At 55.8% G+C, this 114,674-nt stretch carries 109 protein-coding genes, 1 tRNA gene, 1 pseudogene and 1 other annotated feature (1 of these 112 running past the window's edge); of the genes and pseudogenes, 49 read left to right on the top strand and 62 right to left on the bottom strand.

Annotated features, from left to right (window positions below; translation table 11 throughout):
* Positions 1-378, bottom strand: partial view of an orotate phosphoribosyltransferase gene (gene pyrE, locus ACQUTD_RS10280; RefSeq protein WP_072571010.1) — the 5' portion only. Its footprint begins 264 nt before the window's first position; only the first 378 of its 642 coding nucleotides appear in the window; its start codon is at positions 376-378; the stop codon falls past the left edge of the window.
* Between the two features lie 60 nt (positions 379-438).
* A complete protein-coding gene (gene rph / locus ACQUTD_RS10275) occupies positions 439-1,155 on the bottom strand; it encodes a ribonuclease PH (protein WP_072571008.1) in 717 nt (238 codons plus the stop codon).
* A 123-nt stretch (positions 1,156-1,278) separates the two neighbouring features.
* Here rph and ACQUTD_RS10270 point away from each other — a divergent pair, with 123 nt between their 5' ends.
* The 3 genes from ACQUTD_RS10270 to ACQUTD_RS10260 all read left to right on the top strand — a co-directional run bounded on the left by ACQUTD_RS10270 (position 1,279) and on the right by ACQUTD_RS10260 (position 5,092).
* Positions 1,279-2,142 carry a YicC/YloC family endoribonuclease gene (locus tag ACQUTD_RS10270; RefSeq protein WP_473275348.1) on the top strand — a complete coding sequence of 288 codons (864 nt, stop codon included), beginning with the start codon at positions 1,279-1,281 and terminating at the stop codon, positions 2,140-2,142.
* Between the two features lie 167 nt (positions 2,143-2,309).
* Positions 2,310-4,298, top strand: a complete 1,989-nt coding sequence (locus tag ACQUTD_RS10265) for an SGNH hydrolase domain-containing protein (RefSeq protein WP_473275349.1) — start codon at positions 2,310-2,312, stop codon at positions 4,296-4,298.
* Between the two features lie 176 nt (positions 4,299-4,474).
* Positions 4,475-5,092 carry a TRIC cation channel family protein gene (locus ACQUTD_RS10260; RefSeq protein ID WP_473275352.1) on the top strand — a complete coding sequence of 206 codons (618 nt, stop codon included), beginning with the start codon at positions 4,475-4,477 and terminating at the stop codon, positions 5,090-5,092.
* 9 nt (positions 5,093-5,101) lie between these two features.
* Here the strand turns inward: ACQUTD_RS10260 and ligB are convergent, their stop codons facing one another.
* Positions 5,102-6,781: an NAD-dependent DNA ligase LigB gene (ligB, locus tag ACQUTD_RS10255; protein ID WP_473275354.1), complete on the bottom strand. Its 1,680-nt coding sequence runs from the start codon at positions 6,779-6,781 to the stop codon at positions 5,102-5,104.
* Positions 6,782-7,038: 257 nt separating this feature from the next.
* Between ligB and gmk the strand changes: the two genes are divergently transcribed.
* The 7 genes from gmk to ACQUTD_RS10220 all read left to right on the top strand — a co-directional run bounded on the left by gmk (position 7,039) and on the right by ACQUTD_RS10220 (position 16,273).
* Positions 7,039-7,662, top strand: coding sequence for a guanylate kinase (gmk, locus tag ACQUTD_RS10250; RefSeq protein WP_473275356.1), 624 nt, complete (start codon positions 7,039-7,041; stop codon positions 7,660-7,662).
* A gap of 54 nt (positions 7,663-7,716) precedes the next feature.
* Entirely contained in the window at positions 7,717-7,992 is a 276-nt protein-coding gene (rpoZ, locus tag ACQUTD_RS10245) for a DNA-directed RNA polymerase subunit omega (RefSeq protein WP_031523238.1), read from the top strand.
* 18 nt (positions 7,993-8,010) lie between these two features.
* A complete protein-coding gene (spoT, locus tag ACQUTD_RS10240; RefSeq protein ID WP_072570998.1) occupies positions 8,011-10,122 on the top strand; it encodes a bifunctional GTP diphosphokinase/guanosine-3',5'-bis pyrophosphate 3'-pyrophosphohydrolase in 2,112 nt (703 codons plus the stop codon).
* 4 nt (positions 10,123-10,126) lie between these two features.
* A complete protein-coding gene (gene trmH / locus ACQUTD_RS10235; protein WP_318375102.1) occupies positions 10,127-10,816 on the top strand; it encodes a tRNA (guanosine(18)-2'-O)-methyltransferase TrmH in 690 nt (229 codons plus the stop codon).
* 2 nt (positions 10,817-10,818) lie between these two features.
* Complete coding sequence (recG, locus tag ACQUTD_RS10230) at positions 10,819-12,900, top strand: ATP-dependent DNA helicase RecG (RefSeq protein WP_473275360.1); 2,082 nt, start codon at positions 10,819-10,821, stop codon at positions 12,898-12,900.
* 154 nt (positions 12,901-13,054) lie between these two features.
* Positions 13,055-14,446 carry a solute carrier family 23 protein gene (locus ACQUTD_RS10225; protein WP_473275362.1) on the top strand — a complete coding sequence of 464 codons (1,392 nt, stop codon included), beginning with the start codon at positions 13,055-13,057 and terminating at the stop codon, positions 14,444-14,446.
* Positions 14,447-14,566: 120 nt separating this feature from the next.
* Complete coding sequence (locus ACQUTD_RS10220) at positions 14,567-16,273, top strand: AsmA family protein (RefSeq protein WP_072570991.1); 1,707 nt, start codon at positions 14,567-14,569, stop codon at positions 16,271-16,273.
* 17 nt (positions 16,274-16,290) lie between these two features.
* Here ACQUTD_RS10220 and yicI read toward each other — a convergent pair whose 3' ends face one another.
* Together yicI and ACQUTD_RS10210 are read right to left on the bottom strand one after the other, a co-directional pair.
* Positions 16,291-18,606: an alpha-xylosidase gene (gene yicI, locus ACQUTD_RS10215; RefSeq protein ID WP_473275365.1), complete on the bottom strand. Its 2,316-nt coding sequence runs from the start codon at positions 18,604-18,606 to the stop codon at positions 16,291-16,293.
* A 12-nt stretch (positions 18,607-18,618) separates the two neighbouring features.
* Positions 18,619-20,013, bottom strand: a complete 1,395-nt coding sequence (locus tag ACQUTD_RS10210; protein WP_473275367.1) for a glycoside-pentoside-hexuronide family transporter — start codon at positions 20,011-20,013, stop codon at positions 18,619-18,621.
* A gap of 285 nt (positions 20,014-20,298) precedes the next feature.
* Between ACQUTD_RS10210 and ACQUTD_RS10205 the strand changes: the two genes are divergently transcribed.
* Positions 20,299-20,393 (top strand) — tRNA-Sec (locus tag ACQUTD_RS10205).
* Between the two features lie 204 nt (positions 20,394-20,597).
* Positions 20,598-20,883: pseudogene (locus tag ACQUTD_RS10200) on the top strand (virulence RhuM family protein); the annotation flags it as partial.
* Between the two features lie 14 nt (positions 20,884-20,897).
* Here the strand turns inward: ACQUTD_RS10200 and ACQUTD_RS10195 are convergent.
* Positions 20,898-21,059 carry a YlcI/YnfO family protein gene (locus ACQUTD_RS10195; protein ID WP_072570986.1) on the bottom strand — a complete coding sequence of 54 codons (162 nt, stop codon included), beginning with the start codon at positions 21,057-21,059 and terminating at the stop codon, positions 20,898-20,900.
* A gap of 129 nt (positions 21,060-21,188) precedes the next feature.
* Here ACQUTD_RS10195 and ACQUTD_RS10190 point away from each other — a divergent pair, with 129 nt between their 5' ends.
* The 3 genes from ACQUTD_RS10190 (at position 21,189) to ACQUTD_RS10180 (ending at position 22,256) form a co-directional block, all read left to right on the top strand.
* On the top strand, positions 21,189-21,479 hold the full coding sequence (locus tag ACQUTD_RS10190; RefSeq protein ID WP_473275369.1) for a SymE family type I addiction module toxin: 291 nt from the start codon (positions 21,189-21,191) through the stop codon (positions 21,477-21,479).
* A 249-nt stretch (positions 21,480-21,728) separates the two neighbouring features.
* Entirely contained in the window at positions 21,729-21,974 is a 246-nt protein-coding gene (locus ACQUTD_RS10185; protein WP_473275550.1) for a ribbon-helix-helix protein, CopG family, read from the top strand.
* A 6-nt stretch (positions 21,975-21,980) separates the two neighbouring features.
* Entirely contained in the window at positions 21,981-22,256 is a 276-nt protein-coding gene (locus ACQUTD_RS10180; protein WP_473275371.1) for a type II toxin-antitoxin system RelE/ParE family toxin, read from the top strand.
* A gap of 116 nt (positions 22,257-22,372) precedes the next feature.
* On the opposite strand, the gene ACQUTD_RS10175 is transcribed toward ACQUTD_RS10180, so the two are convergent.
* Positions 22,373-23,335, bottom strand: coding sequence for a helix-turn-helix domain-containing protein (locus ACQUTD_RS10175; RefSeq protein ID WP_473275373.1), 963 nt, complete (start codon positions 23,333-23,335; stop codon positions 22,373-22,375).
* A gap of 112 nt (positions 23,336-23,447) precedes the next feature.
* Here ACQUTD_RS10175 and ACQUTD_RS10170 point away from each other — a divergent pair, with 112 nt between their 5' ends.
* Positions 23,448-24,089, top strand: a complete 642-nt coding sequence (locus tag ACQUTD_RS10170) for an HD domain-containing protein (RefSeq protein ID WP_473275375.1) — start codon at positions 23,448-23,450, stop codon at positions 24,087-24,089.
* Between the two features lie 46 nt (positions 24,090-24,135).
* Here the strand turns inward: ACQUTD_RS10170 and eitC are convergent, their stop codons facing one another.
* Genes eitC through eitA form a run of 3 tightly spaced genes read right to left on the bottom strand, consistent with a single transcriptional unit; the run spans position 24,136 to position 26,938 of the window.
* Positions 24,136-24,894 (bottom strand): siderophore ABC transporter ATP-binding protein EitC, encoded by a 759-nt coding sequence (eitC, locus tag ACQUTD_RS10165; RefSeq protein WP_473275377.1) that lies wholly within the window; start codon positions 24,892-24,894, stop codon positions 24,136-24,138.
* On the bottom strand, positions 24,891-25,931 hold the full coding sequence (locus tag ACQUTD_RS10160) for an iron chelate uptake ABC transporter family permease subunit (RefSeq protein WP_473275380.1): 1,041 nt from the start codon (positions 25,929-25,931) through the stop codon (positions 24,891-24,893). Before ACQUTD_RS10160 ends, eitC begins: the two co-directional genes overlap by 4 nt.
* Positions 25,931-26,938, bottom strand: a complete 1,008-nt coding sequence (gene eitA / locus ACQUTD_RS10155; RefSeq protein ID WP_473275382.1) for a siderophore ABC transporter substrate-binding protein EitA — start codon at positions 26,936-26,938, stop codon at positions 25,931-25,933. The genes ACQUTD_RS10160 and eitA overlap by 1 nt, the downstream gene beginning before the upstream one ends.
* Positions 26,939-27,058: 120 nt before the next feature.
* On the opposite strand from eitA, the gene ACQUTD_RS10150 reads away from it, so the two are divergent.
* Positions 27,059-28,291 carry an MFS transporter gene (locus tag ACQUTD_RS10150; protein ID WP_473275385.1) on the top strand — a complete coding sequence of 411 codons (1,233 nt, stop codon included), beginning with the start codon at positions 27,059-27,061 and terminating at the stop codon, positions 28,289-28,291.
* On the opposite strand, the gene ACQUTD_RS10145 is transcribed toward ACQUTD_RS10150, so the two are convergent.
* Positions 28,288-29,205 (bottom strand): LysR substrate-binding domain-containing protein, encoded by a 918-nt coding sequence (locus tag ACQUTD_RS10145; protein WP_473275388.1) that lies wholly within the window; start codon positions 29,203-29,205, stop codon positions 28,288-28,290. The two genes, ACQUTD_RS10150 and ACQUTD_RS10145, sit on opposite strands and share 4 nt — an antisense overlap.
* On the opposite strand from ACQUTD_RS10145, the gene ACQUTD_RS10140 reads away from it, so the two are divergent.
* Positions 29,204-29,395, top strand: coding sequence for a hypothetical protein (locus tag ACQUTD_RS10140; protein ID WP_473275391.1), 192 nt, complete (start codon positions 29,204-29,206; stop codon positions 29,393-29,395). The two genes, ACQUTD_RS10145 and ACQUTD_RS10140, sit on opposite strands and share 2 nt — an antisense overlap.
* On the top strand, positions 29,385-30,038 hold the full coding sequence (gene nfsB / locus ACQUTD_RS10135) for an oxygen-insensitive NAD(P)H nitroreductase (protein ID WP_473275393.1): 654 nt from the start codon (positions 29,385-29,387) through the stop codon (positions 30,036-30,038). Before ACQUTD_RS10140 ends, nfsB begins: the two co-directional genes overlap by 11 nt.
* 32 nt (positions 30,039-30,070) lie before the next feature.
* On the opposite strand, the gene ACQUTD_RS10130 is transcribed toward nfsB, so the two are convergent.
* Entirely contained in the window at positions 30,071-31,024 is a 954-nt protein-coding gene (locus ACQUTD_RS10130; protein ID WP_318362520.1) for a LacI family DNA-binding transcriptional regulator, read from the bottom strand.
* A gap of 295 nt (positions 31,025-31,319) precedes the next feature.
* Between ACQUTD_RS10130 and ACQUTD_RS10125 the strand changes: the two genes are divergently transcribed.
* From ACQUTD_RS10125 to ACQUTD_RS10105, 5 genes are all read left to right on the top strand, one after another.
* Entirely contained in the window at positions 31,320-31,634 is a 315-nt protein-coding gene (locus ACQUTD_RS10125; RefSeq protein WP_072570968.1) for a PTS sugar transporter subunit IIB, read from the top strand.
* 12 nt (positions 31,635-31,646) lie between these two features.
* Positions 31,647-32,972: a PTS sugar transporter subunit IIC gene (locus tag ACQUTD_RS10120; RefSeq protein ID WP_318362519.1), complete on the top strand. Its 1,326-nt coding sequence runs from the start codon at positions 31,647-31,649 to the stop codon at positions 32,970-32,972.
* Positions 32,973-32,992: 20 nt separating this feature from the next.
* Positions 32,993-34,390 carry a family 1 glycosylhydrolase gene (locus ACQUTD_RS10115; RefSeq protein ID WP_473275397.1) on the top strand — a complete coding sequence of 466 codons (1,398 nt, stop codon included), beginning with the start codon at positions 32,993-32,995 and terminating at the stop codon, positions 34,388-34,390.
* A complete protein-coding gene (locus ACQUTD_RS10110; protein ID WP_072570963.1) occupies positions 34,387-34,689 on the top strand; it encodes a PTS lactose/cellobiose transporter subunit IIA in 303 nt (100 codons plus the stop codon). The genes ACQUTD_RS10115 and ACQUTD_RS10110 overlap by 4 nt, the downstream gene beginning before the upstream one ends.
* Positions 34,690-34,839: 150 nt before the next feature.
* Positions 34,840-36,219 carry a carbohydrate porin gene (locus ACQUTD_RS10105; RefSeq protein ID WP_318362517.1) on the top strand — a complete coding sequence of 460 codons (1,380 nt, stop codon included), beginning with the start codon at positions 34,840-34,842 and terminating at the stop codon, positions 36,217-36,219.
* A gap of 102 nt (positions 36,220-36,321) precedes the next feature.
* On the opposite strand, the gene nepI is transcribed toward ACQUTD_RS10105, so the two are convergent.
* The 5 genes from nepI to rbsK (ACQUTD_RS10080) form a co-directional block, all read right to left on the bottom strand.
* A complete protein-coding gene (gene nepI / locus ACQUTD_RS10100) occupies positions 36,322-37,497 on the bottom strand; it encodes a purine ribonucleoside efflux pump NepI (protein WP_072570960.1) in 1,176 nt (391 codons plus the stop codon).
* Positions 37,498-37,625: 128 nt separating this feature from the next.
* Complete coding sequence (locus ACQUTD_RS10095) at positions 37,626-38,078, bottom strand: DUF1198 family protein (RefSeq protein WP_318362516.1); 453 nt, start codon at positions 38,076-38,078, stop codon at positions 37,626-37,628.
* A gap of 65 nt (positions 38,079-38,143) precedes the next feature.
* Positions 38,144-39,160: a DUF4432 family protein gene (locus ACQUTD_RS10090; RefSeq protein WP_473275403.1), complete on the bottom strand. Its 1,017-nt coding sequence runs from the start codon at positions 39,158-39,160 to the stop codon at positions 38,144-38,146.
* Positions 39,132-40,463, bottom strand: coding sequence for an L-fucose:H+ symporter permease (fucP, locus tag ACQUTD_RS10085; RefSeq protein ID WP_072570954.1), 1,332 nt, complete (start codon positions 40,461-40,463; stop codon positions 39,132-39,134). Before fucP ends, ACQUTD_RS10090 begins: the two co-directional genes overlap by 29 nt.
* A gap of 31 nt (positions 40,464-40,494) precedes the next feature.
* Complete coding sequence (gene rbsK / locus ACQUTD_RS10080) at positions 40,495-41,415, bottom strand: ribokinase (protein ID WP_318374113.1); 921 nt, start codon at positions 41,413-41,415, stop codon at positions 40,495-40,497.
* Positions 41,416-41,600: 185 nt separating this feature from the next.
* Between rbsK (ACQUTD_RS10080) and ACQUTD_RS10075 the strand changes: the two genes are divergently transcribed.
* Entirely contained in the window at positions 41,601-42,389 is a 789-nt protein-coding gene (locus ACQUTD_RS10075; protein ID WP_318362513.1) for a DeoR family transcriptional regulator, read from the top strand.
* Positions 42,390-42,397: 8 nt separating this feature from the next.
* Here ACQUTD_RS10075 and ilvN read toward each other — a convergent pair whose 3' ends face one another.
* The 4 genes from ilvN to fic form a co-directional block, all read right to left on the bottom strand.
* On the bottom strand, positions 42,398-42,688 hold the full coding sequence (gene ilvN, locus ACQUTD_RS10070; RefSeq protein ID WP_072570949.1) for an acetolactate synthase small subunit: 291 nt from the start codon (positions 42,686-42,688) through the stop codon (positions 42,398-42,400).
* Positions 42,689-42,691: 3 nt separating this feature from the next.
* Positions 42,692-44,380: an acetolactate synthase large subunit gene (gene ilvB, locus ACQUTD_RS10065; protein WP_473275406.1), complete on the bottom strand. Its 1,689-nt coding sequence runs from the start codon at positions 44,378-44,380 to the stop codon at positions 42,692-42,694.
* A 100-nt stretch (positions 44,381-44,480) separates the two neighbouring features.
* Positions 44,481-44,579 (bottom strand): ilvB operon leader peptide IvbL, encoded by a 99-nt coding sequence (gene ivbL / locus ACQUTD_RS10060; protein WP_072570946.1) that lies wholly within the window; start codon positions 44,577-44,579, stop codon positions 44,481-44,483.
* Between the two features lie 129 nt (positions 44,580-44,708).
* Complete coding sequence (fic, locus tag ACQUTD_RS10055) at positions 44,709-45,788, bottom strand: protein adenylyltransferase Fic (protein WP_318362511.1); 1,080 nt, start codon at positions 45,786-45,788, stop codon at positions 44,709-44,711.
* 218 nt (positions 45,789-46,006) lie between these two features.
* Here fic and ACQUTD_RS10050 point away from each other — a divergent pair, with 218 nt between their 5' ends.
* The 5 genes from ACQUTD_RS10050 (at position 46,007) to emrD (ending at position 49,900) form a co-directional block, all read left to right on the top strand.
* On the top strand, positions 46,007-46,204 hold the full coding sequence (locus tag ACQUTD_RS10050; protein ID WP_318362510.1) for a hypothetical protein: 198 nt from the start codon (positions 46,007-46,009) through the stop codon (positions 46,202-46,204).
* A gap of 1 nt (position 46,205) precedes the next feature.
* Positions 46,206-46,982, top strand: coding sequence for a hypothetical protein (locus ACQUTD_RS10045; protein ID WP_473275411.1), 777 nt, complete (start codon positions 46,206-46,208; stop codon positions 46,980-46,982).
* Between the two features lie 500 nt (positions 46,983-47,482).
* Complete coding sequence (tisB, locus tag ACQUTD_RS10040) at positions 47,483-47,572, top strand: type I toxin-antitoxin system toxin TisB (protein ID WP_072570935.1); 90 nt, start codon at positions 47,483-47,485, stop codon at positions 47,570-47,572.
* A 132-nt stretch (positions 47,573-47,704) separates the two neighbouring features.
* On the top strand, positions 47,705-48,538 hold the full coding sequence (locus tag ACQUTD_RS10035; RefSeq protein ID WP_473275413.1) for an EamA family transporter: 834 nt from the start codon (positions 47,705-47,707) through the stop codon (positions 48,536-48,538).
* Positions 48,539-48,715: 177 nt separating this feature from the next.
* Positions 48,716-49,900 (top strand): multidrug efflux MFS transporter EmrD, encoded by a 1,185-nt coding sequence (gene emrD, locus ACQUTD_RS10030; RefSeq protein WP_473275416.1) that lies wholly within the window; start codon positions 48,716-48,718, stop codon positions 49,898-49,900.
* Here the strand turns inward: emrD and ACQUTD_RS10025 are convergent.
* From ACQUTD_RS10025 to ACQUTD_RS10005, 5 genes are all read right to left on the bottom strand, one after another.
* A complete protein-coding gene (locus tag ACQUTD_RS10025; protein WP_473275418.1) occupies positions 49,803-50,846 on the bottom strand; it encodes a cellulase family glycosylhydrolase in 1,044 nt (347 codons plus the stop codon). The genes emrD and ACQUTD_RS10025 overlap by 98 nt on opposite strands.
* A 54-nt stretch (positions 50,847-50,900) precedes the next feature.
* Positions 50,901-51,257 (bottom strand): DUF202 domain-containing protein, encoded by a 357-nt coding sequence (locus ACQUTD_RS10020; RefSeq protein ID WP_072570930.1) that lies wholly within the window; start codon positions 51,255-51,257, stop codon positions 50,901-50,903.
* The gene (locus tag ACQUTD_RS10015; protein WP_072570928.1) at positions 51,247-51,594 is read right to left on the bottom strand and encodes a YidH family protein; all 348 of its coding nucleotides are present in this window, start codon (positions 51,592-51,594) and stop codon (positions 51,247-51,249) included. The genes ACQUTD_RS10020 and ACQUTD_RS10015 overlap by 11 nt, the downstream gene beginning before the upstream one ends.
* 161 nt (positions 51,595-51,755) lie before the next feature.
* Positions 51,756-53,249 carry a sulfatase-like hydrolase/transferase gene (locus ACQUTD_RS10010; RefSeq protein WP_473275422.1) on the bottom strand — a complete coding sequence of 498 codons (1,494 nt, stop codon included), beginning with the start codon at positions 53,247-53,249 and terminating at the stop codon, positions 51,756-51,758.
* Entirely contained in the window at positions 53,246-54,946 is a 1,701-nt protein-coding gene (locus ACQUTD_RS10005; protein WP_473275425.1) for a solute:sodium symporter family transporter, read from the bottom strand. The genes ACQUTD_RS10010 and ACQUTD_RS10005 overlap by 4 nt, the downstream gene beginning before the upstream one ends.
* Before the next feature lie 139 nt (positions 54,947-55,085).
* Here ACQUTD_RS10005 and ACQUTD_RS10000 point away from each other — a divergent pair, with 139 nt between their 5' ends.
* A complete protein-coding gene (locus ACQUTD_RS10000) occupies positions 55,086-55,985 on the top strand; it encodes a helix-turn-helix transcriptional regulator (protein ID WP_072571289.1) in 900 nt (299 codons plus the stop codon).
* Here the strand turns inward: ACQUTD_RS10000 and ACQUTD_RS09995 are convergent.
* Both ACQUTD_RS09995 and ACQUTD_RS09990 read right to left on the bottom strand, forming a co-directional pair.
* Positions 55,977-57,299, bottom strand: a complete 1,323-nt coding sequence (locus tag ACQUTD_RS09995; RefSeq protein WP_473275428.1) for a family 4 glycosyl hydrolase — start codon at positions 57,297-57,299, stop codon at positions 55,977-55,979. The genes ACQUTD_RS10000 and ACQUTD_RS09995 overlap by 9 nt on opposite strands.
* The gene (locus ACQUTD_RS09990; protein ID WP_473275431.1) at positions 57,296-58,903 is read right to left on the bottom strand and encodes an alpha-glucoside-specific PTS transporter subunit IIBC; all 1,608 of its coding nucleotides are present in this window, start codon (positions 58,901-58,903) and stop codon (positions 57,296-57,298) included. Before ACQUTD_RS09990 ends, ACQUTD_RS09995 begins: the two co-directional genes overlap by 4 nt.
* A 262-nt stretch (positions 58,904-59,165) precedes the next feature.
* Between ACQUTD_RS09990 and ACQUTD_RS09985 the strand changes: the two genes are divergently transcribed.
* Positions 59,166-59,870, top strand: a complete 705-nt coding sequence (locus ACQUTD_RS09985) for a GntR family transcriptional regulator (protein ID WP_072570919.1) — start codon at positions 59,166-59,168, stop codon at positions 59,868-59,870.
* A 3-nt stretch (positions 59,871-59,873) separates the two neighbouring features.
* Here ACQUTD_RS09985 and ACQUTD_RS09980 read toward each other — a convergent pair whose 3' ends face one another.
* From ACQUTD_RS09980 to ibpA, 3 genes are all read right to left on the bottom strand, one after another.
* Positions 59,874-61,535: a putative transporter gene (locus tag ACQUTD_RS09980; RefSeq protein WP_072570917.1), complete on the bottom strand. Its 1,662-nt coding sequence runs from the start codon at positions 61,533-61,535 to the stop codon at positions 59,874-59,876.
* 156 nt (positions 61,536-61,691) lie between these two features.
* Positions 61,692-62,120, bottom strand: coding sequence for a small heat shock chaperone IbpB (gene ibpB / locus ACQUTD_RS09975; protein WP_473275435.1), 429 nt, complete (start codon positions 62,118-62,120; stop codon positions 61,692-61,694).
* A gap of 108 nt (positions 62,121-62,228) precedes the next feature.
* Entirely contained in the window at positions 62,229-62,642 is a 414-nt protein-coding gene (gene ibpA, locus ACQUTD_RS09970) for a small heat shock chaperone IbpA (RefSeq protein ID WP_072570914.1), read from the bottom strand.
* Positions 62,636-62,706: a sequence feature (ROSE (Repression Of Heat Shock gene Expression) occurs in the 5'-region of heat shock genes and acts as an RNA thermometer to modulate expression.), on the bottom strand. It overlaps the preceding gene by 7 nt.
* A gap of 233 nt (positions 62,707-62,939) precedes the next feature.
* Between ibpA and ACQUTD_RS09965 the strand changes: the two genes are divergently transcribed.
* Complete coding sequence (locus ACQUTD_RS09965; protein WP_072570912.1) at positions 62,940-63,263, top strand: YceK/YidQ family lipoprotein; 324 nt, start codon at positions 62,940-62,942, stop codon at positions 63,261-63,263.
* Between the two features lies 1 nt (position 63,264).
* Here ACQUTD_RS09965 and ACQUTD_RS09960 read toward each other — a convergent pair whose 3' ends face one another.
* The 6 genes from ACQUTD_RS09960 to dnaA form a co-directional block, all read right to left on the bottom strand.
* On the bottom strand, positions 63,265-64,491 hold the full coding sequence (locus tag ACQUTD_RS09960; protein ID WP_473275440.1) for a DUF3748 domain-containing protein: 1,227 nt from the start codon (positions 64,489-64,491) through the stop codon (positions 63,265-63,267).
* A 23-nt stretch (positions 64,492-64,514) separates the two neighbouring features.
* Positions 64,515-65,327, bottom strand: coding sequence for a sugar-phosphatase (gene yidA / locus ACQUTD_RS09955; RefSeq protein WP_072570908.1), 813 nt, complete (start codon positions 65,325-65,327; stop codon positions 64,515-64,517).
* A gap of 190 nt (positions 65,328-65,517) precedes the next feature.
* On the bottom strand, positions 65,518-67,932 hold the full coding sequence (gyrB, locus tag ACQUTD_RS09950; protein ID WP_473275444.1) for a DNA topoisomerase (ATP-hydrolyzing) subunit B: 2,415 nt from the start codon (positions 67,930-67,932) through the stop codon (positions 65,518-65,520).
* Positions 67,933-67,960: 28 nt separating this feature from the next.
* A complete protein-coding gene (gene recF, locus ACQUTD_RS09945; protein ID WP_473275447.1) occupies positions 67,961-69,034 on the bottom strand; it encodes a DNA replication/repair protein RecF in 1,074 nt (357 codons plus the stop codon).
* Positions 69,034-70,134: a DNA polymerase III subunit beta gene (gene dnaN / locus ACQUTD_RS09940; protein WP_072570903.1), complete on the bottom strand. Its 1,101-nt coding sequence runs from the start codon at positions 70,132-70,134 to the stop codon at positions 69,034-69,036. Before dnaN ends, recF begins: the two co-directional genes overlap by 1 nt.
* Before the next feature lie 18 nt (positions 70,135-70,152).
* Positions 70,153-71,547, bottom strand: coding sequence for a chromosomal replication initiator protein DnaA (gene dnaA, locus ACQUTD_RS09935; protein WP_072570902.1), 1,395 nt, complete (start codon positions 71,545-71,547; stop codon positions 70,153-70,155).
* A gap of 613 nt (positions 71,548-72,160) precedes the next feature.
* Here dnaA and rpmH point away from each other — a divergent pair.
* The 7 genes from rpmH to ACQUTD_RS09900 all read left to right on the top strand — a co-directional run bounded on the left by rpmH (position 72,161) and on the right by ACQUTD_RS09900 (position 77,364).
* Positions 72,161-72,301, top strand: coding sequence for a 50S ribosomal protein L34 (gene rpmH / locus ACQUTD_RS09930; protein WP_000831330.1), 141 nt, complete (start codon positions 72,161-72,163; stop codon positions 72,299-72,301).
* 15 nt (positions 72,302-72,316) lie between these two features.
* Complete coding sequence (gene rnpA, locus ACQUTD_RS09925) at positions 72,317-72,676, top strand: ribonuclease P protein component (protein WP_072570900.1); 360 nt, start codon at positions 72,317-72,319, stop codon at positions 72,674-72,676.
* The gene (gene yidD, locus ACQUTD_RS09920; RefSeq protein WP_072570898.1) at positions 72,640-72,897 is read left to right on the top strand and encodes a membrane protein insertion efficiency factor YidD; all 258 of its coding nucleotides are present in this window, start codon (positions 72,640-72,642) and stop codon (positions 72,895-72,897) included. Before rnpA ends, yidD begins: the two co-directional genes overlap by 37 nt.
* 2 nt (positions 72,898-72,899) lie before the next feature.
* Positions 72,900-74,546 carry a membrane protein insertase YidC gene (gene yidC, locus ACQUTD_RS09915; RefSeq protein ID WP_318362499.1) on the top strand — a complete coding sequence of 549 codons (1,647 nt, stop codon included), beginning with the start codon at positions 72,900-72,902 and terminating at the stop codon, positions 74,544-74,546.
* Between the two features lie 102 nt (positions 74,547-74,648).
* The gene (gene mnmE / locus ACQUTD_RS09910) at positions 74,649-76,013 is read left to right on the top strand and encodes a tRNA uridine-5-carboxymethylaminomethyl(34) synthesis GTPase MnmE (RefSeq protein ID WP_318377088.1); all 1,365 of its coding nucleotides are present in this window, start codon (positions 74,649-74,651) and stop codon (positions 76,011-76,013) included.
* A gap of 213 nt (positions 76,014-76,226) precedes the next feature.
* Complete coding sequence (gene cspE / locus ACQUTD_RS09905; RefSeq protein WP_003860775.1) at positions 76,227-76,439, top strand: transcription antiterminator/RNA stability regulator CspE; 213 nt, start codon at positions 76,227-76,229, stop codon at positions 76,437-76,439.
* Positions 76,440-76,638: 199 nt separating this feature from the next.
* Positions 76,639-77,364 (top strand): 4'-phosphopantetheinyl transferase family protein, encoded by a 726-nt coding sequence (locus tag ACQUTD_RS09900; RefSeq protein WP_072570893.1) that lies wholly within the window; start codon positions 76,639-76,641, stop codon positions 77,362-77,364.
* Between the two features lie 50 nt (positions 77,365-77,414).
* Here the strand turns inward: ACQUTD_RS09900 and ACQUTD_RS09895 are convergent, their stop codons facing one another.
* On the bottom strand, positions 77,415-78,752 hold the full coding sequence (locus ACQUTD_RS09895) for an NCS2 family permease (protein ID WP_318362497.1): 1,338 nt from the start codon (positions 78,750-78,752) through the stop codon (positions 77,415-77,417).
* Between the two features lie 171 nt (positions 78,753-78,923).
* Here ACQUTD_RS09895 and yieH point away from each other — a divergent pair, with 171 nt between their 5' ends.
* Complete coding sequence (gene yieH / locus ACQUTD_RS09890; RefSeq protein ID WP_072570892.1) at positions 78,924-79,589, top strand: 6-phosphogluconate phosphatase; 666 nt, start codon at positions 78,924-78,926, stop codon at positions 79,587-79,589.
* A 74-nt stretch (positions 79,590-79,663) separates the two neighbouring features.
* Here yieH and phoU read toward each other — a convergent pair whose 3' ends face one another.
* The 20 genes from phoU to asnC form a co-directional block, all read right to left on the bottom strand.
* On the bottom strand, positions 79,664-80,389 hold the full coding sequence (gene phoU, locus ACQUTD_RS09885) for a phosphate signaling complex protein PhoU (RefSeq protein ID WP_072570890.1): 726 nt from the start codon (positions 80,387-80,389) through the stop codon (positions 79,664-79,666).
* A 14-nt stretch (positions 80,390-80,403) separates the two neighbouring features.
* Entirely contained in the window at positions 80,404-81,177 is a 774-nt protein-coding gene (gene pstB / locus ACQUTD_RS09880; protein ID WP_088221266.1) for a phosphate ABC transporter ATP-binding protein PstB, read from the bottom strand.
* Between the two features lie 47 nt (positions 81,178-81,224).
* Entirely contained in the window at positions 81,225-82,115 is an 891-nt protein-coding gene (gene pstA / locus ACQUTD_RS09875) for a phosphate ABC transporter permease PstA (protein ID WP_072570886.1), read from the bottom strand.
* Positions 82,115-83,074: a phosphate ABC transporter permease PstC gene (gene pstC, locus ACQUTD_RS09870; protein WP_072570884.1), complete on the bottom strand. Its 960-nt coding sequence runs from the start codon at positions 83,072-83,074 to the stop codon at positions 82,115-82,117. The genes pstA and pstC overlap by 1 nt, the downstream gene beginning before the upstream one ends.
* A gap of 140 nt (positions 83,075-83,214) precedes the next feature.
* Positions 83,215-84,255, bottom strand: a complete 1,041-nt coding sequence (pstS, locus tag ACQUTD_RS09865) for a phosphate ABC transporter substrate-binding protein PstS (RefSeq protein WP_072570882.1) — start codon at positions 84,253-84,255, stop codon at positions 83,215-83,217.
* Positions 84,256-84,579: 324 nt separating this feature from the next.
* Positions 84,580-86,409, bottom strand: a complete 1,830-nt coding sequence (gene glmS, locus ACQUTD_RS09860; protein WP_072570881.1) for a glutamine--fructose-6-phosphate transaminase (isomerizing) — start codon at positions 86,407-86,409, stop codon at positions 84,580-84,582.
* A gap of 211 nt (positions 86,410-86,620) precedes the next feature.
* Positions 86,621-87,991, bottom strand: coding sequence for a bifunctional UDP-N-acetylglucosamine diphosphorylase/glucosamine-1-phosphate N-acetyltransferase GlmU (gene glmU / locus ACQUTD_RS09855; RefSeq protein ID WP_473275475.1), 1,371 nt, complete (start codon positions 87,989-87,991; stop codon positions 86,621-86,623).
* Between the two features lie 690 nt (positions 87,992-88,681).
* Entirely contained in the window at positions 88,682-89,101 is a 420-nt protein-coding gene (locus ACQUTD_RS09850; RefSeq protein ID WP_032615508.1) for a F0F1 ATP synthase subunit epsilon, read from the bottom strand.
* A gap of 20 nt (positions 89,102-89,121) precedes the next feature.
* Complete coding sequence (gene atpD / locus ACQUTD_RS09845; RefSeq protein WP_006177559.1) at positions 89,122-90,504, bottom strand: F0F1 ATP synthase subunit beta; 1,383 nt, start codon at positions 90,502-90,504, stop codon at positions 89,122-89,124.
* Between the two features lie 26 nt (positions 90,505-90,530).
* On the bottom strand, positions 90,531-91,394 hold the full coding sequence (atpG, locus tag ACQUTD_RS09840) for a F0F1 ATP synthase subunit gamma (RefSeq protein WP_072570878.1): 864 nt from the start codon (positions 91,392-91,394) through the stop codon (positions 90,531-90,533).
* Between the two features lie 50 nt (positions 91,395-91,444).
* Positions 91,445-92,986: a F0F1 ATP synthase subunit alpha gene (gene atpA / locus ACQUTD_RS09835; protein WP_072570876.1), complete on the bottom strand. Its 1,542-nt coding sequence runs from the start codon at positions 92,984-92,986 to the stop codon at positions 91,445-91,447.
* A gap of 12 nt (positions 92,987-92,998) precedes the next feature.
* Positions 92,999-93,532 (bottom strand): F0F1 ATP synthase subunit delta, encoded by a 534-nt coding sequence (gene atpH / locus ACQUTD_RS09830; protein ID WP_072570874.1) that lies wholly within the window; start codon positions 93,530-93,532, stop codon positions 92,999-93,001.
* Positions 93,533-93,546: 14 nt separating this feature from the next.
* Positions 93,547-94,017, bottom strand: coding sequence for a F0F1 ATP synthase subunit B (atpF, locus tag ACQUTD_RS09825; RefSeq protein WP_072570872.1), 471 nt, complete (start codon positions 94,015-94,017; stop codon positions 93,547-93,549).
* A 58-nt stretch (positions 94,018-94,075) separates the two neighbouring features.
* The gene (gene atpE, locus ACQUTD_RS09820) at positions 94,076-94,315 is read right to left on the bottom strand and encodes a F0F1 ATP synthase subunit C (protein ID WP_000429386.1); all 240 of its coding nucleotides are present in this window, start codon (positions 94,313-94,315) and stop codon (positions 94,076-94,078) included.
* Positions 94,316-94,362: 47 nt separating this feature from the next.
* Positions 94,363-95,181 (bottom strand): F0F1 ATP synthase subunit A, encoded by an 819-nt coding sequence (gene atpB / locus ACQUTD_RS09815; protein WP_072570870.1) that lies wholly within the window; start codon positions 95,179-95,181, stop codon positions 94,363-94,365.
* An 8-nt stretch (positions 95,182-95,189) separates the two neighbouring features.
* Positions 95,190-95,570 (bottom strand): F0F1 ATP synthase subunit I, encoded by a 381-nt coding sequence (gene atpI, locus ACQUTD_RS09810; protein WP_088221278.1) that lies wholly within the window; start codon positions 95,568-95,570, stop codon positions 95,190-95,192.
* A 616-nt stretch (positions 95,571-96,186) separates the two neighbouring features.
* Positions 96,187-96,810, bottom strand: coding sequence for a 16S rRNA (guanine(527)-N(7))-methyltransferase RsmG (gene rsmG / locus ACQUTD_RS09805; RefSeq protein WP_318362495.1), 624 nt, complete (start codon positions 96,808-96,810; stop codon positions 96,187-96,189).
* 105 nt (positions 96,811-96,915) lie between these two features.
* The gene (gene mnmG / locus ACQUTD_RS09800) at positions 96,916-98,805 is read right to left on the bottom strand and encodes a tRNA uridine-5-carboxymethylaminomethyl(34) synthesis enzyme MnmG (protein ID WP_072570865.1); all 1,890 of its coding nucleotides are present in this window, start codon (positions 98,803-98,805) and stop codon (positions 96,916-96,918) included.
* A gap of 371 nt (positions 98,806-99,176) precedes the next feature.
* The gene (gene mioC / locus ACQUTD_RS09795; RefSeq protein WP_473275511.1) at positions 99,177-99,626 is read right to left on the bottom strand and encodes an FMN-binding protein MioC; all 450 of its coding nucleotides are present in this window, start codon (positions 99,624-99,626) and stop codon (positions 99,177-99,179) included.
* Positions 99,627-99,716: 90 nt separating this feature from the next.
* Entirely contained in the window at positions 99,717-100,175 is a 459-nt protein-coding gene (gene asnC / locus ACQUTD_RS09790; protein ID WP_088221282.1) for a transcriptional regulator AsnC, read from the bottom strand.
* A 150-nt stretch (positions 100,176-100,325) separates the two neighbouring features.
* On the opposite strand from asnC, the gene asnA reads away from it, so the two are divergent.
* Entirely contained in the window at positions 100,326-101,318 is a 993-nt protein-coding gene (gene asnA, locus ACQUTD_RS09785; protein ID WP_473275514.1) for an aspartate--ammonia ligase, read from the top strand.
* A gap of 1 nt (position 101,319) precedes the next feature.
* Here asnA and viaA read toward each other — a convergent pair whose 3' ends face one another.
* Both viaA and ravA read right to left on the bottom strand, forming a co-directional pair.
* Positions 101,320-102,771 carry an ATPase RavA stimulator ViaA gene (gene viaA, locus ACQUTD_RS09780; protein ID WP_473275517.1) on the bottom strand — a complete coding sequence of 484 codons (1,452 nt, stop codon included), beginning with the start codon at positions 102,769-102,771 and terminating at the stop codon, positions 101,320-101,322.
* Positions 102,765-104,261: an ATPase RavA gene (ravA, locus tag ACQUTD_RS09775; protein ID WP_473275520.1), complete on the bottom strand. Its 1,497-nt coding sequence runs from the start codon at positions 104,259-104,261 to the stop codon at positions 102,765-102,767. Before ravA ends, viaA begins: the two co-directional genes overlap by 7 nt.
* A gap of 220 nt (positions 104,262-104,481) precedes the next feature.
* On the opposite strand from ravA, the gene kup reads away from it, so the two are divergent.
* The 7 genes from kup to rbsR all read left to right on the top strand — a co-directional run bounded on the left by kup (position 104,482) and on the right by rbsR (position 112,419).
* On the top strand, positions 104,482-106,350 hold the full coding sequence (gene kup / locus ACQUTD_RS09770; protein ID WP_321988307.1) for a low affinity potassium transporter Kup: 1,869 nt from the start codon (positions 104,482-104,484) through the stop codon (positions 106,348-106,350).
* A 223-nt stretch (positions 106,351-106,573) separates the two neighbouring features.
* Positions 106,574-106,993: a D-ribose pyranase gene (rbsD, locus tag ACQUTD_RS09765; protein WP_072570852.1), complete on the top strand. Its 420-nt coding sequence runs from the start codon at positions 106,574-106,576 to the stop codon at positions 106,991-106,993.
* A gap of 7 nt (positions 106,994-107,000) precedes the next feature.
* Positions 107,001-108,515, top strand: a complete 1,515-nt coding sequence (gene rbsA, locus ACQUTD_RS09760) for a ribose ABC transporter ATP-binding protein RbsA (RefSeq protein ID WP_318376997.1) — start codon at positions 107,001-107,003, stop codon at positions 108,513-108,515.
* Positions 108,512-109,477: a ribose ABC transporter permease gene (rbsC, locus tag ACQUTD_RS09755; RefSeq protein WP_072570849.1), complete on the top strand. Its 966-nt coding sequence runs from the start codon at positions 108,512-108,514 to the stop codon at positions 109,475-109,477. Before rbsA ends, rbsC begins: the two co-directional genes overlap by 4 nt.
* A 26-nt stretch (positions 109,478-109,503) precedes the next feature.
* The gene (rbsB, locus tag ACQUTD_RS09750) at positions 109,504-110,394 is read left to right on the top strand and encodes a ribose ABC transporter substrate-binding protein RbsB (protein WP_218338264.1); all 891 of its coding nucleotides are present in this window, start codon (positions 109,504-109,506) and stop codon (positions 110,392-110,394) included.
* Positions 110,395-110,490: 96 nt separating this feature from the next.
* Positions 110,491-111,420 carry a ribokinase gene (gene rbsK, locus ACQUTD_RS09745; protein ID WP_473275525.1) on the top strand — a complete coding sequence of 310 codons (930 nt, stop codon included), beginning with the start codon at positions 110,491-110,493 and terminating at the stop codon, positions 111,418-111,420.
* A gap of 6 nt (positions 111,421-111,426) precedes the next feature.
* On the top strand, positions 111,427-112,419 hold the full coding sequence (gene rbsR / locus ACQUTD_RS09740; protein WP_473275528.1) for a ribose operon transcriptional repressor RbsR: 993 nt from the start codon (positions 111,427-111,429) through the stop codon (positions 112,417-112,419).
* On the opposite strand, the gene mdtD is transcribed toward rbsR, so the two are convergent.
* Together mdtD and ACQUTD_RS09730 are read right to left on the bottom strand one after the other, a co-directional pair.
* Complete coding sequence (mdtD, locus tag ACQUTD_RS09735) at positions 112,416-113,813, bottom strand: multidrug transporter subunit MdtD (RefSeq protein ID WP_473275531.1); 1,398 nt, start codon at positions 113,811-113,813, stop codon at positions 112,416-112,418. The two genes, rbsR and mdtD, sit on opposite strands and share 4 nt — an antisense overlap.
* 11 nt (positions 113,814-113,824) lie before the next feature.
* Positions 113,825-114,523, bottom strand: coding sequence for a FadR/GntR family transcriptional regulator (locus tag ACQUTD_RS09730; protein ID WP_072570840.1), 699 nt, complete (start codon positions 114,521-114,523; stop codon positions 113,825-113,827).
* Between the last annotated feature and the right edge of the window lie 151 nt (positions 114,524-114,674).

The following is a 114,674-nucleotide window of genomic DNA, read 5'->3' as shown; positions in this document are numbered from 1 at the left end:
CACATCATCCACCAGCATAATGCGGCCCTGTAACGCGCTCCCCACAAGGCTTCCGCCTTCGCCGTGATCTTTGGCTTCTTTACGGTTAAAGCAGTAGGGCACATCACGCTCATGGTGTTCCGCAAGCGCAACGGCGGTGGTGGTGGCAATGGGAATGCCTTTGTATGCCGGGCCAAACAACAGGTCAAAATCAATGCCGGAGTCCACCAGCGCTTCGGCATAAAAACGGCCTAACAGCGCCAGATCGCGGCCGGTGTTAAACAGCCCGGCATTAAAGAAATACGGACTTTTGCGTCCTGATTTCAGGGTAAATTCACCAAACTTCAGTACCTGCTTGTTAAGCGCAAATTCAATAAACTGGCGCTGATACGGTTTCATGGATTTGCTCCTTAAGCTTTTTTCAGACATAAAAAAGGCGACTATCAAGTCGCCTTAAAATCAATTCTCTAACGCCGCCTTCTGCATGGCGACGATGGATTCGATGCCTCCCCGGGCCAGTGCCAGCAACGAGAGCAACTCTTCGTGGGTGAATGGCTCGCCTTCGGCGGTACCCTGCACTTCAATGATGCGGCCATCTTCCGTCATCACCACGTTCATGTCGGTTTCAGCGGCGGAGTCTTCAACATACTCCAGATCGCACAGCGCTTCACCCTTGACGATGCCCACGGATACCGCGGCAACCATGCCCTTCATCGGGTTGGTTTTAAGCTTACCTGCCGCCACCAGCTTGTTCAGCGCATCGGCCAGCGCCACGCAGGCACCGGTGATAGACGCGGTACGGGTGCCGCCATCCGCCTGGATCACATCGCAGTCCAGCGTGATGGTGAACTCACCCAGCGCTTTCAGATCCACGGCGGCGCGCAGTGAACGGGCAATCAGGCGCTGAATTTCCAGGGTACGGCCGCCCTGTTTACCTTTGGCCGCCTCGCGCGCGTTACGGGTATGCGTCGCGCGGGGTAACATGCCGTATTCGGCGGTGATCCAGCCCTGTCCCTGACCTTTCAGGAAACGCGGCACGCCTTCGTCAATGGACGCGGTGCACAGAACTTTGGTATCACCGAATTCGACGAGCACGGAACCTTCAGCGTGTTTTGTATAATTTCGGGTCAGGGTGACGGGACGCACCTGATTGGCACTACGGCCTGCTGGACGCATGATGATTTCTCCGGCTTCTACGAATGTGGCTGCGCATTATACGGATTAAAGTCGCTTATTCCTATCCTGTGTAAGCCCTGAAAGCTATAATCCCCCCATCTCTCCTTCAAAACAGGAACGTTTATGATCCGCAGTATGACAGCCTACGCCCGCCGTGAAATCAAGGGGGAATGGGGCAGCGCAGTCTGGGAACTGCGCTCGGTAAACCAGCGTTATCTGGAAACCTGGTTCCGCCTGCCGGAACAGTTTCGCAGCCTCGAACCCGTAGTGCGCGAGCGGATCCGCACGCGTCTGACGCGCGGCAAAATCGAATGTAACCTGCGTTTTGAGCCTGACGTCAGCGCGCAAAGCGAACTGATTCTGAATGAAAAACTGGCTAAGCAGCTGGTAACCGCCGCGAACTGGGTCAAAATGCAGAGCGACGAAGGCGAAATCAATCCGGTGGATATTCTCCGCTGGCCTGGCGTGATGGCCGCGCAGGAACAGGATCTGGACGTGATTGCCGCAGAAATCCTCTCGGCTCTCGACGGCGCGCTGGACGACTTTATCATCGCCCGCGAAACCGAAGGCCAGGCGCTGAAAATCCTTATTGAGCAGCGTCTTGAAGGTGTGAGCCAGGAAGTTGCTAAGGTACGTGCGCAGATGCCGGAAGTGCTGAAATGGCAGCGTGAGCGTCTGGTCGCCAAACTGGAAGACGCCCAGGTACAGCTGGAAAATAATCGTCTTGAGCAGGAACTGGTGCTGATGGCGCAGCGCATTGATGTCGCTGAAGAACTCGATCGCCTCGAAGCCCACGTAAAAGAAACCTACAACATTCTGAAGAAGAAAGAAGCGGTAGGCCGCCGTCTGGACTTTATGATGCAGGAGTTTAACCGCGAGTCGAACACCCTGGCGTCCAAATCCATCAACGCTGACGTGACCAATTCTGCGATTGAGCTGAAAGTGCTGATCGAACAGATGCGTGAGCAGATCCAGAATATCGAATAGTAATATTCATCAGTAACTTAATCCCTTTAAAAAGCCCGCCTGATGACGGGCTTTTATTATTCAGGGTACGGCATTTAACCTCTCCGCATTACTCCCTTTTTAGAAAAAATCTGTTAATAAGATCATATTTTATTACCATTACGGCGGGTAACGCTAAGAAACTTCTTATGAAGCTTGGTATACTCGCCGCCTTTCTGGTTCCGCACAGACATTTCACAGGTTATGGCATGGCAAATCTTTCTTTATCAATTGAGAGCACTGAACGCTACTCAGTCGATAGTCAGTTCCGTCAGGACATTAATCTGCTACGCGGGATCGCCATTGTATCCGTTGTTTTTTACCACTTTGCCGCACAGTTATTACCCGGTGGCTTTGCCGCAGTAGATGTGTTTTTTGTTATCTCTGGTTTTCTGATGACAAAAATCATCGCCGGAGGGCTGGAAGCGCAGACATTCAGTTTGCTGCGATTTTATACCGCGCGTTGTAAAAGGATTATTCCGGCGCTTCTGGCGTTGTGTCTTCTGTTGCCATTATTGATGTGGTTCTGGCTACCAGCGCTCGAATTCCGGCGACTCGGTAACTACATTAGCTACGCTATCCTCTTTATTTCTAACATAAAATTAAATAAAGATGCAGGAGGATATTTTGCTACCAGTTCACATGAAAACTGGCTCCTCCATACATGGTCTCTCTCGGTAGAATGGCAGTTTTATCTGGCACTGCCGCTGTTATTAATGGCGTTACATCTGGTCAGAAAACGCATCAGCATGATGTTCTCATTGATGCTGCTCGCCATATGCTCTTTTATCGGCTGTGTGATTTATGCCAGCGCAGGGAATCTTTCTTCTCTGTTTTATCTGATGCCGTTTCGCGCATGGGAGATGCTCTGCGGCGGTCTGGTGTGGTTTATTTCACAGCGTTATACCTTCTCCCGCGCCCGGGCACGCCTCTGCGCGCTGGCCGGTTATCTGATAATAGCCGCCTCAGTGGTGCTGATTACGCCGGATGGCGCCTGGCCCGGATACCTGACGCTTTTTCCCGTCCTGGGCACTATGCTGGTCATCGCAAGCAATTACCAACCGCTGGCAGAAAGTATCGATCGCCATTGTCGGTGGATTGGTCTTAGCTCATATTCGGTGTATTTGTGGCACTGGCCGATCGCCGTTTTTATTGTCTACGCCGATCGCCAGCACGATGCGTTATGGATCACCAGCGGCATAGCACTCTCATTTCTGCTGGGCTGGTTGTCATGGGTATTAATTGAGCAACCGGCGAACAAGTCCCTGTCCCGCTTATCTGCTCCGGCATTCTGGCTGGTGGTGCTGGCAACGGTGTCAGGCTGTTATATTTTTGGCAATCTCGTTAAGTATCAAACGCTGGTGAATTCTCCCAATCCGTTGGTTAATCAGATTGCCAACGAAGCCGAAAATAAAAACCGCGCAGCCGATCCTAAAACGTCGCTCAGTTATTACGGTACTGGGCCGCTGGCTGCCGTTATCGTGGGTGACAGTCATGCCGAGGCCACAGCCACAGCGCTTGCCGCCGCCGCACAGGGGCATGGTTCGGTGATGGGTATGACATGGTCCGGATGCCCTAACCTTTCTGATGCCCACGTCGATAAAAACGAAGGCTGTTACAAATTCAACAAATCCCTTGCCGCACGGCTTGCGGATATCCCGTCCACAACACCGGTGGTTATCGTCAACAGGCTGGGTCATTATGCCGAAAGCCATCTGGTACATTTTGATGATAAGAACATTGTTGGGATCCAGTATTTGCATACTTATGCCGAGTCGATGATCTTGATGGCCTGCGCGCTGAATCAACATCATAAAGTTTACCTGGTTCGTCCTGTCCCTGAAATGAATGTCAATGTACCCCGCTACCTTTCCCATGCTCTGATGATGGGTAAACAGCCGCAGGATGTCTCCATCCAGGAGGCGGAGTATCGTAAGAAAACAGAATTTATCTGGCAGGCGCAGGACAGAGCAGTCAATCAGTGTGGCGTTAAGGTTATCGATCCTTCCCGCTGGTTATGTACAGATGGCCGCTGTATGGGCAGTAAAAACCTGCAGCCTCTCTATTTTGATGACAATCATCTGAGCGAAACAGGCAACCGCGTACTGGTGCCAATGTTTAAAGAAATTTTCCGTTAAGCCCGAGATATGCCATACAATTTCTAATGCATTTTTGTTGGCTTTTCTGCTTCTGAAGGCAGTGCTGGTCAAAAAATGCATAAGTTATAGTAATCAATTAGCCTGACCCTGAAAAAATCTCAATCGAGATCCCTACCACTAATCGCTACCCTGCGCCTTCACTAACGGGGGCGTGCATGCTGTTACACATTCTTTATATTATCGGGATCACCGCTGAAGCCATGACCGGTGCGCTGGCGGCCGGGCGTCGCCGTATGGATACTTTTGGCGTCATTATTATCGCCACCGCGACTGCCCTTGGCGGCGGTTCCGTGCGCGATATTCTGCTGGGGCACTACCCGCTTGGCTGGGTAAAAAACCCGGAATACGTCATTATCGTCGCCACCGCTGCGGTGCTGACAACTATTGCCGCGCCTGTTATGCCGCATCTTCGCCGCCTGTTTCTGGTGCTGGACGCGCTGGGCCTGGTGGTGTTTTCCATCATCGGCGCGCAGATTGCGCTCGATATGGGCGAAGGGCCGATCATCGCTACTATTGCCGCAGTCGTGACCGGCGTCTTCGGCGGCGTACTGCGGGATATGTTCTGCAAACGTATTCCGCTGGTGTTTCAGAAAGAGCTGTACGCTGGCGTTGCTTTCGCCTCTGCGGTGCTCTATATCGCTCTGCAACATTATGTCTCCAGCCACGATGTGGTGGTCATCGCCACCCTGCTGTTTGGTTTTACCGCCCGCCTGCTGGCGCTGCGCCTGAAGCTGGGTTTACCCATCTTTCACTACACGCATAACGTACATTAATCCGCCGTATTAAAAGCCGCTTACCCCCTGTTCGCCCAGCCATGCCGTCAGCTTTTCCAGCGCGGCATGGTGCGTAAAGGCCACCAGTTGCCCGGCTTTTTCCCGTCCGATACCAGGCAATTGCTGCCATTGCTGTTCAGTTCGTTCCAGCAGTTGTTGCCAGCGATGATCTCCCGCCGCCTTCAGCGCGCCCTGAGACAGCGGCGTATCCAGGGCGATAACCCAGCGAATAAACGGGCGCTTACGGGCCAGCTCAAACTGATGCCACAGTTTTTGCCCTCTGGCCGGTGAGATCCCCGGCGTATGCTGCAACTGCTGAGGCGTTAACCTCAGCCAGGAAAAGATATGCTCGAACCGCCAGGCCTGGTGCAGCGTGCGCCAGGCCGCCTCCCCCAGCCCGGTTAAATCCAGCGCCTGCGGCGAGCTTAGCCACTCCAGACGGGCCAGAAATTGCGCTTCACACTCTGGCGCCGCATAAAAACAGGTCAGCGAATTAAAACGGGATGAGGGCGGCGCGGGCTTGTCCCGCGAAGCGTTGCGCCATGCCACGCCGTCAATCCGTGGGATCCCCTGGCCGGCAAGGCTGATTTGCAGCTGATCGCCGGGGGCGATGTCCAGCTCCTGCCAGCGTCGGACCGAGCCGATATTGACCCGCCCCACGCGTTTATCATCCAGCTGTACCGGCTCAAGCTCTGCCACCACCGCGATTTTCCCGCTGCGCCCGACGTTAAAGCGGATATTTTTCACTTCCGCCACCTGTACAGCTGGCGGATATTTCCATGCCACCACCCAGTCGCCCTGCCCCGGCAACCACTGCTGGCCTGCCGGTTCACGCGCCGCTCTGACGATCACGCCGTCAGTGACAAAGGGCAGCGGCGCGGCAAACCAACGGGCGCGAAGAGTTTCCACGTCACCCACGTCTTTTACCGGCTGGCTGAACTGCAAAACCCACTTAAAGCCCGCCTCGTTAAGCTGCTGCAGACGTTGCGCCATATCCTGTGGGCCGTCCGGCCATGCCCAGACAAACAGCCCCAGTTCGTGGGTTAACGGGGAAGGCCCCTGCCGCATCAGCGCCCCTGCCACTTTTGCCCGCGCATTCATGCCGCCCATTTCCTGCTGAATATGGTTATCACGCAGAAGAAAAATCTCGCCCTGCAGGACACTGTTTGCCAGCGGGCCGCTTATCTTTTTGGGCAGCGAGGGGACCTGTCGCACTTTATCCGTCCAGTCTTCTCCTTTCAGGCCATCGCCGCGGCTGATGGCCTGCGCCAGCTCACCCTGACGATAAACCAGCGTAACGGCCACGCCGTCCACTTTCGGCTGGATCCACAGGTCGCGCTTGTTTGCCATCCATTGCGTAAGGGCGGCTTTATCCGCAAGTTTCTTTACGCCCGTATGGGCGACAGGATGCAGGATGGTGCCTGTGCCCGGCGGTGCTGGTTCATCAAGCGGCAGGGGCGGCGCAAAGCAGCGCTGCCAGTGCGCCAGCCGGGCGCTGAGCCTATCGTAAACTTCGTCGCTGACGTCGCTTTTACCCTGCCGCCAGTAGGCGTCGTTCCACTGTATGATTTGCTGCTGAAGCCGCGCGATCTCCTGCTCTGCCCGTGCAGGCGGCCATACCGGGCATGCCGCCCGGCTGCCGCCGCTTAAGAACAAGATGAACAGTATCCATCCCACACGCTTAACCATGTTCTGCCTCCCTTGCTGTGTTCGCTCCGGTATAGCGCGCTGCCTGGCGCAAGACGAGCAGCAAAAAGCCGCCTTGCGAGGCGGCTTCCGGGAATTTTGCGCTGTTGCTGCAAACGGCAGACAATTCAGGAAAACGCCTCGCAAAACGCAATAATCTCGTGCAAAAGTGTGACAAAGGCTACGTCACGTAGCGGCGACGTGTATAATAGGCACGTATGTAGACATTCCCGTTCGTTCATCACATACAAAAGATACTCATGGCTCAAGGCACGCTCTATATTGTTTCCGCGCCCAGTGGTGCGGGTAAATCAAGCCTCATTCAGGCTTTGTTAAAGACCCAACCGTTGTACGACACCCAGGTTTCTGTTTCACACACCACGCGCGCGCCGCGTCCGGGTGAGGTGAACGGTGAACACTATTTCTTTGTGGATCATGATGAATTTAAGAACATGATTGGCAGAGATGCGTTTCTTGAGCATGCGGAAGTGTTTGGTAATTATTACGGCACCTCGCGCGACGCCATTGAACAAGTTCTGGCGACGGGCGTGGACGTTTTCCTCGACATCGACTGGCAGGGCGCGCAGCAGATCCGCCAGAAAATGCCGCAGGCGCGCAGCATCTTTATTCTGCCGCCGTCGAAAGACGAGCTGGATCGTCGCCTGCGCGGTCGCGGTCAGGACAGCGAAGAGGTGATCACCAAACGCATGGCGCAGGCGGTTGCAGAAATGAGCCATTACGCCGAATATGATTATCTGATTGTGAATGATGATTTTGATACCGCCATCAGCGATATGAAGACCATTATTCGTGCTGAACGTCTGCGTATGGGTCGCCAAAAACAGCGACATGACGCTTTAATCAGCAAACTATTGGCAGACTGAACGTACTTTCAGTATCATGCCCAGTCATTTCTTCACCTGTGGAGCACTTTAAGTATGGCACGCGTAACTGTTCAGGACGCTGTAGAGAAAATTGGTAACCGTTTTGACCTGGTACTGGTCGCCGCGCGTCGCGCTCGTCAGATGCAGGTTGGTGGTAAAGATCCGCTGGTTGCGGAAGAGAACGATAAAACTACCGTTATCGCGTTGCGCGAAATCGAAGAAGGTCTGATCAACAACCAGATCCTCGACGTACGTGAGCGCCAGGAGCAGCAAGAGCAGGAAGCCGCTGAATTACAGGCCGTCACCGCGATTGCTGAAGGTCGTCGTTAATAACACTGCAGGTCACCCTTGTATCTGTTTGAAAGCCTGAATCAGCTGATTCAAACCTATCTGCCGGAAGAGCAGATAAAGCGTCTCCAGCAGGCGTATCTCGTTGCACGTGACGCTCACGAGGGCCAGACACGTTCAAGCGGTGAACCCTACATCACGCACCCGGTTGCGGTAGCCTGTATTCTGGCCGAGATGAAACTCGACTATGAAACACTGATGGCCGCGCTGCTGCATGATGTGATTGAAGATACCCCCGCCACCTACCAGGACATGGAACAGCTGTTTGGCAAAAGCGTTGCCGAGCTGGTGGAAGGGGTGTCCAAGCTTGATAAGCTTAAGTTCCGCGACAAGAAAGAGGCGCAGGCCGAAAACTTCCGCAAGATGATTATGGCGATGGTGCAGGATATCCGCGTCATTCTCATCAAACTGGCTGACCGCACCCACAATATGCGCACGCTGGGCTCACTGCGCCCGGATAAACGTCGCCGCATCGCCCGTGAAACTCTCGAAATCTACAGCCCGCTGGCGCACCGTTTAGGTATCCATCACATCAAAACCGAGCTTGAAGAGCTGGGCTTTGAGGCGTTGCACCCGAACCGTTATCGGGTGATCAAAGAGGTGGTGAAATCTGCGCGCGGTAACCGTAAAGAGATGATCCAGAAAATCCTCTCTGAAATCGAAGGCCGTTTGCAGGAAGCGGGCATTCCCTGTCGCGTAAGCGGACGCGAAAAGCATCTCTACTCCATTTACTGCAAAATGGTCATGAAAGAGCAGCGTTTCCACTCGATCATGGATATTTACGCCTTCCGCGTCATCGTCCACGATCTGGATACCTGCTACCGCGTGCTCGGTCAGATGCACAGCCTGTATAAGCCGCGTCCGGGGCGTATGAAAGATTACATCGCCATTCCAAAAGCGAACGGCTATCAGTCTTTGCACACCTCGATGATTGGCCCGCACGGTGTCCCGGTTGAGGTGCAGATCCGCACCGAAGACATGGACATGATGGCGGAAATGGGGGTTGCCGCGCACTGGGCTTATAAAGAGCACGGAGAGAGCAGCACCACGGCGCAAATCCGCGCGCAGCGCTGGATGCAGAGCCTGCTGGAACTGCAGCAGAGCGCCGGTAGTTCGTTTGAATTTATCGAGAGCGTTAAATCTGATCTCTTCCCGGATGAGATTTATGTTTTCACACCGGAAGGGCGCATTGTCGAATTGCCTGCCGGTGCCACCCCGGTCGATTTCGCCTATGCCGTGCATACCGACATCGGCCACGCCTGCGTGGGCGCGCGCGTGGACAGACAGCCGTATCCGCTGTCGCAGCCTCTCGCCAGCGGCCAGACGGTTGAAATCATCACCGCACCTGGCGCCCGCCCGAATGCCGCATGGCTCAACTTTGTCGTCAGCTCCAAAGCCCGCGCCAAAATTCGCCAGATGCTGAAAAACCTCAAGCGCGATGACTCTGTAAGCCTGGGTCGCCGTCTGCTTAACCATGCCCTTGGCGGCAGCCGCAAGCTGGCGGAAATCCCGCCGGAAAATATTCAGCATGAGCTGGAGCGCATGAAGCTGGCGTCCCTTGACGATCTGCTGGCGGAAATCGGTCTTGGCAATGCCATGAGCGTCGTGGTCGCGAAAAACCTGCAACAGGGTGAAACGGCGGCTCCGGTGCAGGCGGGTCAGGGCCATGGACATCTGCCGATCAAAGGCGCTGACGGGGTGCTCATCACCTTCGCGAAATGCTGTCGTCCTCTGCCGGGCGACCCGATTATCGCCCACGTCAGCCCTGGTAAAGGGCTGGTGATCCACCATGAATCCTGCCGTAACATCCGTGGCTATCAGAAAGAGCCAGAGAAGTTCATGGCGGTGGAGTGGGACAAAGACACGGCGCAGGAATTTATCACCGAAATCAAGGTGGACATGTTTAACCACCAGGGTGCACTCGCAAACCTGACCGCGGCAATCAACACGGCCTCTTCCAATATTCAGAGTCTGAATACCGAAGAAAAAGATGGCCGCGTGTACAGCGCCTTTATCCGCCTGACCGCGCAGGATCGTGTTCATCTGGCAAACATCATGCGTAAAATCCGCGTATTGCCGGACGTGATTAAAGTCACCCGTAACCGAAACTAGCCTAATGAATGCACAGCGTTATGCGCGAATCTGCGAAATGCTCGCCAGGCGTCAGCCTGATCTGACGGTCTGCATGGAGCAGGTCCACAAGCCCCATAACGTCTCTGCTATTATCCGTACTGCAGACGCCGTTGGCGTGCATGAAGTGCACGCCGTCTGGCCGGGTAGCCGTATCCGCACCATGGCCTCTTCCGCAGCGGGCAGTAACAGCTGGGTGCAGGTTAAAACCCATAGCACCATCAGCGACGCCGTTTCACATCTCAAAGGCCAGGGCATGCAGGTTCTGGCGACACATCTGTCTGATAAAGCCGTCGATTTTCGCGAGATCGATTACACCCGTCCGACCTGTATTCTGATGGGTCAGGAGAAAACTGGCATCACGCAGGAAGCGCTGGATCTGGCGGATCAGGACATCATCATTCCCATGATCGGCATGGTGCAGTCGCTTAACGTCTCCGTTGCCTCCGCCCTCATTCTGTATGAAGCCCAGCGCCAGCGGCAGAACGCCGGTCTGTATAAGCGGGAAAACAGCATGCTGCCGGAAGAAGAACAGCAGCGTTTGCTGTTTGAAGGCGGCTATCCGGTACTGGCCCGCGTGGCGAAACGCAAAGGTCTGCCTTATCCCCACGTCAACACGCAGGGCGAAATCGAAGCCGATGACGCGTGGTGGGCCACCATGCAGTCAGCGAAATAACCATGAAAGGCCGCCTGCTTGACGCCATTCCGCTAAGCTCGCTGACCGGCGTGGGCGCGGCGCAGAGCAGCAAGCTCGCCAAAATCGGCCTCGTCAACGTGCAGGATCTGCTCCTGCATCTGCCTTTACGCTACGAAGATCGTACCCAGCTTTACACCATCGCCGATTTGCTGCCGGGCGTTTATGCCACGGTAGAAGGCGAAGTGCTGAACTGTAACGTCACCTTTGGCGGCCGTCGCATGATGACCTGTCAGATCAGCGACGGCAGCGGCATTCTGACCCTGCGCTTCTTTAACTTCAGCGCGGCGATGAAAAACAGTCTGGCGACAGGAAAACGCGTGCTGGCTTACGGCGAAGCAAAGCGCGGCAAATACGGCGCGGAGATGATTCATCCGGAATACCGCGTACAGGGCGACCTCAGTAGCCCGGCGCTGGCGGATACCCTGACACCCGTTTATCCGACGACCGAAGGCATCAAACAGGCGACGCTGCGCAAGCTGACGGACCAGGCGCTCGAACTGCTGGACACCTGCGCCATTGCCGAACTGCTGCCCGCTGAATTAGCCCAGGGCATGATGAGCCTGCCGGAAGCGCTGCGCACGCTGCATCGCCCGCCGCCGACCTTACAACTTGCCGATCTGGAAAGCGGTCAGCATCCCGCCCAGCGCCGTCTGATCCTCGAAGAGCTGCTGGCGCACAATCTCAGCATGCTGGCCTTACGCGCCGGTGCGCAGCGTTTTCACGCCCAGCCCCTTACCGCACAGGATGAGCTGAAAAATCAGCTGCTGGCGTCACTGCCGTTTAAGCCGACCGGCGCACAGGCGCGGGTGGTGGCTGAAATCGAACATGACATGGCGCTTGATATTCCGATGATGCGTCTGGTGCAGGGCGACGTCGGCTCCGGTAAAACGCTGGTGGCGGCCCTTGCCGCCCTGCGCGCCATTGCCAATGGCAAACAGGTGGCGATGATGGCCCCGACCGAACTGCTTGCCGAGCAGCACGCTAACAATTTCCGCGCCTGGTTTGCCCCTCTCGGCATTGAAGTCGGCTGGCTGGCGGGTAAGCAGAAAGGCAAAGCGCGAGTGGCGCAGCAGGATGCCATCGCCAGCGGTCAGGTGCAGATGATTGTCGGCACCCATGCCATCTTCCAGGAGCAGGTGCAGTTTAACGGCCTGGCGCTGGTGATCATCGACGAACAGCATCGCTTTGGCGTGCACCAGCGGCTGGCGCTGTGGGAAAAGGGCCAGCAGCAGGGTTTTCATCCTCATCAGCTAATCATGACCGCCACCCCTATCCCGCGTACGCTGGCGATGACCGCCTATGCGGATCTCGATACCTCTGTCATCGACGAAATGCCGCCGGGACGTACGCCCGTCACCACGGTGGCCATTCCCGACACGCGCCGCAACGATATTATCGATCGCGTACGCCAGGCGTGCATGAGCGAAGGCCGCCAGGCTTACTGGGTGTGCACGCTGATCGAAGAATCCGATTTGCTGGAAGCCCAGGCAGCCGAGGCCACCTGGGAAGAACTGAAGCTGGCGCTGCCGGAGCTTAACGTCGGTCTGGTTCATGGCCGCATGAAGCCCGCCGAAAAACAGGCGGTGATGCAGGCGTTTAAGCTGGGCGAGCTGCATCTGCTGATCGCCACCACCGTCATCGAGGTAGGTGTGGACGTGCCCAACGCCAGCCTGATGATCATCGAAAACCCGGAACGCCTGGGCCTTGCGCAACTCCACCAGCTCCGGGGCCGCGTCGGTCGTGGCGCGGTGGCGTCCCACTGCGTACTGCTTTACAAATCCCCGCTGTCAAAAACCGCGCAAAAACGCCTGCAGGTGCTGCGCGACAGCAATGATGGCTTTGTGATTGCGCAAAAAGATCTCGAAATTCGCGGCCCCGGCGAACTGCTCGGTACCCGACAGACCGGCAATGCTGAATTCAAAGTGGCCGATCTGCTGCGCGACCAGGCGATGATCCCTGATGTACAGCGCCTCGCCCGTCATATTCATGAGCGTTATCCGGAACAGGCGCTTGCGCTGATCGAGCGCTGGATGCCGGAAACCGAACGCTATTCCAACGCCTGACGCAAATTTTCAGCCATTCACTCTGACATACGCATAACGCTATATCCCGGCCGCTTTTTATCCCTTTTAATTATGAGATTTTTTGCTGGCAAACGTTTGCTTTTACCATTCAGTCCGATAAAATCCCCGCTTTTCCATCATGGGATCGCCAGAGATGTCCGTTAACACCGTCGAGTCTGAAAATGCGCAACCGGTTGCGCCGCAGCATAATAGTGAGCTGATCTACCGCCTGGAAGATCGCCCGCCGCTGGCACAAACGCTTTTTGCCGCCTGTCAGCATCTGCTGGCAATGTTTGTCGCGGTCATCACCCCGGCGATGCTGATTTGTCAGGCGCTTGGCTTACCGGCTCAGGACACGCAGCACATCATCAGCATGTCGCTGTTCGCCTCTGGTGTGGCGTCCATTATTCAGATCAAAGCGTGGGGGCCGGTTGGCTCCGGGCTGTTATCCATTCAGGGCACCAGCTTTAACTTTGTGGCCCCGCTGATCATGGGCGGCACGGCGCTGAAAACCGGCGGCGCGGATGTGCCGACCATGATGGCGGCGCTGTTTGGCACCCTGATGCTGGCAAGCTGTACCGAAATGGTCCTTTCCCGCGTGCTGCACCCGGCGCGCCGCATTATTACGCCGCTGGTATCCGGCGTGGTGGTGATGATTATCGGTCTGTCGCTGATCCAGGTCGGCCTGACCTCTATCGGCGGCGGCTATGGCGCCATGGCCGATCACACCTTCGGCGCGCCGAAAAACCTGCTGCTGGCGGGTGCGGTACTGGCGGTGATCATCCTGCTTAACCGTCAGCGCAACCCTTATCTGCGCGTGGCCTCGCTGGTGATCGCTATGGCGGTGGGTTATATCCTCGCCTGGGCGCTGGGTATGCTGCCGGAGAATACTGCGCCGACCAGCAGCGATCTGATCATGATCCCCACCCCGCTCTATTACGGTTTAGGTATCGACTGGAGCCTGCTGCTGCCGCTGATGCTGGTATTTATGATCACCTCGCTGGAAACCATCGGCGATATTACCGCCACCTCTGACGTTTCCGAACAACCGGTTTCCGGGCCGCTGTACATGAAGCGCCTGAAAGGCGGCGTGCTGGCGAACGGCCTGAACTCCTTTGTGTCGGCGGTGTTTAACACCTTCCCGAACTCCTGCTTTGGTCAGAACAATGGCGTGATCCAGCTGACCGGCGTGGCCAGCCGTTATGTCGGTTTCGTAGTGGCGCTGATGCTGATCCTGCTCGGCCTGTTCCCGGCGGTGAGCGGCTTCGTGCAGCACATTCCTGAGCCGGTGCTGGGCGGCGCGACCCTGGTGATGTTCGGTACCATTGCCGCTTCCGGGGTGCGTATCGTGTCCCGCGAGCCGCTGAACCGCCGCGCGATCATGATTATCGCCCTGTCGCTGGCGGTCGGTCTGGGCGTTTCCCAGCAGCCGCTGATCCTGCAATTTGCGCCGGACTGGCTGAAGAATCTGCTCTCCTCGGGGATCGCCGCGGGCGGTATCACCGCTATCGTGCTGAACCTCGTTTTCCCGCCTGAGAAAAACTGATTTTCACGGCGGCAGCGGGGCTTTCCTGCTGTCGCCGTTACACGCTTTCACCATTCCCTCCTTGAGCATTGCGCATAAATCGTGCATAAATTCCCTGTCTGCATAGAGGAAGGGAAGACGATGAAACTCATTGGAAAGCTGCTGATTTATCTGCTGATCGCGCTGCTGGTGCTGATTCTTGCGGCCTATTTTCTGATCCAGACGCGCTGGGGCGCAGCGCAGGTGGGCCACTGGGTTACGGATAACAGTGACTACCAGCTCACCGTTGAGGCGGTGGATCACCGCTTTTCTTCGCCTTCCCATGTGCTGTTAAAGAGCGTTACGTTTGGCCGCAAGGGCCAGCCCGCTACCCTGGATGCGAAAGCGGTGGATATTGGGCTGAGTAGCCGTCAGTTCACCGATCCGCTGCATGCCGATACTATTTTGCTGTCAGACGGGACGCTGAATTTATCTCCGGATACCGCGCCGCTGCCCTTCCAGGCCGACCGCCTGCAACTGAACAATATGGCGTTCAACAGCCCGGCGACCGGCTGGGATCTCAGCGCCCAGCGCGTCACCGGCGGCGTCAGCCCCTGGCAGCCGAAAGCGGGCAACGTGCTCGGCAGCCAGGCGCAAATCCAGGTGAGCGCAGGCTCCATGACGCTGAATGGCGTCCCCATCAGTAATGTCCTCATTCAGGGCAGTATCGACAACAATGAGGTGACGCTGAGCACCATTGGCGCGGATATGGCGCGCGGCTCGCTCACCGGTACCGCCCGCCGCACCGCCAACGGCGGCTGGATTATCGACAGCCTGCGTCTCAATGACATCCGCCTGCAAAGCGACAAATCCCTGAGCGATTTCTTTATGCCGCTCACCACGCTGCCATCGTTGCAGATTGGCAGGCTGGAAGTGACAGATGCGCGCCTGCAGGGGCCGGACTGGGCGGTAACCGATCTGGATCTGAGCGTGCGCAACCTGACGCTGAGCGAGGGCGACTGGCAGAGCGACGACGGCAGGCTGTCGATGAACGCCAGCGAATTTATCTACGGCTCGCTGCACCTGTTTGATCCTATTGTGAATACCGAGTTTTCTCCCCAGGGCGTGGCGCTGCGCCAGTTCACCTCACGCTGGGAAGGCGGCCTGCTGCGCACCTCCGGCAACTGGTTGCGCGACGGCAAAGCGCTGGTGCTGGATGATGCCGCCATCGCCGGTCTGGAATACACCCTGCCCGCCAACTGGAAACAGCTGTGGATGGATCCTCTCCCCGGCTGGCTGAATGCCGTGGTACTGAAAAAATTCAGCGCCAGCCGCAACCTGGTGATCGACATCGATCCGGCCTTCCCGTGGCAGATCACCGCGCTGGATGGCTACGGAAATAACCTGCTGCTGGCGCGGGACGGTAAATGGGGCGTCTGGGGCGGCAGCGCCAAACTGAACGGCGCGGCGGCGACCTTTAACCGCGTCGATGTGCGTCGTCCGTCGCTGGCGCTGGCTGCAAACACCAATGCGGTCAACATCAGCGAGCTGAGCGCCTTTACCGGCCAGGGTTTACTGGAAGCCACCGCTGTGGTGTCGCAGCTGGCTGATCGCCAGGTGAAAGTGAGCCTCAATGGGCGCGGCGTGCCGGTGAACGTATTGCAGCAGTGGGGCTGGCCTGCGCTGCCGATTTCCGGCGATGGTAATATTCAGCTAACCGCCAGCGGCAACGTAAAAGCGGATACGCCGTTAAAGCCCACGGTGAATGCGGAACTGAAGGTGCTGAACACAGAGAAACGGCAGGTGACACAGACGATGCGCAACGGCGAGGTGAGTACCGCGCAGCCGGAAACCACACCCTCTCCCTGACGGGAGAGGGTTAACACTCAGAGCGTAACCACCAGCGTATTCTCCTGCGCGGTGATAACTGTCCCCCACTCGCTGCCCGCCTGTGAGCCGCCCTGTACGGCGCTCACCTGCGGGATATTGCGCAAACACAGCGTCCAGTTGCGGGCATCACCGGTGCCGGTGAGCGTGATGCGATCCCCTTCCCGCCGCGCCTGTAGCGTGAAGGCCACTGAGCCATCCTCCGCCGGGACTTCGCAGCGGGCTTCACGGCCATCTTCCAGGCTGAACAGCTGAAAAGCCGTGCCGTCGTTCCACGCATAGTCCGGCTTCCGATCATTATTTCCCAGCGCCAGCAGGGTGTTATCCCGCACGTAGACCGGCAGGCCCAAGAAATCATGCTGCTGTTTGTGCCAGCGGCTGCCGGTAAGCTCATCGTTGCGCCACAGGTGCGTCCAGCGGCCTTCCGGCAGATAAAACTGCACATCGCCCGCTTCCGAGAAGACCGGCGCGACCATCACCGCATCGCCGAGCATATACTGGCGGTCGAGGTAGTCGCATGCCGGATCGTCCGGGAACTCCAGCATCATGGCGCGCATCATCGGCGTGCCCGCGTCACGGGCCAGCGCGGCCTGGCGGTACAGATACGGCATCAGGCGGCATTTCAGCTGCGTGAAGTGGCGCACCACGTCGCAGGACTCCTCATCATACGCCCAGGGCACGCGATAGGATTTGCTGCCATGCAGACGGCTGTGGCTGGAGAGCAGCCCGAACGCGCACCAGCGCTTATAGACGTGCGCCGGGGCGGTGTTTTCGAAGCCGCCAATATCGTGGCTCCAGAACCCAAAGCCGGACAGGCCAATCGACAGCCCGCCGCGCAGGCTTTCCGCCATGGATTCGTAGTTGGCGTAGCAGTCGCCGCCCCAGTGCACCGGGAATTTCTGCGCCCCCACCGACGCCGAGCGGGCGAACAGCACGGCTTCTTCCTCGCCCACCGTCTCTTTCAGCACATTCCACACCAGTTCGTTGTAGATATAGGCGTAATGGTTATGCATCTTCTGCGGGCAGGAGCCGTCATGCCAGGCCACGTCCGTCGGAATGCGCTCGCCGAAATCGGTTTTGAAGCAGTCGACGCCGATGCCCACCAGCCCTTTCAGCTGCTCCGCATACCACCGGCAGGCTTCCGGATTCGTAAAATCATAGATAGCCAGCCCCGGCTGCCATTTATCCCACTGCCACAGCGAGCCGTCCGGGCGTTTCAGCAGATAGCCTTTCTCTTTCAGCTCGTTAAATACCGGTGATTTCTGGCCGATGTACGGGTTGATCCAGACGCAGATTTTCAGCCCTTTCGCCTTCAGGCGTTTGATCATGCCCTCCGGATCCGGGAAGGTCACCGGATCCCACTGAAAATCGCACCACTGGAAGGCTTTCATCCAGAAGCAGTCAAAATGGAACACGTGCAGCGGCAGATCGCGCTCTGCCATGCCGTCGATAAAGCTGTTCACCGTGGCCTCGTCGTAGTTAGTGGTGAACGAGGTGGTGAGCCACAGGCCGAAGGACCACGCCGGCGGCAGCGCCGGGCGACCGGTCAGCTGCGTATAGCGGTTCAGCACCTCTTTTGGCGTCGGCCCGTCGATCACAAAATATTCCAGATATTCAGACTCCACGCTGAACTGCACTTTGGAGACTTTTTCTGAACCGATTTCAAAGGACACGCACCCGGGATGATTCACCAGCACGCCATACCCGCGACTGGTGAGGTAGAACGGAATATTTTTATACGCCTGTTCGGTGCTGGTGCCGCCGTCGCGGTTCCAGGTCTCCACCGTCTGCCCGTTGCGCACCAGCGCGGTAAAGCGCTCGCCGAGGCCATACACGGTTTCGCCGACGCCCAGGTCCAGCCGCTCAAACAGATAATTGCGGTTGCTGGCGGTGTCCTGCACGTAGCCATTGTTTTTCACCTGGCTGCCGGTGATGCGCACGCCATTGCGCAGAAAATCCAGCGACCAGCCGTCGCCTTTGGTGACGCGCACGCTTAACGCGCCGCTTTTCAGTTCGGCGAACTCTGCCGTATTCTGCATCTCGACAGGCACGTCCTGCACATTCAGCGGATAATGCGGGCCGTTGTTCAGCGCGCCCTGAAAGTGTTCCATACGCACGCCGACCACGCCTTCCTGCGGCGAGAAAAAGCGCAGCGTAAACAGCGGCGTGTCGAGCTGCCAGGTCCGTTCACGCACATCGCGCGGTGCGGCGTACACCACCATCTCATTGCCCTGCTGTTCCACATCAAACACCTGGATTGGGTGAATGAGGTTCAGCCCGGGCTGAATAAGCCAGTTTCCATCACTGATTTTCATTATCGGCTCCTTTTAATGCGGTAATTCTTTGGCAACAGGTTTCTCGTTAAATGCCTGTTCGTTACGACGCGTGCCCTGCGCCAGCTGCTCCAGTATTTTCACAAGGAACGGCGTTTTCAGGGTGTAGTAGCGTTTCGCGATGATCGCGCTGAGGAAATAACAGGCCGCCGGGACGAGAGTGAACAGCGCGATAATAATGGTGATGGTGGTGCTGTTCTGGGTTTTGGCCGCCGCGTCATAGCCACCGCCCGCCAGCGCCCAGCCGATGAGCGCGCCGCCAATCGCCAGACCCAGTTTCAGCACAAAGAGCGTGCCCGCGAAGCTGATACCGGTCAGGCGCTTGCCGTTACACCATTCGCCGTAATCGACGGTATCGGACATCATCACCCACTGGATTGGCGTCACCAGCTGATGCAGCACGCCGATGATAAAGATGAAGGCAAACATGGTGAGGCTGGCGCTGACCGGCACAAAGAACATCGCCACGCTGAAAACCGTCAGCAGGGCGTTGGTCCACCAGAAGATGCTGACCTTGCATTTCCAGTCGGTAAGCGGCTTCGCCAGCGCGCTACCGATCAGGTTTCCGACGCAGTAAGTGGTGAGGAAGGCGACGAACACTTCCGGCGTGCCGAGGATCCAGGTGACGTAGTACATCATCGCGCCGCCGCGCACGCAGACCGCCAGGATGTTGAGGATGGTCAGCAGGCCGACGATGCGCCACTGGTCGTTATTCCAGATGTCGCGCAGATCTTCACGCATCGGCGTGGTGTTCGGCGGCACCTGGATACGCTCTTTGGTGGTAAAGAAGCAGAAGGTCAGCATCAGGAACGCCACCACCGACAGTACGGCAATGCCGCCCTGATAGCCCAGCGCTTTGTCTTCCCCGCCAATCAGGTTCACCAGCGGCATCATCAGCACGGTAGAGAGCATACCGCCCGCCGTCGCCAGCACGAAGCGCCAGGATTGCAGGGAGATACGCTGCGCCGGGTCGTTGGTGATCACGCCGCCCAGCGCGCAGTACGGGATATTCACCACGGTATAGAGCAGGGTCAGCAGCGTGTAGGTGACAGCGGCGTAAATCATTTTGCCGTTCATGCTCAGATCGGGCGTGCTGTAGGTGAGTACACAGACGATGCCGAAGGGCAGCGCGCCAAACATCATCCACGGGCGGAATTTACCCCAGCGGCTGCGCGTACGGTCGGCGATAAGCCCCATGCAGGGGTCGGAAATCGCATCCAGCGCCCGGGCCAGTAAGAACATGGTGCCGACAAACCCGGCGGGGATGCCGAAAATATCCGTATAGAAAAACATCATGTACATCATCACGTTATCAAAGATGATATGGCTGGCGGCGTCACCCATGCCGTAGCCAATCTTCTCCTTCACAGAAATAATCTGACTCTTCATCTTTCATCCTTTTGCTCGGAAGTACGCCGATACCGGTTGCAGACGTTTTAAACCATCGTTCCGGAAGCGGGTATTCCGTTTTCTGGTTATCAGATTACGATTCTTGTTTTATGTGATCGGGGTAGCTGAAAATGAGGCAGGAGGATAAGCAATGGATTTAATAGGGTTTTAACCAAAACCAGACGAAGGTTTGACGCAGATCTGATAAAAAAGTGTGACGGGGTATGTGGTTACAGCAGGAAAGTGGCTATAATGCGCCCCGCCTCCATGTAGCAATGAAGGCTGGGAAGATCGTCGTCTCCGGTGAGGCGGCTGGACTTCAAATCCAGTTGGTGCCGCCAGCGGTGCCGGGCAGGTTCGACTCCTGTGATCTTCCGCCACTTGTGGCGTGAATCCTCTGCAATGTTCTCCAACTTAACGCAAATTTTGCGAACTACCCCCACGTTTCATTTCTGTTTTTTTACTCCTGTTTGTTTTCACATACTATGTTGATAACCGTGTTTATGGCATTCATGGTAACGTCGTGAATGCTTAACATTCTGATAGGTCCCAGATAATTTTCGTCCAGCGTTAAAGGAGGCAGCATGACAGAGGAACTTTCAGGCCAGGCTCCGGCAGGCGAGTTTATTATGTTTGCCAGTGATGACGGCGAAGTGCGCGTGGAATGTCGCTTTGAACAGGAGACGCTATGGCTCCCTCAGGCAACTATCGCAAATCTTTATCAGATTACCCCGCAGGCCGTTACGCATCACATCAAAGGGATCTACGAAGAAGGCGAACTTGAACAAAATGCAACCTGTAAGTCTTACTTACAAGTTCAGCAGGAAGGCAGTCGTCAGGTAGGTCAATAGGCTTCACTGCAGCCTTCCTGCATAGCTGGCGGATTAGTTTTTCTGCAATCGCATCTTGCAGGCATCTTTCACCCACTTACTAAAATTCCCTTTTCCCGCCGCTTTCTCAATCTGTTCCAGAAGCTCATCTTCAAAACGAATGTTCTTCATCGTGCTTTTGGTGCGGTCAAAGGTTGGTTTCTTTTTTTCTTGCATGGTAGGTACCATTTCGGTTAGTTTATACGTATGTGGTACCTACCACATACACGCAGGAATTAAACAACGCTCCGATGTGCGGTAACACAGCCGGAGCGTCTAACCTCACCAACTATCAAGGAGTTGATTATGGCTGATCCGCATTCTACCCCAGAGTCAGAGATTAAAAAAAGCGAGCGTTCCGTGATCGTGGGCTATCGCCCGCGTGGCCGGGATAAAAGCACGCCGAACCTGATCCTGAAAGGGAAATGGTTACGGGAAGCGGGATTCGATACCGGACAACAGATCACGGTAAAAGTGATGAACGGATGCATTGTGCTGATGGCTTACAACGAGCAGGAGCAGCGGCTTCAGGATGAACTGAAAGCGGCGCAGCAGAGGATAAATAGGATCGAATCGACGCTGGCAGCGCTCAATTAATGTCACTTCGTGCCGGATTAACTCTTGGATGATCCGGCATGATAGGTGTCTGGCTCAAATCTGTGGCACCCACAACTTAATTTCATTTTGCGAGAAGCCTTCACGATTTACACGCCAGCGCTTTTCACCCGATACCGTTATCGCATAATGCATCAATACCTGTCCCGCTGGCTTCGCTGATGCTTTTATGAACACCGCCATGCTAAACTTAAAAGGAGTTATCAAATGTTATTAAATGAGGTTGCATCAATGGATTCCTCTGCGAAACAGACCATTCGCGCACAGATCCCGTCAGAGCTAGCTGCTGCGGTTGAAGATCTGGCGGTTGAGCTGAACCGCTCAAAAAGCTGGATTGTCAAAGAAGCGCTGACGTCTATGCTGGCCGAAAGAGAACGCCGACATCAACAGATTGAGGCTGGTCTTGCTGATGTGGATGCTGGCCGGGTTGTTAGCCAGAAAGAAATTATGCATTTTGCTGAGCAGCTAAAGAAATAAAATTAAATGGAAATTTCATGGACGATTAAAGCTCAGGGAGATTTAGAGCGGATCTATCGCTTCGCCCTCCAATATAGCCGTCAGCATGCGAATAGTGTGTTAGATCGTTTAATAATGGCTACTTCCGATTTAACGGTTCATCCGGCTATCGGCATACGGCAAACACGCTACGCACCGCGAGAGGTTCGAAAGGTATTATTTGACGATTATGAAATCCACTATGAAGTAAAAGGGAAAAATATTTTTATTCTGGATTTATGGCATACAAAGGAAGATCGTTAAAATTACTTCTCAATATCAGCATGATGCATAAGTAACTTCAAACGAACAAATGCCGACCGTGAATATGTACCATTGTTTATCCTGCCCGTTCCTTGTATTTACGAATCTTCCCCACCTCACCCCTTCACCATGAACCGGCTATACGCCGCAGGGGTGATGCCTGTGACGCGGCAAAACACCCGGCGCATCACGTCGGCACCGGAAAAGCCGCTCATAGCGGCGAGAGTTTTTGCCGGTAGCTTTTTCTGCTCCAGCAACTGACGGACCTTTGCCACGCGCTCGCGTTCCAGCCACTGTTTCGGGGTAATACCCAGTTCCTGCCGGAACAGACGCGACAGATGCCGCTCACTGATGTGCAGATGCGACGCCATCATCGATACCGTTTTCACCGTCTCAATGTGCGTGATCGTCCAGCGCTGTAATTCCTGAAACGCCGTGCGCCCGTCGAGGGAGACGCCGTTGCCGCGTATAAAATGTGTCTGATTCACCGGGCGGCGGAAGAACATCACCAGCTGCGCCGCCACGTCCTGGGCGATCTCCCGGCCTAAATCCTCCTCCACCAGCCGCAGCGCCAGATCCAAACCCGACGTTACGCCTGCCGCCGTGCGCACCCGATCATCTTTTACAACCAGGGAATCGGCAGTAACGGTGACGCCAGGATATAACGCCGCCAGCCGTGCAGCGCAGGCCCAGTGCGTCGTCACCCGTTTGCCTTCCAGCAATCCAGTGCGGGCCAGCAGCAGCGCACCGCTGCACACTGAGCCAAAACGCTGGCTGCGCTGACACAGCCCGGCGATCTGCGCCGTTGCCGTCTCATCCGGCACAAAACGGTCGATATCAGGGGCACCCGCCACCAGAAACGTGTGCGGCGCATAGTCTGTACTGTTCGCCAGCATAAGGTCAGCGGCGAGCCGCACCCCGGAAGATGCCAGCACTTCCGGCGCCGCTACCGAGATCACCTTGTGGCTGTACACCTGGCGCTTCATCAACCGGTTGGCTTCCGCGAACACATCCAGCGGCCCGCACACATCCAGCAGTTGCACGCCTGGCACCGCCAGAATGGCTATTTCATAACGCATTGCGATCCCCGTGTCGTAAAAGGTCAGTATGTCCTTAAACGTCTTTAAACCACGCTTTAAGATATGAATGATGCGTCTTATTCTGGACAAAGACAACCCACAGGAGAGAAAGATGAGTATGAACATCACCGGGATCCGCGTTCCCGACAGCAAAATGGCGCGCGAGGCGACAACCTTCATTCGTGATACGGAATCGGACCTGCTGTTCCATCATTCCAGCCGGGTTTACTACTGGGCGGCGCTGGCGGGTCAGCAGCGCGGGCTGACGGTCGATCAGGAATTACTTTATGTTGGCTGTATGTTTCATGACATTGGCCTGACGCATGAACATTGCAGTTGCGACAAGCGTTTCGAAGTCGATGGCGCAAACGCGGCGCGGGCGTTTCTGGAAGGCTTTGGCGTAAAACCTGCCGATATCGATAAGGTATGGACGGCCATTGCGCTGCACACTACGCCGGGCATCCCGGAATTTATGGCGCCGGAAATCGCACTGGTGACGGCAGGAGTTGAAATGGACGTGCTGGGAATTGGCTATGACAACTTCAGCGATGCGGAAATCAGCGTGGTGACGGATCTGCACCCGCGTCCGGCGGCGTTTAAAGAAGAGATTATTCAGGCCTTTTATGACGGTATTAAGCATAAAAAGCAGACCACGTTCGGCAATGTGAAAGCGGATGTTATTCAGGATAAAGAACCGGCGTTTTCACCGCTGAATTTTTGCAGCGTGATCCGTCAGTCGCGCTGGAAGGGCTAACCGGCCAGGCGGCGCAGCCCGGCTCCCGGCGCTGCACCGCATCCCCCTACAAAAAGTGAATATGCTTTTTGCCGTTGTAGCGGGAAATTTCAATTCTGGCTTCAACGTGAAACACCTCGCGCAGCATCTCCTCGGTCAGCACGTCGTCCGGCGTACCGCGCGCCACTATGCCGCCGTTCTGCATCACCACCAGCGAATCGCAGAACATGGCCGCATGATTCAGATCGTGGATCGCCACAATACTGGTGACCGGCAGCGCGCTGATCAGTCGCATCAGCTGCATCTGGTGGTGAATATCCAGATGGTTTGTCGGCTCGTCGAGCAGGATCTCCGAGGGTGACTGCGCCAGCGCGCGGGCAATGTGTACCCGCTGACGCTCGCCGCCGGACAAGCTCTGCCAGCCCTGCTGCTGGCGGTCGAGCATCTCCACGCGCGCCAGCGCGGCGGTGACAATCTCGTCATCCGCATGCGTCCACGGCGACAGCGGTGAATGGTGTGGAATGCGCCCCAGCTTCACCACATCGATCACCTTAATGTTGGAGTCTGTCGCCGCATGTTGCTCCACAAAGGCCACGCGCTTCGCCAGCGCTTTTTTGCCGACCTCGCGCACATCGCCGCCGTCCAGCATCACCCGGCCCGCGTCGGGCCGACGCAGTCCCGCCAGAATACGCAACAAAGAGGATTTCCCGGAGCCGTTCGGCCCCAGCAGCCCCATGGTCTGGCCTTTGGGCACGCTGAGCGACACATCATTAACAATGACTTTTTTTCCGATACGCCAGGACAGATTTTCGGCACTGATACTCATGAAAATTTCCCTGAGCGATAAAGAATAACGGCAAAGAACGGCACGCCAACCAGCGCCGTCACCACGCCGACCGGCAGGCTTTGCGGGGCGATCACCGTGCGGGAAGCGATATCTGCCAGCACCATCAAAATCGCGCCCATCAGCGCCGACGCCACCAGCAGTTTGCGGTGCAGCGGACCGAAGAAGTAGCGCATCATATGGGGCACCACCAGGCCGACGAAGCCGATGGAGCCAGCCATGCTGACGATGGCGGCGGTCATCAGCGCCGTGACGGAAAACAGGATCAGGCGGATCACGCCGACGGGAATACCCAGCGATGCCGCCGCGTCATCCCCGAAGGTAAAGGCGTCGAGCGCTTTCGCGTGGTACAGACACACCGCAAGGCCAATCACCACAACCATCAGCACCAGCTGAAACTCCGGCCAGCGCACGCCGCTGAAGCTGCCGAGCAGCCAGAACATCACATCGCGCGCCTGCTGCGCATTGGCAGAGGTGCTGATGGTGTAGGCGGTCAGGGCGTTGAAGAGTTGCGACGCCGCCACACCGGCAAGAATGGTGCGTTCATTGCCGCCCCGCGCGCCGTTGGTCAGCAGCGCGACGAACAGGAAGGCGGCGAAAGCGCCGATAAAGGCCCCGGCGGAGAGCGATACCGCCCCTGCGCCCACGCCCAGCACCACCACGGCCACCGCACCGGTGGAGGCACCGGCTGACACGCCCAGCACGTACGGCTCCGCCAGCGCGTTTTTCAGCAGGCTTTGCAGCACCGCGCCGCAGATAGCCAGCCCCGCGCCGCTACAGGCGGCAACCAGCGCCCGGCTGAGACGAAAATCCCAGATCACCGTCTCATGGATGCGGTTTAAGGTTACGCCGGTCAGACCGAGCTTATTGGTGATGGCGAAAAACGTGGTTTTTAACGGGATCGACAGCTCGCCCACCCCGACGCTGAAGGCGATGGTGATGCCAAGCACCAGCACCGCACCCAGCAGCAACACCACGGAACGCATATTTTCAACTACCGAGCGGGACGCCACAGACATCAGTTCAGACCCAGCTTCTCTAATTGCGCCGCCACCTGCTCCGCGCCATAAATCGTGCGCACGGTCGGGTTCATCGCCTGACCATCCATCACCACGATATGGCCTTTTTTCACCGCATCCAGCTGGCTGACCGCCGGATCGGTTTTCAGGAATTTAATTTTTTCTTCCGCGCGATCCAACACCCAGCGATTACGGTCGAGGCTGGCGACGACAATCACGTCCGGGTTGGCGCTGATCACGCTTTCCCAGCTCACCGTCGGCCATTCGGCATCGGTATCAAGTGCAATGTGACCGCCCAGCATATTCGCGATAAAGCCGGAAGCGCTGTTCTTGCCGCTCATGTGCGCATCGGCTGACGGCGAGGCGCTGGAGAACCAGAAGACGAACGACAGATCTTTATTGCCCTTATGGAATCTCTCTCGCAGATCGGCTTCACGCTTTTTGAAGCTCGCCACCAGCGCATCACCGCGATCCTGCACGTCGAAAATCGCCGCCAGGTCGTTAATTTCTTTGTACAGCTGGGTCATGTCCCACATCTGTTTGCGACTGCCGTAGATGTCGCCGGTGTTTTTGGTGGTGGTGCAGACGCCCGGCGATAAATAGCTGTTTACGCCCACGGCGGCAAAATCTTCGCGTTTAGCGACTTTACTGTCCGGCCCGAGCAGCAACGGCAATTGGGCCGCCACAAAATCCGGCTCCTGTGCAAGAATGGACTCCAGCGTCGGGATCTCCACGGTCAGCACTTTGACTTTTTCATTCTGCTTCGCGAGTTCCGGTAAGACTTTTGTCGGCCAGAAAGCGCTGGCGGCCATTTTGTCCTGCAAACCGAGCATCAGCATGATTTCTGCGGAGTTCTGCCCCAGCGCCACCACGCGCTCCGGCGCTTTGTCGAAGGTGACTTTCGTGCCACAGTTATCAATGGTTAACGGATAATGCGTCGCCAGGGCGGATGCCGTACTCAGGAAAAGTATTCCTAAAGCTAAAAGCGTTTTCTTTAAAACCGGCATTCGTCTTACTCCAGAGGATCGGTGGCTACGCGCAGGTAAATGCAAATCATTCTTAAGTGGTGGACTTATACCCATCGCAAAATATATTGTCAATTTTCATCACTCAACTTCGGTTATGGCATGTTTTCGACTTCGACAGACGCAACAAAACGCACCTCCCCTTATCTGCTTTCCGGCTGCCAGCTGGTCTTCAATATTGGCTTCTATGCCGTCGTGCCTTTTCTGGCGATTTACCTGCGCGACGACCTGCTGCTGTCGGGATGGGTGATCGGGCTGATCATCGGTTTGCGCACTTTCTCGCAACAGGGAATGTTTCTGGTGGGCGGCGCGCTGGCGGACCGCTTCGGCGCGCGGGTGGTGATCCTCAGCGGCTGTCTGGTGCGGGTGAGCGGCTATCTGCTGCTGGCGCTGGGGGAGTCGTTCTGGCCGGTGGTACTGGGCGCCTGTCTGACGGGCGTCGGCGGGGCGCTGTTCTCCCCTGCCATCGAAGCGCTGCTGGCGAAGGCCGGGACGCAGAGCGAAGCCGACGGCAAGCGCAGCCGCCAGGAGTGGTTCGCGCTTTTTGCCATCTGCGGGGAACTGGGCGCGGTGCTGGGGCCGGTGCTCGGCGCGCTGCTGGCGGGATTTGGTTTTCAGCGCGTGGCGCTGGCCGGAGCGGGAGTGTTTATCGTCGCGCTGGTGGTGCTGTTTTTCAGCCTGCCCGCCACGCCGCGCAGGACCAGCGAACTGAAGATCACCCCCTGGTGGGAGACTTTCCGCCAGCCGCGTTTTGTGGCTTTTATCATCGCCTACAGCGCCTATCTGTTCAGCTATAACCAGCTCTATCTGGCGCTGCCGGTGGAACTGCGCCGCTCCGGCAGCCGGGAAACCGATCTCGGCCCGCTGTTTATGCTCGCCTCGCTGCTCATCGTCTGCCTGCAACTGCCGCTGGCGCGTTTTGCCCGTCGCCTCGGCCCGTTGCGCACGCTGCCGCTCGGCTTCGGGCTGTTAAGCGCGTCGTTCGCCAGCGTGGCGTTTTTTGCCGCTGACGTGCCGCCCGATAACTGGCAGCGGCTGATCCCCGCCATTTGCATGGTGACGCTGTTAACGCTCGGGCAGATGATCATTGTGCCGGTGGGCATGGATTTGGTGCCGCGTTTCGCCGGAGAACATAACCTCGGCGCGCATTACGGCGCGCTTGCCTCGATGGGCGGCGTGGCGGTGCTGGCGGGTAATTTTCTGCTCGGCGGGCAGCTCGACCACGCGCTGACGCCCTCCCCGCAGGCGATTATGCCCTGGCTGCTGCTCGCCGCCGTGCCGCTTTGCAGCGCCATCGCCATGCTGGCGATCTGCCGCCCGCTGCAACAGCGTTAACGCGGGGCGGCCAGTCGGTCTGCGATCGCCGTCATCTGCGCGCGCAACATGCCGTGCAGCTGGCGGATCGCCGGGGAAAATTGCTTACGGTGCGGGCAGATGAGATTAAGCGGTGCCGCCTCGCCGGCAATGTGCGGCAACAGCACTTCCAGCCTGCCGGCGGCGACATCGGCGCTGACGTCTATCCAGGATTTATAAACGATGCCCATTCCGGCAATCGCCCAGCGGCGGGCGACGTCAGCGTCATCGCACAGCATCCGGCTTTTCACCGTGATCTGGCGGCGCATGCCGTTTTCCTCAAACGTCCATTTATCGTGGACATGGCTGTTCATGGTGTACAACAGGCAGTGATGATGAGTTACATCGCCGAGCGTCGCCGGACGCCCGTGCGCGGCCAGATAGTCGGGGGATGCCACCAGTACACGGCGGTTTTTCTCCGCCAGCGGCAGCGCAACGTAGCTGCTGTTATCCAGCACGCCATAGCGGATCGCCACATCCACCGGATCGCGAAAAATATCGCTGATCTGATCGGACAGCGACAGCCGCAGGGTGATTTTCGGATGCTGCGCGCAAAAATCGGTGATCAGCGGCAGCAGCACATTGCGGCCAATATCCGACGGCACGGCGACTTTCAGCTCGCCCTGGAGTTCATCATCGCTGCTGTGCACACTCTCCTGCCCCGCCTGCACCACCGCCAGCATCTCCTGGGCGAACGGCAGGTATTTTTCCCCTTCCGCCGTCAGCCGCAGGCTGCGCGTGGAGCGCACGAACAGCCGCTTATCCAGATCGCGCTCCAGCCGGTGCACGGCGGCGCTTACCTGGCCCGGCAATAAATCCGCCTCACGGGCGGCATTCGAAAAACTGCCTAACGCCGCGGCGCGCACAAACAAGGTCACATCTTCGAGGCGGATCATGACGCTCTCCGGAACAGGAAAAAACGGCCTTCATTGTTGCCAGAAACTCGCCAGCGCGCACCTGATTTTCATCTTTAAAGAGAAAGTGCTGCACCGCCGGACAGGTTTTTCTGCATCGGATTTGGCGTTATTCTCAGGCGAACAACCGTTACGTTTCACTTTTTGGAAAGGAAAAAATCATGACGCTTAATGATGCCGTGCTGAGCCGCCACACCGTTAAAGCTTTTGAACCCGGCCAGACTTTGCCGGAAAACGATATTGAAACCCTGCTGAACGTGCTGCAAAACAGCCCGTCGTCGGTGAACTCCCAGCCGTGGCATTTTGTGGTGGCCTCCACCGCCGAAGGCCGCGCCGCGATCGCCAAATCCACTGGCGGTGCATTTTCCTATAACGAAGCAAAAGTGCTGAATGCTTCCCACGTGATCGCCCTGTGCATGAAAAGCGATCTGACGGAAGAGCATCTGCAGAACGTGCTGGAACAGGAGCAGAAAGATGGCCGCTTCGCCAGCGAAGAAGCCAAAGCCGGGCAGGATAAAGGCCGCCGTGGCTACGTGGATATGCATCGCTATGAACTGCGCGATGTGCCGCAGTGGATGGAAAAACAGGTATATCTTGCGCTGGGTGGTCTGCTGCTGGGTGCCGCGATGCTCGGCATCGACGCCACGCCAATGGAAGGTTTTGACTCCCGCGAGCTGGATCTGGCGCTGGGACTGCGTGAGAAAGGCTTAACCAGCGTGGTGCTGGTGTCGCTGGGCGTGAAAAGCGATGAAGATTTTAACGCCAGCCTGCCAAAATCCCGTCTGCCGCGTGACGAGATTTTTACCTTTATTTGAGCAGCATCCCGGCGTTTACGCCGGGATAGGAATTAACGCGTTCTGCGATCCGGGATAATTAAATCGCCGCGCAGTACGCAGGCACCCAGTACGCTTTGCGTTTTTTCGGTAAGCCAGCTGACAATACGGGCAGCCATGGCGTCCATCGAATACTCGATAGCGGGAATGCTCGGAATGCCCGGTAATTGCAGCGAACCGGCAAGGCTGAATACCATAATGTCGCCCGGCACCGATTTATTAAACGCCTGAAGCTGACTGATCACCCGCTGCGCTTCCTGCTCGTCGGCCACCAGCAGCGCGTTAAAGTTCAGCGTGGTCGCGTTGTTAAGCAGGACCTGTAAGGCGACGGACGAACTGGTGGAATCCATAAACACCAGATTACGATTAAACGGCAGGAAATTGTTTTCCAGCGCGTGTTTGTAACCCAGCAAAACCTGATCCGCCGCGCCGCTGGTATCCGGGTGGATGACGGCAATCTGGCGTCGGCCCTGGCTTATCAGGTAATTACAGGCGGTTTCGGCGGCGAAAGCGTGGTCAAACTGAATGCTGTTGGGAGATTCCGCCTCGGCGCAATCCACGAGGATCACGCTCTCATCAATGTTGCCCAGCGGAAAACGTGCGCCAATGATCAGCACGTCATCGCACAGGCCGCAGGTCAGCTCCTCCAGCGCATTCATCACGCCCGCTTTATTATTGGCAAAACGCAGCAGCAGATGTTTCTGATGCTGGCTGAGATGTTTCTCAAGGGCGTACAGGTAACCGGTGGTTTGATTAACGTTATCCTGGGCGCAAATGACGCCGATACAGCCCGTGGACTGGCTCAGCAAAGACTGGGCGATGACGTTTGGCCGGTAATTCAGTTCATCAACCGCTTTTAACACCGCAAGGCGGCTGGCTTCCTTGACCCCTCGCGACCCACTCAACACCCGTGAAACTGTGGCTTTTGACACCCCAGCTAAACGTGATACGTCGTTGATTGTAGACATCTTTATCCCCTGGGAGGCCCGGCGAGGGCCAAAAAATTCCAAATCGTACAATGGCTCATAATATCGCCAGTTGCAGTATAACCGCTTTCCATTTTTCATGGAAACCGATTTTCCAAACGCACTTTCCTGCTATCAGAATAGCCGCAAAATCTGTGATGCAGCGCTAATAAAGAACGCTTATAAATTACAGAGATTGACGGGCTTCACAATTCATCCGCGAAAAAATGGAAACCGGTTTCCGTTTGTTATCCAATCAGCTCCGCAATAACTTTTAACATTTTGAGGATGGTTGTCGATGGTCAAGATCATGCTGTGTTGTTCCGCGGGCATGTCCACAAGTCTGCTGGTCAGAAAAATGGTCGAAGAGGCGCAAACCCGGGGTTTGCCGGTGGAGATTGATGCCTATGGCGTGGCGGAATTTGATACGCAGTTCTCACGCTACCAGGTGGTGTTGCTCGGTCCACAAGTAAAATACATGTTAAATACGCTCTCCGAAAAGGCTGCCACCTGCGGCATACCCGTTCAGCCCATCAACCCGATGGATTACGGTATGCAGCGCGGTGATAAGGTACTGGACTATGCTCTGTCGCTCATCGAGGCGGCGCACTAAAAAGGTGTTCCTATGAGTTCGTTATATCAGTCAATGGTTGCCGTCATTGAACAATCCATCACCCCGCTGGCGGGCAAACTGGGTCAGCAGAAATACGTTATCGCCATTCGTGATGGCTTTACCGCCGCGCTGCCGTTCATGATCATCGGTTCGTTTATGCTGGTGTTTATCTTCCCGCCGTTCTCCGCCGATACCACCAACAGCTTTGCCCGTGGCTGGCTGGATTTTTCCCAGACTTACCGCGAACAGCTGATGCTGCCGTTTAACCTGAGCATGGGCGTGATGACGTTTTTTATCTCCGTCGGCATCGGCGCCAGCCTCGGGCGGCAGTTTAATCTCGATCCGGTGATGTCCGGTCTGCTGGCCTTTATGGCGTTTTTGCTGGTCGCAGCACCCTATGCGGACGGCAAAATCTCTACGCAGTATCTGTCCGGCCAGGGGATTTTTACCGCGCTGATCACCGCGATTTACTCCACCCGCATGTATGCTTGGCTGAAACAGAACAACATTACCATCCGTCTGCCGAAAGAAGTGCCGACCGGCGTGGCGCGCTCGTTTGAGATCCTCATCCCGGTACTGGTGGTGATCGCCACCCTGCATCCGCTGAATCTGTTTATTGAAGCGCAGACCGGCATGATCCTGCCGCAGGCGATTATGCACCTGCTGGAGCCGCTGGTATCCGCGTCGGATTCCCTGCCTGCCATTCTGCTGTCGGTGCTGCTGTGCCAGATCTTCTGGTTCGCCGGTATCCACGGTTCGCTGATTGTCACCGGCATCATGAACCCGTTCTGGATGGCGAACCTTTCTGCCAACCAGGCCGCGCTGGCCGCGGGCGCTGCACTGCCGCACGTGTATCTGCAGGGCTTCTGGGATCACTATCTGCTGATTGGCGGCGTAGGCTCCACCTTACCGCTGGCGTTCCTGCTGCTGCGCAGCCGTGCGACGCACCTGCGGACTATCGGCAAAATGGGCATCGTGCCGAGCTTCTTTAATATCAACGAACCGATCCTGTTCGGCGCGCCGATCATCATGAACCCGATGCTGTTCATCCCGTTCGTCTTCGTGCCGATGGTTAACGCCTGCCTCGCGTATGGCGCGACCCGTCTCGGCTGGCTGGCGCAGGTCGTCTCCCTGACGCCGTGGACCACACCGGCACCGATAGGCGCGTCCTGGGCCGCCAACTGGGCGCTGAGTCCGGTGGTGATGTGCCTCATCTGTATGGTGCTGTCGGCGCTGATGTACCTGCCGTTCCTGCGTGCCTATGAGCGCTCGCTGATGAAAACCGAAGAGCAGAAAGCGCAGACCACCAGCCCGCTGGCGGAAACGGTCAGCCAGTAATGAATAAGGAGAAGGTTGAGATGAAATACGCATTTCCCGCGCATTTCTGGTGGGGTAGCGCGAGTTCGGCGCTGCAAACCGAAGGGGAAAGCCAGCACGGCGGTAAAAGCGCAACGACATGGGATCACTGGTACGCCAGCCAGCCGTGGCGCTTTCATCAGCAGGTAGGCCCTGCGGATACCTCGACGTTTTACCAGCACTGGCGCGAAGATATCGCGCTGATGAAACAGCTGAATCACAACAGTTTCCGCACCTCGATCAGCTGGTCACGGCTGATCCCGGACGGAACCGGCGAGGTGAATCCGCAGGCGGTGGCGTTTTACAACAACGTCATCGACGAGCTGCTGGCGCAGGGCATTGCGCCCTTTATCACCCTGTTCCACTTCGATATGCCGATGGTGATGCAGGAGAAAGGCGGCTGGGAAAACCGCGAGGTGGTGGAGGCTTTCAGCCGTTATGCGCAGGTCTGCTTTGAGCTGTTCGGCGATCGCGTGATGCACTGGTTTACCTTCAACGAGCCGATTGTGCCGGTGGAAGGCGGCTATCTGTATGACTTCCATTACCCGAACGTGGTGGATTTCAAACGCGCAGCCACCGTGGCCTATCACACTGTGCTGGCCCATGCGTCGGCGGTGCGCGCATTCCGCACCGGGCACTACGCCGGGGAAATTGGTATCGTGCTGAACCTGACGCCGTCGTATCCGCGCTCGCAGCATCCGGCGGATGTCACCGCCGCGCACCATGCGGATCTGCTGTTTAACCGCAGCTTCCTCGACCCGGTGCTGAAAGGCGAATATCCGCCCGATCTGGTGTCGCTGCTGAAAGAGTACGATCAGCTGCCCGCCTGCACGCCGGAAGATGGCGCGCTGATCGCCGAAGGAAAAATCGACCTGCTGGGCATTAACTACTATCAGCCGCGCCGGGTGAAATGCCGTGAAAACGCCGTTAATCCTCAGTCGCCGTTTATGCCGGAGTGGTTGTTTGATTATTACGAGATGCCAGGGCGGAAAATGAATCCGTATCGCGGCTGGGAAATTTACGAGCCGGGTATTTATGACATCCTCACCAATTTACGCGTCAATTATGGCAACCCGCGCTGCTTTATTTCTGAAAACGGTATGGGCGTGGAAAATGAACAGCGCTTTGTAGAAGACGGCAAAATTAATGACGATTATCGCATTGAATTTGTATCCGGGCATTTGAAGTGGCTGCATAAAGGGATCAGCGAAGGCTGTAATTGCCTTGGTTATCACATGTGGACCTTTATTGATAACTGGTCCTGGTGTAACGGCTATAAAAATCGCTACGGTTTTGTCCAGCTGGATCTGAAAACCCAGACGCGCACTGTCAAAAAAAGCGGGGAATGGTTTGCCGCCACCTCAGCCAACAATGGTTTTAACGAAGAGTCTTTAACATGATCGAATTAGAAGAAGCGGTAATGGAAATTATCGTCAATGCCGGGCAGTCCCGCAGCCTGTGCTTTGAAGCCCTGCGCGCGGCGCGCGCGGGCAACATCGACGAAGCCAAAAGCCTGCTGCGCGAAGCCGACGGCTATTCGCGCCAGGCGCACCATATGCAGACAAAACTGATTGAGCAGGATGCCGGCGAAGCCCGCCAGCCGATGACATTAATTATGGTTCATGCCCAGGATCATTTAATGACGTCATTACTGGCCCGTGAATTATCCGAAGAAATCGTCCAGCTGTATCAACGTTAATTTATTTATCAGATAACGGAGAAATCGTTACGAGAATATTTTAATACATCTGTACCCACAAATAATATGACATGGTGATAGCACAATTATTCCGTTTAATACGGGCGGGATGATTATTGTCTGAAAATAATTTACTACATTGAGACAAACATGAAATTAAATAAAAAACTTCCGGTGGCGCTGGCGGTCATGGCTGCGCTTTGCTCAGGAAACGTAGTGGCACAGGAATTTACTCAGGAACAGATCGACGCCATCGTGGCAAAAGCGGTGGATAAAGCCCTGGCGGAGCGCCAGGCGAAAATGGACGCGGCCATTGCGAAGAAAGCCGACGTCATCACCGAGCCGCAAAGCACCGCCCAGACGCCGGACATGGCGATCCCGTTCGGTGTGAAGTTCACCGGCTATGCGCGTTACGGCGCGCAGTTCCAGAGCGGCGATCAGAAATTTGTCGGCGTCGATGGCTCTTATAACGGCTCCTCGGCGATTGGTCGTCTGGGTAACGAAGGCAACGGCGGCGAGTTCCAGCTTTCCAAAGCCTTTAAAGGCTCGAACGGCGCCATCTGGGACATCAATGTGATGATCGATCACTGGGGCGACGAGGTGAACCTGAAAAAAGCCTATGCCGGGGTGACCAACATTCTGGAGTCCAACCCGAACGCCTATATCTGGGCGGGTCGTGACTTCCATCAGCGTCCGCAACAGGGCATCAACGACTACTTCTGGATGAATCACGACGGCCAGGGCGCGGGGATCAAAAACTTCGACATCGGCGGCGTGCAGTTTGACCTGGCCACCGTGGCCGCCGTGGAATCCTGTAGCCCGGAAGTGATGAATGACGAAGGCAACCCGTCGCGTATTACCTGTACCGGCGGCTCCGGCACCGGCGATAAAGGCAACTATGCGGTGACCTCGAAAGTTCACGGCATCAAAGCCGGTCCGATCGACGTGGAGCTGTACGCCAACTATGGCTTTGATTCGAAAGCCGTCGACAGCGATGAGCGTCTGAAAGCCTGGCAGGGCGGCGTGGTGCTGAGCCACACCGGCGACAGCGGCGTGAATAAAGTGATCGCCCGCTACTCCGATAACTCGGATAACAGCGTCTACAACAAAACGGACGAGCTGACGGCGATCTACGCCAGCTTTGAAGGTAACTACAAGTTTACCCAACAGGCACAGGTCGAATACCTGCTGGCGTACCACGACTATTCGAACGATGCGAACAACATCGACGATCGCCGCAACTACAACGCCATTGTGCGTCCGATGTACTGGTGGAACCAGGTGCATTCCACCTGGCTGGAACTGGGCTGGCAGAAAGTTGATTTCGACCAGGGCGGGGATAACCACGGCTGGAAAGCCACGCTGTCGCAGAACATCTCCATCGACATGGGACCGGAGTTCCGTCCGATGCTGCGCTTCTACGTGACCGGCGGCAAGGTGGATAACGAACGCACCGCGCGTATCAACAATACCGATGATGAAACCCTGGATTCGTTCAACGTCGGCGCGATGTGGGAAGCGTGGTTCTGAGTAGTGTGATGTGTCACGCCCGGCGGCGCAGGCTTGCCGGGCCTACAGATGTAAAAGCCGGGTAAGGCGCAAGCCATCACCCGGCATAATGACCGTTAACCCTCAATGCACCTCTTTTACGCGAACTTTCGCGGCCACCAGTAGCGCCGTGAGCAGCATCAGGCTACCGGAGATAACCAGCGGCGAGAGCAGGCCGAGGTTATCGAGAGCATAACCGCCAACAGCGGCGCCACAGGTATTGGCAAGCTGGATCACCGCCACCTGAAGTGATCCGGCTTTTTCTGCCTGATCGGAAAGCGAACGGGTGATCCACGTCGACCAGCCCACCGGCACCAGCGCAAAACCTAAGCCCCACACCATCGCAATAGCGGCGGCCACGATCTTATTACTGCCCCACAGCATCAGCACCAGCGCACTGACCGCCAGTAACAGCGGCGCGCAGGTCAGCGCCAGTTTCAGCGATCTTTTCAGGAACAGCGATGACATAGATGTGCCGACAAAACTGGCGATACCGAAGCTCAGCAGCACCAGCGTCAGGCCGTCCACGTCGAAACCGGCCATGCTCATGTAAACCGGGCGGATGTAGGTAAAGAAGGCGAACTGCCCGGCAAAAGCCATGAAAATGGCGCACATCCCTGCGAACACGCCAGGACGTTTCAGAATGCCGAACATATCCTGTTTGTGCTGCATCGGTTCGCCCGGCAGCGACGGCAGCGCTTTCCAGACCCAGATTGTGCAGATGACGCCCATCACGGCGGCGGCATTAAACACGTTACGCCAGCCGATAATGCCGCCGAGGAAGCTGCCAAGCGGGGCTGCGATCACCAGCGCAATGGACACCGCGCCGAAGATCACCGACAGCGCTTTCGGCACGGTGCGCGCCGGCACCAGTCGCATGGTCAGCGAAGCGGACATCGCCCAGAAGCCGCCGAGCGCGACGCCCAGACAGGCGCGACCCAGCAGCATCAGCGTGAAGTTGTTGGCAAAGGAGACCAGCAGGCACGAAAGCGTCAGCAGCACGGAGAATAAAATCACCACGTAGCGCCGATCGATGGTGCGAATGGTCTGGGTAATAAACAGGCTGGCAAACATGGCGACAAATGCCGTCACCGTGACGGACTGCCCGGCCACGCCTTCAGAAATGCCTAAGTCCTGCGCCATCGGCGTTAACAGGCTGACCGGCAGAAATTCCACCGTAATTAAGCAGGCCACGCAAAACGCGACGGCAAACACTGCCGACCAGTTTGGTCGCTGCTGTCCTTCTTTATGCTCACTCATGTCGTCCCCTGCGTCGGTATTGGCGAGAAAGTTGCGCAGTGTAACATTGTGAGTGTGACGTATTTAACGTTTTAGCAACTTTAGTGCGGATTCAGGATTTTCCCTCTCCCCAGGGGAGAGGGGAAAAATCAGTGCAGCCAGTGCACGCCGTCGTCCGGCATAAAGAGCGCGTTATAGCGTACCTGGAAATTATTGATTTCCGCCACGTCCGGCTCCAGCTCGCGCAGGAAGCCGAGCGCCTGACGCACCTGGGCGTCGGTCAGCGGGGCGGCAAGGCGGGCTTTTTTCAGCAGACGGTACCAGTACTGGAGGTTTTGCTCGCTGGCGTCGACAATACATGCCTGCCACACCAGCAACACCTGCGCGGCATTTTGCAGATGTGCTTCATCCGGGCGCGCCAGATACTGAATGTACTCCGCACCGGCGGCTTTTCCCATCTGATCCAGCATCGATTCCACCGGCACCGGTGTGATGCCGAGCCGTTCATTCAGACGGCGCACCGCCCGACGGGAATCTGATGTTAATACCCTAAATCCCACGACAAACACGACGACCAGCGTCGCCAGCGTTAACCAAATCATGAAAGCTCCAGCACCTTTTGCGAGCGCTTATCATAAGGGTAAACGCGGCGACGTACAGCCTCAGTTTATGCCGTAATGCCGGTGGTGACCGTGAAACGCCGGGTTTCCTGGGGCGCCAGCATCAGCAGGCTACCGTTACGCTCTGCCGCCAGAAATCCTTCCGGACGACAGGTCGCCGGCAGGGCAAAGGCCGCCACCTGCTGATCGCCGTTATATAAGATCCAGCGCGTGACATAATTGAACTCGGCGCTGGAAAAGCGGGTGACAAAGGTGGTGCCATCCGGCCCGGTCATCCTGAATTCCGGCGCCGCGGTGTAGCGATCGAGTTTATCGGCAAAGAAGACAATTTCCGGATCGTAAAACTGCGGCTCGCTTAACGTTGTCAGCGTGGCCTCACCCTGTCTGATGCGTTCGTTAAACGCCAGCCACTGTTCGGTGGGCTTCACGTGCGCCGGAACAGACTCCCGCAGCGCCAGCGCCTCATCCGGCAGGTTCTGGCTGAACGCCGCCTGCGGGACATAGGCGTAATTCATATGGCACATGTACTGCAACGGCATCGCCACCGACGCCAGATTGGTCACCGCCATATGGATGTCGAACAGCGCACTGGCGCTATGCAGCGTGACCGACGGCTGCGCTTCGTAGTGATGCCCGAAGCCCATCACATACTCGTAGCGCCCGCCGATACGCAGTGCCTCGCCGTCCAGCTCCAGCCAGGCGTCGTCCATCGCCGCGCAGGCCATTTCACCGTGCAGCGGGTGATTATCTTCCGGCGACGGGCAGCCGTTTGCCAGCAGCCCGGAGTGGAAAGCGAAACAGCCGTAGGTATCGACGATCTCTTTGGCCGGTTTCGGCTGGCGGAACATGTTTTTCATGGTCAGGTCATGACCGTCAAATTCCGCGTCCCAGATCATCTGCCCCAGCCACGGCAGGATCACCAGATGCCCGCGCGTGTTCGCCACTTTCAGCCCTTCCACGCCGCTGGCGTAACGAAAAGCGGTGACCCTGAAGTCGCTGTTTTCCAGCAGGATTTTCGGCTGCGCGGTAAATAACTCACGCCACAGTGTCAGTCGCGTTGCCATGAGGTGCCTCCTTATTAACCACTTTCGATTCACGCCAGAAATAGATGCCGACATAGACAAAGCACAGCATGGAAACCACGAAGGAGAGTTGCAGCGAGTGGAACAGATCTGCCGCATAGCCCTGCACCGCCGGAACCACCGCCGCGCCGACAATCGCCATCACGATCACCGCGCCCGCCATTTCCGTGTGCTCGTTATCCACCGTGTCCAGCGTCCCGGCATAGATGGTCGCCCAGCACGGCCCGAACAGAATGCTCACCGCGACCGCCACGTAGACCGCGGTAAAGTTTGGTGCGAGCGCCACATAGGCCAGGAAAAGCGCGCCAATCACTGAATAGAGGATCAGCACTTTTTCCGGGTTGAAGCGGGTCATCAGGAGGTTGGCGACAAATTTACCGATAAAGAAGCAGATGAAGCTGTAGACCATAAAGTTAGAGGCATCGCGCTCGTTGATGTCACCTAACTCCAGCGCCAGACGGATAGTGAACGACCACACCGCGACCTGCATACCGACATAAAGGAACTGCGCGATAATGCCGCGACGGAAGCGGGCGTTACCCGCCAGATAGCGCAGCGTGTCCATTGCCGACGGGCGCTGGCGTTTCGTGGTCTGCGCCACTTTGCAGGTCGGGAAGCGCGTCAGCATAAACAGCACCATGACCACCACTAGCACCATGATCATGTACTTATAGGGTTCGAGGGTGTTTTCCAGCATCAGCACTTTAAAGTCATGCATCTGCGCGGCGTTCATGCCCGCCATCTGTTTTTCCAGGCTGTCGCCTTCGGAAAACACCAGATATTTTCCGAGCAGAATGCCCGCTATCGCGCCAACCGGATAAAACGTCTGGCTGACGTTAAGGCGCAGGGTGGCGTGGGATTTTGGCCCGAGCATCGAGCTGTAGGTATTAGCAGCAGTTTCAAGGAAACTTAAGCCGATGGCGATAGCGAAGATCGCAGCGAGGAACATGGTGTAGGTGGCCATGTGCGACGCCGGGAAAAATAACGTACAGCCGACAATATAGAGCGTCAGGCCGATTAAAATCGCCATCTTATAACTGCTTTTCTTAATGACCAGCGAAGCCGGAATAGCAATTAAAAAATACCCGCCGTAAAATGCGCTCTGCACTAAGGCAGAGGCGAAATTACTTAATGAAAATACGCTTTTAAACTGCGTAATTAATATATCGTTTAACGCAGCAGCGCATCCCCATAACGGGAACAGGCAGGATAACAAAATAAACTGGAACAGAGGGGTTTTATTCAGATACCCGTCGGGCATCTGAACGATGTTTTTATCGTTCATAGTGCTACCTTTTACGTTGCAGGGTTTATTATTATTCGTTTAACGCCAGAAACTCATTGAATTGCTCAATGCTGGGGTAAGACGACTGGGTGCCTTTGCCCGTTACGCTGAAGGCGGCGAAACGCGAGGCTTTTCTCATGGCGGCTTCGACATCACCGCTCTGGACGTAGTAGTGGGCAAAGCAGCCAATAAAGGCATCGCCTGCGCCGCTGGTATCAATCGCATTCACTTTGATGGCCGGAACATGCACGTCGCTATCCCGCGTCATCCACAACGCGCCTTTCTCGCCCATGGTGACGATAATATTGTTCAGCCCTTTGTCGATCAGGCTGCGGGCCGCCAGACGGATATTATCAAGGTGATCAACCGGCATACCGGTGAGAATTTCCAGTTCGGTTTCGTTCGGCACGAAGAAATCACATTTGCAGGCATAGGACATATCTAATTCACGCAATGCCGGGGCGGGATTCAGTAAGACTTCGATGCCGTGTTTTTTACCAAACTCAATAGCGTGATAAACCGTTTCCAGCTGCACTTCGAGCTGTAAAACGATGAGCTTACATTTTTTCAGGTCCTCCGCCGCGCGGTCGATATCTTCCGGCGAGAGGAATTTGTTCGCGCCCTTAATAATCAGAATGCTGTTGCTGGAATTCGGATTGACAAAAATCGGTGCAACGCCACTGCTGGTGCAGGGCACTTTTTCAACGTAAGTGGTGTTGATGCCCCAGGATTCCAGATTACGGATAGTGTTGTCGGCAAATATGTCATCGCCCACTTTGGTCAGCATCAGCACTTTCGAGTTGAGCTTCGCCGCCGCCACCGCCTGGTTTGCGCCTTTGCCGCCGCAGCCGATTTTAAACGCCGGCGCTTCGAGGGTTTCGCCCTCTTTCGGCATCTGGTGGGTGTAGGTGATCAAATCCACCATGTTGGAGCCGATGACTGCAATATCCATTTTTACTACCTCTCTGAAACAATCACATAACAATGATATTATCGTAACACTAACATGTTATTTTAGTATCATTTGTGACTTGTCTCGCGATTACAGGAACATTTTACGCGCCGTTATTCCCGCTTTCCGGGGAAAATGTTACTTTAGGAACATCAGCGTTCAGGCCTGTATTGCGGAGAAAGTGAATGGAAACCAAGCAGAAAGAGCGAATTCGTCGGCTGACGGAGCTGCTCAAAAAGACCGATCGCATCCATCTGAAGGAGGCGGCGCGTATGCTGGAAGTTTCTGTGATGACCATCCGCCGCGATTTCAGTCAGGATGATGAACCGCTGCCGCTGGCGCTGCTGGGCGGTTACATCGTGATGGTGAATAAGCCCGCCGCCCCGTCTGCCAGCCAGCCTGCCGCGCCGGTGGCCGGGCATCATCGCGACGATGTGCCGATGGCGATCCTCGCCGCCGGGCTGGTAAGCGAGAACGATGTGGTGTTTTTCGATAACGGCCCGGAAATGCCGCTGGTCATCAGCATGATCCCCGACGACATCGCCTTTACCGGTATTTGCTATTCCCATCAGGTATTTATGGCGCTTAACGCGCGGCCCAACACCACCGCCATGCTGTGCGGCGGCACCTATCGGGCGAAAAGCGATGCGTTTTACGATCCGGTGAATGCCTCGGTTCTCGATTCGCTCAACCCGCGCAAAGTCTTTATTTCGGCCAGCGGCGTGCATGCGCAGTTCGGCGTCACCTGGTTTAACCCGGACGATCTGCCGATGAAACGCAAAGCCATGGAGCGCGGGCTGCGCAAGATTTTGCTCGCGCGATATGCGCGTTTTGATGAGGTGGCGCAGGCGAACATTGCCCCGCTCGCCGCTTTTGATGTGCTGATCAGCGACCGACCGTTACCGGCTGATTACCCTGACCGCTGCCGTAACGGCTTTGTGAAAGTGCTCACTCCCGGCAACGGGAGTGAGTGAATCGCGGTTTACTCGAAAAACAGCCCCAGTTTGTTGAACACGCCGGGATCCGTCTGGTGGCGGATCACCTGCACCACATCTTCCAGCTTGTCGATCTGGCTTATCATCTGCTCCAGACGCTGATCGTTGGCGACCAGTAGCCAGATGCGGCTTTGCTCGCCGCCCTGTAGCGGCAGACAGAGAATGCCTTCGACGTTAAAGGCGCGCCGGGCGAACAGGCCGCAGACGTGGGTCATTACGCCGGGATGGTTACGGACGGTGAGTTCAAGGATCACATTGTCATGTTCGGAATGTTGCATGGCTTATTCTCCCACCATCTCAGTATTGGCCGCGCCCGGCGGCACCATCGGATACACTTTTTGTTCGGCGTCGATACGCACGTGGATCAGCGCCGGGCCAGGGCGGGAAATCGCCGCCTGCAGGGCAGCCTGCGGATCCGCTTCGCCATTTAAATCACAGCTGTAGAGCCCGAATCCGGCAGCGATCTGCATAAAGTTCACCATCCCCGGATAGGTAGCGGCAAACACGCCCTGCTGATAGAACAGGCTTTGCTGCTGATGCACCAGTCCCAGCGCTTCGTTATTCATCAGAATGATTTTCACATCGAGATTATTTTCCGCAGCGGTAGCCAGCTCCTGAATGTTCATCATCAGGCTGCCGTCGCCGGAGAAGCACAACACTTTGCGGTCCGGGTTCGCCAGCGCCGCGCCAATGGCGGCGGGCAGACCAAAGCCCATGGTGCCGAGGCCGCCGGAGGTCAACCACTGGCGCGGGCGGTTCAACGGATAGGCCTGCGCGGTCCACATCTGATGCTGGCCCACGTCGGTGGTGATAATAGCGCTGTCGTCCACACAGGCTGCTGCCGCACGGATAATACCGTAATGGGAAAGCGGATCGTCCATCCCCGGCATGTTTGCCGGAAACTCCTGTTGCAGCTGCGCCACCAGATCGCGCCAGGCCGCGCGCGGCTGCGCCTCGATTTGCGGGATCAGCTCCGCCAGAACCTCGCCGACATCTCCCTGAATGGCGATATGCGGCTGACGGATTTTGCCCAGCTCCGCACGATCGATATCGACGTGAATGATTTTCGCGTTCGGACAGAACTGCTCCGCTTTGCCAATCGCCCGGTCATCAAAACGCGCTCCCAGCACGATCAGCAGATCCGCTTCCTGCAAAATAAAGTTGGTGCTGCGCGCGCCGTGCATCCCCAGCATCCCCAGCGATAACGGGTGCGCTTTCGGCAACATGCCGAGGGCCATCAGCGTCATGGTGGTAGGCAGATTGGCTTTTTCCGCCAGCGTGCGCACCGCCTCCGGCGCGTTGATCACCCCGCCGCCGAGATAGAGCACCGGGCGCTGCGCCTGGTTAATCATGGTCGCGGCATCGCGCACGCTTTGCGATTCATAGATCGGTGCCGCCGCCACGCCGCCAGGCTCGGGGAGCTCGCTCAGTTCGATTTCAGTGGTCTGAATATCCTTGGGAATATCTATCCACACCGGGCCGGGACGGCCTGACTGCGCGATGCGGAAAGCGTCGCTTATCACCTGCGGCAGTTCGCGGATGTCACGCACCAGATAGTTGTGCTTGGTGATGGGGATAGAGATGCCGTAGGTGTCCACTTCCTGGAAGGCATCGGTGCCAATCATTGAGGAGGGAACCTGACCGGTAATGCACACCAGTGGAACCGAATCGAGACGCGCGTCAGCAATGGCGGTGACCAGGTTGGTCGCGCCCGGCCCGCTACAGGCCATGCACACCGCCGGTTTGCCCTGGGTACGCGCCATGCCCTGGGCGATAAAACCGGCGCCCTGCTCATGACGGGCGAGCACATGGCGGATCTGCGTGCTCTGGCTTAATGCGTCATACAGCGGCAGCACGGTGCCGCCGGGAATGCCGGTCACGATGGTGATGCCCTGGCGCTCCAGTAAATGAACGATTAATTGCGCGCCGGTAAAGCGCTTTGTCTGTGATGTTGTGTCCGAAATTGCCATGCTCCAGTCCTGTTCTTCTGGGCCGACTTTCCGGGGAGGTCACAATAAAAAACCCCGCCCGGTTTGCGCCGGCGGGGTTTGGAATCGTGTGTTCCGGACCCTACGGCGCGATGCCGACGACCACCACCACACGCACGACGACCACCGCGGCGAATGGCGCGGTATTTAGTAGGGTCGAGGTCAGCATGGATGGGTGCATTAGGGTTCTCAGTTCATTTTTTAACAGGATTCATACAAGCACAGGATGCCGCCGGTGACAATGGTTTTGTGCGGCGGGGGGTGAAAATGCGTGAACGATCACGATTTTCTGCAACCTGAATGAGTGATATTAGTTATTCATTTCCTGTAATAAACGGGTGTTGATATACAGCTTTTCCCGGCCAGCAACGGTATCTTCAAGCACACCCAGCCCTACCAACTGTTTAAGGTAAACGGATGCCGTTTGCCGTCTGGCTATCCCGGCTTCGACCAGGTTTTCGATGCGACAATAAGGCTGTGCAAACAATATTTGCACCAGTTCCCAGCTATAAATTTTGGGTAACTTTTCCCGAATAAGCAGCGCCGTATTTTCAACCAGCGCCCGGATGATAGAAATTTTATTACGGGTCCAGACCGCCGTATTTTCAACTGCGTTAAGCATAAACAGGATCCATTTTTCCCACTCCCCATTTTCTGTCACGCCTCGTAGCTGTGCGTAGTATTCATTCCTATGTGCCAGGATATACCGGGAGAGGTACAGCACGGGGAGACTCAGCAAACCGGCCTCAATTAAAAAAAGGATATTGAGGATACGGCCTGTGCGTCCATTGCCATCAGGGAAAGGGTGAATACACTCAAACTGATAGTGAGAAATAGCCATTTTCACTAATGGATCCAGATCATCCGTGCTGTGAATAAAGGTTTCCCAGTTAGTTAGTAAATCGCGAATAACCGTTTCACCTTCCGGCGGTGTGTAGATCACCTTCATGTCCTGATCGCGCAATACGGTGCCGGGCGTTTTACGCACATCAGTCTGCACGGCGCGCAGCGTTGTGCATATTTTAATGGCTGAACTTGCACAAAGAGGGTATTTATCCAGCTCGTTAATCCCCTGATAGAGCGCGGTGCGATAACGTAACGCCTCTTTCGTCGCGGGATCGGCATGCTCCTCTCTGGAAGCGTACTGAAAAAGTTGATCGCTGGTGGTGACAATGTTCTCGATGCGTGATGAATCCTTTGCTTCGAGCATCGGTAACAGGTTTATCAGTAGCCCCTGGTCAGGCAACAACTCTCCCGCCGCCTTCAGTTCTGCCAGCGCTGCACGCGCGCCAATGCACGCTTTGAGTACCGCACGGGTTTCTACTCTCTCTATATCAGGCGGCAGATAAGGTAATTGGTTGTAAGGCTGTTCTGGCTTCCACATGTTCATTAAATTCCATTTTATCGACATGAACTCATATTATGTCGATACCATCGACATGTCACGCAGTCATGTCGATAAAATCCATTTTTTTAGACATGAACGTACCCTATCTCGCTGCTCATTCACGCACTGAAAGGTTTTCCCACACTTTTGCAACGGTCATCATCAGCCATCACGACTACTATTAAAGGCAGTTAATTCATTACAGTCACAAGAGAAAGCGTATGTTTAATGCTCTACATAAACTCTTTACCAGCCCCGAGAGGCTTCTTAACGTTATCGACCGCAACAAGGTGCAGGAATCGATTGAAGAGGGCGAGCGCATCATCATTGATGAAGACGGCAATGCCAGCGTCAATATTCACTGTCCGGCGGTGGTCGAGGATTTTGCCCGGCACGTTGAAGCACTGAAAAGGGTATAGGATGGGAACGGCTATTTTTATGGTGTTGATGGTGTGCGGTTACTGGTACACCAGCCGCGACCTGTCGACACGCCTGAAATTCCGCCGGACTTTCGGCTGGGATGTCTATTTTCTGGTGGCGCTGTACGGCTGCATTTTTGTCTTACAGGGCATCATAGCGACGGCCATCGTCTGGCTCGGACTGCTGCTGACGTCGGTATTGATGAACGCCCTGCCGGAGCTGTTCGGCAGCGAAGATCACCGCTATCAGATGACCTTTATGAACTGGACCTTTCTTGGCATCCAGGCCCCGGTAGTGATCATGCTGTTCTTCGCCATTCTGTTTTGCCTGTACCGTTCGAACTGGGCGCGCAGCGCTAATCTCGACAGCGCTGGCAGAAAGAATCTCTATAAGCATCTGTCGCGGGCTAATGGCATTGAAGGGTTGCTCTTTCAGTGCATGGAAACCGGGCAGCTGGTGTGGCTGACGCTGAAATCTCAGCGCGTGTACATCGGTATGATCCACACCGCCACGGTGGACGGCGATTCCTTCAATAACATCGTGCTGATCCCGATGCTTACTGGCTACCGCGATGCTAAAAGCGCGGAAATGAAGATCGAAAATAACTACAGCGCGCTCTATGCGCGGCAAAATATTACCCTGACGTCGGAGCCGCATTCGGCCTTTCATTTTCGTAAGGTGATTTTGCTCGATCAGGTGGAAAGTTTGTCGCTTTTTGATCCCAGCCACAGCCTGGCGCTGGGGTACGGTAAGGACACCGACAGGGATGAGGATTAGCGCTTCGCAAAAGAAAACGGCCCTGCATGAGGGCCGTTATTCTTTTAAACCCCTGGCACAAAACAGGTTTGTGCGATGAGGTTTTATCGAGCGTTTGCGGAGTGGTGAGCCGCAGAACACACTGTGCTACGTCAACTCTCACAGTATATGTTGAATCGGCAACAGGCGCAATTTTGCGCAATATGAGTATCGGTCAAAGATCGCATTTCGTCCAAAAAATACTGTTCATGCATACAGTCTTTTTCTATACTGGTTATGTTTTCAGAGTGTGCGATACGGGGCTGCTAATTTGTCGGGCGCGAATGAGTCCTGGCTGAAACGGGTGGTGCCGTCAGTGCCTTAACCCCGGGAGTGCACACTGTGATACGCCAACACACACAACCTCGTTTCGCCATGCCTGCCCCCAGGCCAACGGAGCGACAGCGTGTGAAAACGGCTGGTGACAGGCAGCGGAAAGGTAAGCCAGTCGGACGTACTCCTTACGCCATAAGGAGAAGCGTATGAGCGGAGTGGATATGGTAGTTCTGATCCTGAAACTCATTGTTGCGTTGTTGCAACTGCTTGATGCCATCCTGAAATTACTCCGGTAATTCAGGTTCAAGCCGCACCGAAGAGGGGCGGGCAACCGCCCCTCTTTCACCTTCTGCTTCAACCACAGCCTGCTGGCTTCTCCGGAAATATGTGTTACATTTTTATGACATTTCTTCCGGTCGCTGCCTGTTATGACACTCTCCGTTTTCCTGATTTTGCTGTTTGCCGCGCTGCTACATGCCAGCTGGAACGCCATTGTTAAGGCGGGGAGCGATAAACTCTTTTCGGCGATCAGCGTCAGCGGATCGGCGGCCCTCATCGCCTTAGCGCTGCTGCCGTTTTCGCCGCAACCGGCGTGGGCAAGCGCCCCCTATCTCGCCCTTTCCTGCGTGTTACAGGTGGTGTACACCGTGCTGGTGGCGAAAACCTATCAGGTTTCCGATATGAGCCAGACCTACCCGCTGATGCGCGGCACCGCGCCGCTGCTGGTGGCGCTGATAAGCGTACTGGCGCTGGGTGAGCATCTGTCGACGATGGCGTGGATCGGCATCGCGGTGATCTGCCTTGCCATACTTGGCATGGCGTTTAACGGTCGCGCCAGTTCGCGCAAAGGCATTGCGCTGGCGCTGATCAACGCCTGCTTTATTGCCGGTTACACGCTGGTGGACGGCACCGGCGTGCGCTTATCCGGTACCGCGCTAGGCTATACGCTGTGGACCTTTTTCATGAACGGCGCCTGCCTGCTGGTCTGGGCGATGATCGCCCGCCGCCGGGAGGCGTCGCGCTACCTGCGTACAAACTGGAAAAAAGGGATTTTTGGCGGCCTCGGCACCATGGGCTCTTACGGTCTGGCGCTGTGGGCGATGACCCAGGCTCCGCTGGCGGTGGTCGCCGCGCTGCGGGAAACCTCGATTTTGTTTGGCGCGCTCATCGCCTTTCTGCTGCTTAAAGAGAAAGTTTCCGGGATGCGGATTGCCGCCGCCTGCGGCATCGCGCTGGGGGCCATTTTACTGCGTCTCGCCTGAGTTAAACTGGCAATATTTGTTGCCACAAATTCTTTACATTTCCCCGCTGTCATCCTTCTTTCATTCACGCCATGCATGATTGCTTCCGCCGGGCGCTGTGGTAGATTCCTCTCGAATTCAGCGGCCTGACCAGGCTTTTATTCTCCTTTTTCTCAATCTGGTAAAGTATTACGCGACATGAAACGGGACAGAAACGTTAATTTGTTAATGATGCTGGTGGTGTTAGTGGCGGTCGGCCAGATGGCGCAGACCATCTATATACCGGCGATTGCGGATATGGCGCTGGCGTTTAACGTGCGGGAAGGCGCGGTGCAGAGCGTCATGGCGGCCTATCTGCTGACCTACGGCGTCTCACAACTTTTTTATGGCCCGCTTGCCGACCGGGTAGGCCGCCGTCCGGTGATCCTCGCCGGGATGTCCATTTTTATGCTCGCCACGGTAATGGCGATCGCCGCCCCCAGCCTGACGGTGCTGATTATTGCCAGCGCTCTACAGGGCATGGGTACCGGCGTCGGCGGCGTGATGGCGCGCACCCTGCCGCGCGATCTTTATGCCGGTTCGCAGCTGCGCCAGGCGAACAGTCTGCTGAACATGGGCATTCTGGTCAGCCCGCTGCTGGCGCCGTTGATTGGCGGTCTGCTTAATACGCTGTGGGACTGGCGGGCATGCTTCGGCTTTTTACTGCTGCTGTGCATCGGCGTTACCCTGAGCATGGCGCGCTGGATGCCGGAAACCCGTCCGGTGGACGCGCCGCGCACCCGGCTTATCGCCAGCTACAAAACGCTGTTCGGCAACGGGTCATTTACCTGTTATCTGCTGATGCTGATTGGCGGCCTTGCGGGGATCGCGGTATTTGAAGCCTGTTCCGGCGTGCTGCTCGGCGCGGGTCTGGGCCTCAGCAGTATGGTGGTGAGCATTCTGTTTATTCTGCCGATCCCGGCGGCGTTTTTCGGCGCATGGTTTGCCGGGCGGCAGAACAAACGCTTTTCCACGCTGATGTGGCAGGCGGTGGCAAGCTGTCTGCTCGCCGGGCTGATGATGTGGATCCCCGGCTGGTTTGGCGTGATGAACGTCTGGACGCTGCTGATCCCGGCGGCGCTGTTTTTCTTCGGCGCGGGGATGCTGTTCCCGCTTGCCACCAGCGGCGCGATGGAGCCGTTTCCGTTTCTGGCGGGCACGGCGGGGGCGCTGGTGGGCGGTCTGCAAAATATTGGCTCCGGCGTGCTGGCCTGGCTGTCCGCCATGCTGCCGCAGAACGGGCAGGCTAGCCTCGGGATGCTGATGACGCTGATGGGGCTGCTGATCCTGTTGTGCTGGCTGCCGCTGGCGTCGCGCTTTGCCCATCATGAAACGGCGGTTTAGCGTCACACGCCGGGGCGATCATCGTTTTTAACAGCGGCGCGGGGTCAGGACGCCACGCGCCCTCTTCCCCGTCGTAAAACCGGGCGTCGGCACTGATAGCATAAGGAATGTTGGCCCGCTTCAGCTCGCAGGCCGTAAAGGTGGCGAAGGCGAGCTGTGCGGCCGTCGGCGCGCTTTTACTGGCTTCACCCACCGCCCAGCTTCCCACCCAGCTGACGTGCCCGGTTTTCTGCTGCCAGCGCAGCACTGCATTGATGTGCGCGTGAATGGCGGCTTTCCCGGCAGGCGTCGGGGAAGATTTACCGTTATTTTTTTGCGGCCCTGCGCCCGGCATATGCCACTGCGCCAGCACGTAATTCTGGCTATGCGGCGGCAGCTTCAGCTCCGTCAGCGCTTCCGGCGCTGACCGCAGGCGCGGCGCGACAAAAATCATGCGCCGGGGGTCGATGCCATGCAGGGTTTTGATCAGCCGGTCATAAACGCGGTTCAGCGCCGCCTGATCGCGATTGAGCTTTTCCGCCGGTTCATCGATCAGATCAAAGCCAAGCAGCGGATGGTCAGTACCAAAATAGCGCGCCACCCGGCTCCACCACGCCACTAACGCCGCCTCGTTTTTCAGCGGATCGGCCTTCAGGCCGTCGGCCTGATACGCGATGATCGGGATAACGCCGTACTGCTCGCACGCCTCCACCAGTTTACGCAGGTGCACCAGCCGCGCCTCGGTCATGTTCTGCGCCACGCGAATACGCACGTGATGAATACCCAGCGCCGCAAAATCTCTGACCACCAGCGGGTCGAATTCACGGATGCCGCGTTCAGTACGCGCCCAGTCCACCTCCATACCCGGCCCCAGCTGTGCGGCGTAACGGGCAGCCGTCAGCGGCGGCGCGGCATAAGCGGCGCTGGCAACAAAGAGTAATGCGCTGGCGATCACGGTTTTAGTCACGATAAACCCTGCATGAAATGGTGTGGTAAAGGGGTGAGCACAGGCAGGCTACAACTATTCTGCGATCACTAACAATACCTGGCGGATATGCGCGCTCGCGAACAGCAGGGAAAGCGCCAGCACCGCCAGCGCAATGAAGAATTTATCCCGTAACGCCGCCGGTTGCACAAAGTCGCTGTGGCTGACATCCATCAGGTTACGCCTGCGGGTGTAACGCCAGAGGATCAGCCCGGTGAGCGCCAGCACCGCCAGCGAGATCCAGAAGGTTATCCCTGATTCATACCAGTGATGTCTGATGGCCAGCGCAATCAGCGCCCCGTAGCCCAGCAGCGTGCGAAACCAGGCAAGGGACGTGCGCTCCGGCTGCAGGCCAGGATCCTGCTGGCGACGCGCTTTGCGGCTATCCGGCATAAAACACCAGCACCATCACCACGGCGGCGACAAGCGTCAGAATGAGGCTGATTACCAGCAGCGTACGGGTATAGGGCAGATCTTCTTTCAGCCGCATCGCCTTCTCATTGCGCAGCCAGCGCAGGTATCCATAAATCGCCAGCCCGCCTGCGAACAGGCACAACAGCAGCGCCAGCAGTTCGCGGATCAGCGGCGTGGCAAAATCCGGCGCGAGCTGGTCAAGCCCGACGCCCGCCGCTAAAAACCCGAGCGCGGTGCGGATCCACGCCAGAAAGGTACGCTCATTGGCCAGCGAGAAGCGGTAATCCGGCGCTTCGCCGAGGCGGGAAATTTTCATGGTGGCAGCTTCCCTGATTAAACGGATGAACGCCAATTCTAGCTGAGGTGCAGGCTGTAGGGCACTATTAAAGGTGCCGGATGGCGGCGTAAACGCCTTATCCGGCCTACGGTATAACTTTGTAGGCCGGGTAAGCGTATGCGCCACCCGGCAATAACCCGTCAGAACTTCTGCTTTTTCTCCTCCACTTTTACACCCTGGGTTGGCATACCGGTGTCGTAATCGCGTACCACCGGCGAATGGTTATCGTCCGGACGCGGACGGAATGCGCCCATCCAGCGCGGCGATGCATCCTGTCGCCACGGGCGTTGTCGCCACTGATATGTGCGGAACGGATCGCGGATGGTGTCCATGTATTCGAGCAGCGCATCATGCAGCTGATTGCGGACAGTGGCATAGCGCGGATCGTTAATCAGATTCACCCTTTCACTGGCGTCATTCGCTCTGTCATACAGCTCATCGCTGGTAAATAAATTGATCACCAGTTTGTAGCGATCGGTCACCCAACAGCGCACCGGAATAAAGCCACCAAAGCTGTCATGTTCAATTTCATAGCGGTTGAACTCCACCATCACGCCACGCTCAGATAGGCCGTTGAGGATGTTTTCGCCGGGCAGAATGGCGGGCTTGTTTATTCCCGCCAGCGCCATCATGGTCGGCAGCACATCAATATGGCTGACCGGCGTATCGACATGGTGCGGCGTACCCTGCGGCGGGCGCATAATCAGCGGGATGCGGGTGATGTCATCATACATCGCCGCCCCTTTGCTGATGAGCTGATGCGCGCCCATCATCTCGCCGTGATCGGAGGTATAAATCACCCAGGTATTTTGCCGCTGCTGTGGGGTGAGCGCATCGATCACCCGGCCAATCTGGTCGTCGACAAAATCATTACAGGCAAAATAGAGCGGATGATGATAGCGGCCATCGCTTCCCACTGGCGACGGCATGGCCTGCGCCCAGAGGCGGTGATGTTCAGGTTTGTCTTCCAGCGTGTCATGCGCCTTGTCGCCCAGCTCGTAATAAAAGTCCTGATACTTTTCCAGATACTCAACCGGACAGGTAAAGGGATGGTGCGGCTCGTCATAGGAAACCACCAGCAGGAACGGCTGCTCGTCACGCACAGGCTGGCGTAAAAAATCGACGGCACGATGGCTGATACGGTGCGCCCAGGTAAAGGTTTCATCGATACCGTTCGCCCGCAGATCCTCAATACTGTTCAGCCCGTTGCGCCACAGGCCGATCTGCTGGTCAGTCAGTTCCGCCAGATAATTTGCGCCGTCGTACCAGTAGTCTGCATCCCATTCCGGCGGGCAGATGCCGGTGCCGAAATAGTCGTGTCCGTCGAGATGCCATTTGCCGATGTAGCAGGTGTGGTAGCCCGCCTCTTTAAAGTAGCGTCCCATGGTGGCGATGTTGTTGCCCGGCGCGAGGTTGTTGGTCCACGGCCCGGACTGGCTGGAATAGATGCCGGTAAACAGACCGGCGCGGGCGGGCGTACAGACGGGCGCACAGGTATAGGCTGAGTTAAAGCGGATCCCCTCCTCTGCCAGCCGATCAATATTATTCGTATTCAATGGCTTGCCGCTGTAGCAGCCCACCATATTGGTGGCCTGGGTATCGGTCATAATGAACAAAAAGTTGGGGCGGTTCATGCGTTATCCTTAGCGCCAGAGGCACCTTTAGCCGTTGTCATCGTGCTGTAAATCAACCAGATAACCACGGCGGCGGTAATGGCATAGCTGATGATCATCAGCCACTGGGTGTGATAGCCGCCAAACTGCGCGAGGCCGGAATAGACGCCGATCATCGCGAACAGTATGCCGACGGAGGCGATCCGGGCGTTTTTCCACGGCTGCATATCCACCGCGAAGGCGTCCTGAAACTGAAATGGTGTGGCGCGCGGTTTAATGATGCCGATGACCAGCATCACCACCACGTTGATGCAGAACGTACAGGCGAGGACATACAGGAAGTGGAAATCAAACTTCACCAGATAGTTGATGGTGATATAGCTGACGATCCCCAGCCCCATCGCCACCTTCGCGGCCAGCGCCGGAATACGCGGAAAGAAAAAGCCCATAATGATGATCGTCACCAGCGGGACGTTATAGATGCCGTTGAGCTGCTTCATCCAGCTGTATAAGCCTTCCGGCGCACGGGCGATCCAGGGCGCGACCAGCACGGAAATAATGGCGATAACGAGTCCGAATTCTCGCCCGATATGCACTAACCGCTCAGGCGTGGCGTCCTGATTAATGATCCGGCGATAAATTCCCATACTGAATAAGGTGCTGGCGCTGTTTAAAAAGCCATTAAAGGTGCTGATCACCGCGCCGAATAAGACGGCGCCAAAGAATCCCACCAGCGGTACGGGAAGCACATTGTTCACCAGTGTCGGATAGGCCAGATCCGCTTTAGGTAAATCCTGATAGAGGTGAAAAGCGATGAGGCCCGGCAATACCAGCACCAGCGGATCGAGCATTTTCAGCACCGCCGTTAACAGCGCGCCTTTTTGCCCTTCGGCGAGACTTTTCGACGCCAGCGTGCGCTGCACAATGCCCTGATTGGTACACCAGTAAAAAGTGTTTACCAGGATGAGGCCAGTGAATGCCGCGCCAATCGGCAGCGGATCGGACGCCCCGCCTATCGAGTTTAACTTTTCTGCATGAAGGGTGGTGAGCTGTTCAACGCCACGCAGAAAACTGCCGTGCCCCATCGCCATCAGGCCAAAAACAGGCACCAGCAGACCGCCAATGACCAGACCAATACCGTTTATCGAATCGGCAACCGCCATCGCGCGCAGCCCGCCGATCACCGCATAAACAATACCCGCCAGCCCAAGTAAAATAACCAGCAGCCAGATTGCCGCGCCCTGCGAAATACCCAGCGAGTCGCCGACATGAAACAGACTGTTCAGCGCCAGTGCGCCGGAATAGAGCACGACCGGCAGGAAGCAGACGCCGGTGGCGATCAGAAAACAGAAATCGATAATAATGCGCGTCGTTTTATCGTAGCGCTCTTCCAGAAAATCGGGAATGGTGGCAATGCCGCGCTGCAAATAACGCGGGAGGAATATCAGCGCGAGGAAGATTAGGGTCACGGCGGAAGTCACTTCCCAGCCCATCACCGACATGCCGCTCCGGTATGCCTGCCCGGACAGGCCTACCAGCTGTTCGGTGGAGAGATTGGTCAGCATCAGCGACGCGGCGATCACCGGCGCTTTCAGCGATCGCCCGGCAAGAAAATAACCCTGTTGCGAGCCGGTGTCGGTTTTGCGAACCTTCCACCAGGTTATTACTGCGACCAGTAGCGTAAAACCGACAAAGCTCAGAATTTGTAGCGTATTCATCTCGTAGCCTTATTTTCATTATGTCCCGGCGAGCCGGGTCAGGCAGTCAGATTTCTTAAAATACAAACTTCAGATCCCCGAGCGATTTATTTTCTGGTACGTTCAGGTTGTGGACATCATTCTGCGGCGGGAATTTAAAATGAATGGAAAATTGCAAAACTCGCATGTAAAAAACGAACCCACGTACAATATTCCGTTGGTTCTTGATGAAAGTGTGATCTCCAGCGGTATTTCACTGATCGCCTTATGGCATACCCTCGCCGATGAAAGCTACCGCGTTTACTGGCCGCGCGATAAGAAAAAGCCGTTGATCGCCAATTCATGGGTGGCGGTTTATACGTTGCAGGGCTGCGGAAAAATCATTTTGCGCGACGACGCTGAAATTATTCTTAACGGCAATTGCGTTATATTTTTAAAACCGACGGATATAAAATCTTATCACTGTGCGGGATTGCTGTGGGAGCAATACTGGATGGAGTTTATTCCCACCACCTTAATGGAAATACCATTATTACAGCAAGGCGTTATCTGTAATGGCGAGCTATTTAATCACGAGCTTAATGAAGTCGCTTTATTAACACGCAGTGGCGATGCAATGAAAAATAATCTGGCGGTGGCATTTCTGACCAAGATGATATATCAGTGGATTTGTCTGATCGCCGAAAAGGGCACCAAAGACGCACAGCAAGTGCAATTTGAAAAACTGATCACCGCTCTGCATGCGGCGCCGCAACAGCGCTGGACGGTGAATGAAATGGCGCAGCGCATGCAGTGCAGCGCGCCTTATCTGCGCCGCCTGTTTCTGCGTTATACCGGCAAAACGCCAAAAGAGTACGCACTGCATGCGCGTCTGGATCTGGCGCTGTCGCTGTTAAAACAGCAGGGAAACAGCGTCAGCAGGGTGGCGGATATGCTTAATTTCTTTGATTCTTTTCACTTCAGTAAGGCGTTTAAGCAGCGCTTTGGCTATGCGCCATCGCAGGCGCTTGCGCAGTCGGGCCGGCATCAGAACAATACCGGCCCGGCAGGATCAACTTAATCGCGGCCAGTAGTCTTTATTGGCTTCGATTAAGTCATCAAGGATCGCTCTGGCGACAGAGGCGCTCGGCACAGTTTTTGAGAGCGTGATGGCCTGCCACAGTTTCAGATATGCCCCCTGCTCCCAGGCATCGACCACCAGTTTTTCCACCGCCACCTGCTGGCTCATCAGCCCTTTCTGGAAATGCGGGATAGTGCCGACCGTCAGCGGCTCCGGACCGTTTTTGCCCACCAGACAGGGGATCTCCACCATCGCGTCGGCATCGAAATTGGCGATAGCGCCGTTGTTCGGCACGATCAGCAGCATGCGCTCCTGGGTGTTAAAGGCGATGGCGGCGGCCAGGTCGACGATATAAGAAGCGTGTTCGTCAATTTCCAGCTCCCCGGCTGCGGAATGCCCGGCCTCAATAATGGCGCGACAGGCGCTGAACACGTGCTTCTCCCGGTGATCCATCACCTCGTTTGCCCGTGTGCGCCCGGGGTTAGCGTGCGCGACGACATAATCCGGGAAGAGATAATATTTCAGATAGGTGTTGGGCAGCGTAGCCGGATCCAGCGCCTGCACGTCCTTCGCTTTGGCGAAGGTGTCGTTCCAGCTCGCTTCCGTATGCTCGTCATTTGACGGAGGAATATACCCGTGTTCAGACACGTACTGGCGCAGCGCGGGCATTAAATCGTTACCGTCCAGGTCCTCTATCCCATGCCACCAGCCGAAGTGGTTCAGCCCGTAATAGCGGGTGATCATCTGTTTGCGGTCCTGCAGACCGAGGATTTGGGCCATGCGCCCTTCGATGCCAATAGGCATATCGCAGATGTTAAGGATTTTCGCCGTCGGGCGCAGCCGCCGCGTGGCTTCCGCGACAATCGCCGCCGGATTGGAGTAGTTCAGCATCCAGGCGTCCGGCGACCAGGTCTGCATATAATCCACCAGCTCCAGCACGCCGCCAATGGAGCGCATTCCGTAGGCAATACCGCCCGGCCCGCAGGTTTCCTGACCGACCACGCCGTGGCGCAGCGGGATCTTCTCGTCTTTTTCGCGCATCGGGTATTTGCCCACGCGGATATGCGCCATCACAAAATCGACGTCGCTGAACGCGGTTTGCGGATCGGTGGTGTAGCAAAAATCGATGTCCGGGGCTTGCTCGCGCAGAATGATTTTGCAGGCTTCGGCAATCACCTCCTGCCGCGCGCCGTCGTTGTCATAAAACTTCAGCGCCCGTAACGGCAGGCGATGTTGATTAGCGAGTAACATCAACACGATACCTGGCGTAAAGGTGCTGCCGCCGCCGGCAATAACAACCGAGAATTTTTTCATGATATGACCTCTGTCATGGGGGAAGGTTGGTTTGATAAAGGGACTCTCATCAGGCTTTCCAGCTGATCGCGCAACTGGGGAACGTGCAGACCGATGATCACCTGAATACCGTTGCCGCTGCGCACCACGCCGTGCGCGCCGAGGGCTTTGAAAACGTCGTCGCTGTGCGTTTTCGCCATGTCGACCAGCGTGATGCGCAGACGCGTGGCGCAGTTGTTAAGCGTTGCAATATTGCCCGCGCCGCCGAGGGCCGCGAGGTAAGCCGCGGCCGGATTTTTCTCTGCCGTCGGGGTTTGCGCCTGCAACGCTTTGTAATCCGCTTTGCTGTACAGCTTAATTTCCGCGTCGTCGCGTCCCGGCGTTTTCAGGTTGAAGCGCAAAATCAGCGTGCGAAACACCACAAAGTAGATCGCGGTAAAACTCAACCCGATGCCGAGCTGCGTGAATATCATCGGGGCATGATTGTTAAACATCGGGATCCAGTTCTGGGGCAGCATGGTGTCAAGGAAGCCGCCGCCCAGGTTTCCCACCACGCCGCCCATATACATCAGCGTCGCCATGGTCGCCGCCAGCACCGCATGGATGGCGAAAAGCACCGGCGAGATAAACAGAAAAGTGAATTCCAGGGGTTCGGTGATGCCCACCAGCACCGCCGTTAATACTGCCGGGATCAGCAGACCGGCGATTTTTTTGCGATTATGTACGGCGGCGGTGTAGTAGATCGCCAGCGCAATCCCAGGCGAGGCGAACACCTTTGAATTACCGAATAAGCCGAATCCGCCTTCCGGAAAGAGCGTTTTCAGCGGCGTAGTGGTCTGGCTGAATTCCAGCAAATGGTTGGCCCAGTACACCTGAATACCGCCTTCTACCGCCGCCGGGCCGAACATAAAGGGGCCGTAAATAAAATGGTGTAATCCGGTTGGGATCAGAATGCGTTCCAGGAAGGTATAAACCCAGACGCCCGCTGCACCGGCGCTGCGTAAAAAAGCCTGCAATGATTCAATCCCAAACTGTACTTTCGGCCAGCCCCAGAGTGTTAACCATGCGCAGGGCAGCATCATTAAAAACGCCAGGATAACCACGAAAGAGGTGCCCTGAAAAACACCTAAAAATACTGGCATGGGTTTATCGAAATAGCGGTTATGTATCGCCGTTACAATACCGGCAATGACAATGCCGCCAATAATACTGGTATCCAGCGTTTTAATTCCGGCAATAGTGGTTAAACCGCTTCCGGCAACAGCATCAATACTAAAGTCAACGCCGAAAAAAGTGCCCCAGGCTACACCCATGGCATTAATAAAATAATTCCATGTCATAAAGCTAATCAGTACGGCTAAACACGCCCGCGCCTGCGCTTTATTTGCGAGGCCAACAGGTAATCCCACAGCAAAAACCAACGGCATATTTCTGAATACTGTCCAGCCACCTTCTTCAATAATATTAATCACTTGTGCAAAGAGTGAATCAGGCGATGTTAATGCTTCGCCTACAAAAAGCGGATTCTGCAATAATATTGCTAAACCGACGACGATCCCTGCAAATGGAAATAGCAATACCGGGGTGAACATAGCGCCACCAAAGCGTTGTATTTGACTCAGCATTTTCATAATCCTTATAAATATTGCATATAACTTCCGGAAGGGCTGATAATGGATAACTGCAATAATCATAAAGCAGGGCAGACACGGCGCTTATTTAATAAATAATTATTTTGTGATGCTGCACAGGATTTTATTTCGGTGCACCTGTCTATATTTTAGGAAATAAGCAGACATGTCATAAATAATGCGGTAGTGATAGCAGAACAGGGACGCCTGATGACTGACGAGCAGGGAATGAAAATGACAAAAAAGAGGTCTAAAAGTGATCTATAAATCGCTGGCGGAAACATTACGTGCCCGGCTGAATGAAAAAGAGATGCAGACGGGAAGCGTGCTGCCCGGCGAGAAAACGCTGGCGCAGGAGTATGGCGTGTCGCGCATGACCATGCGCAGAGCGCTGGCTGTACTTGTCGAACAGGGGCTGATTGAACGGCGGCACGGCAGCGGCACCCGTCTGCTGAAAAAGGATGTGCACCACGAAACCCGCAATCTCACCGGCTTTTGCGAAATTATGAAAGCGCAGGGGCGCAGCGTGATGAGCGAGGTGCTTGAATTCGAAGTGATGCCCGCCCCACCCGCGATTGCCAGTCAGCTACGTCTGCAAATCAATGAACGCATCTACTATTCACGCCGGTTACGCTATGTGGATGGCGCGCCGTTGCTGCTGGAAGACAGCTATATGCCGGTGAAGCTGTTTCACGACCTGGCGCTGGTGCATCTGGAGGGATCGAAATTCGACTACATCGAAAAAAACTGCGGGATAGATATTAGCGGGAATTATGAGAGCCTGACGCCGGTGCTGGCGGACGGGGAGATGTCGAGACTACTGAAGGTAGCTCGCGATACGCCGTTATTGCGGATCACGTCGCTGTCCTACAGCGACAGCGGCGTGTTTCTTAATTATTCCATCATGTACCGCAATGCCAGCGATTATCAGGTGGATTACCACCTGCGGCGTGGCCGCTGACGCTTAACCTATCCCCCAGAACAGTACCGCCAGCAGCTGCGGGGTGATGATGCGCAGAAACATCACCAGCGGGTAGACGGTGGCATAGGAGAGCGCCGCCGCGCCGCTGGTGGCGTGCAGACCACTGGCGAAGGCCAGCGCCGGGGGATCGGTCATTGAACCGGCCAGCATGCCGCACAGCGTCAGGTAGTTCATTTTGGTGAAGATACGCGCCAGCAGGCCGACGGCGATCAGCGGCACGGCGGTAATAAGGATGCCGTAGCCCATCCAGTTAAGGCCGTCGCCATTGATCAGCGTGTCGATGAAATCGCCGCCGGATTTTAAGCCGACCACCGCCAGAAAGAGCACAATGCCCAGTTCGCGCAGCGCGAGGTTGGCGCCGGGCGGCATAAACCAGTACAGCTTACCGATGCTGCCGATTCGCCCGAGAATGAGCGCCATAATCAGCGGTCCGCCCGCCAGCCCGAGCTTTAACGCCACCGGAAAGCCCGGCACATACAGCGGCAGAGAGCCTAACAATACGCCAAGCCCGATGCCGATAAACACCGGCAGCATCTGCACCTGCTGGAGTTTTTGCTGCGCGTTTCCCACTTCGGCGGCCACCGCGTCAATAGACGCTTGCCGCCCCACCAGGTTGAGAATATCGCCAAATTGCAGGCTGGCGTGGCTGCTCGCCACCAGCTCCACCCCGGCGCGATTAAGGCGCGAGATCACCACGTCGTAGCGCTGTTTAAGGTGCAGATCGCGGATTTTTTTGCCGAGCACTTTTTCGTTGGTCACCACCACGCGCTCGACGTGCAGATCGGTGCCGCGTGTGGACAGCGAGGTATCCACCTCCTGACCGATGACCACCAGCGCGCTGCGCAGATCCGCTTCCTGACCCACCAGATGCAGCAGATCGCCGTGCCTGATGATCGTGGACGGCGACGGCACCATCAGGGTGTCATCGCGTTTCAGGCGGGAACAGATGATCCTGTCGCTGTTGAGCACCGGCACATCCTGGATCGCCATGCGGTTCAGGTTGGGGTTTTCCACGCGGATATTAATGGTTTTAAGCTGCGGATGGCCGTTCCCGGCGCTGTGCTCGTGCTGCTGCGCTTCCTGGTCGATATTGACGCGGAACAGCCGCCGCATCAGCCACATGGTCAGCAGAATGCCGCAGATGCCGAATGGATAGGCCATCGCATAGCTCATACCCATCTGATCGACGACATCCCCCGGCGTGCCTAAATCACGCAGAATTTGCTGCCCCGCTCCCAGCGCAGGGGTGTTGGTGACCGCGCCGGAGAAAATCCCCAGCACTACGGGTAAAGGGATAGCAAAGAGTTTATGCAGCAGCGTGGTGACCAGCCCGCCCATAATGACGATCAGCACGGCGAACAGATTGAGGCGTAATCCTGATACGCGCAGCGAGGCGAAAAAACCCGGCCCGACCTGAATGCCGATGGTGTAAACGAACAGGATCAGGCCGAACTCCTGCATCACGTGCAGCATGTCGCTGCTGAGGCCAATCCCGGCCTGATCGACGAAGTGCCCGACGATAATGCCGCCAAACAGTACGCCGCCAATACCAAAGCCCACGCCGCGGATTTTGATATTGCCGATCCACAAACCCACGACAGCAACCAGCGCCAGAATACTGACCGTTAACGCTATCTCACTCATAAAGGGATCCTTGTGAATAACACTATTATTTACAGGGATTTTCGCAGAGCGCAGCGCGGCTGTATGGGTGGTGGCGCACAAAAGGGAGTAAGCAGAAACAAGCAGGCCGGGTCAGCATGGCGCTGGCCCGGCCAGAAGATCAGAGGTGATAAAGACTTAGCTGTTCAGCGCAGGGCGTTCGCTGATGGCGATACGCTGCGGCGCGATGGCTTCCGGCACGTTGCGGGTCAGATCGATATGCAACAGGCCGTTGTTGAAGGTCGCGTTAGCCACTTCCATATGTTCGGCCAGGGTGAAGCCCAGGCTGAACGGCTGGATGACCAGACCCTGATGCAGCCATTTCGGCTCGCTGGCGGGTTTTTCCGGCGTGCCTTTAATGGTCAGACGCTGACCTTCAAGCTGGATCTCTAAATCGTCCTGACGGAAACCGGCCAGCGCCAGCGTGATGCGGTAGTGGTTATCGTCGCTTTTTTCGATGTTGTACGGCGGGAATGACTGGCTTTCTGCCGAGCTTTGCAGCGCGCTGGCCAGTTTGTCAAAACCGATCCACTGACGCAGAAGTGGGGATAAATCGTAGTTACGCATGGTTTTCTCCTTCTGAGAAGCGAGTAAATATCTGCCTGTATGAAGACAGGCATCTGCTCCCTGACGGCGAGCAAGGTGATTCGGGCACGCCCGGGCGTGCCCTGGCAATTAGTTGATTTCGATACGGCGCGGTTTGTTCGCTTCCGGAATGACACGTTCCAGATCGATGTACAGCAGACCGTTAACCAGGTTAGCGCCACGTACGTGGATATTTTCGGCTAACTGGAATTTACGCTCGAAATTGCGTTCGGCGATGCCCTGATAGAGATAAGTACGCTCTTTTTGCTCAGCGGCATGAGCGCCTTTCACCACCAGCATATTGTCCTGAGCGGTGATCTCCAGCTCGCTTTCTGCAAAGCCAGCAACGGCAATGGCGATGCGGTAATGATTTTCGTCAACCAGTTCAACGTTATACGGAGGGTAACCGCCGTTGCTTTGGGTCTGATTATTTTCTAACAGGTTGAACAGGCGATCGAAACCAATAGCAGAACGGTAAAGCGGAGAAAGATCGAAGTTACGCATAAATAAGCTCCTGAAATCAGCGAGAATTTTCAGCCTTCCACCATGGACAGGCTTGTTGGCCCCCGAACACCCCGCAGGCGTGTTCTTTCCGGGACATTACCTAAAATGGGTGCAGTCATTTTCTTTTCAAGGGTGTTTGTCTGACTTTTTTTTGCACTTTCGCAGTCATTGCATAGACTGGGTTACAGCATAAATTGTTAAATTGCGATGACCGCCACAGTGTGGCGCTCCATCACTACTCTTTTACGTTCAGGATCGCTATAAGCGTGTACGGCCACTCACTATGATCAAATCGTTATGAAAAACATTCTTCTAATACTGGCTGTCGTAAGCGGGATGATGTCGATCGGCGGTTGCTCCAGCGTGATGTCCCATACCGGCGGCAAAGAGGGTCTTTACCCCGGCACCAGCGCCAGCACAAAAATGCTCGGCGACGATGACACCAGCATCGGCATGAAATCGCTGGTGGCGCTGGATATGCCTTTTACGGCGGTAATGGATACGCTGCTGCTGCCCTGGGATTTATTCCGCAAAGATAATTCGCTGCGCTCACGCGTCGAGAAAAGCGAGCAGGCGAATCTGGCGACCAACTCGGTGATCCCGCCCGCCGTCGCGCCCTGATTTACAATCCGGTGGCCGTTAACCACAGTTGACGGTATCCCTGCGTCTCTTCCATCCAGGCGATATGCCGCCCGTCCGGCGAAAAGACCACCGCATCTGCGGCCGGGACATTTTCGTGATCGGTAGTCAAAAAAGTGATGTCGCCGCGTTGCGCGTCGCACATCGCGATGCGGTTTTCCAGCACAAAGCCCAGCGCCCTGCCTGACGGATGCCAGTTAAACGCCGACTGAATATCCCGGGCGTTATGGGTCAGCTGACGCGGCTCCCCGCCCTGGGGCGCGATCAGCCACAGCTGAACAATACCCTGCTCATCGCGCATCAGAAAGGCAATGTCGGTCGCCTGCGGATTGCTGCGCACCCAGTGGCGCGGGGTGTTCGCCAGCCCCGGAAAAGCGCGATCGTGAGTAAAGGTAAGGCGTTTTTGCTGTACGCCTGCGGGCGGCGCGGGCAGCGTATCGGGCGTTCCGGCTAAAGGCCGATCGCCCGCCTGCTTCCAGCCCGCCTCTGTGCGCGGCAAAGTGACGATAAACAGCTCCGCCACCTTCTCCCCGCGAAGGGACAATGTATCGCCGATAAACGCCAGCGCGTCGTTCCCCACCCAGCCTTCTTCATAAGCCCGGTTGATGTCATCGCTGCCGGGCCGCGGTGTGGCGGTTGTTTTACTGACCAGCACGCACCAGTGGCTGCCGCCGTATTCCCGTGGATGCGTGCGCGGCGGTTCCACCGGACCAAAGGGCGCTGCCACGCCAACGTTGCGCAAATCCAGCGCCGGGGAGAGCGTATGCATGACGTGATCGTTATAGGTAAAGCTGACGTACTCACCGTTCGGGCTGTAAACGTGAACATGGCTGCCGCCGCGCAGCGCACCGGGCGTGAAAGGCACGGTGATATCCATCGCATCCAGATTTTGGGTGTGACCCGCATGCGTCACCACGCCGCGCCGGTGGTGAAAATCGTAGTGCCACTCGGCGTCGGGGTTTTCCGGCCCGTGGATAAAGACATATTTTTCCGCCGCCGGATGCACCGTCACCACGCCGACATGCGCCCCCTCAGGGGCGGTATAAATCACCTCAACCGCACCGGTGTGTATATTGACGCGCTCAATGGTGCGCCCGGTAAAAGAGGCGCCCGAAGGCCGTACGTCGTAGACCAGCCACTGGCTGTCCGGCGTCCAGGTCCGGGTATTGGTCAGCTGATGGTGTTGTGCGGCAAAGGTGATCTGTTTCATGTCGTTTTGCGTCTTCAGGCCGATCAGTTCAGGACGAATTTTTCGATAGCGTAAGCGACACCATCTTCCAGATTGGATTTGGTGACGAAATCCGCGACCTCTTTCACCGAGTCGATGGCGTTATCCATCGCCACGCCAAGACCGGCGTATTCGATCATCGCGATGTCGTTTTCCTGATCGCCGAGGGTCATGATCTCGTCAGGCGTAATGCCCAGCGTATCGGCCAGCGATTTCACACCGGTGCCTTTATTGACGCGTTTATCGAGGATTTCGAGGAAGTACGGCGCACTTTTCAGCACGGTGTATTTCTCTTTCACTTCTGCCGGAATACGCGCAATGGCTTTATCCAGAATGGCCGGCTCGTCGATCATCATCACTTTCAGCAACTGGATCGCCGGGTCCATTTTTTCCGCTTCGCAGAACACCAGCGGGATGGTGGCCACGTAGGATTCGTGCACCGTGTAGTAGCTGATGTCACGGTTGGCGGTGTAGAGCGTATTGCGATCCAGCGCGTGAAAGTGCGAACCCACTTCGCGGGAAAGCTGTTCCAGATAGCGGTAATCGTCGTAGCTCAGGGTGGTCTGCGCCACTGTGCTGCCATCGCTCGCTTTTTGCACCAGCGCGCCGTTGTAGGTGATGCAGTAATCACCTGGCTTATCCATGTGCAGCTCTCTCAGATAGTTGTGTACCCCGGCATAAGGACGCCCGGTGGTCAGCACAACGTTAACGCCCTTCTCACGCGCCGCGGCAATGGCATTTTTAACCGCAGGTGAAATGGTATGGTCCGGCAGCAGCAATGTACCGTCCATGTCGATTGCAATGAGTTTGATAGCCATGAGTTCCCCGCAGTAAATGAGTCTTAACGCATGCTAACGCGATTCTGCCGAAAAAACACGGTAAGAAAGGGGGATGGGATCCGGGGAGAGGATCCTCCTTTTGCGGCCAAAAAAAAGCCCGGTAGCGCTGACGCTTACCGGGCCTGATGCTGTAGCCCCGGTTAGCAACGCGCCACCGGGGACAAACGGCTTAGATATCGATGTTCGCGGCTTTCAGGGCGTTCTCTTCGATAAAGGCGCGGCGCGGTTCAACGGCGTCGCCCATTAAGGTCGTGAACAGCTGATCGGCGGCAATAGCATCTTTCACCGTGACGCGCAGCATACGGCGGCTGTCCGGATCCATGGTGGTTTCCCACAGCTGCTCCGGGTTCATCTCGCCCAGCCCTTTATAACGCTGGATAGACAGACCACGACGGGACTCTTTCACCAGCCAGTCCAGCGCCTGCTCGAAGCTGGCAACCGGCTGGCGACGTTCGCCACGCTCGATAAAGGCGTCTTCTTCGATCAGGCCGCGCAGTTTCTCACCCAGCGCGCACAGACGGCGGTATTCGCCACCGACAATGAACTCATGCTCCAGCGGATAATCGGTATCCACACCGTGAGTACGTACGCGCACGACCGGCTCGAACAGTTTCAGCTCGGCGTTCTCGCGCACCGCGACGTTCCAGGTGCTGCCGTGCATTTCGTTTTCATTGAGCGTGTTGATAAGCTGAGTCACCCAGCCCGTCACTTTCGCTTCGTCGGTGAGATCGTCTTCATTCAGCGTCGGCTGATAGATAAGCTCTTTCAGCAGCGCGCGCGGGTAGCGACGCTCCATGCGGCCAATCATTTTCTGCGCGCCATTGAATTCAGCCACCAGTTTTTCCAGCGGCTCGCCAGCCAGAGCCGGAGCGCTGGCGTTGGTGTGCAGCGTGGCGCCGTCGAGAGCGATAGCGATCTGATACTGATCCATCGCTTCGTCGTCTTTGATGTACTGTTCCTGCTTGCCTTTCTTCACTTTGTACAGCGGCGGCTGCGCAATGTAGACGTGGCCGCGCTCAACGATTTCCGGCATCTGACGGTAGAAGAAGGTCAACAGCAGCGTACGGATGTGCGAGCCATCGACGTCCGCATCGGTCATGATGATGATGCTGTGATAGCGCAGTTTGTCCGGGTTGTACTCGTCACGGCCAATGCCGCAGCCGAGAGCAGTGATAAGCGTTGCCACTTCCTGCGAGGCGAGCATCTTGTCGAAACGCGCTTTCTCAACGTTAAGGATTTTACCCTTCAGCGGCAGGATCGCCTGGTTCTTACGGTTACGTCCCTGCTTGGCAGAGCCGCCCGCAGAGTCCCCTTCCACCAGGTACAGTTCGGAGTGAGCCGGGTCGCGCTCCTGGCAATCCGCCAGTTTGCCCGGCAGACCGGCCAGATCCAGCGCGCCTTTACGACGGGTCATTTCACGGGCGCGACGGGCAGCCTCACGGGCGCGCGCCGCATCAATGATTTTACCGACGACGATTTTCGCGTCATTCGGGTTTTCCAGCAGGTATTCTGACAGCAATTCGTTCATCTGCTGCTCAACCGCCGATTTCACCTCGGAAGAAACCAGTTTGTCTTTGGTCTGGGAGGAGAATTTCGGATCCGGCACTTTCACCGATACCACGGCAATCAGGCCTTCACGCGCATCATCGCCGGTGGCGCTGACTTTCGCTTTTTTGCTGTAGCCTTCTTTATCCATGTAGGCGTTCAGGGTACGGGTCATTGCCGCACGGAAGCCAGCCAGGTGCGTACCGCCATCACGCTGCGGGATGTTGTTAGTAAAGCAGTAGATGTTTTCCTGGAAACCATCGTTCCACTGCAATGCCACTTCAACGCCGATACCGTCTTTTTCGGTGGAGAAATAGAAGACATTAGGGTGGATCGGCGTTTTGTTTTTGTTGAGGTATTCAACAAACGCCTTGATGCCGCCTTCATAATGGAAGTGGTCTTCTTTACCGTCACGCTTGTCGATCAGGCGAATGGAGACGCCGGAGTTCAGGAACGACAGCTCGCGCAGACGCTTGGCCAGGATGTCATATTCAAATTCAACGACGTTGGTGAAGGTTTCATGGCTCGGCCAGAAACGCACCTGCGTACCGGTAGCGTCGGTTTCACCGGTGACGGCCAGCGGTGCCTGCGGCACGCCGTGCACGTAAGTCTGCTGGTGGATTTTGCCTTCACGACGGATCAGCAGCTCCAGTTTTTGCGACAGGGCGTTAACCACTGATACGCCCACACCGTGCAGACCACCGGACACTTTATAGGAGTTATCATCAAATTTACCGCCTGCGTGCAGTACGGTCATGATAACTTCCGCCGCCGACACGCCCTCTTCCGGGTGAATACCGGTCGGGATGCCACGGCCATCGTCCGTTACGGAGACAGAGTTATCGGCGTGGATCGTCACCACAATATCTTTACAGTGACCCGCGAGCGCTTCGTCGATAGCGTTATCCACAACCTCGAATACCATATGGTGCAGGCCGGTGCCATCATCCGTATCGCCGATATACATACCCGGGCGCTTACGCACCGCATCCAGCCCTTTGAGGACTTTGATACTGGAGGAGTCATAAGAATTCGACATCAACGTTTCTCGCTCATTTAGTCTTGGGTTAATCCGTTATTTTACCCTTTTCCACGGTGAACATCTTCGAATTTTTGTCCGACATGTCCAGAACGTGTTCAGCGCTGATGGCGCTGACAAAGACCTGTGACTGCGTGGCTTTTAAGCGGCTGGCAAGCAGTCCGCGCCGTGCGTCATCAAGCTCTGAGGCAAAATCATCTATCAGGTATAAACAGCGTCGCCCGCTTTCACGGGTTAAGAACTCGCCCTGCGCCAGACGCAACGCACACATCAGCAGTTTTAACTGCCCGCGTGAGAGCGTATCTTCCACCGGCGCGCCGTCGGCACGAATGCGGAAATCCGCCTTGTGCGGGCCGTGCGCGGTGTAGGTCAGCATGCGATCGCGCTCGAAGCTACGCTCCAGCACATCGCCATAGTCGGTCTCTTTTTCCCAGCCGCGCTGGAAAGAGAAGCTCAGGGTGAATTCGGGTAGAAACTGTTTGCAGGTATCCGCCATATCTTCAGCGATGGCGGCGCTGTATTCGGCGCGCCATTGACTGATTTGTTCCGCCAGCGGGATCAACTCCTTATCCCACGGGCGCAACTGCGCATAGTGACTCACCTGGCGCAGCGCGGCGTTGCGTTGTTTCAGCAGACGCTTCAGGTTGCTCCAGGCGTTAAAGAATCCGGCTTCATTGTGAAAGCATCCCCAGTCGATGAATGCTCTTCTGTATTTGGGGCCGCCGTTGAGTAAAGTAAACCCCTCGGGCGTAATCAGTTGCATCGGCATCAGCAGCGCCAGCTCCGCGACTTTGTGTCCGTCGGTGCCGTCGATACGCACCGTGCTGTCGCCGAGCTTGTCTTTGGTCAGACCGATTAAGGTTTCGCGCTCCTCGCCCTGCAGACGCCCGTGCAGAATAAACGACTCCTGCTCGTGGCGAATGACGCGGCCAATTTGCAGACTGCGAAATGCCCGACCATGGCCGAGGGTGTAGATTGCCTCCAGCACGCTGGTTTTGCCGCTGCCGTTCGCGCCAACCAGGAAGTTAAAGCCGGGGGATAAAGCGAGATCCGCGCTCTCGATGTTGCGAAAGTCGCGGATCAACAAGCGGGTGAGCGACATTACAATCTCATTGGCATGACAACGTAAGCCGCACTCTGGCTGGCTGCATCTTCAATCTGCACGCTGGAAACCGAATCCGTCAGCATAATGCGGACGTTTTCGCACTTCAGCGCGTTCAGCACATCCAGCACGTAACTGACGTTAAAGCCAATTTCCATATCCGTGCCGCCGTAAGTGACGTCGAGGATCTCTTCCGCCTCTTCCTGCTCAGGGTTATTGGCGGTGATTTTGATCTGGTTCTGGCTGACATACAGACGCACGCCGCGGAACTTCTCGTTCGAGAGGATCGCCGCGCGGGCAAAGGCCTGTTTCAGGATGTCGCAGCCTGCTTCCAGGTGCTTGTCCGGGTTCTTCGGCAATACGCGGCGATAATCCGGGAAACGGCCATCAACCAGCTTGGATGTGAAGATAAAATCGCCGACGTGCGCGCGAATATTGTTGCTGCCGATTTGGATGCGCAGCGGCGAATCACCGCCGTCCAGCATACGCATCAGCTCGATCACGCCTTTACGCGGCACGATCACCGAATGGTTGGGCAGCGACTGCCCGACCGGCATGGAACAGACTGCCAGGCGGTGACCATCGGTCGCCACGGTGCGCAGCTCTTCGCCTTCGGTTTCAAACAGCATACCGTTTAAGTAATAACGCACGTCCTGATGCGCCATGGAAAACTGGGTCGCTTCGATCAGGCGCTTCATGGTCGCCTGCGGCAGGGTGAATTCCACTTCGCTCTGCCAGTCGTCCAGATTCGGGAAGTCTGCCGCCGGCAGGGTCGACAGCGAGAAACGGCTGCGCCCGGAGCGTACCAGCATACGGTCGCCCTCCAGCTGTACGGCGATCTCGGCGCCTTCCGGCAGGCCACGGCAAATATCAAAGAATTTGCGCGCCGGAACGGTGGTCGCACCGGGTTCGTGCGGCTGCAGCAGCGCGACGCGGGCCACCATTTCCATTTCCAGATCGGTACCGGTCAGCGACAATGCGCCGTCAGCAACCTGCAACAACAGGTTACCCAGAATAGGCAGCGTAGGACGACCACCCAGCGGGCCACTGACCTGCTGGAGCGGCTTAAGTAAATGTTCACGTTCAACGGTAAATTTCATAGCGTCACTTTCATCGCATCACGAAGATAAGGTTCTGATTAAATTGGAAAAGTCTTCTTTGATATCATGACTTTCTTCACGCAACTGCTCGATCTTACGGCAGGCATGCAGCACGGTAGTGTGGTCGCGGCCACCAAAGGCATCGCCGATTTCCGGCAGGCTGTGGTTGGTGAGCTCTTTCGCCAGCGCCATCGCCATCTGGCGTGGACGCGCTACCGAGCGGGAGCGGCGTTTGGACAGCAAATCCGCCACTTTAATTTTGTAATACTCCGCCACCGTTTTCTGAATGTTGTCGATGGTGACCAGTTTTTCCTGTAACGCCAGCAGATCGCGCAGGGCTTCCCGCACGAAATCAATGGTAATGGCGCGACCGGTAAAGTTGGCGTTGGCAATGACGCGGTTCAGCGCGCCTTCCAGCTCACGTACGTTTGAGCGCAGACGCTTGGCGATAAAGAACGCCACTTCACCCGGCAGACGAATGTCGTTTTCGTCGGCCTTCTTCATCAGGATCGCCACACGGGTTTCTAATTCCGGCGGTTCGATCGCAACGGTCAGCCCCCAGCCGAAGCGGGATTTCAGACGATCCTCAACACCGTTGATCTCTTTGGGATAACGATCCGAGGTGAGAATGATCTGTTGATTACCTTCCAGCAGGGCGTTGAAGGTGTGGAAAAACTCTTCCTGGGATCGTTCTTTATTAGCAAAGAACTGGATGTCATCGATCAGCAGGGCGTCAACGGAGCGGTAGTAGCGTTTAAACTCTTCGATCGCGTTGTTTTGCAGGGCTTTTACCATGTCCTGAACAAAACGCTCGGAGTGCATATACACCACTTTGGCGTTCGGCTTACGCGCCACAATGCCGTTGCCCACCGCATGCAGCAGGTGCGTTTTACCCAGACCTGTTCCCCCATAAAGGAAGAGCGGGTTATACGCGCCGCCTGGGTTATCCGCCACCTGACGGGCCGCAGCGCGGGCTAGCTGGTTGGATTTACCCTCAACGAAGTTATCAAAGGTGTGTTTGACGTTAACGTTGGAGCGATAGGTTGGCTCCGCGGGAGCCGGGACGTTGTCCCAGCCTGAGCGTGCAGGCGCGGGGCGCGGGGTATGCACCGCCGCCACCTGCGCAGGCGCGGCGACGTTCACCGTCTCCCTGACGGTCTGCGTGACCGGTTTGGTTCCCACTTCAAAACGCAGCTGGGGGACATCAGTACCGCAGAAATCATTGAGCAGCCCGTTGATGTTATTAAGGTATTTATCCCTTACCCAATCGAGCACAAAACGGTTTGGCGCATACAAAGCCAGCGTGTTATCACTCAGTTCCGCCTGCAATGGGCGGATCCACATACTAAATTCTGTGGCTGGTAACTCATCCTGCAATCGGGCAAGACACTGCTGCCAAAGCGAAAGTGACACGGCGGACTCCACTCGAACAAAGTCGATAAAATGACAAAGGCTGAATATTCATGATTGTTGACACACGTCGAAAAGGTCTCTGAAAGACCCCTGAAGGGTGACGTGCGAACCGCTATTTGCGATTTGTCCCTTTTTACGATCGAGGATCGCGATCGGGACCGCGGATCATAACGTAAACAGCCGAAGAGATCTTGTGTTTCTCACAGATTCTTCACCATTTATCCACAGGTCGATCCGAACCGGGTAAGTGTAAACGATCCTGGCAGGGTGCGGCAGGATTTAGCCTGCATATTGGAAAATATGCTGAGCAACGCCAAAATTTTGCTTAATTGATCTCAGGAAGATCCTTGAGGATCCTTGCGCTTTCGTCGCCAGCCCGTATAATCCTCCACCCGGCGCGCAGCGTATGATTTTTGTCGTTTAAGGCTGTTCATTTTACAGACAGAATCATGCGAAAATACGCGGGATATAAGGAAAGAGAATTGACTCCGGAGTGTACAATTATTACAATCCGGCCTCTTTATTCACCAACACTGAAGCGTACGCAGTTGGCCTTGCCAAACGAGCAGGCGCAAAAGTCAGTGAAATCATTCAAGTTTAGGTAGAAATCGCCATGAAACGCACTTTTCAACCGTCTGTACTGAAGCGCAACCGCTCTCACGGCTTCCGCGCTCGTATGGCTACTAAAAATGGTCGTCAGGTTCTGGCACGTCGTCGTGCTAAAGGCCGTGCTCGTCTGACCGTTTCCAAGTAATAAAGCTAACCCTGCGTGGTTAAGCTCGCATTTCCCAGGGAGTTACGCTTGTTAACTCCCAATCATTTCACATTCGTCTTCCAGCAGCCACAACGGGCTGGCACGCCGCAAATCACCATCCTCGGCCGCCTGAATTCGCTGGGGCATCCCCGTATCGGTCTTACCGTCGCCAAGAAAAATGTTAAACGTGCGCATGAACGCAACAGGATCAAACGCCTGACGCGCGAAAGCTTCCGTTTACGTCAGCATGAACTCCCAGCAATGGATTTCGTGGTGGTGGCGAAAAAGGGGGTTGCTGACCTCGATAACCGTGCTCTCTCGGAAGCGTTGGAAAAATTATGGCGCCGCCACTGTCGCCTGGCTCAAGGCTCCTGATAGCCCTTATTAGGGTTTATCAACGCCTGATTAGTCCGCTACTCGGGCCACATTGCCGTTTCACTCCAACCTGTTCGGCCTACGGAATTGAGGCATTGCGCAGGTTTGGAGTGATAAAAGGCAGTTGGTTGACGGTGAAACGCGTATTAAAATGCCACCCTTTACACCCGGGTGGCGACGACCCCGTCCCGCCAGGACCTTTTAATACCAGAGAACACTAACGATGGATTCGCAACGCAATCTTCTTGTCATCGCTTTGTTGTTCGTGTCTTTCATGATCTGGCAAGCCTGGGAGCAGGATAAAAATCCTCAGCCTCAGGCGCAGCAGACCACGCAGACTACGACCACCGCAGCGGGTAGCGCCGCAGACCAGGGCGTACCAGCCAGTGGCCAGGGAAAACTGATTACCGTTAAGACCGATGTGCTGTCTCTTACCATCAACACCCGTGGTGGTGATGTTGAACAAGCGCAGCTGTTAGGTTATCCGAAAGAACTGGGTTCTTCTGAGCCGTTCCAGTTGCTGGAAACCACCCCGGAGTTCATCTATCAGGCACAAAGCGGCCTGACAGGTCGTGATGGCCCGGATAATCCGGCTAACGGCGCACGTCCGCTGTATAACGTCACCAGTGACGCCTTTGTGCTGGCGGATGGCCAGAACGAACTGGCGATCCCAATGACCTATACCGACGCGGCAGGCAACACCTTCATCAAAACCTTTACGCTGAAACGCGGTGAGTATGCGGTGAACGTTGGCTACAACGTGCAGAACAGCAGCGCGAAACCGCTGGAAGTGGCAACCTTTGGCCAGCTGAAGCAATCCATCAATCTGCCGGCTCATCGTGACACCGGAAGCAGCAACTTTGCGCTGCATACCTTCCGTGGCGCGGCGTACTCCACGCCAGATGAGAAGTACGAAAAATATAAATTCGATACCATTGCCGACAACGAAAACCTGAACGTCACCGCAAACGGCGGCTGGGTCGCGATGTTGCAACAGTACTTCGCAACCGCGTGGGTTCCGCGTAACGACGTGGCAAACAATTTCTACACCAACAACCTGGGCAATGGCGTTGCCGCTATCGGCTATAAGTCTGCGCCGGTTCTGGTTCAGCCGGGTCAAACCGGTGCGCTGAGCAGCACCCTGTGGGTGGGTCCGGAAATTCAGGACAAAATGGCTGCTGTTGCGCCGCACCTTGATCTGACCGTGGATTACGGCTGGTTGTGGTTCATCTCTCAGCCGCTGTTCAAACTGCTGAAATGGATCCATAGCTTCCTGGGTAACTGGGGCTTCTCCATCATCGTTATTACCTTTATCGTTCGTGGCATCATGTACCCGCTGACCAAAGCGCAGTACACCTCCATGGCGAAGATGCGTATGCTGCAGCCTAAAATTCAGGCCATGCGTGAGCGTCTGGGTGATGACAAGCAACGTCAGAGCCAGGAAATGATGGCGCTGTACAAAGCAGAGAAGGTTAACCCGCTGGGCGGCTGCTTCCCGCTGCTTATCCAGATGCCAATCTTCCTGGCGCTGTACTACATGCTGATGGGCTCCATTGAATTGCGTCATGCGCCGTTCGCGCTGTGGATCCATGACCTGTCCGCACAAGACCCGTACTACATTCTGCCGATCCTGATGGGCGTGACCATGTTCTTCATTCAGAAGATGTCGCCGACGACCGTTACCGATCCGATGCAGCAGAAAATCATGACCTTTATGCCGGTCATCTTTACGGTGTTCTTCCTGTGGTTCCCGTCTGGTCTGGTGCTGTACTATATCGTCAGCAACCTGGTGACCATTCTGCAACAACAGATGATTTACCGTGGACTGGAGAAACGTGGCCTGCATAGCCGCGAGAAGAAAAGCTCCTGACGTCATGTTTGCCGGGTAAGCAAAGCGCCACCCGGCAAACAGAAAAGTTCTGACAGGGCGGTCGATTGACCGCCTTTTTTATTGGTTTTAAAGAGATAAATCATGAGCCATAACGACACTATCGTTGCGCAGGCCACCCCCCCTGGACGCGGTGGCGTGGGCATTCTGCGCATCTCTGGCCTTAAAGCGCGGGAAGTGGCTGACGTTGTGCTGGGCAAGCTGCCGAAGCCGCGTTACGCCGATTACCTGCCGTTTCAGGATGTTGATGGCAGCGCGCTGGATCAGGGGATCGCGCTGTGGTTCCCCGGCCCCAACTCCTTTACCGGGGAAGACGTGCTGGAGCTGCAGGGGCACGGCGGGCCGGTTATTCTCGATCTGCTGTTAAAACGCATCCTGAAGATCCCCGGCGTACGTATTGCGCGGCCTGGCGAGTTCTCTGAACGCGCCTTCCTGAACGATAAGCTGGATCTGGCCCAGGCCGAGGCCATTGCCGATCTCATCGACGCCAGCTCAGAACAGGCCGCACGCTCGGCGCTGAACTCGTTGCAGGGCGCGTTTTCCGCCCGCGTGAATCATCTGGTGGAAGCACTCACTCACTTACGCATTTACGTTGAAGCGGCCATCGACTTCCCGGATGAAGAAATTGATTTTCTCTCTGACGGTAAAATCGAAGCGCAGCTTAACGAGGTGATTGGCGATCTGGATGCCGTTCGCGCTGAAGCGCGTCAGGGCAGCCTGCTGCGGGAAGGGATGAAAGTGGTGATCGCAGGCCGTCCGAATGCCGGTAAATCCAGCCTGCTGAACGCGCTGGCCGGGCGTGAGGCGGCGATTGTCACCGATATCGCCGGTACCACGCGGGATGTGCTGCGCGAGCATATTCATATCGACGGGATGCCGCTGCATATCATCGATACTGCCGGTCTGCGCGAAGCCAGCGATGAAGTCGAGCGTATTGGTATCGAGCGCGCCTGGCAGGAGATCGAACAGGCTGACCGGGTATTGTTTATGGTGGACGGCACCACCACCAGCGCAGTTGATCCGGCAGAAATCTGGCCCGATTTTATCGCCCGGCTGCCGGCAAAGCTACCCATTACGGTGGTGCGTAACAAAGCAGACATTACCGGCGAGACGCTGGGCATCAGCGATGTGAATGGTCACTCACTTGTGCGCCTCTCCGCGCGCACCGGCGAGGGTGTGGATGTACTGCGCCACCATCTTAAAGCCAGTATGGGGTTTGATACCCGTATGGAAGGCGGCTTTATGGCGCGTCGTCGGCATTTACAGGCGCTGGAACTGGCAGCTGACCATCTGCAACAGGGTAAGGCGCAACTGCTCGGCGCATGGGCAGGCGAACTGCTGGCGGAAGAGCTGCGGCTGGCGCAGCAGGCGTTAAGCGAGATCACCGGCGAGTTCACGTCCGACGATCTGCTGGGCCGGATCTTCTCCAGTTTCTGCATCGGGAAGTGATCTCTTTAAAATAAACATTGCTACTCACTAAGGATCTGTGCGTTAATAGACTCATTGGTTTGACGCACAGACCTTTAAAGCAGTTAGTAAAGTAGTCCTCCAGAAGTTATCCAAAGATACCCTTCGTCGTGAGCTTCTCTTAATCGCTTCAAAAATTCTGTCAAGCACACCATCGCGCCGAAAGGCACTAATTCAATATCAAAGGTAATTTCTATGTCTGCTAAAATGACTGGTCTGGTAAAATGGTTCAACGCTGATAAAGGTTTCGGCTTCATCACTCCTGACGATGGCTCTAAAGACGTGTTCGTACACTTCTCTGCTATCCAGAACGATGGCTACAAATCTCTGGACGAAGGTCAGAAAGTGTCCTTCACCATCGAAAGCGGCGCTAAAGGCCCGGCAGCTGGTAACGTTGTAAGCCTGTAAGCTTCTCCGTTCTAAGCAAAGCATTTTAAAACCCGCCTCTGGCGGGTTTTTTCGTTTTCAGGGCCTGCTGTTAAAGGAAATGTAAAATTCCGGCACGGCGGTTCAAATCCTCTTTTTTCCTTAATCAAACCTGCGCACAATACAGGCCATTAGCTATCCTCGTTGTCTGATCCTTCAGACCATTATCACGGAGCGAAAAATGGCAACACACTTTGCAAGAGGGATCCTGACCGACGGTCATCTCACCTCAACGAGGCTGCCTTCTGCCTGCCACCACGCCGCACGTCAATTACCTGAACATCAGCGCCACCGCTTTCTTGCCTCCCGGGCGTTACTCGCTGAACTGATGTTTATGCTTTACGGCATCAGCGAACTGCCGGACATCGTCATCCAGCCGAACGGCCGTCCGGTATTTTTTGATATGCAGTTACCGCACTTTTCCCTCGCCTATGCCGGGAATATGGTTGGCGTGGCGATCACTACTGATGGTATTTGTGGGCTGGATATGGAGTTACAGCGTACGACGCGCGGTCTGCACAGCCCCCATGCGCAGGAACGGCAGATTTTCACTAACAATGAAAAGCTGTGGATCGGTAACCAGAACGATCCCAATGAAGCCCAGACACAGCTTATCACGCTGCGTCAGAGCGTATTAAAGATGGCCAGCCAGACGCAGGACTCGCCGGAGCTGTTACAGCTGCTGCCGGGTTCAGGTCGTCTGCGGGCGGCGCTGGCAGCACCTGTGGAAGCGTTGTGTGATGCGGAGGATGTGCTGATCTGGTCGGTAGCCGTCTCACCGGCGATGGAAACGCTGCGGATCTGGGCATTTGACAGTAAAAGCGGCTGGAGCAGCCTGCCGGATATTCAACAGCGGGCGAATGCCCCTGCGGCGCGTCTGATGCGGTTCAGCAGTTTGCCTGCCTGAGGGGGATCTGCCCTCACCCCGGCCATTGCGCCAGGATGAGGGAGCAAGGATTAATGCGCGTCGATAAAGGCAATCTTCAGCACAAACAGCAGCGCCACGACAACCACGCATGGGCTGAGTTCGCGCAGACGGCCGGTACCGATTTTCATCACGCAGTAAGAGATAAAGCCCAGCGCGATGCCTTCGGTGATCGAGAAGCTGAACGGCATCATCACGGCAGTGATAAAGGCCGGTACCGCTTCGGTCAGATCATCCCACTTCACCCGCGCCAGGCTTGACGTCATCAGCACGCCCACGTAAATCAGCGCGCCTGCGGCGGCATACGGCGGCACCATGCCTGCCAGCGGCGACAGGAAGATCACCAGCAGGAACAGCACACCTACCACTACCGCGGTCAGACCGGTGCGGCCACCCACGGACACGCCGGACGAGGATTCAATGTACGCGGTCACGGAGGAGGTGCCGATGAATGAGCCTGCCACAGACGACACGCTATCCACAAACAGCGCCTGCTTCATGCGCGGGAATTTACCTTTTTCATCCGCCAGGCCCGCTTTATCCGTCACGCCAATCAGCGTACCGGAGGAGTCGAACAGGTTCACCAGCATGAACGAGAAGATCACGCCCGCGAGGCCCAGATTAAAGGAACCGGCTAAATCCACATGACCGACCACACTGGTCACGCTCGGCGGCGCAGAAACAATGCCACCGTAATGCACATCGCCCAGCATCCAGCCCAGCAGTGTGGTGACCACAATGGAAACCAGCACGGCCGCGTGAATATTACGCGAGGCCAGAATAGCGATGATAAAGAAGCCCAGCACGCCCAGCAGTACGCTGTGAGACGACAGGTTGCCAATGGTGACGAGGGTTTCTGAATTCGCCACGATCACGCCAGCGTTTTTCAGACCCATCATGCCGATGAATAAGCCGATGCCGCTGGTGATACCCACGCGCAGGCTGACAGGGATATTGGCTATCATCCAGTAACGTACGCGGAAAATGGTCAGCAACAGCAGGCCAATCGCGCCCCAGAAGATCGCGCCCATGCCGATCTGCCACGGCAGCCCCATGGCGCCCACCACCACAAATGCAAAGAAAGCGTTCAGACCCATTGCCGGTGCCAGCGCAACCGGCAGGTTAGCGAACACGCCCATCAGAATGCTGCCAAGCGCGGCGATAAGACAGGTGGTCACAAACACCGCGCTGGTATCCATGCCAGCGGCGCCCAGGATTTGCGGGTTAACAAAAACGATATAGACCATCGTCAGGAAGGTGGTGAACCCGGCGATGACTTCGGTGCGTGCCGTTGTGCCGTGTTCACGCAGTTTAAACACGCGGTCGAGCAACCCCTGGCCTGATGGCTGGGTGGTGTGTTGTTGGCTCATTATCAATTTCCAAACATGGGAGGGAAAAATCCGTCGCTATCCTATACCAAAATGCGACAATGGTGATGGGTATCACCCATTTTTTTTCATTGATTTTGCTTATACGGCAACGATTGCGCGGCGTAATCTGCATCACGTAATCGTTAAAATTGCATTAAAACAGGAAACGGCATGTCCCAAATTGACGCGGTATTTTTCGACTGTGACGGCACGCTGGTCGACAGTGAAGTGATTTGTTCCCGGGCTTATGTCCATATGTTCCGGGAATTTGGCATTACGCTTGATCTTGAGGAGGTATTTAAACGCTTTAAGGGCGTGAAACTCTACGAGATTATCGACATCGTTAACGCCGAAAACGGCGTGGATCTGGCGAAAGCCGATCTCGAACCTGTCTACCGCGCCGAGGTCGCACGTCTGTTCGACAGCGAACTTGAAGTCATTGCGGGTGCAAATGCGTTGCTGGACGCGATGACCGTACCGATGTGTGTGGTGTCTAACGGGCCGGTAAGCAAAATGAATCATTCGCTGGGTAAGCTGGGAATGCTGCACCATTTCCCGGATTTATTGTTCAGCGGCTACGATATTCAGCGCTGGAAACCCGATCCGGCGCTGATGTACCACGCCGCGAAAGCAATGAACGTCGATCCGACGAAATGTATTCTGGTGGATGATTCCTCGGCCGGGGCGCAGGCGGGCATCGCGGCGGGCATGGAAGTGTTCTACTTCTGCGCCGATCCGCATAATAAGCCCCTTGACCACCCGAAGGTGACGACCTTTACCGATCTGGCGCAGCTGCCGGAATTGTGGAAGGCGCGCGGGTGGGATATTACCCGCTAAAAAAGCCGGATGGCGCTGACGCTTATCCGGCCTACAGGTTCTGATATTAAGGCCGGATATCCGGCCTTAAAAGATCACTCTTTCGGATCGCTGCCGGCGAGCAGTTTGTCCAGCTCGTCGCCGCCCACGTGGCGGAAATCCTGACCTTTCACGAAGTAGAAAATGTATTCGCAAATGTTCTGGCAGCGGTCGCCGATACGCTCGATGGAGCGCGCGCAGAACAGCGCTGTCAGTACGCTTGGGATCGTGCGCGGATCTTCCATCATGTAGGTCATCAGCTGACGCACAATGCCTTCATATTCCTGATCCACTTTCTTGTCTTCGCGGTAAATACGGATCGCTTCATCGAGATCCATGCGCGCGAACGCATCCAGCACATCATGCAGCATCTGCACCGTGTGGCGGCCAAGGGACTCCAGGCTCACCAGCAGCGGCTGGTGTTGCTGAGAGAATTTCTCCAGCGCCGTGCGGCAAATTTTGTCGGCCACGTCGCCAATACGCTCAAGCTCGGCGATGGTTTTGATGATCGCCATCACCAGACGCAGGTCGCTGGCGGTAGGCTGACGCTTGGCGATGATGCGCACACAGGCTTCATCAATTGCGACTTCCATCATATTGACCTGCTGGTCGCCTGCCACCACGCGCTTGGCCAGCTCGCTGTCCTGATTGTGCATGGCGGTGATAGCGTCAGAGAGCTGCTGCTCCACCATTCCACCCATGGTCATGACCTGAGTGCGAATACTTTCCAGCTCGGCGTTGAACTGGCCGGAAATGTGTTTATTGAGGTTAAGGTTATCCATAGCGTGCTCCTGAATCAGCCGTAGCGACCCGTGATGTAATCTTCAGTTTGTTTCTTAGCCGGCTTGGTAAACAGATCGTCGGTGTTGCTGAACTCAATAAGCTCGCCAAGGTACATAAACGCCGTGTGATCGGAGCAACGCGCAGCCTGCTGCATGTTGTGGGTCACGATAACCACGGTGTAATCCTGTTTTAACTCGGTGATCAGCTCTTCAATACGGCCAGTAGAGATAGGATCCAGCGCCGAGCAGGGCTCATCCAGCAGCAGCACTTCCGGGCGAATGGCGATGCCGCGGGCGATACATAAACGCTGCTGCTGACCACCGGAGAGCGAATAACCGCTCTGGTGCAGTTTATCTTTGGTTTCATTCCATAACGCGGCCTTGGTCAGCGCCCACTGGACGCGCTCGTCCATATCGGTACGGGAGAGCTTTTCAAACAGGCGCACGCCAAAGGCGATGTTGTCATAAATCGACATCGGGAACGGCGTCGGCTTCTGGAAGACCATGCCGACTTTAGCGCGCAGCAGCGCGATGTCCTGGGTATTGGTGAGAATATTGTCGCCATCCAGCAGGATTTCGCCTTCTGCACGCTGCTCCGGATAGAGCGAGTACATTTTGTTAAAAGTACGCAGCAGGGTGGATTTGCCACAGCCTGACGGGCCGATAAACGCCGTCACCTGGTTTTTGGCAATATCCAGACTGATATTTTTCAGGGCATGGAATTTCCCGTAATAGAAGTTCAAATCACGAACCTGGATCTTACCGGATGCAGTATCAACCATACTCATTTTACTCTTTCCTCATTCGGCGCGGCCCGTGGCCCCGCCGCAAAATATTAACCGTGTTTCTTCTTCGCGAAGATCACGCGCGCCAGAATGTTCAGCAACAGTACGCACAGGGTGATAATCAGCACGCCTGCCCAGGCCAGTTCCTGCCACTCGGCAAACGGACTCATGGCAAATTTGAAAATCGTCACCGGCAGGTTGGCGATAGGCTGCATCATGTCCGTGCTCCAGAACTGGTTGGAGAGCGCGGTAAACAGCAGCGGCGCGGTTTCACCGGCGATACGCGCAACGGCCAGCAGGATGCCGGTCAGGATGCCGGAAACAGAGGCTTTTAACGTAATGGAAGAGATCATCTTCCACTTCGGCGTGCCCAGCGCATAAGCGGCTTCACGCAGGCTGTCCGGCACCAGTTTCAGCATGTTCTCCGTGGTACGGATGACAATAGGCACCTGCAACAGCGCCAGCGCGATCACGCCTGCCCAGCCAGAGAAGTGCTCCATCTGCGCCACCACAATGGTGTAAACGAACAGACCAACCACAATCGACGGCGCAGAGAGCAGAATATCGTTAATGAAACGGATCACTTCCGACAGCCAGGATTTGCGGCCATACTCCGCCAGATAAATACCGGCCATAATGCCCAGCGGCGTCCCGATTGCGGTGGCCCAGAAAATTAACAAGCCGCTGCCCGCCAGGGCGTTTGCCAGGCCCCCGCCCGCCGTATTAGGCGGCGGCGTCATTTCGGTGAATAGCGCCAGTGACATGCCGTCGATACCGCGCGTCACCGTGGAGAACAGGATCCAGACCAGCCAGAACAGACCGAACGCCATGGTCGCCATTGAGAGCGTCAGCGCGATACGGTTCTTGAGACGGCGGCGGGCCTGCATTTTACGACGCGATTCCGCCAGAGCCGTGGTGTTTTGCATTTCGAGCGTCGCCATTATCGTGCCCCCTCGTTTTTCGCCAGGCGCATGATCATGACCTTAGAAATCGCCAGCACGATAAAGGTGATCACAAAGAGGATCAGCCCCAGTTCCATCAGCGCCGAAACGTGCAGGCCGGACTCGGCTTCCGCAAATTCGTTTGCCAGCGCAGAGGTAATGCTGTTGCCCGGCATATACAGCGAGGCGCTGTCGAGCTGGTAGGTGTTACCGATGATAAAGGTGACCGCCATGGTTTCACCCAGCGCGCGGCCCAGGCCGAGCATTACGCCGCCGATGACCCCATTTTTGGTGAACGGCAGAACAATGCGCCAGATCACTTCCCAGGTGGTACAGCCGATGCCGTATGCCGACTCTTTCATCATCACCGGCGTTTGTTCGAACACGTCGCGCATTACGGAGGCGATGTACGGAATGATCATGATGGCGAGGATCACCCCGGCCGCCAGAATACCGATACCGAACGCCGGGCCGGAGAAGAGCGCGCCCACAAACGGAATGTTCGACAGTACGTTGCCGACCGGCTCCTGGAAATATTTCGCAAACAAGGGCGCGAAGATGAACAGCCCCCACATGCCGTAAACGATACTGGGGATAGCCGCCAGCAGTTCAATGGCGATACCGAGCGGGCGACGCAGCCAGCCGGGCGCCAGTTCAGTCAGAAACAGGGCAATGCCGAAACTCACCGGAACGGCGATCAGCAGCGCGATAAATGAAGTCACCAGCGTGCCGTAAATCGGCACCAACGCCCCGTAAATATCGTTAGGCGCGTCCCAGTCTTTGGTCCACAGGAAAGAGAATCCAAACTTCTGAATGCTTGGCCAGGAGGAGAAAATAAGCGACACAATAATGCCGCCCAGCAGCAATAGCACAATCAGCGCAGCCAGTTTTACCAGTGCGCTGAAGATCATGTCGCCTTGTTTACCCGGTGGGTTAAAAGCGGGCTTAGTTGCAGCCATAGGTCACTCTTTTAGTTGAACTCTGTTTTGAACGATGCCCGGTGGCGTTACCGCTTACCGGGCCTACAAAAAAAGCATGTTAGCGGATTTTTGTAGGGCGGATAAGCGAAAGCGCCATCCGCCATCATTAACTACTTTGCTTAGTACAGCGCTTTACCGCTGCTGTCTTTCACGTTGGTTTTCCATGCCGCACGGATCTGCTCAACCACGTTGTCCGGCAGGGTAGCGTAATCCAGGTCATTCGCCTGTTTAGCGCCATCTTTATAAGCCCAGTCAAAGAACTTCAGCACTTCTGCGCCCTGCTCAGGTTTCTTCTGCTCTTTGTGGATCAGAATGAAGGTGGTGGAAGTGATCGGCCACGCATCATCGCCTTTCTGGTTAGTCAGGTCCTGAGCGAAGGTTTTGCTCCAGTCCACGCCTTTGGCGGCGTTAGAGAAGCTTTCTTCGGTCGGGGATACCGGTTTGCCATCCGCAGACACCAGTTTGGTGTAAGCCAGGTTGTTCTGTTTAGCGTAGGCGTATTCAACGTAACCGATAGAGCCTGGCAGACGCTGAACGAAAGCGGCGATGCCGTCGTTGCCTTTACCGCCCAGACCGGTCGGCCAGTTTACGGTAGAGCCTGAACCGATTTTAGATTTCCACTCTTCGTTCACTTTCGCCAGGTAGCTGGTGAACACGAAAGAGGTGCCGGAACCATCAGCGCGACGCACAACGGCGATGTTCTGCGAAGGCAGTTTCAGGCCTGGGTTGAGTTTCGCAATCGCGGCGTCATCCCATTTTTTGATTTTGCCGAGGTAAATATCACCCAGGGTTTTGCCGTCCAGCACCAGTTCGCCGGATTTCACGCCCTGCAGGTTAACCGCCAGCACCACGCCACCGATGACGGTAGGGAACTGGAAAAGGCCTTCCTGAGCCAGTTTTTCATCAGACAGCGGAGCATCAGACGCGCCGAAATCAACGGTGTTAGCGGTAATTTGCTTCACGCCGCCGGAGGAGCCGATACCCTGGTAGTTTACTTTGCTACCGGTGGCTTTCTGGTAAGTATCAGCCCATTTGGCATACACCGGCGCCGGGAAGGTTGCACCCGCGCCAGTCAGGCTTGCTGCTGCGTTAACAGCAAAAGCGCTCAGAGATAAGGTCGCAGCGACAACAGTGGCGACAGTGGTACGCATGGCTTTCATAATGACTCCTGCAAGATTTCGTAAATCGTTGTTTGAGTAGCTCCGGTATGCAAAATAGGACAAACAGGTGACAGTAAAATGTATGAAATATGACAGTTTTATGACAGCCGGGACCACTGGCGGGATAGTCAAAATAAAACCATTATAATCATATAATTACAAGATTTATGAACAGAGCATGACAGCGTCATTTTATTTTTATTACAGGATAAAAAGTAGCTGAAGATGACAGTTTGTCATAAAGAAGGGCGGCGGAAATGTGTGTAAAAACAGAACAGCGCAGACGGTAAAAGCCCCGCCTTTGCGGGCGGGGCTGTGTTTTACTTACTCAACCGTAACGGATTTCGCCAGGTTACGCGGCTGGTCAACGTCGGTGCCTTTGATCAGCGCAACGTGATAGGCCAGTAACTGCAGCGGCACGGTATAGAAAATCGGTGCGATCACCTCTTCCACATGCGGCATTTCGATAATGTGCATGTTGTCACTGCTGTTGAAACCGGCATCACGATCGGCGAAGACGTACAGCTGGCCGCCACGGGCGCGCACTTCTTCAATATTGGATTTCAGTTTTTCCAGCAGTTCGTTATTCGGTGCCACCACGATCACCGGCATATCGGCGTCAATCAGCGCCAGCGGGCCGTGTTTCAGCTCGCCCGCCGCATAAGCTTCAGCGTGGATATAGGAGATCTCTTTAAGCTTCAGCGCGCCTTCCAGCGCGATCGGATACTGATCGCCACGGCCAAGGAACAGCGCGTGATGCTTGTCAGAGAAATCTTCTGCCAGTGCTTCGATGCGTTTGTCCTGCGACAGCATCTGCTCAATACGGCTCGGCAGCGCCTGCAGACCATGCACAATGTCGTGCTCAATGGACGCATCCATGCCTTTCAGACGGCTTAACTTCGCCACCAGCATCAGCAGCACCGTTAACTGGGTGGTGAAGGCTTTGGTGGAGGCCACGCCGATTTCGGTCCCGGCGTTGGTCATCATCGCCAGATCGGATTCACGCACCAGCGAGGAGCCTGGCACGTTACAGATTGCCAGCGAACCGAGATAACCCAGCTCTTTCGACAAACGCAGCGCGGCCAGGGTATCCGCCGTTTCACCGGACTGGGACAGGGTGATCATCAGGCTGTTGCGACGCACCGCGGATTTGCGGTAGCGGAACTCAGAGGCGATCTCCACATCACAGGGCACGCCCGCCAGGGATTCAAACCAGTAGCGTGACACCATACCGGAGTTGTACGAGGTACCGCAGGCGACGATCTGGATATGCTCAACCTGTGACAGCATGTCATTGGCATTCGCGCCCAGCTCGCTTAAATCCACTTCGCCGTGGCTGATACGCCCGGTCAGAGTGTTTTTGATGGCGTTCGGCTGCTCATAAATCTCTTTTTGCATGTAGTGGCGATAGATACCTTTATCGCCCGCGTCGTATTGCAGATTAGATTCGATGTCCGGGCGCGTAACTTCATGGCCAGACTTATCGAATACGGTCACGCTGCGGCGCGTAACTTCAGCGATATCGCCTTCTTCCAGATAGATAAAGCGACGGGTGACCGGCAGCAGAGCTAACTGATCGGAAGCGATGAAGTTTTCGCCCATGCCGAGGCCAATGACCAGCGGGCTGCCGGAACGGGCGGCCAGCAGGGTATCCGGATGACGGGTATCCATGATTACCGTGCCGTAGGCACCGCGCAACTGGGGGATAGCACGTAACACGGCGTCACGCAGCGTACCGCCCTGCTCCAGCTCCCAGTGAACGAGGTGAGCAATCACTTCGGTATCAGTTTCGGAGGCAAAGACATAGCCACGTGCCTGCAATACTTCACGCAGCGGCTCGTGGTTCTCAATAATACCGTTATGGACCACCACAATGTGTTCAGACACATGCGGGTGCGCATTCCCTTCAGAAGGTTCGCCGTGGGTTGCCCAGCGTGTATGTGCGATCCCCGTGCCGCCATGGAGCGGATGTTCTTCCGCAGCCTGAGACAGCATCTGAACTTTACCCAGACGACGCAGACGGGTCATGTGCCCTTCGTTATCGACGACGGCCAGTCCCGCAGAGTCATAACCACGATATTCCAGACGACGTAAGCCTTCGAGAAGGATTTCAGCAATATCACGCTGCGCGACTGCGCCAACAATTCCACACATAGTTAATTTCCTGATAATGATGCGTTGTCGCCGACCTGTTTTGCCCGTATCGGGCGCCCCGAGCCTTGTAGAGAGTGGGGTTATTTTTATGGTTACTGCTGGTGGGCGGGAGATATATGTTTATCTCCTCATCCCTGTTTGCCGGATGGCACTAACGTTTATCCGGCAGAAAACCGTAGGGCGGGTTAGCGAAGCACCACCCGCCACATTGTTACTTCTTCTTCACCGGACGTTTCCAGCCCTTGATATGGGTCTGACGTACCCGGCTGATGACCAGTTCATTTTCCGCGATGTCATTCGTTACCGTGGTGCCCGCGCCGATGCTTGCCCCACTGGCTACCGTTACCGGCGCCACCAGCTGCGTATCGGAGCCGACAAACACGTCATCGCCAATAATGGTTTTATGCTTATTGGCGCCATCGTAGTTGCAGGTGATTGTGCCCGCGCCGATGTTCACGTTATCGCCAATTTCCGCATCGCCCAGGTAGGTGAGATGACCCGCTTTCGAGCCTTTACCCAGACGCGCTTTTTTCATTTCCACGAAGTTGCCGACGTGCGCGCCTTCCAGCAGCTCGGCACCCGGACGCAGACGCGCAAACGGGCCGATGGTGCAGGCGGCGGCCAGTTCAGCATCTTCCACCACGCTGTAAGGACTGATTTCGCAGTCATCGCCAATCACGCTGTTTTTGATCACGCAGCCTGCGCCGATCTTCACGCGATGCCCCAGGGTGACGTTACCTTCGAGAATGACGTTAGTATCGATTTCCACATCGCGCCCGTGGGTCAGGGAGCCGCGTAAATCGAAACGCGCCGGATCGCGCAGCATAACCCCTGCCAGCAGCAGCTTTTCAGCCTGCTCAGCCTGATAGACGCGCTCCAGACGGGACAGCTGCAGGCGGTTGTTCACGCCTTCCACTTCGCTCAGCCTTTCCGGGTGGACGGCGGCAATTTCACGCCCTTCGTGATAAGCCAGCGAGATAATATCGGTGATGTAGTATTCACCCTGCGCATTGTTGTTGGTCAGTTTCGCCAGCCAGCGCTTCATGTCTGCACCATTGGCGATCAGAATGCCGGTATTGATTTCCTGGATCTGACGCTGCTCATCGGTGGCATCTTTGTGCTCCACGATACCGGTCACTTTGCCGTTCTCGCGGGTGATACGGCCATAGCCGGTCGGATCGCTGAGATTTACCGTCAGTAAGCCAATGCCGTTCTGCGGTTTGGCGTCACGCAGGCGTTGCAGAGTAGCGACCGAAATCAGCGGCACATCGCCGTAGAGCATCAGAATATCTTCGTCATCGGCAAAATAGGGCGCGGCCATCTGCATGGCGTGGCCGGTGCCCAGTTGTTCAGCCTGTAGCACCCAGTTCAGCTTATCGTCGCGCAATGTCTGCTTCAGCAAATCGCCGCCATGCCCGTAAACCAGATGAACGCGGCTGGCGCCCAGTTCATTCGCGGCATCAATGACATGCTGGACCATCGCTTTCCCTGCAAGGGTGTGCAGCACTTTGGGAAGATCGGAATACATGCGGGTCCCTTTACCAGCGGCAAGGATGACCACACTCATAGCACTGTTCAACATACGCGTCCTGACTGTAATTTGAGGGTGAATTTTTACTTTTTCACATTGAAAATACTACATTTTTTTCGCCGTGAATTGGGTCGCAGATTAAATGCCAGCAGACCGGTAATAATCCCCTTCTGCGCCCCGTTTTCCGGCCGTCATGATGCCATTTACCGTAAAAAATGAACATATCACGGGCTGTAAAGTTGTTATGCCGATGTTTTACTTATTTTTTCGCAGAATGAATAAAGAAAACGTAGCCAGGCTGACAGCAGCAAAGGTGAGTATAGAGGAGTTAAGCGGGGCGCGAAGCCGTACGAACGGGGGATATTTTGACTGGATTATTAAAAGCATAAAGGCCGCCTCGGGCGACCTTTATTGATGTCTGTTCACGCCACCAGCGGTTGTCGTTTTAATTGGCGGCACTGCGTGATTACAGATTAAAAGTACCAAAAGAAACGTTCATGTTGTTGAAGAAAGCGATAATTTTGTTAATCAGTTTCATGATGTTTTCCCGGCGGTTGAATTCGTTTATGTGACTTACTTCACAAAAATAAGTCTACACCTCAAATTTTAACCGATCAATATTTTTGTGATGTTAGTCACAAAAAAATAAGAAACACCATTTCATTTATCAACCCATTCTCGTGGAAGCATAAAAAAAGCCAGCCTGGCAACCAGACTGGCTTTGTGCTTTTCAAGCCGGTGTTACATCGCTTTTTTGGTCAACTCGATAACACGCAGTTTCGCGATCGCTTTGGCCAGCTCCGCAGACGCCTGAGCGTAATCCACGTCGCCATGAGAGCTCTTAATGTGCTCTTCTGCTTTACGTTTCGCTTCCAGAGCTCGCGCTTCGTCGAGATCCTGGCCACGAATAGCAGTATCAGCGAGAACGGTCACGCTGCCAGGCTGCACTTCAATAATGCCGCCGGACAGGTAGATAAACTCTTCGTGACCGAACTGTTTAACGATGCGGATCATACCAGGCTTAATGGCGGTGAGCAGCGGGGCGTGACCTGGGAAAATACCCAGTTCACCTTCACTGCCCGTTACCTGGATTTTTTCGACCAGCCCGGAGAACATTTGTTGCTCTGCGCTGACGACGTCCAGGTGGTAAGTCATTGCCATATCACCCTCCGATTAAGGCGTTAAAGTTTTTTGGCTTTTTCCACGGCTTCGTCGATGGAACCAACCATGTAGAACGCCTGCTCCGGCAGGTGATCGTATTCGCCTTCCATGATGCCTTTAAAGCCACGGATGGTGTCTTTCAGGGAGACGTATTTGCCCGGAGAACCGGTAAATACTTCTGCCACGAAGAACGGCTGGGACAGGAAGCGCTGGATCTTACGTGCGCGAGCTACCACCAGTTTGTCTTCTTCAGACAGTTCATCCATACCCAGGATGGCGATGATGTCTTTCAGTTCCTGGTAACGTTGCAGCAGGGACTGTACGCCACGTGCGGTGTCGTAGTGTTCCTGACCAACCACCAGCGGATCCAGCTGACGGCTGGTGGAATCCAGCGGGTCAACGGCCGGGTAGATACCCAGAGACGCGATCTGACGGCTCAGTACCACGGTTGCGTCTAAGTGCGCAAAGGTGGTGGCTGGTGACGGGTCAGTCAGGTCATCCGCAGGTACGTATACCGCCTGAACGGAGGTGATAGAACCGGTTTTGGTGGAGGTGATACGTTCCTGCAACACACCCATCTCTTCTGCCAGGGTCGGCTGGTAGCCTACCGCAGAAGGCATACGGCCCAGCAGTGCGGATACTTCCGTACCGGCCAGGGTATAACGATAGATGTTATCGACGAACAGCAGAACGTCACGACCTTCGTCACGGAATTTCTCAGCCATGGTCAGGCCGGTCAGCGCAACGCGCAGACGGTTTCCCGGCGGCTCGTTCATCTGACCGTAAACCAGGGATACTTTGTCCAGAACGTTGGAGTCAGTCATTTCGTGGTAGAAGTCGTTACCCTCACGAGTACGCTCACCCACGCCTGCAAACACGGAATAACCGGAGTGCTCGATCGCGATGTTACGGATCAGCTCCATCATGTTTACGGTTTTACCCACACCCGCACCGCCGAACAGACCGACTTTACCGCCCTTAGCGAACGGACACATCAGGTCGATAACCTTGATGCCGGTTTCCAGCAGTTCCTGAGAGCTGGACAGTTCTTCGTAGCTTGGTGCCGCGCGGTGGATCGCCCAACGCTCTTCTTCACCGATGTCGCCTTTCATGTCGATCGGCTGACCGAGCACGTTCATGATACGACCCAGTGTTGCTTTACCTACCGGTACTTCAATCGGGTGCTCAAGGTCTTTTACTTCCAGACCACGACGCAGACCGTCAGAAGAACCCATGGCGATAGTACGCACGATACCACCACCGAGCTGCTGCTGAACTTCCAGCACCAGGCTCTCGTTACCATTTTGTACCTCAAGAGCATCGTACACACGCGGTACGGCATCCTGAGGGAATTCGACGTCAACCACGGCGCCGATTACCTGGACAATTTTTCCAGTAGCCATCTTGAATCCTCTACGAATTAACCTGGTTATACCGCGGATGCACCACCGACGATTTCGGTGAGTTCCTGAGTAATGCTGGCCTGACGAGCTTTGTTGTATACCAACTGCAGCTCTTTAATCAGGCTGCCGCCATTGTCGGTCGCGGCTTTCATCGCCACCATACGTGCGGCCTGCTCGCTGGCCAGGTTTTCTACCACGCCCTGATAAACCTGCGACTCAACGTAACGACGCAGCAGGGTATCCAGCAGCGGTTTCGGATCGGGTTCATACAGGTAATCCCAGGCTTTCTGCTTCAGCTCACCGTCTTCTGATGCCGGTAACGGCAGCAGCTGAGTGAGGGTCGGAACCTGAGACATGGTGTTAATAAATTTGTTGCTGACAATGTACAGCCTGTCCAGACGGCCTTCATCGTAGGCCTGCAACATCACTTTTACCGGGCCGATCAGTTCGGACAGGGACGGGTTATCACCCATACCGGTCACCTGGGCGACAATATTGCCCCCCACGGAATTGAAGAAAGAAACGCCTTTAGAGCCGATCATCGCGATATCGCTCTGAACGCCTTTATCGGACCATACTTTCATTTCCGCCAGCAGTTTTTTGAACAGGTTAATGTTCAAGCCACCGCACAGACCACGGTCGGTCGACACCACCAGGTAGCCCACGCGCTTAACGTCGCGTTCTTCCAGGTAAGGGTGCTTATATTCCAGATTGCCGTTCGCAAGGTGACCAATCACTTTGCGCATGGTATCTGCATAAGGACGGCTGGCCGCCATTCTGTCCTGCGATTTACGCATTTTGGAAGCGGCGACCATCTCCATCGCTTTAGTGATCTTCTGCGTGTTCTGGACGCTTGCGATCTTACTACGTATCTCTTTTGCGCCGGCCATGAGCTTCTCCTCAATGCCTTGCGGTCTGCCCTAAGACAGACCGCCAGACGTTACCAGGACTGGGTTGCTTTGAAGGAATCGAGGATGCCTTTCAGCTTGCCTTCGATTTCGTCGTTATAGCCACCGGACTGGTTGATCTCTTGCATCAGCGGAGCGTGGTCACGGTCAACGTAAGCCAGCAGAGCGGCTTCGAAGCTACCGATTTTCGCCAGTTCCACATCTTCGAGGTAACCGCGTTCAGCCGCGAACAGCACCAGGCCCTGTTGTGCAACAGACATTGGGGCATACTGTTTCTGTTTCAGCAGCTCGGTCACTTTCTGACCATGGCTCAGCTGTTTACGGGTAGCTTCATCCAGATCGGATGCGAACTGAGAGAACGCAGCCAGTTCACGATACTGTGCCAGCGCGGTACGAATACCACCGGACAGTTTCTTGATGATCTTGGTCTGAGCAGCACCACCAACACGGGATACGGAGATACCCGGGTTAACCGCCGGACGAATACCGGAGTTAAACAGGTTGGTTTCCAGGAAGATCTGACCATCGGTAATAGAAATTACGTTGGTCGGAACGAACGCAGAAACGTCACCCGCCTGGGTTTCAATGATCGGCAGCGCGGTCAGGGAGCCAGTTTTACCTTTCACTTCACCTTTGGTGAAGTTCTCAACGTATTCCGCGTTTACGCGGGATGCGCGCTCCAGCAGACGGGAGTGGAGATAAAACACGTCGCCCGGGAATGCTTCACGTCCTGGCGGACGGCGCAGCAGCAGGGAAACCTGACGGTATGCAACAGCCTGTTTGGACAGGTCATCATAAACGATCAGCGCATCTTCACCGCGGTCACGGAAGTATTCGCCCATGGCGCAACCGGCATACGGAGCCAGGTATTGCAGCGCAGCGGATTCAGAAGCGGTAGCCACCACAACGATAGTGTTGGACAGCGCGCCGTGCTCTTCCAGTTTGCGCACCACGTTAGAGATGGTGGACGCTTTCTGGCCGATTGCCACGTATACGCATTTGATGCCGGAGTCACGCTGGTTGATGATCGCATCGATAGCCATCGCGGTTTTACCGGTCTGACGGTCGCCGATGATCAGTTCACGCTGACCACGACCGATTGGGATCATGGCATCAACGGATTTGTAACCGGTCTGTACCGGCTGATCGACGGACTGACGATCGATTACGCCCGGTGCGATAACTTCGATTGGCGAGAAGCCATCGTTATCAACCGGACCTTTACCGTCGATTGGCGCACCCAGGGTGTTCACCACGCGGCCCAGCAGGCCACGGCCTACCGGTACTTCAAGAATACGGCCAGTACATTTAACCTTCATGCCTTCGGCGAGGTCAGCATACGGACCCATCACTACTGCACCTACGGAGTCGCGCTCCAGGTTCAGTGCGATAGCGTAACGGTTACCCGGCAGGGAGATCATTTCACCCTGCATACAATCGGCCAGGCCGTGAATGCGGATAACACCGTCACTTACAGAAACAATAGTACCTTCGTTATGAGCTTCGCTCACAACACTGAACTGAGCAATGCGCTGCTTGATCAGTTCGCTGATTTCGGTGGAATTCAGTTGCATGCTCCAGTCCCCTTAAGACTGCAAGACGTCTGCGAGGCGTTGTAGACGGCCGCGTACGCTGCCATCAATGACCATATCACCCGACTGGATGATTACGCCCGCCATTACAGACTTATCGATATTGCAATTCAGCTTAACTTTGCGTGACAGACGTTTTTCCATCGCGGCGGTAATCTTCGCAAGCTGTTCTTCACTCAGTTCGGTCGCCGAGGTTACTTCAACTTCAGCGGTAGCTTCACTAAGGGCACGTAAGTGCTCAAACTGCTCAAGAACATCCGGGAGCACTCTCAGACGACCATTCTCAGCCATCACCTTGATCAGGTTCTGGCCGTTGGTATCAAGTTGCTCGCCGCAAACGGCGATGAACGACGCGGCGAGAGTTTCCGGTGCCAGTGCACCTGAAAGCATCTCCGCCATATGTTCGTTTTTCGTTACCTCTGCGGCAAACGCCAGCATGTTCTGCCAGCGATCGACACTTTGGGTTTCGACAGCAAAGTCAAAAGCTGCTTTGGCGTAGGGGCGAGCTACCGTAACAAATTCAGACATCAGCCCCTCCCTCCTTACAGTTCAGCGACAAGTTTGTCCACGATGTCGCTGTTAGCAGCTTCATCCACGGAACGTTCGATGATCTTCTCGGCGCCAGCAACAGCCAGGATAGCAACTTGCTTACGCAGTTCCTCACGAGCACGTTTACGCTCAGCATCAATTTCTGCCTGAGCCTGTGCAACGATTTTGGTACGTTCCTGTTCTGCTTCGGTTTTGGCTTCGTCCAGGATCTGAGCGCGACGTTTGTTCGCCTGCTCAATGATTACCTGGGCTTCCGCTTTCGCCTTTTTCAGCTGGTCGGTCGCATTGGCCTGTGCAAGGTCCAAATCCTTTTTAGCTCGTTCTGCAGAAGCGAGGCCGTCAGCGATTTCTTTTTGACGTTTCTCAATGGCAGCGATCAACGGCGGCCATACATACTTCATGCAGAACAGAACGAACAGGACAAACGCGATGGCCTGGCCGAGGATTGTTGCGTTAAGATTCACAGCACAATGCCTCTTATCTGGTTAACGTTCTAAAAATTGCTTAATCAAGCAACGCTTACTACGCGACAGCAAACATCACGTACAGACCCAGACCTACAGCGATCATCGGGATAGCATCCACCAGACCCATAACGATAAAGAACTGAGTACGCAGCAGAGGGATCAGATCCGGTTGACGCGCTGCGCCTTCCAGGAATTTGCCCCCGAGGATGCCGATACCGATCGCAGCACCGATTGCCGCCAGACCCATCATCACAGCGGCAGCCATGTACAGCAGATCCATATTCAGGTTTTCCATGACAGTCTCCAGTTTGTTTCAGTTAGAACGTAGTAGTGTTGGTAAAATCAATGCTCTTCAGATGCCATCGACAGATAGACAATCGTCAGAACCATGAAAATGAAGGCTTGCAGCGTAATGATCAGGATGTGGAAAATGGCCCATGGCACATTCAGGATCCACTGTGACCACCATGGCAGAAGTCCTGCAATCAGAATGAAGATCAACTCACCGGCATACATGTTGCCGAACAGTCGCAGACCGAGTGATACCGGTTTAGACAGCAGGCTTACCCCTTCAAGGATTAAGTTGACAGGAATAAATGCCCAGTGGTTGAACGGCTGTAAGGTCAGCTCTTTGGTGAAGCCGCCAATGCCTTTCATTTTGATGCTGTAGAACAGAATGAGGATAAATACGCCCAGCGCCATCGACAGGGTGATGTTCACGTCAGCGGACGGAACCACACGCAGAGCCGGCAGGCCGAATACATGCTCGCCGATATACGGCAGCAGGTCGATAGGCAGCAAATCCATCAGGTTCATCAGGAATACCCAGACGAAAATCGTCAGGGCCAGCGGAGCAATCAGTTTGCTCTTGCCGTGGTACATGTCTTTCACGCTGCCGTTGACGAAGCCAATGACCAGCTCGATCGCCGTCTGGAATTTTCCCGGAACGCCGCTGGTTGCTTTTTTGGCAACGCTACGGAACATCACGAGGAACAACAGACCCAGAAGCACCGAGAAGAACATGGAGTCGATGTTAAGCGTCCAGAAAGTGGCTGGGGGGTTATGCGGATCCACCAGCGAAAAGGTACGCAGGTCAATCTGAAGGTTATTCAGATGGTGGCCTATGTACTCCTGCGGTGTTGAGATTTCTCCTGCAGACATGATGCCTCTTACCCTTTGTTGTTAATTACAGCGGGTGCCAGTATCTGTACAACCAGCACCGAAACCCACGTGACGATGAGCGGCAAAAAGACCGCCTTCAAAACCGCCAGCGCCACCACCAGTAGGGTAAAGGTCGCCAACACCTTGAACACTTCCCCGAAGGCGAAGGACCAGGCCATGCGGCCTTTAGCAGGTGTATGCGCCTGATGACGCCAGGCAAAAATCATAAACAACATATTTGGCAGTACCACTGCCAGCCCACCGCATAACGCGGAGACGCCCCAGAAGGGGTCTTTAAGGCAAAATAGCAATGCGCTTGCTATCACTGCCAGGAACTGAATGAACAGAAGCTTACGAGCAACGTTTCGACTCAAGAGCGACAAAGACATCACGTTTTTTACTCCTGCCCCCAACGAGGTATGTCGCGTGTCGTATAAAACGTTCTTTAAGGCTCAGAGTCAAGCATCAAAAAGCGAGCAAATTATACGGTGCGGCCTCGTGATTTCAAACAATAAGTAGCGAAAAGGTGAATAAATGTTTAAATAAATTTCTCGAGGGCTATTTTTCCACTTTTTTGTAAAGTGTGAACCATCGAACAGGATTGCCAATCGCGCGAAAAGCCTGATGCTAAAGCGTGCACCAGATCACAAATTGCGCATTTGCGTTTAAGCTTCTTTCATCGAAGCATAATAATCCCACTCACCATCTTTCTGATATTCAAGATGAATAACTGCGACTATTTCCAAAACAGCTTCATATACAACAAAAACCTTTTATTGACATTCTTAATAAATTTTTAACATCGCTAAACGTTAAGCATTACTGATTTTTAGCAGACATATACTTCCCTGGTTGATTATTTTGCCGGTTAACAAAAAATGCCAGGTTAACAAACAGAAAAATCCCAGTAAAAATAAGGTTAAGCCTAACGGGATTTATTCCGTTTCTGCGTGCTGATTTTTAACACATTCACTACAGTACGGAATTAACATTTTTTGATAAAAATTAAATATTGTTTGGTTTAATCATCACCAGATGACGTTCGCCGTCCAGTTGCGGAACGCGCAATTTGATCACCGATTCCACCGCAAAGTCTGCCGGTAGTTTTTCGATTTCATCATCAGGCAACTGGCCCTTCAGCGCATAGAAACGCCCCCCCTGCCCCGGCAGGTGATGACACCAGCTCACCATATCGTTCAGGGAAGCAAAGGCACGGCTGATCACTCCGTCAAACGGCGGCTCCGCCGGGAAATCCTCAACGCGGCTCTGCACCGGCGTGATGTTAGTCAGGCCAAGCTCGTGCTGCACCTGGCGCAGAAAACGCACCCGCTTGCCGAGGCTGTCCAGCAGCGTGAAGTGCGCGTCAGGTAAGACGATTGACAGCGGGATCCCCGGCAGCCCTGGTCCGGTACCCACGTCGATAAAGCGCGAACCTGCCAGGTGCGGCGCAACCACCACGCTGTCCAGAATATGACGGATCAGCATCTCGTTCGGATCGCGTACCGAGGTCAGATTGTACGCTTTGTTCCATTTGTGCAGCATATCGACATAGGCCACCAGCTGGTTTTTCTGGTGATCGGTGAGCGAAATATCGGCTTCATCCAGCAGACGAGAGAGTTTGTTGAGCACGGTGATTACCTGTTTAGATACTTAACGGCGGGTGGCGCTTCGCTAATCCGCCTTACGGGTTCTGTAGGCCCGGTAAGCCAGCGCTACCGGGCGGGTAAAGTTGAATTAAGCGCTACGGCGCAGCATACCCTGCTTTTTCAGCCACACCAGCAGAATGGAGATTGCCGCAGGAGTAATACCGGAAATACGCGATGCCTGACCGATGGATGATGGTTTGTGATCGTTAAGCTTGGCGATCACTTCATTGGACAGACCGCTCACCTGGCGGTAGTCCAGGGTCGCAGGCAGCACGGTGTTCTCGTTACGCTGCTGTTTGTCGATCTCGTCCTGCTGGCGCGCAATATAGCCTTCGTATTTCACCTGGATCTCGACCTGCTCGGCGGCCTGCGCATCGCTGAGTCCCGGCGCAAACGGCGACAGCTGCACCATCTCGCGATAGGTCATTTCCGGTCGACGCAGCAGATCTTCACCGTTTGCCTCGCGGGACAGCGGCGCGCTCAGCTTCGTATTCACTTCGTCAATCTTTTCAGACTGCGGGTGCAGCCAGATATCTTTCAGGCGCTGGCGTTCACGCTCGATATTTTCCAGCTTCTCGTTAAAGCGCGCCCAGCGTTCGTCGTCCACCAGGCCCAGCTCACGACCCGCCGCGGTTAAACGGATATCCGCGTTGTCTTCACGCAGCATCAGACGGTATTCCGCGCGGGAGGTGAACATGCGGTACGGCTCTTTGGTGCCCAGGGTGCACAGGTCGTCCACCAGCACGCCCAGATAAGCCTCGGAACGGCCCGGCGCCCAGCCCTCTTTTTCGGCAGAGAAGCGGGCAGCGTTCAGACCGGCCAGCAGACCCTGCGCGGCCGCTTCTTCGTAACCGGTGGTGCCGTTGATCTGACCGGCAAAGAACAGGCCAGCGATAAATTTGCTTTCCAGCGTCGGTTTCAGGTCACGCGGATCGAAGAAGTCATATTCGATCGCATAGCCCGGACGGACGATCTTCGCGTTTTCCATGCCCTGCATGGATCGGACGATCTGCATCTGCACATCGAACGGCAGACTGGTGGAGATGCCGTTCGGGTAAATTTCGTTAGAGGTCAGGCCTTCCGGCTCAAGGAAGATCTGATGCTGGTTACGATCCGCAAAGCGCATCACTTTGTCTTCGATCGACGGGCAGTAACGCGGGCCGATCCCTTCGATCACGCCGGCATACATCGGGCTGCGATCGAGGTTATTGCGGATCACGTCGTGGGTTTTTTCGTTAGTGTAGGTGATATAGCACGGCACCTGGCGCGGATGTTGATCCACATTGCCCATGAACGAAAAGACCGGCAGCGGCGTGTCGCCGTGCTGTTCCGCCAGCACGCTGAAATCAATAGTTCGCGCGTCAATACGCGGCGGCGTCCCGGTTTTCAGGCGGCTGACGCGCAGCGGCAGCTCGCGCAGACGGCGGGAAAGGGAAATCGACGGCGGATCGCCTGCGCGACCACCGCTGTAGTTATCCATGCCGATATGAATTTTACCGTCGAGGAAGGTGCCGACCGTCAGTACGACAGATTTGGCACGGAACTTCAGGCCCATTTGCGTCACGGCACCGACGACACGATCGTTTTCGACGATCAGATCCTCAACCGCCTGCTGGAAGATCATCAGGTTCGGCTGATTCTCAAGGGCCGTGCGCACTGCCTGACGGTAAAGCACGCGGTCTGCCTGAGCACGGGTGGCGCGAACGGCCGGGCCTTTGCTCGCGTTTAGTATCCTAAACTGAATGCCTGCCTGATCGATAGCCTTTGCCATCAGTCCGCCCAGCGCATCCACTTCTTTTACCAGGTGTCCTTTCCCAATACCGCCGATTGCCGGGTTGCACGACATCTGTCCCAGGGTGTCGATATTGTGTGTCAAAAGCAGGGTCTGCTGACCCATACGCGCAGCGGCCATTGCGGCCTCAGTGCCTGCATGACCCCCGCCAATGATGATGACGTCGAAAGGATCCGGATAAAACATGGTGGTTTGCCTCGCCTGAGCGGTTAGAAAGTGGATTGGTGCCGGGCCGTGGATTCTACTCAACTTTAGCCCATCGAGAAAGAGTCGGGATCCTGACTGTTATTAAGAGATCTTTTTCTTTTAGAGATCTTTTTTACTATGATCTCTTATTAGGATCGTGCCTCTCTGTGGATAACCCGGATCCGGCTTTGAAGATCAAGACATTAGAAAGGATCGTTACCTGTGAATGATCGGTGATCCCACTCAGTATAAGCTGGGATCAAAATGAAGGGTTATGCACAGCCCAAAAACTCGTCAAACCTTATACAGTGGATAAATACCGGTTGATCCAAGCTTTTAACCAGACTTATACACAACTGATCGCACGATCTTTACACAATCTTGAGTAAATTAATCCAGGATCCCAGCCAGATTTCTGCCGGATCCTCGGGAATATCATGATCGAGGATGTTGATCCGCAGCGTTTCGCCGATCTGTTTTGCCCCGCAAGTCCGCATTTCGCTTTCCAGCTTGTCGATCGCCCCGCAGAAGGTGTCGTATTCACGACTGCCGATCCCGATCGCCCCAAAGCGTACCTGAGACAGATCCGGCTGCTGTTCTTTCAGTTCTTCATATAAAGGAAGAATGTTATCCGGCAGATCCCCTGCGCCATGGGTACTGGAAACCAGCAGCCACACGCCTTCCGCCGGCAGATCCTCAAGCAGCGGGCCGTGAAGGGTGCTGGTGCTGTACCCCGCCTCGTCCAGCTTTTCAGCCAGGTGCTCCGCCACGTACTCTGCTCCGCCCAGGGTGCTGCCACTGATAAGCGTAATATCTGCCATGATCGTCCGTCCTCAATTAAGCGTGGCATATTGTACGCTGTGAATGAGCTGGGATCTACCTGTGGAAAACAGGGTGATTATTTCAGAAGATCATGGGCGGATGGTGCGCATGATCGGGTTCTGCAGCGAGATCAGCGTCTCGGTGGACTGAATTTCATCAATTGTTTGGATCTTGTTGATAAGTACCTGTTGCAGCGCGTCGATCGATTTGCACATCACCTTAATAAAGATGCTGTAGTGCCCGGTGGTGTAATACGCTTCGGTCACTTCTTCCAGACTCTCCAGCCTCGCCAGAGCCGACGGGTAATCTTTAGCGCTTTTGAGAATGATGCCGATAAAGCAGCAGACGTCGTAGCCGAGCTGTTTAGGGCTGACATCGATACGCGCGCCGGTAATGATGCCCGCCTGTTTCATCTTCTCCACGCGAACGTGAATGGTGCCGGGGCTGACGCCAAACTGCTTGGCGAGTTCGGCATAAGCCGTGCGCGCATTTGCCATCAGCGCCTCAAGGATGCCGCGATCCAGATTATCGATCTGATAATTTTCCATAGGTTTTTCTTATGTAGATTAATGATTCAGTCCAGTTTAACGCCATATTTTATGGAATCAAAAGTGAACTGGGCTTTTTATCTGTTGATTATTGAATATCACTCTCGTTTTGTTGCTTAATCAATGGCAACAGGACACAGGAGTTCAATAATGAAAACCGCTTACATCGCAAAACAACGCCAGATCAGTTTCGTCAAAGCTCACTTCTCCCGCCAACTGGAGGACAAACTGGGCCTGATCGAAGTTCAGGCACCGATCCTCAGCCGCGTGGGGGATGGCACGCAGGACAACCTGTCTGGTTGCGAAAAGGCGGTACAGGTCAGTGTGAAAACCCTGCCAGACGCGCACTTTGAAGTGGTGCACTCGCTGGCGAAGTGGAAACGGCAGACGCTGGGGCAACACGACTTCAGCGCGGGGGAAGGGCTTTACACGCATATGAAAGCCCTGCGCCCGGACGAAGATCGTCTTACGCCGATCCACTCGGTCTATGTCGATCAGTGGGACTGGGAGCGCGTCCTCGGTGACGGCGAGCGCCATCTGGGCACGCTGAAAGCGACCGTCTCGGCGATCTGGTCAGGCATTAAAGCGACAGAAGCGGCAGTGAGCGCGGAGTTTGGTCTGGCACCGTTCCTGCCAGAGCAGATCCACTTTGTGCACAGCGAAGAGCTGCTGACCCGCTTCCCTGGTCTCGACGCCAAGGGCCGCGAGCGGGCCATTGCGAAAGAGCTGGGCGCGGTGTTCCTGATCGGTATCGGCGGCGACCTGAGCGACGGCAAACGTCACGACGTGCGCGCCCCGGATTATGATGACTGGACGACCCGCACCGAAGCCGGTTTTGCCGGTCTGAACGGTGACATCCTGGTGTGGAACCCGGTGCTGGAAGATGCGCTGGAGCTCTCCTCCATGGGCATCCGCGTTGACGCCGAAACCCTTAAACGCCAGCTGAAGCTGACCGGCGATGAAGATCGTCTGGCGCTGGAGTGGCACCGCGCGCTGCTGGAAGGGCAAATGCCGCAGACTATCGGCGGCGGCATTGGCCAGTCACGTCTGACCATGTTGCTGCTGCAACTGCCGCACATTGGCCAGGTACAGTGCGGCGTATGGCCTGCGCAGGTACGCGACAGCGTCTCATCCCTGCTCTGATTCAGCGCCGCCAGCGTCGCAGCAGGCGGCTGCGCATCCCGGTATCAAAGCGCCAGATATGATCGAAAATGCGCAAAATGCCGGGCTTGCCGTGGGCGGACATCGCCACCGCATGAAAGCGATGCTGATGGATGCGCTGCAGTTCATTAATTTTGCCGATCACCTCGTCCGGCAGGCGCTGGGCGATAAAATCGGAGATCACCACTGCATCCGCATCGAACCACTCGCCGCCCTGCATCCGCTCGATGATGGCGCGAAAACAGCTGGCGAGATCGGTGCCGCCGCGAAAACGCTGGCTCAAAAAGCGGATCGCCTGCTCAATGCCTTCCCTGCCCGACAGCTCATAGCGCACCACTTCGCTGGAAAACAGCATGATAAAACAGCGGCGTCGATCCGCCAGCGCCACGCGCATCAGCGCGAGGCAAAACGCTTTCGCACACTGCTCATTAAAACCGCCCATTGATCCGGACGTATCGACGCAGACGATAAAAGGCCCGCGCGGCTGCTCGTCAAAATCCTGATGCACCACCGGCCGCTCGGTGATCTTCTCCCGCCAGGCTTCGCCCTGTAAGCGATAGGTCAGCAGTTGTTTCTCCACCAGGCGACGATAAAACTCATACTCCAGCTCGCTGATGCCCAGCGTGGCCAGCTCCGGTGGCAGCAAACGTAAAATATCATCGCTCTGTTGCAGACCATCCACCTGCTCGGGCACCGAAGACGGCTCGCGCACCAGCGTGCGGAAGGTTTCCATCGGCGCATCGTTGCGTGGTACGGACTTCGCCTCACGCGATCGCCCCAGCTGTTCCGCCAGCTTTTTCAGTTCAGGCTGCGCGGCCAGAAAATCCCCGTATTTGATGATCAGCTGATAGTCGCCGCGCTTAAGCTGTCCGGCGCTCATATCCCACAGCCGTCCGGCAGCATTGTCGTTTTCCACCAGCACCGGATCCAGCTGCCCGCTCAGCGTCATACGCTCCTGCACTTCACTGAGCAACTGCTCGCGCTCTTCTTCCAGTAATTGCTGGTTGAGCGCCGTGGTCTGCACCACCAGGCTTAAGCGCCAGCGCTGCAAAAACAGCGTGTGCAGGGCGGGGGTAAAGGTGGCGTTATCCGCTACCAGCTGTTTTGCCTGGGCGGCATAGGGGGAGTGGACTTTTTCCAGCAGGCTGAGGATCTGTGGCAGCTGAATGGTCAACTGCGTGGTGGAGAGCAGCTGGCTTTGCTGATAGCTGATCACTTCTTCCGTCAACTCCGGCGGTACGCGGGTGTCTTTCAGCCGTCCCTTTAATGCCTCCCGCCAGCGGGGAATATCCTCGGTGATGGCATGGCGCAGACGGGGGAATTTCTCAAAAAAAACCGCCAGCTGCGGAGAGGCCAGCAGGGCGACGATCAACTCTTCAATCATCCCCTCTTCGCTAACCGCCAGCATCACATTGAGGGTATCCAGCGTCAGCATTGACGCGCCTGTTTGATCTGCGCGCCAACGTCCTGCAGGCTGCCTTCAATACGACCCGCCCAGTCGCTGTGAATAAACAGGCATTTTTGCTGTTCACTGAAGCGCGTATGCTGCTGGTGCCATTCATTGTCCAGCGCTTCCAGCTGGTGAGTGATCTCATCCGGCACGTTTTCCTGCGCGCTGCCCGGCAGGGCAAGGCGCGATCCCTGCAGGCTGACGTCGCGCACTATCAGATGTAATGTGCTGTCGACTTCCAGGTTCAGCAGCTGTGCAAAACCAATGCCGTTAAGTTTGCCGCGGATCTCCCCGCCTTTCGCCAGCCACTGCTCAAGCGCGGCCCGCTCAATGGTCAGATGGATCACCTGCATATCATGCAGTTTCAGCGGCTGCTGAAGAAGCAGCGTCAGGGTCGCGTCGGTAAGTTCCGGCGGCAGTTCATAGTGTGGGCGGCGGCTGAACATGCCGCTCTGACGCAGAACCCGTAGCGCCGTTTTATCGCTTTGCTGCTGTTGCAGCTGAAGACGGCGCTGCCCGATGGCCGCCAGTTTCGTCAGCATCGCCTGTTGCTGCCATGCGTGAACGGTCATCAAAATATCTATTTGTTGTGTAAGCAGATTCATGCTATCCGCGTCATGCCACAGGCAGTCTTTGAGCAGGATCAGATCGATCGGCGCGACGGCATCGCGTCCGGAGAAAAAGGCGCTGGCCTGTAACAGACGAATGGCTTTTTTCCAGCGGCGATCGGAAACATAAGGGGCGTTCGGCAGACTATCCAGCTGCTGGCGCAGCTGGAAGATCAGCTCAAAGACGGCATCGGGCAGGGCAATTTTTCCAATGTCCTGCTGCCACTGCTGATACTCTTCGTCGCTGATCTGCAGGGCATCGGCAACCGGATTGTCGTTTTCATCCTGCTGGCTCACCAGCATGGCGCGGAAATTCCCCTTGTCCTGCACTTTATCCAGCCACAGGCGGATCAGCATACGGTCGTACAGCGCTTCGAGGCTGCTGTCCGCTTCCGGCAGTTCGTTGGACGCCGCCACCAGCAAACGCATGGGGATTTTTTCTTCCGTGGCGCCGTTGCGGAAACGACGTTCATTGATGGCCGTCAGCAGCGTGTTGAGGATCGCCGGACCGGCCTTCCAGATCTCATCTAAAAAGACAATTTCCGCTTCCGGTAAGTAGCCTGCGGTAAGACGTTCATAACGCCCTTCATCTTTTAATGCCTGGATCGACAGCGGGCCGAAAACCTCTTCCGGTGTGGAAAAGCGCGTCATCAGATACTCAAAAGCCCGGGCATGGCGGAAGGCGAACTTCAGCCGCCGGGCGATAAGGCTTTTGGCTATTCCCGGCGGGCCGAGCAGAAAGACGCTCTCGCCGCTGAGCGCCGCCAGCAGGCACAAGCGGATCGCGTGGCTGCGCTCAAAAAGCCCTTTTTCCAGTGCAGCACTGAGACGGGAAATTCTTTCAGCTAATAAGTGTGGGTGAGCCATAATTCATTTACTTCCTTTCGCCGGGTTTCAGGCGCAGAGCTGCGAGTATAAACGTTTCAACAGGGGCTTGTAATAGACTGAAGTACCGGTTCATTTTCATTGAGGCAGGATAACCCGGCCGCATTTAGGGGTACGATTTGGCAAAGAATCGTGCATACTGTGCGCTTTTGTGGGCCAAGGGACTAAGCACACAGTTGGCATTCAAACAAAAGATTAGTCTATGAGCACAGATAATAAGCAATCGTTGCCTGCGATAACGCTCGCAGCCATCGGCGTGGTGTACGGTGATATCGGTACCAGCCCGCTTTATACCCTCCGTGAATGTTTGTCTGGTCAGTTTGGCTTTGGCGTTGAGCGCGATGCCGTGTTCGGCTTTTTATCGCTCATTTTCTGGCTGCTGATCCTGGTCGTATCCGTTAAATATCTGTCCTTTGTAATGCGCGCCGATAACGCCGGTGAAGGTGGGATCCTGACGCTGATGTCGCTGGCCGGGCGTAATACCTCGGCCCGTATGACCTCGGTGCTGGTGATCATGGGGTTGATTGGCGGCAGCTTCTTCTATGGTGAAGTGGTGATCACACCGGCGATTTCGGTGATGTCCGCGATCGAGGGGCTGGAGATCGTCGCGCCGTCGCTGGAAACCTGGGTGGTGCCGCTGTCGATCATCGTCCTGACGCTGTTATTTATGATCCAGAAGCATGGCACGGGGCTGGTGGGCAAACTCTTTGCGCCAATCATGCTGGCGTGGTTTTTGATTCTGGCGGTGCTCGGACTGCGCGGGATTATCGGCAATCCTGAAGTGTTGCAGGCGCTGAATCCGGCCTGGGCGGTGCATTTCTTCCTTGAATATAAAGCCGTCTCTTTTGTGGCGCTCGGCGCCGTAGTGCTGTCGATCACCGGCGTGGAAGCGCTGTACGCGGACATGGGTCATTTCGGCAAGCTGCCGATCCGGGTGGCCTGGTTCAGTCTGGTGCTGCCGTCGCTGGTGCTGAACTATTTCGGTCAGGGCGCGCTGTTACTGAAAACCCCTGAAGCGATTAAGAACCCATTTTTCCTGTTAGCGCCTGAATGGGCGTTAATTCCGATGCTGATTATCGCCACCCTGGCGACGGTTATCGCTTCGCAGGCGGTGATCTCCGGCGTCTTCTCCCTGACCCGCCAGGCGGTGCGCCTGGGCTATTTGTCGCCGATGCGCATCATTCATACCTCGGAAATGGAATCCGGGCAGATCTACATTCCGTTCGTGAACTGGCTGCTCTATTGCGCGGTGGTGATTGTTATCGTCAGCTTCGAGCATTCCAGCAACCTGGCGGCGGCCTACGGCATTGCGGTGACCGGCACCATGGTGCTGACCACTATTCTGTCGGCGACCGTGGCGCGCAAAAACTGGCACTGGAACAAACTGCTGGTGGGCTTCCTGCTGATCGCCTTCCTGTGTATTGATGTGCCGCTGTTCTCGGCGAACCTCGATAAGTTGCTCTCCGGCGGCTGGCTGCCGTTGAGCCTCGGCATGGTGATGTTTATCATCATGACCACCTGGAAAAGCGAGCGGTTCCGTCTGCTGCGCCGTATGCACGAACACGGCAATTCCCTGGAAGCGATGATCGCCTCGCTTGAGAAATCGCCGCCGGTGCGCGTGCCAGGCACCGCCGTGTATATGTCCCGTGCGCTGAACGTCATCCCCTTTGCTATGCTGCATAATCTCAAGCACAACAAAGTGCTGCACGAGCGCGTGATCCTGCTGACGCTGCGCACGGAAGATGCGCCTTATGTGCATAACGTCCGTCGCGTGCAGATCGAGCAGCTGTCACCGACCTTCTGGCGCGTGGTGGCCAGCTACGGCTGGCGTGAAATTCCCAACGTGGAAGAAGTGTTCCACCGCTGCGGGCTGGAAGGCCTGAGCTGCCGGATGATGGAAACCTCGTTCTTTATGTCCCATGAGTCGCTGATCCTCGGCAAACGTCCGTGGTATCTGCGTCTGCGCGGCAAGCTGTTTTTGTTACTGCAACGTAACGCACTGCGTGCACCCGATCAGTTTGAAATCCCGCCTAACCGGGTGATTGAACTGGGGACGCAGGTTGAGATTTAATCTCTGAACGCCTCCGCCCGGCGGCGCTTCGCTTGCACGGGCCTACAGACCGTAGGCCGGGTAAGCGCAGCGCCACCCGGCATATTACCTGGCATTATCCCTCTCCATTTGACTTAGCGAAACGTTTCGACGGCGATCACAATTCCGTTACGTCGTGATGGTTTTCTGCACACCCTTCAGCATAAACTCATCTTAGCGAAACGTTTCGCTAGTGGAGATAAATATGAAGAAAGGGTCTGTACTGAATTCTGACATTTCGTCGGTAATTTCCCGTCTTGGACATACTGATACGCTGGTCGTGTGCGATGCCGGATTGCCGGTGCCCCATAGCACGCAGCGCATTGATATGGCGCTGACTCAGGGCGTGCCCTCCTTTATGCAGGTGCTGGAGGTCGTGACGACGGAAATGCAGGTTGAGGCAGCCATTCTCGCGACGGAAATTAAAGATCATAATCCGCAACTCCACGAAACGTTGCTCCGCCACATAGAGCAACTGCAACAACACCAGGGAAACACCATAGACGTTCGTTATGTTTCACACGAAACGTTTAAACAACAAACCGCAGACAGTCAGGCGGTGATTCGCAGCGGAGAGTGTTCCCCGTATGCGAATATCATTCTCTGCGCTGGCGTCACATTCTGAGGCTGCCATGGACGCATTACTGCAACTGAAGGGGATCGATAAAGCGTTCCCCGGCGTAAAAGCCCTGTCCGGCGCTGCGCTTAACGTTTATCCCGGCCGCGTTATGGCGCTGGTGGGCGAAAACGGCGCGGGTAAATCCACGATGATGAAAGTCTTAACCGGCATTTATCAGCGTGATGCAGGTTCACTGCTGTGGCTCGGCCAGGAAACGACGTTTACCGGCCCCAAATCCTCCCAGGAAGCCGGGATCGGCATCATTCATCAGGAACTGAACCTGATCCCGCAGCTCACCATTGCGGAAAACATCTTTTTAGGCCGTGAGTTCGTTAATCGCTTCGGCAAGATCGACTGGAAAAAGATGTATGCCGAAGCCAACGTCCTGCTCGCCAAACTCAACCTGCGCTTTAAAAGCGACCGGCTGGTGGGCGATCTGTCGATTGGCGATCAGCAAATGGTGGAAATCGCCAAAGTGCTGAGCTTTGAGTCGAAAGTCATCATTATGGATGAGCCGACCGATGCGCTGACTGATACCGAAACCGACTCCCTGTTCCGCGTCATTCGCGAGCTGAAATCCCAGGGGCGCGGCATTGTTTATATTTCCCACCGCATGAAAGAGATCTTCGAAATCTGCGATGACGTGACGGTATTCCGCGACGGGCAGTTTATCGCCGAGCGGGAAGTGTCGACGCTGAGTGAAGATACGCTGATTGAAATGATGGTGGGACGTAAGCTGGAAGAGCAGTACCCGCATCTTGATAAAGCCCCCGGCGATGTGCGCCTGAAAGTGGACGCCGTGTGCGGGCCGGGCGTGGATAACGTCTCCTTTGTGCTGCGCAAAGGCGAGATCTTAGGCGTGGCGGGGTTGATGGGCGCCGGACGTACTGAACTGATGAAAGTGCTGTACGGCGCGCTGCCGCGCACCAGCGGTTATGTCACCCTCGACGGCCATGAAGTGGTCACCCGCTCACCGCAGGATGGCCTGGCGAACGGCATCGTGTATATCTCCGAAGATCGCAAGCGCGACGGGCTGGTGCTGGGCATGTCGGTTAAAGAAAACATGTCGCTTACCGCGCTGCGCTATTTCAGTCACGCCGGTGGTCGCCTGAAGCATAAAGATGAACAGCAGGCGGTGGGAGATTTCGTCCGTCTGTTTAACGTCAAAACGCCGTCAATGGAGCAGCCGATTGGTCTGCTTTCCGGCGGGAACCAGCAAAAGGTCGCCATCGCCCGCGGGCTGATGACGCGTCCGAAAGTGCTGATTCTGGACGAACCCACGCGCGGTGTGGACGTGGGGGCAAAAAAAGAAATTTATCAGTTAATCAATCAGTTTAAGGCTGAAGGGTTGAGCATCATTCTGGTGTCGTCGGAAATGCCGGAAGTCATCGGCATGAGTGACCGCATCATGGTGATGCATGAAGGGCATCTGGGCGGAGAATTTACTCGCGAACAGGCCACCCAGGAAGTGCTGATGGCGGCTGCCGTCGGCAAGCTAAATCGCGATACGCAGGAGTCCAGGCAATGAGTACCCAAACCGTTTCTACCCGCCGCTATTTCAACAAAGCGTGGCTGATGGAACAAAAATCGCTGATTGCCCTGCTGGTGCTGATTGCGATTGTCTCCACCCTTAGCCCGAACTTTTTTACCGTTAATAACCTGTTCAATATCCTGCAACAGACGTCGGTTAACGCCATTATGGCGGTGGGGATGACGCTGGTCATTCTTACCTCCGGGATCGACCTGTCCGTCGGTTCGTTACTGGCGTTGACCGGCGCAGTGGCCGCCTCGCTGGTGGGGATGGAAGTGAATGCGCTGGTGGCTGTAGCGGCGGCGCTGGCATTAGGCGCGGCTATCGGGGCCATGACCGGGGCGATCGTCGCGAAAGGCCGCGTGCAGGCGTTTATCGCCACGCTGGTGATGATGCTGCTGCTGCGCGGCGCGACCATGGTTTATACCAACGGCAGTCCCATGAACACGGGCTTTACGGAAAACGCCGATCTGTTTGGCTGGTTCGGTATCGGTCGTCCGCTGGGGATCCCGGCGCCGGTGTGGATCATGGGATTTGTCTTCCTTGCCGCGTGGTATGTATTGCATCACACCCGTCTTGGTCGGTATATCTATGCGCTGGGCGGTAACGAAGCGGCAACGCGTCTGTCCGGCATCAGTGTGAACAAAATCAAGATTATCGTGTATTCGCTGAGCGGCCTTCTGGCTTCTCTGGCGGGCATTATTGAAGTTGCGCGTCTCTCCTCCGCCCAACCGACGGCGGGCACCGGCTACGAGCTGGATGCCATCGCGGCGGTGGTGCTGGGGGGAACGAGCCTTGCGGGCGGTAAAGGCCGGATTGTCGGCACGCTTATCGGCGCATTGATTCTGGGCTTCCTCAATAATGGTCTGAATTTGCTAGGTGTTTCCTCCTATTACCAGATGATCGTTAAAGCAGTGGTGATTTTGCTGGCGGTCCTGGTAGACAACAAAAAACAGTAATCAATGACATTACAGGACATCTGAATATGAACATGAAAAAACTGGCTACCCTGGTTTCTGCTGTAGCACTGAGTGCGACCGTAAGCGCGAATGCGATGGCGAAAGACACCATCGCGCTGGTGGTCTCCACGCTGAACAACCCGTTCTTCGTTTCCCTGAAAGACGGCGCACAAAAAGAAGCCGATAAACTGGGCTACAACCTTGTGGTGCTGGATTCGCAGAACAACCCGGCGAAAGAGCTGGCGAACGTTCAGGATTTAACCGTACGTGGCACCAAACTGCTGTTGATCAACCCGACCGATTCTGACGCGGTAGGTAACGCCGTGAAGATGGCAAACGAGGCGAAAATCCCGGTGATCACCCTCGACCGTATGGCCGCCAAAGGCGAGGTGGTCAGCCACATCGCTTCTGACAACGTGCTGGGCGGCAAAATCGCTGGTGACTACATCGCTAAAAAAGCCGGTGAAGGCGCAAAAGTGATCGAACTGCAGGGTATCGCCGGTACCTCTGCGGCGCGTGAGCGTGGCGAAGGCTTCCAGCAGGCCGTCGCGGCCCACAAATTCGACGTGCTGGCCAGCCAGCCGGCTGACTTTGACCGCACCAAAGGCCTGAACGTTATGCAGAACCTGCTGACTGCGCACCCGGACGTGAAAGCGGTGTTCGCGCAGAACGATGAAATGGCGCTGGGCGCACTGCGCGCACTGCAAACCGCCGGTAAAACTGACGTAATGGTGGTGGGTTTTGACGGTACGCCAGACGGTGAAAAAGCGGTAAACGACGGCAAACTGGCAGCGACCATCGCCCAGTTACCGGAGCAAATCGGCGCGAAAGGCGTTGAAACCGCTGACAAAGTGATCAAAGGCGAGAAAGTACAGGCGAAATACCCGGTTGATCTGAAACTGGTTATCAAACAGTAATGTGATTGTCCTGCCGCCGCGTGTGGCGGCAGGAAAAAGAACATAAGAAAAGCAGGGTACGCGCCGCTCAGGGTGGCGCATTTACAGGATGAAACTATGAACATGGCAGGTAAACTCGTCGTCCTTGGCAGTATTAATGCCGATCACATTCTCAACCTTGAATCCTTCCCGACGCCGGGTGAAACCGTCACCGGCAGCCAGTATCAGGTCGCTTTTGGCGGTAAAGGCGCCAACCAGGCGGTTGCTGCCGGACGCAGCGGCGCAGATATTGCCTTTATCGCCTGCACGGGCGACGACGACACTGGCGAACGGGTCCGTACACAGCTGGCGAGCGACAACATTGATGTTACGCCGGTCAGCGTCATCACCGGTGAATCCACCGGCGTGGCGCTGATTTTTGTGAACGGTGAAGGGGAGAATGTCATCGGTATTCATGCTGGCGCTAACGCTGCGCTCTCTGTGGCGCTGGTCGAAGCGCAGCGCGAGCGTATCGCCGCGGCATCCGCGCTGCTGATGCAGCTGGAATCGCCGGTGGAAAGCGTGCTGGCGGCGGCGAAAATCGCTCACCAGAACCGCACGCGCGTGGCGCTCAACCCGGCTCCGGCACGGGAGCTGTCTGACGAGCTGCTGGCGCTGGTGGATGTGATTACGCCAAACGAAACCGAAGCGGAAAAACTGACCGGCATTAAAGTGGAAACGGATGACGATGCCGCGCGCGCCGCGCAGGCGCTGCATAGCAAAGGCATCGAAACCGTCATCATTACGCTTGGCAGCCGCGGCGTGTGGGCCAGCGTTAACGGCGAAGGCCAGCGCATTCCGGGCTTTAAAGTGAAAGCCATTGATACTATCGCTGCCGGTGACACCTTTAACGGCGCGCTGATGACCGCGCTGCTGGAAAACAAGCCGCTTGAGCAGGCGATCCGTTTTGCCCATGCGGCGGCGGCCATCGCGGTAACGCGTAAAGGGGCGCAGCCTTCCGTGCCGTGGCGCAGTGAGATCGACGATTTTCTGGCGCAGCAGGGGTAACCTCTCATGGCAACCATGAAAGATGTTGCCCGACTGGCGGGCGTGTCCACCTCCACCGTCTCGCACGTCATTAATAAAGACCGGTTCGTCAGCGAGGCGATCACCGCGAAAGTGGACGCAGCGATCAAAAGCCTGAACTACGCCCCTTCGGCGCTGGCGCGCAGCCTTAAGATCAACCAGACCCGTACTATCGGCATGCTGATCACCGCCAGTACCAACCCTTTCTATTCCGAGCTGGTGCGCGGCGTCGAGCGCAGCTGCTTTGAGCGTGGCTACAGCCTGGTGCTCTGTAATACCGAAGGCGATGAACAGCGCATGAACAGTAATCTGGAGACGCTGATGCAAAAGCGCGTCGATGGCTTACTGTTGCTGTGCACCGAAACCCATCAGCCCTCGCAGGAAATCATGCAGCGTTACCCGTCCATTCCGACGGTGATGATGGACTGGGCGCCGTTCGATGGTTACAGCGATCTCATTCAGGATAACTCGCTGCTGGGCGGTGATATGGCAACGCAGCACCTGATTGATAAAGGCCATACCCGTATCGCCTGCATTACCGGGCCGCTGGATAAAACCCCGGCGCGTTTACGTCTGGAGGGGTATCGCGAAGCCATGGCACGCGCAGGCCTCGAAATTCGTGAAGGCGATGAGATCGTCGGTAACTTTGAGTTTGGCGGCGGCTATGAGGCGATGCAGATCCTGCTGGCGCAACAAGCGCGTCCGCAGGCGGTGTTTATCGGTAACGACGCCATGGCCTTTGGCGCGTACCAGGCGTTATATCAGGCCGGACTGAAGGTGCCGCAGGATATGGCGATTGTCGGCTACGATGATATTGAGCTGGCGCGTTACATGACGCCCCCGCTGACCACCATCCATCAGCCGAAAGATGAACTGGGTGAGCTGGCTATCGATGTGTTACTGCATCGCATCACCGATCCCACCTTGGTCCAGCAGCGTCTGCAACTGACGCCGGTGTTAATGGAACGCGGCTCCGCCTAAGCTTTATGCCGCTCTTTAATCAGGTTACGACCATCTTTGGCTTTTAACAGCATAAAGACGGAAGCGGATATCAGCGTGACTACCCCCATGGTAATAAAGGTGTAGTGAAACTGCTCCACGGTATTCGCGTTCTCAAACCCTTCATAAAAGCGCAGCACCGCCGCGCTGACCGCCACCCCCAGACTGATGGATAACTGCTGCGTCACGGCCAGCATGCTGTTACCGCTGCTGGCGTTCTCATCATTCAGATCGGCAAGGGTAATGGTATTCATGGCGGTAAACTGCGTGGACATCGCCATCCCCAGCACAAACAGCGGCAGGATCAGCATCCACAGCGGCATGGCGGGGGATTGCAGCGCGAACTGGGCGATCATCACGCCGATAATCACCGTAATGCCAACCAGCGTATTACGATAACCAAAGCGGCGCAGAACCTGAGTCACCGCGGATTTCGCCAGAATAGAACCCATGGCGGTGGGGGCCATAATGCAGCCCGCGATCAGCGCCGGATAGCCAAAGCCGACCTGTAACATCAGCGGCATTAAAAAGGGCACGCATCCGGTTCCAAGGCGGGACGCCAGATTACCGGCGATGCCGACGGAAAAGGTACGCGTCTTAAACATCGGCAGCGCAATCAGCGGTGTCGGGTGTCGGCGGGCGTGGCGGATATAAGCCAGCAGAAGCAGAAGGCCGGTGACGATCACCGACAGGGCGATCCAGCTGGCGACAATCTTCTCGCCAAACAGCTCCATACCGCAGGAAAACAGCACCAGGCTCAGGCCGAACAGAAAAAAGCCCCACATATCGAAGCCCCGGCGCGGCGTCGTGAAGTTCGGCATATATTTGCGGGCATAGAACAGCCCGGCGATACCGATGGGAATGTTGATCAGGAATATCCAGTGCCAGCTCGCCCAGGTCACCATCACGCCGCCCAGTACCGGGCCGAGGATCGGGCCTATCAGGCCAGGCATGGTCACGAAGTTCAGCACCGGCAGCAGTTCACTGCGCGGGTAAGCCCGCAGTAACGCCAGACGCGCCACCGGCATCATCATGGCGCCCCCGATACCCTGCACCACGCGGAAGATAACCAGCATACCGAGCGAACTCGACAGGGCGCAGGCCAGCGATCCGAGGGTGAACAGCGAAACGGCCAGCATAAAGACGCGGCGTGTGCCGAAGCGGTCCGCCAGCCAGCCGCTCGCCGGGATCAGCATAGCGACCGTCAGGGTGTAACTGATAATCGCCGACTGCATCGCCAGCGGGGAACGGTTCAGGCTCTGGGCTATCGCCGGCAGTGCCGTGTTTAAAATGGTCGCATCCAGCGCCTGCATAAAGAAAGCCATTGCCGCGATCCACGGCAGGCCCGCCATACTGCGCGCTTTTTTCTCTGTCATGCGAATTCCTGTTATTTAGCCGGGTGGGGAGCGTTCAACAATAGCTGGCAGGCCTCATAAGCACCCTGAGCGTCGCTTTCCTGAATGGCATCCACAATCGCCTGATGATTTTCGAGCTTTACCACTTCATTTTGTGTAATAGAGGTGAAGTAGGTGTGGTACACCGAATGAAAGAGGGCAGCGAAAGAGGTGAGGAAGGGATTGCCGCTCATCGCATAAATATGTTCATGCCAGGCCATATCCACTTCTATCCAGCGCTCGCGCTGGAAATGCTTCTTTAATTGCACCATCTCATCCATCAGCGTATTCAGATGCGCTTTTTGCTCTGCGCTGCCAAGAAGGGCTGCGAGCTGGCATGCCTGTGGTTCAAGGGTGCTGCGCAGAACCAGGAAGTGCTGAATGACTTCCTGAAAGTTCTCTTCGGTCATCCACCAGGAGAGCAGTTCTTTATCAAGGAAGTTCCAGCTGCTTTTCGGCATCACGCGTGTACCTATGCGTGGACGCGGCAGCACCATGCCTTTTGCGGTCAGGGTCTTTACTGCTTCTCTTACGGCGGTACGGCTCACGCCGAACGCTTCGCCTAATTCCATTTCTGCAGGCAGGATGCTTCCGGGCGCGTACTCACCGGTTAAGATCCGTTGGGCCAGTTTTTCAGCCAGTACATAAGAAAGGTTCTTTTGTGCCGCTAACTGTTGTGCGCTTAAAGGCATTCGTCGCATTCCTTTTTCTCATTTTTACGTTCTAGTATGCCATCTGCCGGGGGATGTCGATGATAAAAAGAGCAAATTCGCCAAATGATGATGCTTTTTACAACGCTTTGATGAAAAAAAACGCGCTTGAAAAGTTTTTTGAAATTAGGGG

This window comes from Enterobacter sp. K510 (assembly GCF_055804875.1).
This window is presented reverse-complemented; position numbering and strand designations above follow the sequence as displayed.

Bases quoted from the DNA above. Each gene is read 5' to 3' on its own strand.
- ACQUTD_RS10150 (WP_473275385.1), top strand. From the start codon at position 27,059: ATGTTTTCGACTTCGACAGACGCAACAAAACGCACCTCCCCTTATCTG.
- gmk (WP_473275356.1), top strand. From the start codon at position 7,039: ATGGCTCAAGGCACGCTCTATATTGTTTCCGCGCCCAGTGGTGCGGGT.
- ACQUTD_RS10175 (WP_473275373.1), bottom strand. From the start codon at position 23,335: ATGCGTTATGAAATAGCCATTCTGGCGGTGCCAGGCGTGCAACTGCTG.
- emrD (WP_473275416.1), top strand. From the start codon at position 48,716: ATGAAACGGGACAGAAACGTTAATTTGTTAATGATGCTGGTGGTGTTA.
- ACQUTD_RS10225 (WP_473275362.1), top strand. From the start codon at position 13,055: ATGTCCGTTAACACCGTCGAGTCTGAAAATGCGCAACCGGTTGCGCCG.
- yicI (WP_473275365.1), bottom strand. From the start codon at position 18,606: ATGAAAATCAGTGATGGAAACTGGCTTATTCAGCCCGGGCTGAACCTC.
- atpD (WP_006177559.1), bottom strand. From the start codon at position 90,504: ATGGCTACTGGAAAAATTGTCCAGGTAATCGGCGCCGTGGTTGACGTC.
- ACQUTD_RS10125 (WP_072570968.1), top strand. From the start codon at position 31,320: ATGGTCAAGATCATGCTGTGTTGTTCCGCGGGCATGTCCACAAGTCTG.
- ACQUTD_RS10145 (WP_473275388.1), bottom strand. From the start codon at position 29,205: ATGATCCGCCTCGAAGATGTGACCTTGTTTGTGCGCGCCGCGGCGTTA.
- atpA (WP_072570876.1), bottom strand. From the start codon at position 92,986: ATGCAACTGAATTCCACCGAAATCAGCGAACTGATCAAGCAGCGCATT.
- eitA (WP_473275382.1), bottom strand. From the start codon at position 26,938: ATGCCGGTTTTAAAGAAAACGCTTTTAGCTTTAGGAATACTTTTCCTG.
- ACQUTD_RS09850 (WP_032615508.1), bottom strand. From the start codon at position 89,101: ATGGCAATGACTTACCACCTGGACGTCGTCAGCGCAGAGCAACAAATG.
- ACQUTD_RS10115 (WP_473275397.1), top strand. From the start codon at position 32,993: ATGAAATACGCATTTCCCGCGCATTTCTGGTGGGGTAGCGCGAGTTCG.
- ACQUTD_RS09965 (WP_072570912.1), top strand. From the start codon at position 62,940: ATGAAAAACATTCTTCTAATACTGGCTGTCGTAAGCGGGATGATGTCG.
- ACQUTD_RS10130 (WP_318362520.1), bottom strand. From the start codon at position 31,024: ATGTCTACAATCAACGACGTATCACGTTTAGCTGGGGTGTCAAAAGCC.
- ACQUTD_RS10020 (WP_072570930.1), bottom strand. From the start codon at position 51,257: ATGCCGGATAGCCGCAAAGCGCGTCGCCAGCAGGATCCTGGCCTGCAG.
- yidA (WP_072570908.1), bottom strand. From the start codon at position 65,327: ATGGCTATCAAACTCATTGCAATCGACATGGACGGTACATTGCTGCTG.
- atpG (WP_072570878.1), bottom strand. From the start codon at position 91,394: ATGGCCGGCGCAAAAGAGATACGTAGTAAGATCGCAAGCGTCCAGAAC.
- ACQUTD_RS10045 (WP_473275411.1), top strand. From the start codon at position 46,206: ATGGGAACGGCTATTTTTATGGTGTTGATGGTGTGCGGTTACTGGTAC.
- pstC (WP_072570884.1), bottom strand. From the start codon at position 83,074: ATGGCTGCAACTAAGCCCGCTTTTAACCCACCGGGTAAACAAGGCGAC.
- atpB (WP_072570870.1), bottom strand. From the start codon at position 95,181: ATGTCTGCAGGAGAAATCTCAACACCGCAGGAGTACATAGGCCACCAT.
- viaA (WP_473275517.1), bottom strand. From the start codon at position 102,771: ATGCTGACGCTGGATACCCTCAATGTGATGCTGGCGGTTAGCGAAGAG.
- mnmG (WP_072570865.1), bottom strand. From the start codon at position 98,805: ATGTTTTATCCGGATCCTTTCGACGTCATCATCATTGGCGGGGGTCAT.
- yidD (WP_072570898.1), top strand. From the start codon at position 72,640: ATGGCGCCGCCACTGTCGCCTGGCTCAAGGCTCCTGATAGCCCTTATT.
- fic (WP_318362511.1), bottom strand. From the start codon at position 45,788: ATGAACATGTGGAAGCCAGAACAGCCTTACAACCAATTACCTTATCTG.
- ACQUTD_RS10270 (WP_473275348.1), top strand. From the start codon at position 1,279: ATGATCCGCAGTATGACAGCCTACGCCCGCCGTGAAATCAAGGGGGAA.
- phoU (WP_072570890.1), bottom strand. From the start codon at position 80,389: ATGGATAACCTTAACCTCAATAAACACATTTCCGGCCAGTTCAACGCC.
- recF (WP_473275447.1), bottom strand. From the start codon at position 69,034: ATGTCGCTCACCCGCTTGTTGATCCGCGACTTTCGCAACATCGAGAGC.
- kup (WP_321988307.1), top strand. From the start codon at position 104,482: ATGAGCACAGATAATAAGCAATCGTTGCCTGCGATAACGCTCGCAGCC.
- mioC (WP_473275511.1), bottom strand. From the start codon at position 99,626: ATGGCAGATATTACGCTTATCAGTGGCAGCACCCTGGGCGGAGCAGAG.
- ACQUTD_RS10105 (WP_318362517.1), top strand. From the start codon at position 34,840: ATGAAATTAAATAAAAAACTTCCGGTGGCGCTGGCGGTCATGGCTGCG.
- nfsB (WP_473275393.1), top strand. From the start codon at position 29,385: ATGACGCTTAATGATGCCGTGCTGAGCCGCCACACCGTTAAAGCTTTT.
- pstA (WP_072570886.1), bottom strand. From the start codon at position 82,115: ATGGCGACGCTCGAAATGCAAAACACCACGGCTCTGGCGGAATCGCGT.
- rbsK (WP_473275525.1), top strand. From the start codon at position 110,491: ATGAACATGGCAGGTAAACTCGTCGTCCTTGGCAGTATTAATGCCGAT.
- ibpA (WP_072570914.1), bottom strand. From the start codon at position 62,642: ATGCGTAACTTCGATCTTTCTCCGCTTTACCGTTCTGCTATTGGTTTC.
- asnA (WP_473275514.1), top strand. From the start codon at position 100,326: ATGAAAACCGCTTACATCGCAAAACAACGCCAGATCAGTTTCGTCAAA.
- ACQUTD_RS10000 (WP_072571289.1), top strand. From the start codon at position 55,086: ATGAATGGAAAATTGCAAAACTCGCATGTAAAAAACGAACCCACGTAC.
- ACQUTD_RS10090 (WP_473275403.1), bottom strand. From the start codon at position 39,160: ATGGCAACGCGACTGACACTGTGGCGTGAGTTATTTACCGCGCAGCCG.
- ACQUTD_RS09995 (WP_473275428.1), bottom strand. From the start codon at position 57,299: ATGAAAAAATTCTCGGTTGTTATTGCCGGCGGCGGCAGCACCTTTACG.
- rpoZ (WP_031523238.1), top strand. From the start codon at position 7,717: ATGGCACGCGTAACTGTTCAGGACGCTGTAGAGAAAATTGGTAACCGT.
- eitC (WP_473275377.1), bottom strand. From the start codon at position 24,894: ATGAGTATCAGTGCCGAAAATCTGTCCTGGCGTATCGGAAAAAAAGTC.
- trmH (WP_318375102.1), top strand. From the start codon at position 10,127: ATGAATGCACAGCGTTATGCGCGAATCTGCGAAATGCTCGCCAGGCGT.
- atpE (WP_000429386.1), bottom strand. From the start codon at position 94,315: ATGGAAAACCTGAATATGGATCTGCTGTACATGGCTGCCGCTGTGATG.
- ACQUTD_RS10120 (WP_318362519.1), top strand. From the start codon at position 31,647: ATGAGTTCGTTATATCAGTCAATGGTTGCCGTCATTGAACAATCCATC.
- glmS (WP_072570881.1), bottom strand. From the start codon at position 86,409: ATGTGTGGAATTGTTGGCGCAGTCGCGCAGCGTGATATTGCTGAAATC.
- dnaN (WP_072570903.1), bottom strand. From the start codon at position 70,134: ATGAAATTTACCGTTGAACGTGAACATTTACTTAAGCCGCTCCAGCAG.
- tisB (WP_072570935.1), top strand. From the start codon at position 47,483: ATGAGCGGAGTGGATATGGTAGTTCTGATCCTGAAACTCATTGTTGCG.
- ACQUTD_RS10095 (WP_318362516.1), bottom strand. From the start codon at position 38,078: ATGATTTGGTTAACGCTGGCGACGCTGGTCGTCGTGTTTGTCGTGGGA.
- rph (WP_072571008.1), bottom strand. From the start codon at position 1,155: ATGCGTCCAGCAGGCCGTAGTGCCAATCAGGTGCGTCCCGTCACCCTG.
- glmU (WP_473275475.1), bottom strand. From the start codon at position 87,991: ATGTTGAACAGTGCTATGAGTGTGGTCATCCTTGCCGCTGGTAAAGGG.
- rbsC (WP_072570849.1), top strand. From the start codon at position 108,512: ATGAGTACCCAAACCGTTTCTACCCGCCGCTATTTCAACAAAGCGTGG.
- ACQUTD_RS09960 (WP_473275440.1), bottom strand. From the start codon at position 64,491: ATGAAACAGATCACCTTTGCCGCACAACACCATCAGCTGACCAATACC.
- cspE (WP_003860775.1), top strand. From the start codon at position 76,227: ATGTCTGCTAAAATGACTGGTCTGGTAAAATGGTTCAACGCTGATAAA.
- ACQUTD_RS09895 (WP_318362497.1), bottom strand. From the start codon at position 78,752: ATGAGCCAACAACACACCACCCAGCCATCAGGCCAGGGGTTGCTCGAC.
- ACQUTD_RS10190 (WP_473275369.1), top strand. From the start codon at position 21,189: ATGGCTGATCCGCATTCTACCCCAGAGTCAGAGATTAAAAAAAGCGAG.
- rbsB (WP_218338264.1), top strand. From the start codon at position 109,504: ATGAACATGAAAAAACTGGCTACCCTGGTTTCTGCTGTAGCACTGAGT.
- pstB (WP_088221266.1), bottom strand. From the start codon at position 81,177: ATGAGTATGGTTGATACTGCATCCGGTAAGATCCAGGTTCGTGATTTG.
- nepI (WP_072570960.1), bottom strand. From the start codon at position 37,497: ATGAGTGAGCATAAAGAAGGACAGCAGCGACCAAACTGGTCGGCAGTG.
- ACQUTD_RS10185 (WP_473275550.1), top strand. From the start codon at position 21,729: ATGGATTCCTCTGCGAAACAGACCATTCGCGCACAGATCCCGTCAGAG.
- ACQUTD_RS10180 (WP_473275371.1), top strand. From the start codon at position 21,981: ATGGAAATTTCATGGACGATTAAAGCTCAGGGAGATTTAGAGCGGATC.
- recG (WP_473275360.1), top strand. From the start codon at position 10,819: ATGAAAGGCCGCCTGCTTGACGCCATTCCGCTAAGCTCGCTGACCGGC.
- rbsA (WP_318376997.1), top strand. From the start codon at position 107,001: ATGGACGCATTACTGCAACTGAAGGGGATCGATAAAGCGTTCCCCGGC.
- ACQUTD_RS09990 (WP_473275431.1), bottom strand. From the start codon at position 58,903: ATGCTGAGTCAAATACAACGCTTTGGTGGCGCTATGTTCACCCCGGTA.
- mdtD (WP_473275531.1), bottom strand. From the start codon at position 113,813: ATGACAGAGAAAAAAGCGCGCAGTATGGCGGGCCTGCCGTGGATCGCG.
- pstS (WP_072570882.1), bottom strand. From the start codon at position 84,255: ATGAAAGCCATGCGTACCACTGTCGCCACTGTTGTCGCTGCGACCTTA.
- ACQUTD_RS10260 (WP_473275352.1), top strand. From the start codon at position 4,475: ATGCTGTTACACATTCTTTATATTATCGGGATCACCGCTGAAGCCATG.
- ACQUTD_RS10220 (WP_072570991.1), top strand. From the start codon at position 14,567: ATGAAACTCATTGGAAAGCTGCTGATTTATCTGCTGATCGCGCTGCTG.
- ACQUTD_RS10035 (WP_473275413.1), top strand. From the start codon at position 47,705: ATGACACTCTCCGTTTTCCTGATTTTGCTGTTTGCCGCGCTGCTACAT.
- ACQUTD_RS10160 (WP_473275380.1), bottom strand. From the start codon at position 25,931: ATGTCTGTGGCGTCCCGCTCGGTAGTTGAAAATATGCGTTCCGTGGTG.
- ACQUTD_RS10210 (WP_473275367.1), bottom strand. From the start codon at position 20,013: ATGAAGAGTCAGATTATTTCTGTGAAGGAGAAGATTGGCTACGGCATG.
- rbsK (WP_318374113.1), bottom strand. From the start codon at position 41,415: ATGGATATTGCAGTCATCGGCTCCAACATGGTGGATTTGATCACCTAC.
- ACQUTD_RS10050 (WP_318362510.1), top strand. From the start codon at position 46,007: ATGTTTAATGCTCTACATAAACTCTTTACCAGCCCCGAGAGGCTTCTT.
- ACQUTD_RS10140 (WP_473275391.1), top strand. From the start codon at position 29,204: ATGACGCTCTCCGGAACAGGAAAAAACGGCCTTCATTGTTGCCAGAAA.
- ACQUTD_RS10110 (WP_072570963.1), top strand. From the start codon at position 34,387: ATGATCGAATTAGAAGAAGCGGTAATGGAAATTATCGTCAATGCCGGG.
- ACQUTD_RS09730 (WP_072570840.1), bottom strand. From the start codon at position 114,523: ATGCCTTTAAGCGCACAACAGTTAGCGGCACAAAAGAACCTTTCTTAT.
- rpmH (WP_000831330.1), top strand. From the start codon at position 72,161: ATGAAACGCACTTTTCAACCGTCTGTACTGAAGCGCAACCGCTCTCAC.
- ravA (WP_473275520.1), bottom strand. From the start codon at position 104,261: ATGGCTCACCCACACTTATTAGCTGAAAGAATTTCCCGTCTCAGTGCT.
- gyrB (WP_473275444.1), bottom strand. From the start codon at position 67,932: ATGTCGAATTCTTATGACTCCTCCAGTATCAAAGTCCTCAAAGGGCTG.
- rbsR (WP_473275528.1), top strand. From the start codon at position 111,427: ATGGCAACCATGAAAGATGTTGCCCGACTGGCGGGCGTGTCCACCTCC.
- ACQUTD_RS10010 (WP_473275422.1), bottom strand. From the start codon at position 53,249: ATGAACCGCCCCAACTTTTTGTTCATTATGACCGATACCCAGGCCACC.
- ilvN (WP_072570949.1), bottom strand. From the start codon at position 42,688: ATGCAACATTCCGAACATGACAATGTGATCCTTGAACTCACCGTCCGT.
- ligB (WP_473275354.1), bottom strand. From the start codon at position 6,781: ATGGTTAAGCGTGTGGGATGGATACTGTTCATCTTGTTCTTAAGCGGC.
- ACQUTD_RS10170 (WP_473275375.1), top strand. From the start codon at position 23,448: ATGAGTATGAACATCACCGGGATCCGCGTTCCCGACAGCAAAATGGCG.
- ACQUTD_RS10265 (WP_473275349.1), top strand. From the start codon at position 2,310: ATGAAGCTTGGTATACTCGCCGCCTTTCTGGTTCCGCACAGACATTTC.
- ACQUTD_RS10015 (WP_072570928.1), bottom strand. From the start codon at position 51,594: ATGAAAATTTCCCGCCTCGGCGAAGCGCCGGATTACCGCTTCTCGCTG.
- ACQUTD_RS10195 (WP_072570986.1), bottom strand. From the start codon at position 21,059: ATGCAAGAAAAAAAGAAACCAACCTTTGACCGCACCAAAAGCACGATG.
- ivbL (WP_072570946.1), bottom strand. From the start codon at position 44,579: ATGCACCCATCCATGCTGACCTCGACCCTACTAAATACCGCGCCATTC.
- atpI (WP_088221278.1), bottom strand. From the start codon at position 95,570: ATGTCTTTGTCGCTCTTGAGTCGAAACGTTGCTCGTAAGCTTCTGTTC.
- mnmE (WP_318377088.1), top strand. From the start codon at position 74,649: ATGAGCCATAACGACACTATCGTTGCGCAGGCCACCCCCCCTGGACGC.
- ACQUTD_RS09900 (WP_072570893.1), top strand. From the start codon at position 76,639: ATGGCAACACACTTTGCAAGAGGGATCCTGACCGACGGTCATCTCACC.
- ibpB (WP_473275435.1), bottom strand. From the start codon at position 62,120: ATGCGTAACTACGATTTATCCCCACTTCTGCGTCAGTGGATCGGTTTT.
- ilvB (WP_473275406.1), bottom strand. From the start codon at position 44,380: ATGGCAATTTCGGACACAACATCACAGACAAAGCGCTTTACCGGCGCG.
- ACQUTD_RS10005 (WP_473275425.1), bottom strand. From the start codon at position 54,946: ATGAATACGCTACAAATTCTGAGCTTTGTCGGTTTTACGCTACTGGTC.
- asnC (WP_088221282.1), bottom strand. From the start codon at position 100,175: ATGGAAAATTATCAGATCGATAATCTGGATCGCGGCATCCTTGAGGCG.
- atpH (WP_072570874.1), bottom strand. From the start codon at position 93,532: ATGTCTGAATTTGTTACGGTAGCTCGCCCCTACGCCAAAGCAGCTTTT.
- fucP (WP_072570954.1), bottom strand. From the start codon at position 40,463: ATGAACGATAAAAACATCGTTCAGATGCCCGACGGGTATCTGAATAAA.
- yidC (WP_318362499.1), top strand. From the start codon at position 72,900: ATGGATTCGCAACGCAATCTTCTTGTCATCGCTTTGTTGTTCGTGTCT.
- rbsD (WP_072570852.1), top strand. From the start codon at position 106,574: ATGAAGAAAGGGTCTGTACTGAATTCTGACATTTCGTCGGTAATTTCC.
- ACQUTD_RS09980 (WP_072570917.1), bottom strand. From the start codon at position 61,535: ATGAGTGAGATAGCGTTAACGGTCAGTATTCTGGCGCTGGTTGCTGTC.
- ACQUTD_RS10075 (WP_318362513.1), top strand. From the start codon at position 41,601: ATGGAAACCAAGCAGAAAGAGCGAATTCGTCGGCTGACGGAGCTGCTC.
- yieH (WP_072570892.1), top strand. From the start codon at position 78,924: ATGTCCCAAATTGACGCGGTATTTTTCGACTGTGACGGCACGCTGGTC.